Source organism: Phycisphaeraceae bacterium, from assembly GCA_015709595.1.
Lineage (GTDB): Bacteria > Planctomycetota > Phycisphaerae > Phycisphaerales > SM1A02 > CAADGA01.
Window position 1 is genome coordinate 3744478 of the sequence record CP054178.1, and the last position, 96853, is coordinate 3841330.

Below are 96853 nucleotides of genomic sequence, written 5' to 3' on the forward strand. Positions count from 1 at the left end.
CGCCGACCTTGGCGCCGTCGCGGGCGCGCATGGCGGACACTTTCTCTTCAGTCTCGGCCCGCTTGGTGAGCCGGGCTTCGACCTCACGGTCAATCTGCTGTAGGCCGCCCCCGGTCAGCGCCTCGCAGACGCGCAGCCCCTCGAAGGCGTCCTTGCCGTAGTAGAGGGGTCCGTGATACACGCCGCGCAGGTGCGATTCGGCATAGTGGCGCGTGAGCGCGGCCCCGCCCAGCAGCACGGGAATGCGCAGCGACTGGGCGTTCATCTCGCGCAGGTTCTCCTCCATCACGCCCACGCTCTTGACCAGCAGCCCGGACATGCCGACCGCGTCCGCCGCATGCTGGCGGGCGGCTTCGATGATCGAATGGAGCGGCTGCTTGATGCCCAGGTTGATCACGCGATAGCCGTTGTTGGACAGGATGATGTCCACGAGGTTCTTGCCGATGTCATGCACATCCCCCTTCACCGTGGCGAGCACGATGGTGCCCTTGGTGGAGCCGGCCACCTTCTCCATCTTCGGCTCCAGGTACGCCACCGCCATCTTCATCACTTCCGCGCTCTGCAGCACGAAGGGCAGCTGCATCTGGCCCGAGCCGAACAGCTCACCCACGGTCTTCATGCCGTCGAGCAGATGGTCGTTGATGATGGCCAGCGGGGCGTACTTCACCAGCGCGGCGTCGAGGTGGGCGTGCAGGTCGCGCTTCTCGCCGTCGATGATGTGGTCGCGCAGAATCTGCTCGATGGTGCGGTCGGCGCGCTTGACCTCCACCGTGCCGGCCTGGGCGTCCTTGAACAGGTCGATGAAGTGCTGCAGCGGGTCGGCGGTGGCGTGGTCCGGGGTGGCGCGACGGTCGTAGATCAGGTCCAGCGCGGCCTGGCGCTGCCGGTCATCAATGCGGTTGAGCGGCTCGATCTTCGAGGCATGCACGATGGCGCTCGTCATGCCCGCTTCCATCAGCTCATGCAGGAAGACGGAGTTGAGCACCACCCGCGCCGCGGGATGAAGCCCGAAGCTCACGTTGGATAAGCCGCAGGTGATCTGGCACTCCGGGTAGGCCGCGCGGATTCGGCGCGTGCCCTCGATCAGCTCCAGCGCGCTGCGCCGGTCGGACTCCATGCCCGTCGAGATGGGCAGCACCAGCGGGTCAATGAAGAGATCCGCCAGGTCCATGCCGTGGCGGACGGTGGCACGCTCGATGCCTCGCCGGGCGATGGCGAACTTGCGCTCCGCCGTGCGGGCCATGGCGGCTTCCTTGTCCTCGTCAATCGTGCCGATGACGATGGCCGCGCCATAGGTCCTGGCCAGCGAGCACAGCAGGTCGAACTTCTCCTCGCCGTCCTCGAAGTTGGTGGAGTTGATGATGCACTTGCCGGGAGCGTGGCGCAGACCCGCCTCGATGGTGGCGGGCTGGGTGGAGTCGATCATGATCGGGCAGTCCACCTGCCGCACCACGCGCGAGACGATCTCGGCCATGTCGCGGGCGTTGTCGCGCCCCGCGTAGTCAACGTTGATGTCCAGGACATTGGCCCCCTCGCGTTTCTGCTCGCGGGCCAGCGAAATGATCTCGTCCCAGTTCTCCTCCTCGAGCAGCCGCTTGAACTTCTTCGAGCCGGAGGCGTTCATCCGCTCGCCGATGATGAGGAATGAGTTCTCCTGCCGGTACTCCACGGGAGCATACAGCGACGTGACGCATGGAGCGGGCGGCGTGAAATGCACGGGCGGTTCGCCCTTCGCCGGCGCCGTCGCCAGGCGGATCCGCTCGGCATCGTGCGTGAGGCGCACCTCGGTCAACCCGCGGTCAGCGGACGCCCGCTCGCCCACGCGCTCCGCCAACCGCCCGATGTGCTCCGGTTGTGTGCCGCAGCATCCGCCCACGATGTTGACGCCGAAGTGCTCGACGAACCGCGCCAGCGTCTCGGCGAACGGCTCGGCGGAGAGCGGAAATGATGTCCTGCCGTTCACGAGGATCGGCAGCCCCGCGTTGGGAATGACGGAGATGAAGCGATCCCAATTCTTCGCCAGGAACTCGACGTGATCGCCCATCTCCGTGGGGCCGGTGGCGCAGTTCAGCCCCAGCGACATGATGGGATAGGGCCTGAGCGCATGCACCGCCGCGGCGATCTCGGACCCCAACAGCATCGTGCCCGTGGTCTCGATGGTCACGCTGACCATGATGGGGATGTCCAGCGGACCCTTGCCCAACTCGTCCAGCGCCTTCAGACAGGCGTTGATGGCGCACTTGACCTGAAGCAGGTCCTGGCACGTCTCGATGATGAACGCATCCACCCCCCCGTCGATCAGCCCGCGGGCCTGCTCGGCGTAACTGTCGAGCATGCGGTCCCACGTGGTGTGCCCCAGCGTGAGGAGCTTGGTGCCCGGACCGATCGAGCCGATCACGAATCGCGGCTTGTCGGACGTGGCGTAGCGCTCGCAGGCGGCACGGGCGATCTGCGCCGCCTCGCGGTTGATCGCCCGCGTCCACCCGACCACGTCATCGTGAAACTCCGAGAAGACCAGCTTGTTGGCGCCGAAGGTGTCGGTCTCGACCGCATCCGCGCCGACCTGAAGGAATGACTCGTGGAGCGACTGGATCAGGTCCGGGCGGCTGCGGACCAGCAGGTCCACGCAGTTCTCGTGACCGAGGTAATCGCGCTCGATGTCCAGATCCATGTTCTGGATGGTGGCCCCCATCGAGCCGTCGAAGATGAGGACGCGTCGGGCAAGTTCCTGCAGGAAGCGGCTGGCCATGCGCCAAGCATACCACCGGGCGGGCCATCTTTCAACCGTTCATCCGGATGAACGGATGAAAGATGGCCTGGGTCATGCGGCAAAACGACTCCAAGGCGGTACCATCAGGCGACCTCGAAAGGCCGCGATGCGCCTTTCGACCCATCCTCGACACCTACGGACCAAGCAAGGTCCAGCGGCGGGTCGATGTCCGACTTTCGCCGCACCACCTGGAGAACCCGATCATGATGCATGTTCGTTCCGCCCGTCCGCGTCTTGCCGCGGTGGTGTTCGCGTCCGGCCTGCTGGCGGCAGGCGGACTGGCGTCCGCTCAGGACGCCGCCAAACCGGCCGCCGATCTGCCCCCGGGCAAGGAGGTCTTCGACAAGGCCGTCGAGGCCATGGGCGGCAGAAAGAAACTCGACGACATCAAGTCCATCACCTACAAGGTGTCGATGGCGGAGAGCATGGGCCCCGGCGCGCCGGAGTCGATCATCGTCAACGGCCTGCTGCCCGACCAGGTGCACCTCAAGGGCACGTTCGCGGAGGGTGAGACCGCCGTCATGGTGTTCAACGGCAAGCACGCCTGGTCCACCGAGCCGGGCGACGAGGAGCCGACGCTCGACGACCCCGAGCAGATTCAGACCATGATGCCGCTCTTCTGCCCCCAGGTCATGCTGCTGGGCGCGCCCAAGGTCTACAAGACCATGGAGACCACGGAGAAGACCGAGTTCAACGGCAAGGGCTGCTACAAGGTCAAGATGTCCGATGAGAAGGGGGAGCGCACCGCCTCGGTGTTCATCAATGCGGACAACGCCGCCGTGGAGGGCATCGAGATCGTCTTCGACGCCGAGATGGGTCTGTTCGGCCGCGTCACCGTGCTGGAGCGCAAGGAAGTCGACGGCGTGCATCTCATCTCCAAGATGAAGATGCACATGCCCTTCGGCGATGAGACGATGGAGCTTTCCTTCAGCGATTTCACCTTCAACAAGGTGGAGAAGAAACTCTTCGACGTGCCCGAGTCCCTCAAGGAGGAGATCAAGGCCGTGGACGACCTCAAGAAGGGCGGCGGAGAAGGGACCGAGGGCGGCATCAAGTAGTGATGACGCCGCGGGGCCTGCATGACTGACCTCGCACGGCGGCGCCCCGGCGCCGCCGTGTGCGTTTCCGGCGTTCCGGAACGAGTCGAACGCTCCCGGCGCGCCTCAGGCGCTTTCACGGACGTCCGGGCCGCGTCGGCCAGGGCGATCGGCGGCGAACGAGGTGACACCGCGTCGGAGCGGGGTATACTCCTGCCCGGCCTCAACAGGCCCCTTCGGGCGATTAGTTCAGTTGGCTAGAACGCACGGATCACACCCGTGAGGTCACTGGTTCGAGTCCAGTATCGCCCACTTCGACCCCGCGATTCGCGGGGTTTTTCATGGTGCAACGCGCATCGTCGCCGTCACAGGGCGGGCTCGACAACCGTGCGGTGCGGCCGCTTCCCCTGAGTCGTTGAGACGATCAGCGGCTCATTCTTCCGTCCCATTCGCCCATATCATGCCCTCATGACCCCCCTCACTCCCAACGAGTGCCGCGTACTGGGCGTGCTGGTCGAGAAGGCGCAGACCACGCCTGCCCAGTATCCGCTCACGCTCAACGCGCTGGTGGCCGGGTGCAACCAGAAGAACAACCGCGATCCCGTGACTGAGTTGTCCGAGGATGATGTGCTCGAAGCCCTCGACGGGCTCCGGGCCAAGGGGCTGGCGCGCGAAGTGGACATGGCCGGCAGCCGCGTGCCCAAGTATCGCCACGTGGCCCGCGAGGGGTTGTCGGTCGACACCAACCAGCTCGTCGTGCTCACGGAACTCCTGCTGCGCGGGCCGCAGACCGTGGGAGAGATCCGCGGCCGCGCGGGCCGCATGCATCCGCTCGAGTCGGTCGAGGTCGTCGAGAACATTCTCGACTCGCTCATCACGCGCGAGTTTCCGCTGGTCAAGCGGCTCTCGCCCCTGCCCGGCACAAGGGCCGAACGGTTCCAGCAGATGCTCTGCCCGGCGCTGCATCCGGTCCAGGCGGCCGCGCCGAGCGGCGGCGGCGGGCCGGTCGCGCCCGTGCGCCCCGTCACGGACGCCGCGCTGCAGCAGCGCGTCGCCGCGCTCGAGGCGGAGGTCGCGTCGCTTCGCGCCCTGCTCGAGGCCGCGGGGTTCACGTCGGACGCGGTGTGAGGGGCGGGTCGCAAGACGGAACCCGCTCCCTCACGGTCGCGGCTCACAACCCGCGAATCGATCGCGCCGACGACACGATGGCACTGTTTCGCCGCCGCGAATCGCCGGGCGCGCCCCCACGCGCGCCTACGATTGCCCGTGACGCATTCCCGGCCCGACCAACCCGGCCACCGCGCCCCCGTGATCGGCGTCACGATGGGCGATCCCGCCGGAATCGGCCCGGAAATCGTGGTCAAGGCGCTCGCCGACCCCGCCGTACAGTCGCAGGCGCGCTTCGTCATCTACGGGCAGAACGAGGCGCTGGCCTACGCCGCCGACCGGGCCGGGATCGAGCCCTTCTGGTTCCGCGTGCCCCACGATTCCGAGCGCACGCGAAGACCCATCTTCGACCGCGTGGTGGTCTTCGACCATGACGAGTGCGATGGGCCGCCCGCATCCACCGCGCCCGGCCCCTCGCGCACCGGCGGCTTCGCCAGCAAGACCTTCGTCGAGAACGCCATCGCCGACGCCCTGCGCCCCCCCGGCGACCCGCGTCACCTCGACGCCGTGGTCACCGCGCCGATCAGCAAGCAGTCGTGGGCGCTGGCGGGCTTCGACAACTGGCCGGGCCACACCGAGCTCTTCGCCTACCGCACCAAGGCCAAGCGTTCGGGCATGGCGTTCATCTCGCCGCGATTGCGCGTGGCGCTGGCCACGGTGCATCTGCCGTTGATGGAGATCCGCAACGTGCTCACCATCGGGCGCGTGTTCGACGCCATCGACCTGGGCAATGAGCTGTGCCTGGAGCTGGGCATCCGCCAGCCGCGAATCGCCGTGTGCGGCTTGAACCCCCACGCGGGCGAGGGCGGGCTGTTCGGCGACGAGGAGCAGCGCCTCATCACGCCCGCCATCAACGTCGCCCGGCAGGGCGGCATCAACGTGCGCGGGCCCTTCCCGGCGGACACGGTGTTCGCGCAAGCCGTCAGCCATCAGCCCGGAACTCGCAACCCGGAACTCGGAACTTCATCCCCCGGAACTTCCTCCCCTCGCTTCGATCTCGTCGTCGCCATGTATCACGACCAGGGGCTGATCCCCATCAAGCTGCTCGACCGCGATGAGGCCGTCAATGTGACGATGGGGCTGCCCATCGTCCGCACCAGCCCGGACCACGGCACGGCGTTCGACATCGCAGGCAGGAACCTCGCCCACCCCGGCTCGATGAAGGCCGCCATCCGACTGGCCGCCCACCTGGCCCGCGAGCGCCTGGCCCGAGCCGCGGCGGGTCAGGAGCCGGCGCGGAGCGAACCGGCGGCGTGAGTGATCTGATCCAGCGGCGCAGGCGTCCCGCCCGCGAGCGTCGGATCGGGCTCGATGCCCGATCCGGCGATGCCGACGGGCGCTCGCCATCCACGTGCGTCGCTGCTCCCCACCACCGGCATCGGCATCATCCACCCGCCGATCGTGGCCTGATAAAACACGGCAGGCGGGGACGCCCGACCCGCCATCATCCCAGCGTGGCCCGTCGCCACGCCCGCCGGACCGCGCGATTTGATCAAGGCAGCGCGCGCAACGAACAAGGGAACGGCTGCCTTGAACAAGGGAAACCTTCCCTTGAACGGGGGAAACCTTCCCTTGAACGGGGGAGACCTTCCCTTGAACGAGGGAACGAAGGACTTTGACGAGGGAGCGGTTCCCTTGAACGGGGGAACGAGGGACTTTGCAAAGGGAGCGGTGGACCTTGCCAAGGCGCTGAGGGACTTGAACGCGGCGCGCGCTGCCTTGATCGAGGCGCTCGGCGTATCGGACACGGCGCGGACCGCTCCGAACAAGGCGAGCGCCGGCGGCTACCCGGGCGTAAAGGGCCGCGTCGTGCGGGCCTGCGCCATCCCGCTGCGTTCCAGCCGTGTGATTCTCAGACCTCGGCAGATTCCGCGCATCGACCCGGTCCCGTCAGGCACGCGGGACGCCCGGCCCACACTCTCCTACGATCGACGCATGAGTGATTCTCCCGCTGTGTCCTCGTCCGCGTCGAACGCCGCCGCCGCGAACGCCTCCGCTGCGTCATCCGGGGGGGCCGCCGGGGGGGCCAAGAGCATGGATGACCTGATGGCGTTGTGCAAGCGCCGGGGGTTCATCTTCCAGGCGTCGGACATCTACGGCGGCATCAATGGCTTCTGGGACTACGGCCCGCTGGGGGCGCAGCTCAAGAAGAACCTGCGCGAGGCGTGGTGGCAGGACATGATCATGCTGCCCTGCTGGGGCCGCCCCGGCCCAAACGGCGACAAAGTCCGCTGTCTCCCCGTGGAGACGCGCATCATTCAGAACCCCAAGGTGTGGGAGGCATCCGGCCACGTCGCGGGGTTCAATGACCCGATGCAGATGTGCAAGTTCTGCAAGAAACTATGGCGGGCGGATCAGGTCTGGGAACTGCTTCGACAGGCCGACTGGATGACCTCGCTGGCGACGGCGTTTCTGCCGGGACGCAACGATCAGGAACTCGGTGTCAGCGGTGCTGAACTGCGGAGTTGGGCGAAGAAGCGCGGTCCGCGAGTCGCACCCAATCTCGCCGTGGTTCGCAACCCTGAGGTCGTGCTTTCTTTCCTCGCGGAGCGCGTCGAGCGTGGTGAAGCACTCGGATTGATCGACATCATCCGACTGCTCGCGAGCGAGCAGTACAACGCCCATGGTCCGAAGACTCCTTGTCCGAACTGTGGCGGCGAACTCACCGACCCCAAGCCGTTCAACCTCATGTTCGCGACGATCGTCGGAGCGACGGGCGATTGGGAGACAGACAAGGCCTACCTTCGTCCGGAAACGGCTCAGGGTGTCTTCATCAACGCCAAGAACGTCTGGGACACCAATCGCGTGAAGATTCCCTTCGGCATCGGCAACACGGGCACATCCTTCCGCAACGAGGTTACGCCGCGCAACTTCACCTTCCGCTCGCGCGAGTTCGAGCAGGCGGAGCTGGAGTTCTTCTGCCACCCCAGCGAGTCGCAGGATTGGTACGCCTTCTGGCGGGACTTCCGCATGGAGTGGTGGAAGTCCATCGGGCTGGCCAGCGACAACCTGCAGCTGCGCGAGCACGAGCAGGATGAACTTTCGCACTATTCCTGCGGCACGAGCGACATCGAATACCGCTTCCCCTTCACCGCCCCCGGGTTCGGCGAACTGGAAGGCATCGCCCACCGCGGCGACTACGACCTCAGGCAGCATCAGAAGCACAGCGGCGTGAAGCTCGAGTACTTCGACACGGATCGCGGCGAGCTCCTGCCCAACGGCTCGAAGAAGGGCGAGCGGTACCTGCCGCACTGCATCGAGCCGGCGGCGGGGCTGGACCGCGGGGCGCTGGCGATCCTGTGCGAGGCGTACACCAAGGATGAGAGCCGCCCCAGCCCGGAGATCATGAAGTTCCACCCGCGGCTGGCGCCGATCAAGGCGGCGGTCTTCCCGCTGGTCAACAAGGACGGCATGCCAGAAGTGGCCGAGCGGTTGTACGCGGAGTTGATGCAGCGCTTCGGCCGCACGGGCTTCATCGAGACGGACGCCAAGCAGTCGATCGGCAAGCGCTACGCGCGGATGGATGAGGCGGGCTGCCCGTTCTGCTTCACCGTGGATGGCGACACGCTCAAGGATCAGACGGTGACGGTGCGCGACCGCGACACGGGGGCGCAGCAGCGGATCGCGATCGACCAGGCGGCGGGCTTCCTGGCGGAGAAGATCGGCGGCTGACAAGCGGAACCGGGGGCGTCCTCGCCCGGAGTCTCCCCGACCCGCCGGTGCCCGTGGTCTCCAAGCGTCGAAAGCGGACAGGGCGGGATTCGAACCCGCGATACAGGGTGATACCCCGTATAACGGTTTAGCAAACCGTCGCCTTCAGCCGCTCGGCCACCTGTCCGTGTGAAACCCGCCAAAAGCGCACGGGCATCATTGGGGCGCGGGGGGGAAGGGTCAAACGGTGGGCGGAAGGCGTGAGGCGCCGGGCATCCGGCGCGGGACGCCGGACAGGAGCCGATGTGGCCGCACGATCGGGCGACCCGTTCGCCCACGTGACGACCTGGCGGACATGCGCTCCTGTTCTCCTGTTCTCCGCCTCTTCAACGCTCCACGCGCTTGGCCAGTTCCAGGCAGGCGCGGAAGCCCGGGTGACGGGCGTCGTGCAGCAGTTCGTACATCGCGGAGACGACGCCGGTGAGCACCGCGCCGGCCCGGGTCATGCGCTCGAAGGCGGGCGTGATCTGGTCGCGCTGCCCGGCGGAGACGGCGTCGGTGACCACGAACGCCTGCCGTCCCGTGGCCTGCAGGTCGAGCACGGTCTGCAGCACGCACACATGGGCCTCGACGCCCGCCACCAGCACGAACGGGCGTCGCCACTCCGCCAGGCGCTCGTCGACCAGGTCGATCAGCGCGCTGAACTGCGTCTTCTCGATGCGCCACGACGGGTCGGGCATCGCGCCGGCCACCGCGTCCACGGTGCGGCCCAGTCCCTTCACGTACTGCTCCGTCACCATCGCGGGAATGTCGAGTTCGCGGGCCATCTGCAGCAGCAGGGTGCAGTTGGTTTCGACGCGCCCGCGATCGACGATCGAGGGCATCAGCCGCTCCTGCACGTCGATCACGAGGATGGCCGTGGACGGGATGTCGAGCCGGGGAATGGGCATGGCGGGGTGAGAAGTGCTGCGTGCTGCGTGGGTGTCGGTCGTCGATTGTCGGTCGGGCTGATGGATCAAGCCCTCTTCTCTGCCTGATGCCTGATGCCTGATGCCCATTGTCCTCCCCTTAATAACTCACCCGCATCGCCAGCAGGGTCTGATCGCGGGCGGGCGGCGTGCTGCCCTCGTGCTGCCGCAGGACGCGCAGGGCCTGCTCCACACCGTCGGTGGGCGTGCCGCTGCTGCGGCGGAAGCCGTCCTGCAACCGCGTCATGCCCAGCGGCTCGCTCTGCTCGTTGCGGGCGTCCGGGACGCCGATCGAGACGAAGAGCACCGTGTCATCCGGCGCGAGCTGGAAGGACAGCCGGGGAAAGATCGCCTCCGGGTTCTCGCCGAGGGGCGGCACGATCGCGCCGACCGCGCTGGGGCCGAGCGGAGCGGCGGCGGGCGTCGCCTCCAGGCGCGCCGTTTCGATCTCGCCTCGCAGGGGCGGGCGGCGCAGCAGCGCGGCGGGGGCTCCGGCGGAGTGCGAGTAATCCAGCCGCCTTGTCGCCGGGTCGTACAGCGCCAGGAACGCCGCGAAGCGCACCCCCGCGGCGCGCCGGTCGGCCAGGTGGCGGTTGAGCGCGGCGAGCACGTCCGCCGCCCCGAGTTGCTGGTGCGGCAGCGTGGCGATGAGGGCGTCGATCATGGCCAGGTACATCGCCGAGGCGGGACCGTCGGCCTCCACACTGGCGACAAGGAACGCGGAGCGAAGGTCCGCGGCGCCTTCGCCGCCCGCGCGAAGCGGATTGCCATAGGACGAAGCGCCGGTGGGATACGTGCCGGGGTGGCCGATCGGCGCGCCGTAGGCGGGAAAGGGCGGTTCGCCCGCCGCGCCGCCGCCGGCAGATGCGGTCGCCGTTCGCTCCAGTGAATACACGCGGTACAGGTCGGCGGAGCTGGCGATGGACTGTCCCGCGGCGCGGGCGGCGTCCAGCGCCAGGGGCGAGGCCGCCTCGTGGCTCGCCGCCAGTTCCACGCCTCGGATGTCCGGCAACGTCTGCGGCAGCAGCGACGCCCGCACCTGCGCCACGCGCTGGGCCTGGGCGGACTCGCGGGCCATGGCGTCGCGCAACTCGTTGGCGCGGCGCACGCGCTCGACCGCCTCGCCCACCGCACCGCAGCGCAGGGCGAACTCCTCGAGATGCGTGTCCTTGAAGGCGTCCGCGTTCAGAGCCAGCAGCCAGACCCAGCCCGCGATGCGCCCCGCGCGGTGGTACGGCGCGACCAGCGCGGAGCGGTACGTGATGAGCAGATTGCCGAAGACTTCATCATCCTTGATGCTCAGGTCGGAGAACACCGCGGGCTTGCCTGCTGCGATGGTCTCCCCGACGAAGCCGCCTCGACAGACGTCGTCGTCGGGATCCGAGTGCCGAGTTCCGAGTTCCGAGGTTTGTCCGCTGACGGTTGTCGGCTGATGGCTGACGGCTCTTCGCGGCGGCAGCGCCTCTCGCCCGTCGCCCAGCACCAGGTGGGTGGGCCGGTAGTCCGTGCCCTCCTCGCCGACAACTTCGACCACGAGGATTGATTTGCGCCCGTAGAAGTCGCGCGTGGACTGGAAGAACGCGCCCCACGCCTGGGCTTCGGCGCTCGCCGCGCTCAACTGGCTGAAGAGGGCGGCGAGCGCGGGCACGCGCCGATTCTTCGACAGATCGACGGCGACGGTGCTGGATGACGACGCGGCGGACCCGGTTGGCGGGCTGGACGACATGGGCGGCTCCACGGGTAGAGGATAGCCGGACGCCCGCGAATTGTGTTGGGTGGGGAAAGGACGGTCGCGCCACCCATGCAGCCACCCGCACCGCCTACACCCGCAACTCCGCCTTCGCCCCCAGGTTCTCGCGGTACCGCACCCGGATCGGCTCGACCACCTCGCGGATGAACGCATCCACCTGCGACGAGGCGCGGCCGATGTAGGCGTATGGGTCCATCACCGTGTTCAGATCGACGCTCGCGAACATCGGCTCGGCTCGCAGGCGGTCGAGCAGGTCGTTGCCCTCGCCTTCGCGCTTTACGCGCTCGGCGGCGGCTTGGGCGTGTCTCCGGATCACCTCATGCGCCGCCTGCCGGTCGGCCCCCTGCTTGACCGCCGCCATCATCAGGTTCTCGCTGGCCATGAAGGGCAGTTCGGCCATCAGGTTGGCGCGGATGGTCGCCTCATACACCACCAGCCCGGCGCTGACGTTGTGCAGGATGTCCAGCGTGCCATCCAGCGCCAGAAACGCCTCGGGCAGCGTCAGCCGCCGGTTGGCGGAGTCATCCAGCGTGCGCTCCAGCCACTGCACGGCGGCGGTGTTCAGCGGGTTCTGCGCCAGCGACATCACGAATCGAGCCAGCGAGCACGCCCGCTCGCAGCGCATCGGGTTGCGCTTGTAGGGCATGGCGCTCGACCCGACCTGGTGCCTCTCGAAGGGCTCCTCGATCTCCTTGCGGTTGGCCAGCAGGCGGATGTCGGTGGCCATGCGATGGGCCGCGGCGGCCGCAACGGACAGCGCGTTGATGATGCGGGCATCCACCACCCGCGGATACGTCTGGCCCGTCACGGCATAGCGGCGGTCGGCGGGCCATCCCAGTTTCTCGCAGAACAGACGATCGAGTTGCTCCACCTTCGATTCATCGCCGTCAAAGAGCGCCAGGAATGACGCCTGCGTACCAGTCGCACCTTTGACGCCACGAAAGCGGAGCGAATGCAGTTCATGCTCCACCCCTTCGAGCGCCAGCACCAAGTCCTGCGCCCAGAGCGTGGCCCGTTTGCCCACGGTCACCGGCTGGGCGGGCTGATAGTGCGTGAAGCCCAGCGTGGGCAGCGCGCGGTGCTTCGCCGCGAAGGAGCCGAGGGCGTCGATCACTCGCGCCAGTTTGGCCGCGATCAGCCCCAGCGCCTCGCGCAGCTGGAGCAGTTCGGTGTTGCAGTTGACATCCTGGCTGGTCGCCCCCCAATGGATGATGGGCCGGGCCTTCGGCGCCAGATCGCCCAGCGCATGCACGTGGGCCATCACGTCGTGGCGGAGTTCGCGCTCGTACTTCGCCGCCCGTTCATAGTCGATCTCGTGGGCGTGCGCGATCAGTTCGTCGATCTGGTCATCGGTGATCGGCAGTCCGAGCTGCTTCTGGGCCTCGGCCAGGGCGATCCAGATCCGTCGCCACGTGGTGAACTTGCGCCGATCCGACCAGATCGCCTGCATCTCGGGCGAGGCGTAGCGGCCCTCAAGCGGTGAGTGATAGGTCTGGTCGGAGGTGGTCATGCGACGATGAGCAAGCGGTACAAAGGAGAGCCTGAATCCGGCCGACAGCATGTCGGGCCGGGCAGGGGCGCCGCCCGCGGCGCCTACGCTCAAGGGACGAGGCCATCGTACACACCAGCCCGGCGCACATCACCCCCTGCTCCTCCCACCACCCCGGCATCACGCGTGAGTGAAGGCGGACCCATCCCGAAGCGCGATCAGCCCACGCGGTCGGATGCCTCATCCACCTCGGGCGGCGGCCCGCTGCTCACCCCCCTGCGGGAACTCCAGCTCGTCGAGGCCTACCGCGCAGGCGACCCCGAGGCCATCGGAACCCTGCTGCGGGCGTATCAGCGGCGGATGTTCTCCGTGTGTTATCGGATGTTGCGAAACGACGAGGAGGCCCGCGACCTGACCCAGGAGGCCATGGTGAAGGTGCTGGAGGGCTTGCCCTCCTTCGATGCCCGCGCCCGTCTGAGTACGTGGATCATCCGCGTCACCATGAACTGCTGCCTGAGCTATCTGCGTAAGCGGAAACTGCGGCGGCACGCCAGTATCGACGCCCCCCCGGCCAGCGTGGGCCCGGGGATGCGGGAGGGCAGCCAGCCCCTCGGGGGTTCAGGAATGCTGGTTGATCCTGGGGAACCCGGGCCGGACCGCCGCGTCGAACTGGGCGAGCAACGGGAAGCCCTCATGCGGGGTCTGGACGTCCTGGACCCCCAGATGCGGGCCATTCTGATCCTCCGGGACATGCACGATCTGGACTATCTCCAGATCGCGGAGGTGCTCGACAAGCCGGTTGGGACGATCAAGTCCCGCCTGTTCCGGGCGCGCCTGGCGTTGCGTCAGGCGATGGAAGGTAAGCCGCCCGAGGCGCCGACGGATGACGCGGACTGACGGGCCGGTTTGCAGGATGGCGCAGGGGAACTGACGACACGACGTATTCCGGTGGATGGAAGACCATGTTCGAGCGAATCGACGAATCTGAACTGCTGGGGTGGATCGAGGATGAGCTGCCCGCCGACCGCGCCGCCGCGGTTCGCGCGGCGCTGGCGGCCTCGCCCGAGGCGCTGGCTCATGCGGAGCGGCTGCGGCGCGACCGCGTCCTGATGCAGTCGATCGGCGAGGCCCCGCTGCCCGTCGATCTGGTGGCGGAACTGGAGCCCCTGCTCGCCAAACCGATGCTGCTGGAGACGGGGGCGGCGTTCGCCTCACCCGGCACGTATCGGGCGCGGCATCGTCGGGCGGGCATCCGTCGCGCCTCCCGCATGTTGCTCGCAGCGGGCTTCACCCTGGCGCTGACGGCGGGATTGATCGGCTTCATCCTGCGGAGCGGTCTGCTGACCACGCCCGCGGATGACGCTTCGGACGGAACCATCGCGCGGAACGACGAGACCTCGCCGCCTGGAACCGGCGGCGATCTCGCTCCGCCCGCGCTGGAGGGCCGCCTCGCCTCGGGCGATGTGCATCACTGGGATGCGCTGCCGGACATCACGCTGGCGGCTCGCGGCGGTTTCACGCCGCCCGCGCCGGGCGCGGTCAATTCCGACCTGACGCTCACGCTCGCCTCCGGGGCCAGGGCGATTGAGTCGCGATTCGCGCTGGTGATCGCGAATTCACGCGAGCGCCAGCAGGTCATCGACCGCATGAAGGAAATGGTCGCTGAGGTCGGCGACGCGGCCTTCGTGCGCAACTTCACCTACGACGAGGCCGCCCGTGCGTGGAATGACCTGGTCGCCTCCGCCCGGCTGGCGGATCGTGAGCGATGGCGGACCGCGATGAGCCGCCGCGGCGCGGAAGGCCAGTTTGACGTTGGGCTGAAGCGTGACATCCGCCACGTGGCCCAGCATGTCACCACCACGCTGGGCGAGCACCTGGCCGGTCGCCCGGATCTGGCCGCCCCGCCTGATGAACAGCTGCGCCTGGTGGACGCGGGCGCGTCGATGGCCCTTACGCTGCCCGCGACGGACCTGATCGACTTCCTCGTGGAGATCGACCGCGCGTTCGGCCGGGTTGTGACGCTGCAGCCGGTGGTCGGAATGGCGGATTCCGGCGGCTCATCGTCCGGCGCGGCCCCCACGCCGCCCGGCAACACTGCGGTGGACGAATGGACCCGCTGGCGCCAGTGGCGCGAGGCCATCGACACATTCCAGCGCCAGATCGCGGCGGACGAGTCGCTCATGATCGTACTGCCGGTGGCGGGAAACCATCGCTGAAGCGGAACGCCCGTCATCTCACGGCGTGCTGATCAATAGTCTATTCCAAGCACTCCATTTCGAGTGAGGAGACCTGGAGCTCTGTTGTTCAGCTTGAAGGGCGAAAGCGGATCGGGCGTGATGCTCCCCGACATGTTTCTCTGTTCTTTTCTGGTGGAGCCGTCGACGAAACCGATGATCACGCTGTTTTCCGCGTACAGCGTTGGGTTGAAGTACGCGAACAGGACTTTCCGAGGCGGATGCCGAACCATCGAAACGCGGGTTGACTGAACGTACCTCGCTTCGTGCGGCCCGCCGTCCTTCCAGAATGCCGGAGATGCGATAAAGGAGTGCGAATACACGATGCCGGTGACATAGAGGTTTTCGGGGGTTTCCCGGTCCGGATGGTGTGTCTGATAAAACGCCGGGCCGCTCGGCGTATCCATGGGCCCCGCAAGGTACTTCACGAGCGCGGAGACATACAAGCTCTGGTGCTGCATGAAGAACTGATGCCCCCCCGGCAGACCCGAGGACTGATGGAACCCGTTGATCCAGATTCCCGCCTCGGGGTTTCCAGGCACGCCGAAGAATGGATACGTCAGTCCGTGATCATGCGTGTAGAGCGTCACCGCGCCATGCATCTGGCGAATGGCTGACAGAGATTGGATGTCCTCGGCGGAGTTCTTGGTTCGACGAAGGGCCGGGAGCAGCATCGCAATCAGGACCGCCAGAATCAGAAGCACGACCAGCACTTCAACAAACGTAAACGCTCGATTTCTCATGACCGCGCCTCCTGACAATCCATTGCTGACGATGCGGCTGCGCCGCCCTTGTAAAAAGCCAGAACAACGAGCAGGATTGCGAGCCCCGCGTTCATCCCGATGATCCGATTCATGTCCGCGGTCGCGCCGCGGATCATACTCATGAGCGTACCGCATCCACACTGACCGCTGAGCGGGGACTTCGCCAGAGCGACGATGTACGCGGTGAACAGCGCCAGCAGTACCACCCCAGCCATTGGCGCAATCCGTCGAGGCCAATCGGTGATCAGACATACTCCAACCGCACCTTCGATGAACAGAACCAACGTTGCGATGGTCACCGGCCCAGGCATTCGCTCCGTTCCCAGCAAGTACATGATGCCGGCTACAGCGGGGCGTACGTTTGCGGCACTCTCCACCGACGCCGTCAGAAACACGACACCGACCGCCATTCGCGCCAAGGATACCGCGCACTTCACCAGCGCGGAACCACTGTGGTTCAGAGATGCCAAGGCCACAGGTTCTCCTCCGGAGGAAAGTTGGTCATCGTCACCTGAGTCAAGTCCCATCGGCTCTCAGCGGCACGGTGGATGCATGTGAACAGGAGAGGGCGTTTCAGGCCGTTGGCGAACTCGAAGACGACTCCAACGGTGACGGCGATCGAAGGAAGGTTCGGCGGATTGTTCGGCTCAAACCAGCGAAACGCCGACATGGCGATGCCTCCGTACCACGCCTCATCGCCAATACCGACAGTGAGCATCGGACGCGCGGTGACACCTGGGTCATCAATGAACCATCGACACGCCAGACCCGGCGGCGCCGCCGCCATGCCGATCGCTCGGTTCGCCCCGCGATTGGCGCGCCGGGTGATTGACCACATCACGTCATAGAGCTCCTCGATCGGCCTGGTGAGATCCAGATCATCGGGACTCGCCTCGTCGATATACCGCAACATGGTCTGCAGATCCCTGAGTCGGCCATTCGTCCTCATGGCGTCACGTCGAATGACGGCACCCGTCGCCGATCGCCACGCACGGTATCGACTCGGATCTGTCTCTCCGTAGTAAAGCCAGATCGCGTCGGTCAGAAACTCGATCAACGATGCGCGGAGCCCCGCGGTCTCCAGCAACGACGGATCCTCGACCAACATTGTTTCCAGGCACCGTTGGACTGAATCCCGGCTCTCCAGCAATGCGAACTGGATGTCACCCATCACGTCGCGGGTCCGCTCAAACTTCGCCTCCGCGGGATCCGCCTCCTGCCTCGGCCAGACTTGAGGCACGATCAACACCGCGATGACCGTGCAGGTGAGCAGCACAAGCACAATGGAGACAATATGCCGTCCAGTCATGTGAATGGTTCTGCTTATTCATGCAGGCAGGTCGGCTGCCTCTGGCTCCACGTCGCACAGTTCGGATATCCATCCGGCAGCTCGCGGCAACGATAGATCCCCGCCGTCGAGCAGCAGCAGCAGACCACGTTTGATGGGCATCCTGATTCACACCCCTCTTGAGTCGAGTGGCATTGACTCACCCCCGACCCTGGCCCACCCTGCGCCAGAACGACAGCAGCGAACACGAGTGATGAAACCACGACAGCGACCTGCAAGACCAGCTTCATTGTTGTGACTCCCACATGGCGAACCGTGTGTGATAACGTGGTAGGATACACGAGCACTGAGGACAAAATTTGCAAAAAAAAAAATGCGCCGCCATCTGCTGGTTCTTGGCGCGCGGCTTGCTGGTCGCGCGTTCACAAGTGACATATCCGACTTTTCACCACCCCCACACCCGGTTCCACGCCTCCATCCAGTCCGCGCCGCGGCTGACCACCTTGAGCGGCTCGATGATCTCCACGCCCGCGCGGCCGCGAAACGGCGCCGCCTTGTCCACCGTTTCCAGCTCGATCGTGATCGTCGTGGGCTTGGCGGGCACGTAGGGCTTGAGCCGCACGAGGTTCCGCAAGGATTCCTTCGCGCCGATCTGGATCATCTGCCGGGCGCGAGCGGGGGGAATCTGCCGCGCGCTGTAGCGCGACAGCCCTTTCTTCACCTGCACCGCGGCAAAGCCCTCGCCGAGGTACTCTCGCGACTCGCGGATGGTGGCCTCATCGCCGGTGACCAGCGCGATGGGGCAGCCGTAGTGACCGCAGACGGCGGCGTTGACGCCGACCTCGCCCACCAGGTCGTCGTTGAACCACAGGTTGCGCCAGGTGACGGTGGAGATGGTGTGGCACAGCACGCCGTCGGGGGTGCCCGCGCGGGCGTGCATGCCCACGAGCAGGCAGGCGTCGCAGCCCTTTTCGAGCAGTTCGGTGTAGCGGCCCCACGTGTGGTGGGCCACCCACTCGCAGTCGGGATCGAGCAGCTCGGGGATGAAGGAGTTGAACGACCAGTCGCCTCCCGCGCCGTGGCAATCGACGGCGACGATCTCGGTCGCCCCGGCGGCCCGTGCCCCGCGGATGGCGGCGTTGACCTCTTCGGTGTACAGCCGGCGGGATTCCTCGAACATGGGGCTGCCGCCCTTTACCTGCTCCCACGTGACGATGCCGGAGACGCCTTCCATGTCGGCCATGATGAGGATGCGCATGACACGCATCGTACCGGATGCGCTGGCGGAAGGGCTGGCGCGTCCGTAGGATGTCCACCACTCGAGGTGAACGCATGTCGGACTACAACCCGTACCAGCAGCCAACCCAGCACCAGTACGCGCCCGGCATGGGCGGCGCCCCGGTCATGCCGCCCCGCGTGAGCGGGCTGGCGATCGGCTCGCTGATCTGCTCGCTCATCTTCTGCTGCCCGGCGACCACGGTGATCGGTCCCCTGCTGGGATTGATGGCCTTTCTGTCGATCAGCGCCCGCCCGATGGAGCGGCGCGGCAAGGGGCTGGCCGTGGCGGGCATCCTGATCGGCGTGTTGGCCACCACCGGGCAGGTCATGCTCACGTTGTGGATGATCAACGAGGCGGAGAAGACGGACCAGTACCTGCGCAACGCGCCCGGGACGATGCTGACAGCGGGGTACGCGGGAGACGTGACCACCTTCCGAGCCGACGCGGCCGGGTCGCTGGCCGCCGTCACCGATGACGAGATCAAGACGTTCTTCGAGGAACTCCGCACCCGCTATGGAGACTTCGTCTCCGCCACATACGACGAGGAGGCCTACTTCAACTCCATTACCGGCGTGCAGGATCTCATCAACCCGGTGCAGCAGCATCCATTCAAACTCAGGTTCAGCGGTGGCGAGGTGACGGCGGAGTTCGGCATCGCCAAGTCCGACCCGCGCACCGGCCGCATGTACTGGGGCATGGTCCGCGTGGTCAACATCACCATCCGCGACCCGGATCGCGGTGACATCACCCTGCCGTAGAACTCCGCCATGGCCTCGCGACGCACCGAAAACCAGGGAGAGCCGGTCATCCGCGTCGAGAACGTCGTCAAGCGGTTCGACGAGCAGACGGTGCTCGACGGTGTGTCATTCGACGTGTATCGCGGCGAGACCATGGTCATCATGGGAGGGTCCGGATCGGGCAAGAGCACCCTGCTGCGGCTGATGATCGGCTCGCTCCAGCCCGATGGAGGGCGCATCCTGCTGTTTGGTCAGGATCTGTCCACGCTCTCGGAGCACGGGCTGGACGAACTGCGGCGACGGTTCGGCATCCTGTTCCAGTCCGGCGCGCTCTTCCAGTCCATGACCATCGGCGAGAACGTGGCCCTGCCTCTGCAGGAGCACACCATGCTGGATCAGAACATCATCGACATCCAGGTGAAGATCTACCTGAACCAGGTCGGGCTGTACGAGCATGCCGACAAGTACCCGGCGCAGATTTCCGGCGGCATGAAGAAACGCGCCGGGCTGGCCCGCGCCCTGGCGCTCGACCCCGAAATCGTGTTCTACGACGAACCCTCGGCCGGACTGGACCCCGTCACCAGCGCCGAGATCGACCAGCTCATCATCGACGTGACCAAGAAGCTCGACAAGACCAGCGTGGTGGTGACGCATGAGATGGACTCCGCCTTCCGCATCGCCGACCGCATGGCCATGCTCGACCGCGGTCGCATGCTGATGGTGGACACGCGCGACGCCTTCGCCCGCCTGCGCGACGTACCCGAATCGCAGGCCGCGTCGCTGTCGGCGAAGGAGCGGCTGATCCGCCAGTTCCTGCGCGGCGACCCGCACGGACCCATCACGGAACGCCGCGAGCTGACCAACTTCGCCGAGGAACTGCTTGGCCGCGAGGAGACGACCATCACACGAGCCCCCGCCGTCGAGCCGACGCGCGTACCGATGTAGGGATGGCGTCAGGCATTGACACTCGGCATTGGGTAGGAGACGAAAGGCGGTGGGCATGCAGGTGAGCCGAAGCACGTGACGGGAGTCAGGATCAGGAACCCAACGCCATCAGCCAGATGCCGGAATCGACCACCGAGAACCAATCACCGACGACCCGCTGAGCACCCAGCACTCCACCCCTCCCCCCGGAGGCCGCCATGCCGACGATCCAGGAACGACATCGCAACAACGTCAAAGCGGGCATCTTCGTCACCGTGTCGATCATCCTGGCGATGGCGGTGGTGGCGACGCTGAAGAACGCGTGGGATTCCCTGTTCGTGCCGCGTCATCGGTACGCCGTGACGTTTCCCGTGGCCTCGGGCGTGCAGTCGCTCAAACCGGGTTCGGTGGTGCGTGTGGGTGGCATGGACATGGGCCGCGTCACGCGCGTGGTGCTGTACGACCTGCTGGACGGCGATCGCCCCCTGCCATTGCCGCCGTCCTCAACGGGGTCGGACAGCGCATCGTCCACGAAAGCGGACGCTGATCCGGCGCCGCCGAAGCCCTACTCCACGATCGTGGTCTTCTTCGAGATCGACCCCAACGTGCCGCTCTACTCCAACGCGCAGGCGTTCGTGAAGACCGCCCTGATCGGCGCCGACGCATGGATCGAGATCATGAACGTGGGCCACGCGCGCTCCGACGACCCCGACGACCCGCCCGGACGGGCGCTGGCGCCGAACGATCTGTCCGTCGCCCTTGTGGGACAGGAGGGCGGGACGCTGCTGGCATCCGTGCTCGGCCCCACCGGCGCCGACAAGACCAACGCCATCATTGACGACATCAAGAACTTCACCCCCGCGCTGGCCAAGTTCGGGGGGCACTACGACGAGAAGATCGTGCCCATGTTCGACGACGCCGGCGCCGGAATCGCGGAGTTCCGGGCCCTCGCCGAGCGCCTCAACGTTGACTGGGCTCGCTGGGCCTTCACCGTGGACGACACGCTGCAGAACGTGCTGCTGGCCTCGGGGCGGCTCGACCTGCTGATCGAGGACGGACGGCTGTTCATGGCCGACGCCAGGGGGGTCGCCGCCTCAGCCAGGGGAGTCATTGATGATAACCGACCCGACATGGACGCCATGATCCGCAACCTGGCCACCGCCAGCGGCGACGTGCAGCAGCTGGCCCATCGGCTCGCCTCGGGCACCATCGACAAGGTGGACGCCTTCCTCGATCGCGGGCGTGACGGCATGGATTCCTTCTCCCGCGTGGCGGCGAAACTGGAACTCGAGTTCGACGCCCTCGCCCCGGTGCTGCAGGACTCGATGGCGTCATTCAACAACGCGGCCACGCAGCTTTCGCTGGCCACCGCCGAAATCCGCAGCAGCCCGTGGCGACTGCTCTACCGGCCCAACGAGAAGGAGCTGGACCACGAGAACCTCTACTTCGCCGCCACCAAGTTCATGCTCGCGGTGTCGGAACTCAAGGTGGCTTCGCAGTCGGTGGACCGGGCCATCGCCAACCACCGGGCCTATCTGGCCGAACATCCCGCCGAACTGGAGGAACTGCAGAAGTCCCTCGCCCGCAGCATGACCAACTATGTCACGGCGCAGGAGCGGCTGCTGTCGATTCTCAACCAGGGCGGGAGACCATAGCGAGCGGAGCATGCCGCGTCACGACTGATCGCGCATGCCGGGGTCGAATGACGGGTCAGCCATGTGCCGGTAGATAAGCGCCATCCACCGCGAATAGAACGCGAAGTTGAGATCCTCCCGCTCCAGACGGCTGCCGCGCAGGGCGAGAGAGCCCGCCTGACTGGGCGGTTTCCAGAGCGAGTAGAACGGGTCCACCACCGCGTGGGGTGCGACGTGGGCGATCAGTTCGCACAACGCATCGGTGTTGAACTTGTCGCCTTGCCCGCGTGAGTCGCCGAGCACCCCGAAGGCGAACTTGTCCGCGTCGATCTGAAAGACCATCCCCTGCCGCACGTGGATGTCGAGCTTGTTGGAGACGCGCACGGCGGACTCGCGCCTGGCGGAGCCCGCGGAACCGCCGACCACGCCGTACTCAGCCGCAAACGCCGCCGCCATGCCGTACGAACCCAGGCCGCCCCACGCGCCGCCGGCGGGCATGTGCCCCATGCGTCCGAGTGATTCCAGCATGGGCGAGGCCGTCGGCGTCGCCTTGCGCTCGCTGAGCTGCGCCCGCACGATCACGTCGATGTCGGCGAAGTGAAGCCGCGTCATCGGCCCGCGCCACAGGTCCACGGCGAAACCGTCGCCATCCAGCCGCATGTCCCTGATCTTGAGCGTCTGCCCGAGGGCTTCGAGATCGGCCAGCGACGGGCCGATCGCATCGCCTCCGTGGCGACGGATGGCCTTGACCGCGCGGCGGGCGGCGTCGGCGGGGTGCCAGCCCACGACGCCGGGAAGGGTCTGCCCCGCGCGCAGACGCTGGGTCTCGAAGTCCGATCCCAGCGCGTCAGCGAGAATCAGCGCATGATCGTCGCGCGTGGTGCCCCGTGGCCACGCGATCACGCTCACGAACCTGTGCTGGCGGGATGGTCGCATGACCGCCTTCTCCGAGAGCCCGGCGCGCCGGGGGAAGCCCCGTCACGATCACAGCATACCGGCTGCGGAGAACATCACACGTCCGAATCACGGCGAACCCGGACACGTCGCTCCCTGCCGGCGCGGCGAGGCGCGCTTGGTTGCCCTTTCTCCCGCCCCTCGTCACAATGGCCCCATGCGAACGCGACACCTGCTCGTCGGCTGGCTGGCCCTCGCGGCGTTCATCGCCACGGGCATCTACATGGCGGCCACATTCCCCGCGCCGGCGCTGGATGACATGGGTCGCCGCATCATGTATCGATCGGCTCACGTCTACATCATCTTCGCAGGATTGCTGAACCTGCTGATCGCCGCGTGGTGGACGGATGAGGGAGATCATCCACCTCGACACCGGCTGCGAGTGATCGGATCATGGCTGATGCTGGCCGCGCCCGCGGTGTTCCTGGCGGCGTTTTTCTTTGAACCTCCCCGCCAGTGGTTCATGCGTCCCATCTCGCTCGCCGGGCTGGCGGCATGCATGGCGGGCGTGTTCATGCACCTGCGGGCATCCAAGAGGGACCGCCACGCCGGGGCAGCACGGTGAACAAACCAATCCTGGCGACCGCATCGACGCCGCGCCCGCCCTTGGCCTGCTCCGGGCCGGGGTCTACCCTTGCGTCTGCCCGAAACTCCCGGAATCGACCGACCATGAACACCCTTCGCACGCTGTTGGCGCTGACCCTGACGCTGACCGTGACCACCACCGCCGCGGCTCGACAAGACCCCCCCACGACGCCGCCGGTCACGCCTCCCACGCCCCCCACGGGGGAATCAGGCAGTCCGCCCGCGGATGGCGCCTCCGTCGTGCCCGAGACCTTTGACTCGCTGCAGAAGTCCTTCGATGAACTGCGTGACAAGATCCGCAAGGGCGAAGTGACGCCGGTCGCGGGGCGGACGCAGATTCTCGATCTCCGAAGGCAGGTGTCGTCCTTCAACGCGCTGCGAACGCCGACTGAGAAGTCGCTCGCGGTCGAACTGCAGCTCATCACCTGGGCCAACGAGTTCGGGCAGCCGCAGGATGACCTCTTCGGTCGCTTCGACAAGATCGACCCCCAGCATCCGGGTCTGCGCGTCCACTGGGCGGAATACCTCAAGCGCAAGTACCAGTACACGCGAGCGGTCGAAGTGCTCGACGCCGTGGACATCGACCTGAAGTCGTTCCCCCAGGCCGCCGTCGTTCGTGCCGAATGCCTGCTGCCCGACAACGGCTTCGACCAGGCGGAGCAGACCCTCGCGTCGATTCCAGAGGGCGCCGACCCGCGGGGCCTGCTCTTCGACCGCATCGACACCATCAGGCGGCAGATCGACGACGTTCGCACGAAGTGGGAGGAGGAGAAGTCGATCCTGGCGCAGGAGGCCCAGGCGGACGACCTGCCCCGTGTCATCATCTCGACCGTCAAGGGCGACATCATTCTCGAGCTGTTCGAGAATCACGCCCCCAACACCGTGGCCAACTTCGTCTCACTGGTGGAGAAGAACTTCTACGACGGCGTCACCTTTCACCGCGTGGTGCCCAACTTCGTGGTGCAGGGCGGCGATCCGGTCACGAAGGAGGGCGGCGCGGGCGTCCCCGGAACCGGCGGACCGGGCTACCGCATTCGCGACGAGATGCCAGCCGGGTCGTATCGGCGCCACTTCGGGGGCTACCTGTCCATGGCCAACTCAGGGCCTGACACCAATGGCAGCCAGTTCTTCATCACCCTCAACCAGCGCTTCGACCTCGATGGGCGGCACACCGTCTTCGGGCGGGTGATCGACGGCATGCGCGTCGTGCGCCAGATCGAGATCAACGATCGCATCACGTCCGCCCGCGTGCTGCGCAAACGCGATCACGAGTACGTGCCCGAGACCTTGCCGGAGCCCGCCCCACCTGCGCCGCCCACGCCGCCAGGTGGAGGCGAGGGTGAGGGACAGGGCGATGGCGGCGCCGGCGGCAACGACGGGTCGGGGGGCGCAGGCGACGGTTGAGCAGCTCCGTCCACGAACGGCGCTCAACCATCCAAGCGGGCGATCACGGCATCGGCGAAACGCACCGCAGCCGCAGGACTGTGCCGGAAGAAGAGCGACGGCTCCACCGCCTCGAACTCGGTCAGGCGCGGCGAACCGTCGTCACCCAGGAGACAATCGACCCGTGCGTACAGCAGTTTCCGGCCCGCCTCGCCCAGCAGGTCGCCGACCGCGCTGAACGCGCGCCGGGCGATGACCACGTGCTCGTCCGGCAGCACGCACGGCTCATCCCGCGCCCCGAAGTCGTCCTGCACGCGATAGTCGCCCGGAACTGGACTCTTGCGGACTGCGTGCGTGATCTCCCCGTCGATGAGAATGGCGGAGAACTCCCCCCGCGTCTCCACGCTTGACAGGTAGGGCTGGATCAGCACATCCTCACCCGCGCGAAGCAGTCGGTCGACGTGCGCCTGCGCGGCGGCGACGTCTCGAACCGGCGGGACAGGAACCGTGCCTCGCACGGGTGGCGGCGTCCCGCTCCATCGCGACGTGTTCTCCGCAGCCATCGCCAGCCCCCCGGTCAGGGTGAATCGCATGGTCTCCCGCGCCGTGGCGCCGATGGCGGGCTTGATGAACCCGCGCGACCAGCCGCGATCATGCATGGCCTCTCGCAGGTCGAGACGTGCTCCGGCGCGACCCCACAGCGTCGGCACGACGGGCACGCCCGCGAGTTCCAGGTCGCGCAGATACGATTTGTGCGTGTTCCAGCGCACGATCGGCGCGGGGTTGAACAGCCGGGTGACGCGGCCGGCGCGCTCGGCCCAGTCGATGAACGCCGCGCGGCGCTCCATGTAGTCCCATGTCGTGCGGATGACAACGGCGTCGCAACCGCTCCAGTCAAACGATACTTCGTCCCACGCGGGGCGGAGCAACTCGACGCCGCGCTCGATCAGCGCCCGGTGCAGCGGCGCATCATCCACCTCCCAGTCCGGCAGGTTGGCGCACGTCGCAAGAGCAATTCGGCGGCAGTGGTCCACGGATGAACACGGATGAAGAGGATGAGGGAGTGCAGGAGAGCAAAAGCGGAATGCAACCGAGTCACAGGACGGAATATGCGGGATTGCTCACCCCTGTTCGCCGCGGTTGCCGCTCATCCGATTCCAGGCCGATGACGCGTGATGACGTTTGAATCGCCACCCGTTGAGATCATCCGTGTCCATCGGTGGACCGCGATCACGCCCGCGAGTTGTACGAGCCGTCCACGGTGTTGATGCGGACCACCTCGCCCACGCCGATAAAGGGCGGCACACGCGTCTTGAGCCCGGTTTCCAGCGTGGCTTCCTTCAACTGGTTGGTGGCGGTCGCACCCTTGATGCCGGGCGGCGTGTCGATCACCTTCAATTCCACCACCGTCGGCAGTTCCACTGACACGGGCCGACCGTCGCAGATGAGCACGTTGATCACGGTGTTCGGCTTCACGAAGCCCATCGAGTCCTCGATCAGGTCCTTGGACAGCGTGATCTGGTCGTAGTCCTTCTGATCCATGAAGACGTAGCCGCCCGCCTCCTGGTAGAGGTACTCCATTTCGCGGCGGTCGAGTTCCACGCGCTCCACTTCCTCGCCGGAACGCAGCCGCTTCTCGATGAGCGTGCCGTTCTCCAGGTTCTTGATCTTGATCTGGACGAACGCGCGGAGATTGCCGGGCGTCACGTGCTGGAACTGCGTGATGACGTACAGGTTGCCGTCGAGTTTGATGGCCATGCCCGGCCGCAGGTCGGTGGACTTCACGGGGCGCTCTCCTGATCGAGGAAACCCGGTGGAACCGGGGAGCCGTCATCATAGGAGGCCACGTCCAACCCGCCAACGGACGTGATCGCCCGCGCTATCATCCGCCCCGATGAGTGACCCGATCGAGCGGCGAACCACCTTCCGGCGCATCGCCCCCACCGGGGCGCTGGGGCTGCTGTGGACCGCCGCCCCCGCCATCTGCGGCTTCTACCTGCTGGGCAACATCGAGACCGTCTCCGGCTGGCTTACGGCCCGACCATCCACCGGGCTGGCCATCTACGTGGTGGTGTTCATCCTCGCCTCGGGGTTCGGCTTCCTGCCCACGTATGCGCAATCGATCCTGGGCGGCTGGGTGTTCGGGGCCGTGGCGTTTCCCGCCGCGCTGGTGGGGTTCACCGGGGGGGCGCTCATCGGCTACTTCATCGCCAAGGGCGTCTCGCATCACGAGGTGGAGCACCTGATCGAGCAGAACCCCAAGGCCCGCGTGGTGCGCGACGCCTTGATCGGCCACGGCTTCTGGCGCACCGCTGGCACGGTGGCCCTGCTGCGCGTGCCGCCCAACTCGCCCTTCGCGCTGACCAACCTGGCCATGGCCTCGGCGGGTGTCCCGCTGCTGCCCTTCACGCTGGGCACCTTCGTGGGCATGGCCCCGAGAACGGGCGTGGCTGTGTTCCTCGCCAAGGCCGCCGCCGACACCGGCGCGGTGGACATCCAGACGTTCGCCAAAGAGCAGGGCGTGCTGCCGCTGGTGATCGGCATCGTCGTGATGATCGTGGTGCTGGCGATCATCGGCTCGATCGCCAACCGGGCGCTCAAGCGGCTGGGGGCGGGTCAAGGCGCCAATGACGCAACCAAGGCAGGTCCGACCGGAACTGACTCCCATGGACAAAACGCTGATTGAGCGTTACGAATCGGGCGCCGATGCGCTGCACAAGGTTCTCGCAGGGCTGACCGACGCCGACCTCGACGCCTACCCCGTGCCCGGCACGTGGAGCATTCGCGAGATCGTGCTGCACCTGATGGACAGCGACCTGATCGGCTCGTACCGCATGAAGCGCGTCATCGCGATGGATGAGCCGACGCTCCAGCCCTACGACGAAACGCTCTTCAACCAGCGGCTGATGTACCGGAAGTTGAATGCGAAGCAGGCCGCCGAGGTGTTCCGCCTCAACCGCCTTCTGACGGCATCCATGCTGCGGCTGCTGCCCGAGGAGGCCTTCCGCCGCACCGGCATGCACGAGGAGACCGGGCTGCACACGCTGACCGACCTGATCCGAATCTACGCCGACCACCTCGACCATCATCTCAAGTTCGCGCGCAACAAGCGGACGATGCTGGGGAAGCCGATGGGGTGACGGGCGGATGTGAAGTGATGAAGTGTGAAGTGATGGAGTGCTGAGTGCTGAGTGCTGAGTGCTGAGAAAATTGTGAGGCCCGCATCGCTGAAGTTCTGTGGCTCTGCCGCTCCGACCTCCTGCCGCTCCGCCGTGTCGTAGGGTGGGCCGAGTCCGCGAAGCCCGCCATCGAATGGACGTTGTATTCAAAAACTTTGACCGTTAACTCGGAGTTGGCCATGATCTCTCAACTGCTTGTTTTCATGTCGTCCATCTTTCATGGAGCCATCAGCGCTCCCCCTGTCGCGCACGAGGTGGTGCGCGGAATAGATGGGGTCGTCCACACCGTCTCGAATACCGCCGTCCCCTACGGGCGCATGCGCCAGGCGATCCTCGTACCCGGGGAGAGCGACGCCAACCCCTACATCAGGGACTGGGGGAACCTGCGGCACATGGCCCTGAACCATCCCAACATGGATGTGTCCCGCGTCGCGGGCCCCATTCCCTGGGGGGTGGTAGAGGGTGCGCAGTACGCCGCGTCGCATCGCAGGCCTGGAAACTACGCGCCGGGCTCGGACGCCATACTTGATGCAATCGATCTGACCGTCATCGACACAATCATCCACCCGCTTCCTGAAGTGATCGAAATGGAGCGATCCAGGCGTCGTGGCGACGCCACGGTCGAGAGGTCGCGCGAACTCATCGATCGCGACTGGAGTTTCATGCAGCGCTATGGCTGCCGTGCCTTCCCGCTCAAGGACTACATCGTCGAGCATGCTGAGTCGCTCAATCAGAACTGGGACTTGCGCTTCGATGTCGTCTATACCTCGCTGGAGGATGTCACGACGGTGGCGGTCCATCGCGGAAAACTGTTGACGTGGCGGCTGCACGGCACAGGCGATGACCGCATTCGGTGGACGGCAGACACTCCCGTCCTCACCTCAATCAACGGCATCTTCCGCCTCCTTCGAGCGGGCAAGGAACTCAACAACCTCTACTTCATCGACGAGACGGGCGCCATCCACACGGGGTTCGGCGCGGACCACCGGCGCATCGGCTCGATCCCTGGTTACCACAGCGAGGAAGAGGGCACGATCACGCTCCTCTTCGAGGACCAGATGACCCGGAAGATCGGCGTCCTGCACGCGGCGAGGGACGGCTCCTTCACGCCCCTGCCCATCGAGTGGACCGAGGAGGGGTTCGCCGATGACTTCATCGCCGAACTGGACGGCGAGCAGACGACCGCCGCCCTGCGACGACTGGCGGAAATCCTGCGAGAGGACGGCGAAGGCGAGGGCACCTGACCGTTGCGGCTCCCTTGTCGCCTCCGTGTCTCGATGCCTTGATGTCTTGATGCTCGATCCCTCAATACCTCCCCTACTTCCCCGCCTCCTGCTCATCCTCATCAATCGTCGAAAGAATCGGCCGCTCGATCGTGCCCAGGTTGGGACGCACCGCAAGGAAGCGCGTGAAGAACTGGCGAATGCGCACGCGCCGGGGCCGATCCTCCGGCCTGACCACGGTGATGAGCAGCGCCACACTCAGCACCCGCGCCACGGTGGACACATCGAACACCATGTGATACGCCGCGGGCGTTTCGCCCAGTGAGGCGATGACCGCGGCACCGATCAGCGATCCGCCAACCATGGCGCTGGCGTTGGCCACGTTGAAGAACGTGAGCACGCTGGTGCGCTCGTGCTCGGGGATGCGGTCGAAGAGCAGCAGCAGCGTGGAGAGTTCGTACATTCCCCAGATCACCCCCGAGCACACCTGAACGCCCACGAGAAACGCCACACTGTCCGACACCGTCCACAGCGCGGCGAGGGGGATCATCAGGAATCCGCTCACCCACAGCATCGGCTGCGGGCCGAAGCGGTGGGCCAGCCGCCCCAGCAGCGGGAAGGCCGCCACCTTGGTGGTGAAGGCGATCGAGATCACCAGCAGGTACTCGGCGTAGGAGAAGTTCAGCTGCGCCAGCATGTAGGGCGTGAAGTACGGCCCGGAGATCTGCAGGCACACCTGCACTGCGATCATGTAGCGCAGCAGGCGGCCATCCGCGCCGTGGCGCAGTCGGCCGAGCATCTCGCGGAAGCCCACGACGCGGTGCTTGGTGTGCGACGGCTTCGCCTCGCTCTTGCGCCAGAGCATCCACGCGGAAAACCCGCGCGACCCCGCCGCGAGCAGGAACATCGCGCCGAAGACCAGCAGTTCGAAGTGGTTCCGCTTGCCCACATCCAGCGACACGCCCGCCAGCACGATGCCCAGCAGCGTGGCCAGCTGGGCCGCGCGGCTGCGCACGGCCATGAATCGCGTGCGGAGTCGCGTGGGCACGATGGAGCCGATCCATGTCGTCCACGCCGGCCCGGCCGCCAGACCGGCCGCCCAGTACAGCGTGGCGAAGGCGATGAGCGGCAGCGCGGGAATGTGCCCCACGTACGCGGCCACCGCCAGCGGCACGAGCGACAGCGCCTGAATCGACGCGCACAGCACCACCCAGCGCCGCAGCGACCCCAGCGTGCGCACGCCCCAAGGCGAGATCAACTGCAACAGTGAGCCGAGCAGAATCGGAATCGTGCCAATCAGCCCGGCGACCAGTTGCCCCAGCCCCACCGCCAGGGCGAAGGCGGCCAGGTAGGTCTCCCCCGCGCCCACCATGAAGGCGTACCCCGCGCCATCGCACACGCTGCTGCACGCATCGCGCCGCAGTCGCGCGCCTCGGGAACCTGCTGTGCTGTCAGCCCGCTGGGTCCGCGCCATGGGTCATCCGGCCACGTCCTGGACAACGTCCCGCGCCGTCTCTCCGTGGCGAAGGCCGAATCGTAGTGCGGTGGTGAGACTTCTCCACGCCGCGCGTGGTTCGCTGGCGATCGGCCCGTGCGGACGATTGGAGCCATGCTGATCCACACGGGGGTGAAGCCGCCCATTCGATCCCTCTTGTCTCATTTCACGTCCCATCGTCGTCGGGTATTCCGAAGTTCTCATTTTTGTCGTTGCCGCTGTGCCGTCCTGAGGTAGCGTGCCTGTTGAGGGTCACGGCTGACGTGTCCCGCCAGCCAGACACGCCCGACGCATCGCCGGTCACGTGGCCGTCACGCGACATCGGCGTTGCCGCACGGAATCACTCGTCGTCCTCTGGCGGCTGAATCGGGCTGGAACGGACATGGCCTTGAAGTTGCGTGGGGCATGGGATGAACCCGAAGATGCGATGGCGTCGACTCATTCCGATCGTGCCGCTGCTCACCGCGATGAGCGGCTGCACCGCGCCCCCGCGGGCGTGTGAAGCCCCGCCGGGCGGCTATCCGGCGGGGGACGGCTCGCTCGTGCTCGCATCACCCGGCCTGACGGATGCCGCTCCGTTGCTGGCTCCCCGGCCCGACGATCCTTCCTTCACGCGAAATGACCGCTTTGCGGGTCGTGATGAGGCCTCAGGGCCGGTTGGCCGCGATGGAACGACGCTGACCATCTACGACACGCAGTGGTCGGTGAATGGGCGTCCCCTGAGCTTTCTGGCCCACCGGACCCGAACGCGGCGGAGCGTTTCGGGGGACTAGGCGGGCTTGGCAATGCCGGAAGCCCAAGAAAGATCGGGACTTAGGTTGCCATTTCGGACTTGACGCCAGCCGCAGTCGGCGTCATACTTGCAGTGCAAGGAGCCATTCCCTGCCGGCAGCCAGCAGGAATGGCGATCAGGCCGCCTCGCGGGCAGGGCGGCCAGGGCCATCAAGTCTCAGAACAGTGGGGGCTACCTTCCCATGGGCACGACCACCAAGAAAGACCTGATCGATCGCATCGCCACCCAGACTCGCCAGAAGCGCACCACGGTCAAGAAGACCGTGCAGGCGTTTCTGGACAACGTCATCAACGAACTGGGCAACGGCAACCGGCTGGAGTTTCGTGACTTCGGCGTGTTCGAGGTTCGAGAGCGGGCGCCGCGCACGGCTCAGAACCCCAAGACGCTGGAACGCGTGAAGGTGCCGCCCAAGCGCACCGTCAAGTTCAAGGTGGGGCGCCTCATGAAGATGACGCTCGACACCGAAGAGGCGGAAGCCGCCCACCAGAAGTGAATCAGCGATCCTGTCGCTTCTCCCGCCGCGACGAGCGGCGACTGTCTCTTGTCGCGCGCTGAAACCTCACGCGGTGGTTCTTCACAATCGGTCGTCACCTGCTGGGGATTGCCTGACGCTGAACACCAGCGCCAACCGATCGGACGAGGATGTCACGGATGACACGCGTCGAGACCGTTACCGAATCCAAGCCGCGCCCCGGCTCGCGCGAGGGACGTGAGCGTCGCCCCGCCGACCCGGTCGAGCTGGCCCGACTCTTCGAGAAACTGCCCCCCCACGCGGTCGAGGCGGAGATGTCGCTGCTGGGGTCCATGATGCTCGACCCCACGGTCATCGGCGAGGTCGTGCAGGTGCTTCGCACGGGCGACGACTTCTTCAAGCCCGCGCACGGCGCGATCTTCGACGCCATCGTCGAACTGTACGACAAGCACTCCCGGCTTGACCTGATCGCCCTGCACCAGTTGCTGCTCGATCGCAACCTGCTCGATTCGATTGGCGGCCAGGATTACCTGGCGGAACTGGCGATGAGCGTGCCGTCCGCCGCTCACGCCGACTACTACGCCGCCCTGGTGCGCGACAAGGCGATGGTGAGGCGGCTGATCCGCGTCGCCGGCGACATCATCCACGACGCCTACACCAGTTCCGACAAGGCAGCGGACATTCTCGACGTCGCCGAGAGGCAGATCTTCGAGATTTCCGACCACTACGATCACTCCGACTTTGAAACCCTCCATGCGCTGCTCAGCGACACGCTGAAGAGACTGGAGAAGGATGAAGGTCCGACCTGCGGCCTGCTGACCGGCTTCATCGACTTCGATCACCTCACCGGCGGGCTCCAGCCGGGTGAACTGTCGATCCTCGCGGCCCGCCCGTCGATGGGCAAGACCGCCCTGGCCCTCAACATGGCGGAAAACGTGGCCTCCAAGGGGCACCCCATCGGTCTCTTTTCGCTGGAAATGAGCAAGGGGCAACTGGTGGATCGCCTCATCGCGGGCCGCTCGGGGGTGGACGTGCAGAAACTCCGTCGCAACACGCTCAGCAAGGCCGAACTTCCCCAGGTAAGCGACGCCTGCCTGGAGCTGTCGCAGGTGCCGATCATCGTGGATGACATGGCCGCCATCACGCTCATGCAGCTGCGCGCCAAGGCCCGGCGCATGAGAACCAAGTTCAACATCGAGGCGATCTTCATCGACTACCTGCAGTTGATCACGCTCGGGTCCCGCACCGAATCCCGCCAGGTGGAGGTGAGCGAGATCAGCCGGGGGCTCAAGGCGCTGGCCCGCGAACTGGAAGTGCCGGTGGTCTGCATGGCCCAGCTCAACCGCGGTCCCGAGCAGCGCGAGGGCCATCGCCCTCGGCTGAGCGACCTGCGTGAATCCGGCTCCATCGAGCAGGACGCCGACGTGGTGCTGCTCCTGCACCGCGAGGACTACTACCACAAGGAAGAACCCGACTACCAGCCCAACAATGAGGCCGAACTCATCATCGCCAAGCAGCGAAACGGACCCGTGGGCGTGGCGAAACTGCACTGGAACGGACGCACCACCAGGTTTGAGAACCTGTCCTACGCAACCCCGTCCGGACCATACGTGGAGTGACGGTCCGCTGACCGCCTCTCGGGCAGGTCACCGCGCCCTTCGGCAACTCGCTGCTTCTCCTGCAAGACTTCCCGCCCCGGCACGTCTGACTTCCGATCGGAGTCAGCGTGAAAGTCCCTGAGTCCCCGGCGACAGATCTTCCCTCGGCGATATCGCGGCGGCGATACACTGATCGCCCCGGGACGCCGGACCGTCCCTTCGCCGACATGACCGACGCCGCCAAGACCCAGTTGCAGCAGACGCTCCTCGCCGCGGCGGTCGGGGATGAACAGGCATGGCGCACCATCGTGGACCTGTATGCCGCACGCGTCTTCGCGCTGCTGCGAGCTCAGTGGCCCGATGACGAACTGGCGGAAGAGATCACCCAGTCCACGTTCTGCACGGTGGCTTCCAAGCTGGCGGACTACACCGAACTGGGACGCTTCGAGGCGTGGCTCTTCCGCATCGCCATGAACCGGCTGCGCGATGAAATGCGCCGCCGGAAGCGACAGGCCATCAACATGGAATCCGATGCTCTGGCGACGCTTCCCGGCTCGGGAATGGAGCGGGATCAGCCCGATCGGCCGGACGAAGAGCAGATCGTCGCCCTGAGAAGGGCGATGGCGAAATTATCGGAATCCGATCGTCACATCATTCACCTGCGTCACCACGGCGGGCTCAGTTTCAGGCAGATCGCCGACGTGCTGGGCGAGCCGCTGGGCACCGTGCTGGCCCGCCAGCATCGGGCGCTGCAGAAACTCGCCGACCTGATGGAGCCCTCCCCGGCCGCGCCGTCCGAGCCGAAGGAACAATCCGATCGAAAGAGACCGCAATGACCCGACCCCACGCACGTTCTAGCATCGGAACCAGGAATCGCGCTGAACACCCCATGACGCCGCGCAACGGTCATCCCGACCCGATCTTCCAGCCCGAGACCCCGGCGGCCGCCAGGGTCGATCGGCTGCTGGCGCTGGTCGCCTCCGATGCCGCGGCGCCACGCGGGCTGTCTCAGCGCGTGTTCGAGGCCTCTCGTGGACATCTCGCTCCGCGGCGTCTGATCTTCCGCGCCGCGGAGCGATCGATGCACAGGCGGCTGGCCCGGACCGGTCGTCTGGCGCTGGCCGCCGGCATCGGGCTGGCCTTCGTCGTCGGGCTTGTCGCCGTGGATCGCTCGGGTTCACGTCCCACCGACCGCTTCGACGTGGTCGCCATTCCTGAATCGGCGTCGGACGACTTCGACCTCGCGCTCGCCGAAACGCGCGACCTGTTCGAGTTCTCGTCGTACTCCTTCGACGACCTGTCATATCAGCTCGCCGCCCTTGAGCGCAGCGATCTGTTCTCCCAGTAACGTCATCCTCACGAGACCGGCACGTCGAGATGCTGTCGAGCCGGTCCGGGAGCCAGTCCATGTTCCGGATCGTCGCCACGCTTCTGATGACCTCGTCAATGCTCTGCCTGCCCGGCGTCACGCCGTTGTCGCAGGATCCACCCCCCGCGCGAACACGACAGGAGCCGCCATTGCGTCCGCAGGATGCACCGGCCCGCCGCGGGCAGGACGGGGCGCCCGGCGGCGTCTCCGGTCGCCAGCAGGATCCTCCCGGTCGTCCTGATGAATCGCCGCTCCGACGCGGCGCGACGGAGGATCGTCCACTGCTGCGCGATCTGACGCGCGAACAGCGCGAGAGCATTATCGCGGTGCTATCCGACCTGCGCCCGCTCACCAACGAGGAGCGGCGACGCCTGTCCAACATGGACATCGAGCGCTTCCGCACCCTCATCGCGCAGCACGGGCCCCAGATCATCGAACTCGCCCGCCTGCGGCAGAGCCAGCCGGAAATGTACCGATTCAGAATCGAGGATTTTCGGCTGCTGCGTCAGTCCGAGGAGATCGCCGCCCGGCTGCGCGAGGCGAGAAAGTCCGGTCGGACGCAGGCCGCCGCGACGATGGAAGGCGAGTTGCGTGAGATCGTGGCCAGGCAGATCGACCTGCGCCACCAGGCCCGCGTCCGCGAGGTTGAGGTGCTCGAGCAACGGCTGGTCGAAATGAAACGTCACCTGGCGGCCGAGCGAGAGGGACGCGACCGCCTGGTGGCGCGGCGGCTTGCCGAACTGGTCGAGGGCGCCCCGCCCTCCGGCCGCGATCAGCGTCGCCCGGAGCCGCCTCCCGGCGAGCGGCGCGGCGGAGGCGAATCGCCCCGGCCCTGACGTCAGTCGCACCGCGAGAAACTTAGCCGGGCCGAACGAGATCACGATCAGCGCTCCGTCTGGAGCGTGGATCGAGCGCCTCGCGCAGCGACTCGCCGACGTAGTTCAGCGACACCAGCGTCACGCCCAGCATCAGGCACGGCCACAAGAGCAGCCACCAGCGCGCCCGCACGGGGTTGAGCTCTGACAACCCCTCCGCGGCCAGGTTGCCCCAGCTGGGCAGAGGCGGCCGCACCCCGATGCCCAGAAAACTCAGGAATGACTCCTGCAGGATCGCCTGGGGCACCGTCAGCGTGGCGTACACCACGATCGGACCCATCAGGTTGGGCAGCAGGTGACGAACGAGCTGCAGTCGCCAGGGCACGCCGATGGCGCGGCAGGCCTCCATGAACGGCTGTTCGCGGATCGAGAGCACCTGTCCGCGCACCACGCGGGCCATGGTGAGCCACGAAACGCCTCCGATCGCCGTCAGCAGCGTGACCACGTTGATAACCTGCCGCGCTCCAGGGTCGAGATCATGCCCCAACCGGTCGGTCAGCCCTTCCGCCGCCACCGCCAGCAGCACGACGAGCAGCACGTAGGGCAGGCCGTACAGGATGTCCACGACACGCATCATCAGGGCGTCGATGCGCCCCCCCGCCAGCCCGGCGACCGAGCCGTACAACGTACCGATGACCACCGCCAGGCAGGCCGCCGCCAGCCCGACGGCGAGCGAGACGGCGCCACCCGCCAGCACGCGGGAGAGCAGATCACGGCCCAGACGGTCCGTGCCCAGCGGACGCCAGGGTCGAGCATCGTCCTGCTCGGTTGCGGCATCGGCGCGGGCGCGCTCGTCCGGCGCGTGCGACGCCCAGCCGGGCGGCAGGAGCGTCCGAGCGAGATCCGCGTGCTCGTAGCGGCGCGGCGCTGGTCCGCCGCCCTCCGCCGGCGTGACGCGACCCGCGGTGTACGGCAGCGTCGCGAGACACGAAAGCACGATGACCACCAGCACGACGAGCGCCCAGCGCCCCTGGCTCCTCCCCGCGGCGCGCCGCGGATGCGCCGCCATATTGTCCGTCGTCGCACGATTCACGGCGCGATGATACCGATCTGGCGAGGAACCGGGGTCGGCGCGTATCCTTGGAGCGGGCGTGAGACGCCGGACACTGAGTGGCGGGCTCGAATCACCACGAGCTCCCTCGGCGCTCAGCACGCAGTACTCATCATGTTCCCACCCTCCGGAGAACCCACCATGCGAACCGCGCAACGCTTCCCCGGCCTTTGCCTGATCGTTTCCTGTCTGTCGCTGGGGGGCGTGGTGAAATCTCTGTCCACGGCGGTTGCGGCGATTGCACCAGCCGCGATCGTTCTCGCCCAGTCCTATCCCGCCGACAGCCCCGCGGCCGAAGCGCTGGCCCGCGCCGTGGCGGCGGCGGACCGCATCGCGGGAATCCCCGACGGCCAGCGCACCTTCGAGAACACGGTCGGCGCCATCGACGACCTGCTGGCGCAGCTCGAACTCGACACCAACATGATGATGTTCATGGCCTACGTCTCCACCGACGCCGCCCAGCGTGAGAAGGGACTGCGGGCCGAGGAGGACGTGACCAACTGGCTGATCGCCTTCGGCAAGCGCGAGGACATCGCCGCCGCGGTGCGGGCGTACGCCGCCACCCGGCCCGCGCTGGAAGGCGAGCGGGAACGCCTGCTCGACTTCCTGCTGCGCGACTTCCGCCGCGCCGGCATGGACCTGCCCACCGACCAGCGCGAAAAACTGGCCGGCATCGAGCGCGAGATCACGCGGCTGGGCATCGAGTTCGAGAAGAACATCCGCGACGACGAAACCACCGTGCCGCTGACGCGCGAGGAGCTGGCCGGCATGCCGGAGGAGTTCATCGACGCGCTGCCCCGGGCCGGCGACCTGTACCTCGCCGACATGTCGTATCCCACGTTCATCCCCATGATGGATTACGCCGAGAACGAAACCACCCGCGCCCGCATGTGGGTGGCCTACAAGCGGCGCGGCGGGCAGAAGAACGTGGAGGTGCTGGAGCGCATCCTGCGGCTGCGGGCCGAGGCGGCGTCCATTCTCGGCTACAGCCACCCGGCGGACTACGAGATCGAAGTTCGCATGGCCAAGAACGCCGCCACGGTCAAGAGGTTCTATGACGACCTGCGCCCCCTCGTGCGAGCCAAGGCGATCAAGGACTGGGAGGAATTCCAGAACGCCAAGCGCGAGCACACGGGCGACGCGAAGGCCGTGCTGCAACCCTGGGATCAGTCGTTCTACGAAAAGCGCCTCATGCGCTCCAAGTACGCCGTGGATTCCGAGCTGGTCCGCCAATACTTTCCGCTCGACCGCGTGATGGACGGGCTCTTCTCCATCACCCAGTCGCTGTACGGGCTGACCTACCGCGACGTGACGGCGGACGCCGACTCGCTTGGCTGGCCCGTCTGGCACCCGGACGTGCGGCTGTACGAAGTGTCTGACAAGGCCGACAACCGCGTGCTGGGGTGGTTCTTCATCGACCTGCATCCGCGGGCCAACAAGTACTCGCACGCCGCCCAGTGGGGTCTGGCGCAGCACAAGGTGTGGTCGGACGGTCGCGTGACCAAGCCGCTGGCGGCGCTGGTGTGCAACTTCACCAAGCCCACGTCGGACAAGCCCTCGCTCATGACGCACGACGAGGTGGAGACATTCTTCCACGAGTTCGGGCACTGCCTGCACACGATTCTCAGCGAAGCCACGATCTGGCGGTTCTCCGGCACGGGCGTGGAGCGCGACTTCGTCGAGGCCCCGTCGCAGATGTTCGAGAACTGGGTGTGGGATCCCCACGTGCTTGGCGCCTTCGCCCGGCACTACCGGACCGACGAACCGCTGCCCCGCGAGCTGCTCGACAACATGATCGCCGCCCGCAACCTTGGCTCAGGCATGAAGGCGGAGCGGCAGATCTACTATGGGCTGACGGATCAGATCTTCCACACCGCCCCGGGCGGAGAGATCGACACCATCCGCATCGCCGTGGACCTGTTCGGGCAGGCGGAGCTCTACAAGCCCATCGAGAACATCTGGCACCACGCCTCGTTCACCCATCTCATCGGTTACCGGGCAGGGTACTACGGCTACCTCTGGTCGCTGGTGTACGCCGAGGACATGTTCCAGCGGTTCAAGGAGCTGGGCATGCTCGACCCTCAGGCGGGGCAGTACTACCGCAAGCACATCCTCTCGCGCGGCGGCACCCGCGACGGGCTGGACCTGGTGAAGACCTACCTCGGCCGCGAACCCAGCATGGAGCCGTTCCTGCGGCACCTGGGGCTGGGAGAGTGAACCGTCGCACCCTGACCGATCAAGGAAGCGAACGGTCCGATTGATCGCGTGGACGATAACGAAAACCGCCGGCCCTCCGACCGGCGGTTTCCGCGCCTCCGTGCGATTGTTCAGGCGTTCACGCCGCCTTGCGGAACGCGCGCGAGTAGGTCCGTGAGAACGTGCGGGAAGAGGTCCGGGGGAACTGGTAGGTCCTGGTCGAGCCGTTGCCGCCGCCAACGTTGAAGTTGAACGACTTCGTGGCGCGGGGCTTGCGGGTCTTGGCGGTGACGCCGCGCTTGGTCGAGCGGCTGAAGGAGCCGTTCGATGCGGTGTTCCAGCCGAACGACTTCTTCGAGGTCGTGCGGGACTTCTTGACGGTCGTCGAGCGCTTCTTCGAGGCGGCGTTCTTCTTCGTGGCGTTGGTCTTCTTCGCCGTGGAACGCTTCCTGGAGTTGGATCGCTTCTTCGAGCCGGTGCTCCAGTTCCAGTTCGAGCCGCCGAAGCCGTTGGCGCTGTTCCAGTTGAAGGAGCGCTTCCAGCCGCTCTGGCGGGCCTTGGTCCTGGTCGTGCCGCGCTTGGCGACGGTGGAACGGGTCCGCTTCTTCGAGCCGGTGCTGGTGCGGCCGAACTTGGTGGAGAAGGACGCGCCGCGGCGCTTCACGTTGCTGGTGCGCGTGCGAGCGCTGGTGCGGGTGCGACGGCTGCGTGAGCCACGCTTCGAGGTGCTGTTCGCCATGTCTGAACTCCTGGGGGGGACTTGGCCGACCACACGACGATTCGCCGCGCCCCGGCCCCGCCGCTCGAACGATCGAGGGGCTGACACGCTGCATCGGCCGCACAGAAGGACGACTTCACACAGGTTGACGATTTTCTTCACCTTTTCTCGAACTTCCGCTTGCGAGGCCCCGATCACCATGCCCCGAGTGCCCGGCGGGACTCGGACCCCCGTTGCATCCACCGGCAAAACGCGTACACTGCGCGCGTGCTGACGTACCCGATCCGACTGAGCATTCCCCTCATGCACGCCGTCCTGGTTGCGGCCCTGGCTGTTCTGCTGACCGGCTGCGCCGGCCCGCGTCCCGGCGCGGGGGCCTCGCCGGGCGTTCTGCCGCCGGACTTCTCCATCGACCTGACTGTGCTTTCGAGCGACGCCGATGCAGCGACGCAACCCGTCCACCAGCGGCCCAGCCGGTACGTGGTCTTCCCGGACGGGTCGCTTCATGTCTCGTTCGACCCCACGGTCGCCACGACGACGTTTCCACCCTTCGTGCGCGTGCTTCGGCGATCGGAACTCGATGCATTGTGGGAACTGCTCCAGCGTCTGGACCTGTCCGACCTCGACGCCGCCGAGCCGGTGGGCGACCTGCGAATCATGTCCGCCGAACCGGGCGGCTGGAGCACCTCCGCCGTCATCCAGGTGAACGGACGGCGCGCGTGGGTGCGGCAGCGAAGCAGTGCGCCTGGTGCGTCCGACTCGCCGCTCAACCGGCTGACGCGGGCGCTCGCCCAACTGGCCTGGGCGAGCGACGAGCCGGACCTCAAGCAGCTTCGCATCCCCATGCGATACGACTTCGGGCCTGATCCATACGCGCGATACCGCAACAATCCCTGATCCGGCTCGGCGATGCACTGCGACACCCATCACCACCACCCCTCTACGCTTCGGAACGTCCCGTCCATGCGGCGAGTTTCCTGCTGGTTCACGCTCTGCGCCCTGGTCGCGGTCGCGTCACTCGCGCTGAGCGGCTGCGGAAGCGGCGTGCGCGCGGGTAAGCGAACCTCCCCCACCGGCGGCGTGGCCCTGCGAATGCTCATCACCGACGGCCAGACGTCGCACGCCCTGTACGTGGTGGAGCCCGACGGAACCATTGGCTTCGGCGGCGGATGGGCGGCCCTCGATGACCGCACCACCTGGACCGGCGCGATGACCGAGCAGGAGCTGCAATCGCTTGCGGAACTGCTGCGCCTACATGGCTGGTTCGACGGCAAGCCCGCCGCCGACGATCCCACCGACGCGGGGCGTCACAAGGTCCGCTTCGCCTTCCCCGATGGCGGCTGGCGACTCGACGCGCCGTACGGCGGGCGGAACATCACGCCCATCCGCCAGTTCCTGCAGTCCGTCAGCATGAGACGCAACCAGTCGGTCTTTGACCAGTTGCCCGAGCCGGGCGAGCGTCGGTGACAGACGCGACGCCGCCGCTGGACTGTTCAACTTCAACTTGAACCACCCAATCGGACTTCAGGCGGTCCAGAACACCTTGAAACCCCGCGTGGGTACAGAGAAGAGAATGGAAGTGGCGAGCCATCCCGACGTGCACAAGGCGGGACGCGAGTCGCTATTGGACGCTATCCGACGAGGGCCGCGCGTCACGTGTCCGGCGCGATCGGTGTAAGTGGCTATCAACATTCAGCTTGCACTCGGTCGCACCCCGCCACCCATCTTTTTTCCACATTTCCCCACAATCCACGGAATCCCCCACCCCCTGCCCCTGTCCTTCCCCCAGAGAGACCGGCGCGGTATCCGCGCGATGCGATGACCTGTCCCGTGAATGAGGAGGGGAGAGGCCATTGATCGTGTCCGATAACGCGGCGGCGCGGGGCCGAACAGGGGTCGGGCCACGGTTGGCCCGGCCGGGTGGCACGGACGCACGCATCATGCCGAAATGGCCGATGCGTAGGAACTGAGGAGGCCGCATGGGCATTGGAACCATCCTGCTCGAACGGGGGCTGATCACCGATGAGCAGTTGTCCCATGCCATCGCCGAGCAGAAACGCACCGGCGAGCGCCTGGATGGGCTGCTGGTGCGGCTGGGCTACGTCAGCCAGCGCGAAGTGCTCAAGGCCATCGGCCAGCAGTTCGCCATGCCCATCGTGGATCTGGGCGCCATCGAGGTGAAGGACGAAGTCCTCAAGGCCCTGCCCGCCAAACTGGTCTTCAAGCAGCGCTGCGTGCCCATCGAGCGGCACAACGGCACTTTGCGCGTGGCCACCTGCGACCCGTTTGAACTGAGCGCGTTCGATGAGCTGCGGCTCCTCACCGGCTTCGGCATCGAACTGGTGCTGGCGGATGAGCGCGACATCGACAAGTTCATCCGCACGCACTACGGCGTGGCGGGCGACACGCTCGATGCGCTCGCGGGCGACAAGCCCACGGTGGACACCTCCACCCTCACCACCGACGCGGCGGACGAAGTCGAGCAGGCCCAGGAAGCCAGCGTCATCAAGCTGGTGAACGACCTGCTGGTGGAGGCCATCCGCGAGCGCGCCACCGACGTGCATATCGAGCCCTACGAGGACACGCTGGCCATCCGCTACCGCATCGACGGCGTGCTGCAGCAGGCGGGCGTGCCCCCCACCGTCAACCGCTTCCGCAACGCCATCGTTTCGCGGCTGAAGATCATGTCCAACATGAACATCGCCGAGAAGCGCAAGCCGCAGGACGGGCGCATCACCCTGCGAGTGAAGGGCGGCGAGTACGACCTGCGCGTCAGCGTGATCCCCATGCTGTTCGGCGAAGGCGTGGTGCTGCGCATCCTCAACAAGGGCACGGTGCAGTTCTCGCTCAACGACCTGGGCATGGATGACTCGCTGCTGAAGCGCTGGGATGACCTGATCAACCGGCCCCACGGCATCGTGCTGGTCACCGGCCCCACCGGCTCGGGCAAGTCCACCACGCTGTACGCTTCGCTCAACCGCATCGTCACCGATGAGGTGAAGGCCATCACGGTGGAAGACCCCGTCGAGTACCACGTCAAGGGCGTCAACCAGATTCAGGTGAACCACCAGGTGGGGCTGGACTTCGCTGCAGGGCTGCGGTCGATCCTGCGTCACGATCCGGACATCGTGATGATCGGCGAAATCCGCGACAAGGAGACGGCGGAGGCGGCCATCCAGGCGTCGCTCACCGGCCACCTGGTCTTCTCCACGCTGCACACCAACGACGCGGCGGGGGCGATCACGCGGCTGCTCGACATGGGCGTGGAGCCGTTCCTGGTCTCCAGTTCGGTCGAGGGCATCATGGCCCAGCGGCTGGTGCGGCGGATCTGCCCCTCGTGCGCCTTGGACATCACGCCCGACCCGGCGGACATTCCGCCGGACTTCGTCCAGCGGTCCGGCGACGTGTTCCGCATGGGCAAGGGCTGCCGCGAGTGCCGCACGACGGGGTTCCGCGGGCGCGTGGGCATCTACGAACTGCTGATGATGAACGACGACATCCGCGAGATGGTGATGAAGCGGGTGAACGCGGGGACGATCGCCGAACGGGCGCGAAAGGCCGGCGACCTGACGCTGCTGCGCGACGCGGGATTCGAGAAGGTGCGTCAGGGTCTGACGACGCTGACCGAAGTGATCCGCGCGACGAAGGCGTAGGCGCGGTTGACGCCGGCATCACCGCGTCCTCGGGCGAGAGAAAGCGTGGAAGCGACTGGTGCTGATTACCAGCCGCGGCGGTCCATCTCCTCGGCCGCATACTTGCTGGTCATGGTGCCGAAGATCACCGCGTCACGGAGATCCGAGGGCATGAACTCCGCCATGTTGCTCGGCACGCCCAGTTTGATGAGGGCGTCCTCCTCATCGGATGCGCCGAGCTCCTTGATTCGCTTCTGGAGCGCCTCGCGGGCCTGCTTCCACTCCTCCTCCTTGGCCTGCTTCTTCTTTCGTTTCTCCTCGTCGCGCTTGGCCGTGATCTCCTTGTTGAGGGCGTCCTTCAGCCGCGCCTGCTTCTCGTTGCCGTGGGTCTGCTCGAACTGCTGGGTGGTGAGCTTGAGTTTCGTCAGCTCGCCGATCTTGAGGTTGAGCGCCGGACGGCTGTTGAGGGTGCCGGAATCGAGATCGTCCGGCAGGATGTCGCGATTGATCTTGAGTTTCTTGCGCAGCAGCGCGTTGATCTTCTTCACGTCGCCGCGCGTCTGGTCGTACTCATCCTGCGAGAGACCCTCCTTGCCCTGAAGCTCAACCTTGGCGGGCCTGTTGGCGGGACCGGCGCCGCGAATGAGCTCCGCGGCGTCCTGGATGGCGTCCGTGAGTTTCTCGAAGTTGTCGGTGTTCTTGTCGATCTCGGACTTGATCTTCTCGGTTTCCTTCTCGCTGAGCTTGTCGCCGAACTTCAGCAGCATGCCGGCGAGCCGCTTTCGTTCCTTGTCATACTTCTCCAGCAGCGGCTTGGCCTTGGCGAGCTTGTCGTGGGCGGCCTTCCAGTCCTTGGGATCGATCGGGTCGCCATCGGCATCGACCAGGGTTTCATCGAGCGTGGCGCCCTGCCGGCCCAGCTCCATCACCACCTGCCAGGTGAGTTCGGCGCTGGGCTTGTAGTGGCCGCTGGCGTCGTCGATGGTGACGATGCGGCCTTTCTTCGTCTTGATGTGCCCCGCGCCGGCCACGGGTTTGCCCGCGAGGGGCGACGAGTGGTGGGTGGTCTTCCGATTGCCTTGCGCGTCGGTCTCGACCTTGGCCTCGAAGGTGTGAACCTTTCTCGTATCCGGGTCCATGACGAAGCCGTGCTTCCTGTCCGCCAGCTTGTCTCCCTGTGCGTCGCGGAGCTTGCCCTTGGGATCGATGGCGACGGCCGAAGCCGCCTTCTCCTGCTCGTTGTAATACTTGGTGGTCGTGGTGGTCCTCTCGCGGATCTCCTCGATGTCCTTGGGCGTGGCCGGACGACGCCCACCCTTGCCGTCCGGCACGGTGGTGACGTTGTCGGCGCGCCAGCCGACCTTCTTGTCCTCGTCCTTGTATTCTGCCCCCAGCGCCTTGCTCTTCAGCGGCTTGTCGTCCTCGTCCTCATCGTCTTCCCGCTCCTTCTGCACGATGATGGCCTTGGGCATCACCTGATTCTCACGGGCCACGATCTGCACGCCCTTTTCGAGCGAGCCGGGCTTCTTGCCGATGGGCGTGATGGAGAGCGAGCCGTCGCTGGTGATTTCGACCTCGCCCTTGCAGGCCTCCTTCTTCTTGGCCTTGGTCAGGATGGCCTTGATGTCATCCTTGGGAACCTTCTTCCCCTCCTTGGCGACCAGCACGACGGGCTTGCCGTTCTCATCGCCGGCGCAGAACCACATGTTGAGCTTGGTGCCCTTCTTCTGCTTCATCAGAGCGAAGGCCTTCTTGACATCCAGCAGCGTCATGGTGCATCTCCTGTCACGGGGTTCAACTGGTGCAATGTATTGTCATGCCCGCTCAATGCAAGAGTAATCCCCCAACGTGTCGTCAGGGCCCGGGACCGGGACATGTCCCGAACACCTACGCCTCGGTCAACCCCTCGCGGATGGCGAAGCGGGCCAGCTCCACGCGGTCGTGAATCTGGAGTTTCTCCATGATCGCCGCCCGGTGGTTGTCGATCGTCTTGGGGCTGCGGTGGGTGGCCTGAGCGATCTCGGTGCGCGACATGCCCTTGCCGATCATGCGCAGCACCTCGATCTCGCGCGGCGTGAGCAGGTCCAGCCGCGACGCGGGACGGACATCATCACGGCTCGCCGGTCGATCGGCGGGACGACAGCGCTCGAAGACCCGTGGACCGAAGGCCACCTCGCCCCGCGACACCTTTCTGATGGCGTCAATCAGCGATTGGGGCGGATCACTCTTGGCGATATATCCCCACGCCCCGCGATTGACCGCCTCATCCAGGTAATGATCACGCACGTGGGCGCTGAACACGATCGTGCGGATCATCGGGAAGCGGCGGGTCAGTTCATCCAGTTCACTGAACACGTCGGCCCCGGGCAGATCAACGTCGAGCAGCACCACGTCGGCCCTGTGCAGGCCGGCGGCGTCCGCCAGGTGCTCCGCGGTCGATACCCAGCCGGCGAACTCAATGTCCGGCTCCAGCGCCAGACGGGCCTTGAGTCCCTCCGCCATCATGGCGTGATCGTCCACGCACAGCACCCGGATGCGCTTGCGACGCGAAATCATGTCCCGCTCTCCTGGCGACTGAAGTCAGCGGCCGCACGGGCCGCGGCGGATCGAAGGCCGTCCAGCAAGGACTCACGCCACACAAGCACAACTCCCGGAGGCGCGTCGGCATTCGACTCCGCCGCCACCTGAATGACGTGCCGCCCGGCCGCGCCAGCCAGAAACGCGACGACCCGACCCGCCCCCGCCTTCTCATCGCAGACCCACACGTCAGCACGCCCCGGTTCCGCATCCATGCGACACTCGAACCCATGCGCCGTGAGCACCGCAGCGGCCAGTCCGCGGATCCGGTCATCGGCCACGGAAATGCAGGCCGTCGGCCCCTGGGCCCGCTGATCGTCGGGGCTCGCCAGGCGCGCCATCGGCAGATCCAGCCGGACGGTCACACCATGCCCCGGTTCCGATTCGATCGTCGCGAGGCCGCCGTGACGCCTGACCAGGGCTTGCACCAGAGCCAGCCCCAGACCCGTGGCGATGGTGCGCTTCTTGGTGGTGAAGAATGGATCGAACGCGTGCCGTCGAACCTCGGGCGACATCCCGGGGCCTGTGTCGCGCACCTCGATCCGTACCATGCCATCGACCGACGCCGCGGCAATCGTCACCAGGCCCGGCCCCTGAATGGCTTCTCCGGCGTTGGTGACCAGGTTGAAGACCGCCTGCGTCAGGTGGTGTACCGGCATGGAAATCGGCGGAAGACCGGCAAGGTTCGCCGGGTCAGTGATCAGTTCGATCTCCCGGCGCAGCGCCGCCCGGAACATGGGCTCCACGGTGCGCCACCAGGTATCCAGGTTGAGTTCCTCGCGGCGTGTTTCTCGATCCGGGTCGCTGGCTAGCAGACGCAGACCATCGCTCAACTGCTGCAGATAGGTGACCCCCGAGCGAATGGCCTCGATATCTTCCCTGGTGGAGGGGTCCGCATCGTCCGATAATGCGTCGAGCCGGCACCGAACCGGAAAGAGCACGTTGTTCATGTCGTGCCCGACCCCCGCCGCCAGCGTGCCGATGGCGGCAAGCCGTTCGGCGTGCCGAAGCCGGGCGTGGGAGTGCTCAAGTTCCCGCGTTCGTGCTTCGACGGCCTCCTCGATGCGATCAACGTCCCGCTTCATCATGATGGCGAGCCGATGCCCGTAGAACGTCACCCCGACAATCATGACGAGGATCAGCCCAGCGACGATCCATTCCGCGCGACGAATGCTCCCCGCCCGCTCCAGCTCTCCGGCGATGTGCGTCCGCTGGATCTCGCGGATTCGATCGGACAGGTCGGTCAGGTGGTCGTTCATGGCGGCGTAGTGACGATCCATGGCGGCCATGTGTTCTCCCGCCTCGGTCTGGTCGCCGGCGTCGAAGGCGCCGAACAGCGATTCCGCTGATGCGACCATGTCGCTCATTGTCGCGTCGATTGCGGGAAACGCGGCGAGTATGCCGGCCACGCCTTCATGGCCGACCTCCCGCATCAGGGCGAAATGAACGGCATCTCGCCGCTGGACAAAGGTCTGCCTCGCCTCGCGGAACCGCTCCCTCTCACGCTCCACCTCACGGGACTGAAACAGGTCATTTCCCGGCGAATTGACGGCGGATGCAAGCCGGGCCAGTTCCGCGAAGTCCTCGAGCCGACTCGCCCATTCCTGGTTGACCACCACCGAGTTCGTGTAAATGCGGGCGACGCGATCAATCAGATAGAGCGAAAGCGACACGGTCAGCAGGTCGAACGCCGCCAGGCAGTAGTAGAGCAGGTGCAGGCGCGGGCGTCGTGCGTGCCGTGGTCGGGCTGGCGAGGTCGCGGAGGCGGTCGGTTCCCGGTCCATCAAGATCCTTCTCGCTGACGGAGATTCGACACGAACACCAGTCTTGACTGGCGAGGCAGCGCCCTCTGCACGACAGGTTCGCCTGGACGGCGGCTTCCGGACTGGCGCCGACCAGTCAGATCGGACGCGATCAGGGCTATTTCCCTATAGGCAACGGTCTGCGGGCGGTGTCTGATAGAGGGCCTCGATGGGGGAACCGCCTCCCGGAGGCGGAGACGGCCGGCGTCACGAGTGATACGAGCCGGTCGCTCAGGAACATGTCGTCGTGCCCCGCAAAGCGCGGGCGCCGGGTGCTTCGGCACCCGCGCCCGCGTGATTTTTGGGAGTTGATGCACGATTCGCCCCCAATCATCACCCGCGACCCGGAAGCATACCCCTTCCGCCGCTGGTTCTTCCCGGGTCGTCAAAGGCGACCCGCCGCGACTTTCTGCCTGGCGGAACCGGGTTGAATCGCCGTTTTCCCGCCTTTCACCCCCCTACTCCCTTGACGGAAGCCCCTGAAGACGCGACACTGGGCGGTCCTGACTCGGGTCAGGAGTCGTGAGGATCGTCGCCCGGACCGGGTACTCGCGCGTGGCGGGTGACGGGCCTCGGTAGGTCGTTCCCCGGAGGAATCGCTTCATGGCAGCACGAACTGGCGCCGGAACGGGAGTCGTGGTCGGACTCGTCGTTTTCGTCCTGAGCACGATTTTTCTGCTCGTTCTGACGATTGTCTTCTACTCCAAGCAGGAAAAGGCGCTCGAAGAGAAGATCGCCGCCGAGAACGCGCTGGCGGAGTACGCCACGCCGGTCCAGCGTGGAAGCGACGCCTTCAAGGCCATCATGGCCAACCGGGCCGGCCAGAGCGCCATGCAGCACCTGCTCAACCAGCAGCAGGAGATCATGCGCAAGGTGCTGGGCAACCCGCAGGGCACGATCGACGACATCAACCGCGCCCTGGGCGGGAGCGACCCCAACGCGACGTTTGTCAATGTCCTCTCGCGGACCAACGGCGATCTGCGCAGCGCCCGGACCGAGGCCGACGGCCTGAAGTCCGAACTGGCCCGGCTGAACGTGCAGCTCAACGAAAAGAACGCCCTGCTCGCCGAGGCCGAGGCCGCCAAGAACCGCGAGGTGCAGGCGGTCCGCGATCTCATCGCCACCTTCCAGCGCGACGTGCAGCAGTACGGGATCGACGTTCACACCACCAAGACGCTGATGATGCAGATGGTGGCGCAGCTTGAGAACTCCTACAAGAGTCAGATCGAGCAGCTCGAGCGCTCCATCGACTCCATCCGCTCCGACCTGGCGCTGAAGGACTCCCAGCTGGGCATGCTGCAGCGCATCATCAACGAGAGCCGCCTGAAGGCCGCCAATCCCGCCGCGCTGGTCGATGGCCGCGTCATCGACAACGCCACCGGCGACGGACAGGTGTTCATCAACATCGGGCGTCAGCACAAGGTGTCGATGGGCATGACCTTCGAGGTGTACGACAGCGAGACGCAGATTGTGCCGGACCAGTTCACCGGGGAGTATCCGCGCGGCAAGGCGTCGCTGCAGGTCATCCGCGTCAGCGAAACCACCTCGACCGCCAAGATCACCCGCAGCGTCCCGGGGCGGCCCGTCGTCCGCAATGACGTGATCGCCAACGCCGTCTACGACCCCACCAAGGAGTACATGTTCTTCGTGCATGGCAAGTTCGACATGAATGGCGACGGTCGTCCCAGCGAGGCCGAGACTGATCTGGTCCGCAACCTGATTCTCCAATGGGGCGGCAAGGTGGTCGAGGGTGACACGCTGCGCGGCGACGCCGACTTCCTGCTGCTCGGCGTGCAGCCCAACGAGCCCCCGCCGCTCCGCGCCAATCCCACGCCCGAGGAAGTCCGCATCTGGGCTGAGCAGAAGGCCGCCGGCGACCGGTACAACCGCCTCCTGCAGGACGCCATGAAGGCCAGCATCCCCGTGCTGAACCAGAATCGCTTCCTCATCCTCATCGGACACACGGCGAACTGATCGTCGTGACGGGTTGATGTCCCCCGCCGGCCGGCTCCTGGAGCCGGCCGGTTTTCATAGAATCGCTCGGATGCCGCCCGGCGCCGCGCTGTCCCGAACCGACACGATCACCCCGCAGTTGCCCGCATGAACGACGCCGAATCACGCGCCACGCTCATGGACCTGACTCAGTACCTCGCCGCACGCAGCGTGCTGGGGTTCATGAACTCCTTTCCGATCGAGGCCAATCTCAGCACGGCGGCGGCGATCGGTCGGCTCGTCCATCGCCTCAACAGAAAGCGGCGCCAGCGAGCAACGGAGCACGTCCGCTGGTGCTTCCCGCGGTTGCCCGACGCCGAAGTCGAGCGCATCGTCGTCCGGTCGTACGAGCACATGATCCAGCTGTTCCTCGTGGATTCCATCGCGGCGCCGCGGCGCATTTCGGCGGACGCCTGGCCGCGATACATCGAACTGACCGACCTGGGTCCGGTGATCGACCTGCTGCTGCACGGACAAGGCCTGGTGATGCTGACCGGACACTGCGGCAACTGGGAGCTGCTGGCCTGCCTGCTGGCGGCCCTGGGGTATCCCGTCCACGCCCTGGCGCGACCGATCGACAACCCGCTCATCAACCGTTGGCTGCTGGGCATCCGCGAGGCGCGGGGGACGCGCATCATCACCAAGTGGGGCGCCATTCCCGTGGTGCAGGACGTGGTCCGGCGCGGCGGCCGGGCGGCCTTCATCGCCGACCAGAACGCCGGCGACCAGGGTCTGTTCGTCCCCTTCTTCGGACGGCTCGCCTCGACCTACAAGTCGATCGCCCTGCTGGCCATCCGGTACCGCGTTCCGGTGGTCGCGGGAGGTGCGTTCCGCATTTCGCACGGCTTTCAGTATCGCCTCACCGTGTCGGACATCATCAGGCCCGAGGAGTGGGAAGGTCACGAGGATCCCATCTTCTACATCACCGCCCGATACAATCGCGCCATCGAAGTGATGGTTCGGTCGCACCCCGAGCAGTATCTCTGGATTCACCGGCGATGGAAGAGCCGGCCCCGATTCGAGCGCGAGGGACGCCCCTTTCCCGATCGGCTTCGGGCCAAGCTCGAGTCGCTGCCGTGGATGACCCCGTCCGAGCTGAGCCGAATCATCGAGTCATCAGGCCGGCGAAGCGACGAGCCCTCGGACCGGACGGATTCTCCCCCCTCGGATTGACCCGTCCGTGCCGCTCGCCATACTTCACCCTGACGCGGAAGGAACCAGGTGTCAGACCGACTGGCCAACAAGCGCGTGCTGATCGTTGACGATGACGCCGACATCCGCGGCAGCATTGAGCTGGCGATGCGCGGGGAAGGCGCCCAGACCGAGGCCGTGGGCGACGGCAACGCCGCCGTTCACGCCGCCCAGACCAGCCCGCCCGATCTGGTGGTGCTCGACATGATGCTCCCCAAGCGATCGGGCTTTCTGGTGCTGGAGAAGATCAAGCAGCTTGAACCGCCTCCAGTGGTCATCATGGTCACGGCGAATGAGGGTCGCCGCCACATGGCCTACGCCGAGGCCCTGGGGGTCGATTCGTACTTCATCAAGCCCGTTCCACTGCAGCGGCTGGTGGACAAGGCGGTCGCGCTGCTGGAAGCCGCATCGTGAGAGGATCGTCGCTCAACTTCACCGCCAGACGCTCCCGGAGTCGCTCGACGTGCCCCTGAAGCAGATCGTGATCCTCGCGGACGATGGGGGCAAGCCGCCCTCGGGAGGCGGAATGACCCCGCTGGGCCGTCGCAAGGACATCATCCGCGACCTGGCCTCGTACAACACCTCACCGGCGGCGCCGGAGGATGATGTGCTTCATGGACCGGGCATCCGAATCGAAATCGCCCCGGGCCAGGATCCGGTCACACAGATGCTTCTCACCATCGACGACGAGGACATCGCCTGGGTCGTGATCCTGCGACTGGCGCGGATTTTCCACTGGAAACTGCTGGATCCCGTCTCAGGCCGGGAACTGAGGGCCCACTGACATGACCGACCCCTTCCGTCCCCAGCAGGGTTTGTCGGTGGACCGAACCGATGCCGCGGCGTTTATCGAGGCGCTGGCGATGGCCCTGGACTACCGGGGCGACGTGACGCTCACCCGCGTGGACGGCTCGCAGCTCACCGGCTACCTGTACGATCGCCAGCCACCCCGGCGCGAGGCGCCGCCGCGGCTGCGCCTGCTGCCCGCCGACGGCTCGACGCGCGTCACGCTGTCGGAGAGCGAGATCGTCCGGATCGAGTTCAGCGGGCGCGACACCGCCAGCGGCAAGTCCTTCGAGACGTGGATGAGGAAATACGTCGAGAAGAAGCTTGCCGGTGAGCGAGCGGGCATCGAATCCGAGTCCCTGGAGACGCCTGGCGCGTGACGCGCCCCGATCCGCCGCTTCACCACGCGGCCGCCTGCCCCATGCATCCCATCCGCACCCTCATGACCGGCGTTCTCGACTATGCGGGGCTGTTCCCGCCCGCCAGACTCGACATGTCGATGACGGTGCGAAACTACGCGGGGTATCGAGCCGGTCCGGATTCATGGATGCTCGGACGGCTGATCGTCCCCTGCGCGCAACTGGGCGAGTTCCTCGCCGAGTTCCGCGCCGGTGGACCGGCCCCTGAAATCGAGCGAGCCGGGCAACCGTGGCGACTGAGCGTGCTGACCGCCGCCGCGGGCGACCCCGCCTTGCCGGGTCATCTGGAGGCGATCGACAACTTCAACGCGCTTCACGGCGAACACGCTCGCGTCGATTCGATCGAACTGAAGGCGGATTCCCCCGACGCGATCGATGGCGCGCTCGAGGTGATTCCGTCCGACATCACGCCCGCCTTCGAGCTGCCGTGGTCGCGCGACCCACGGGGGCTGATCGCCGCCCTGGCGGGGTCGGACGCGGTCGCCAAGGTGCGCACCGGCGGGCTGACCGCGGACCTCTTTCCCCCGCCTGACGCCCTGGCTCGATTCATCCTCGCCTGTGCCGCCGCCCGCGTGCCGTTCAAGGCCACGGCGGGGCTGCATCATCCGTTCCGCCATCCGTCACGGGGCGTGACCGGAGCACGCGAGCACGGCTTCGTCAATGTCTTCCTGGGGGCCGCCCTGGCGCATCACGACGCCATCGACCCGGACGCGCTCACGCGGCTGCTGGACGACGAGGAGCCATCGCACTTCCGCCTCGATGACCACGGGCTGGCCTGGTCCGGCCATCGACTGACGTCGCCGCAGATCGCCGAGGCGCGGAAGACCTTCGCCCTTTCCTACGGCTCCTGCTCATTCGTCGAGCCGCTGGACGACCTGCGCGGGCTTCGATGGATCGGCTGAGCCGGTCGTGCCTCATCGACCCGCGAGCCATGCGATCTATCATCGTGGCTGACGCACTTCCACCCTCACCTGTTCGCATTCCCGGAGTTCATCATGCCCGTCCAGCCAGGCACACCCGCCCCCGACTTCACGCTCAAGACCCAGGATGAGAAGGACTGGAAGCTCTCCGATCAACGCGGCAGGCGAGTGGTGCTGCTCTGGTACCCGCTGGACTGGAGCCCCACGTGCGAAAAGGAGAACTGCCGCCTGGGCCACGATGTGCCGCTCGTGAGCGACGCCAGCACCGTGGTCGTGGGCATCAGCCGTGATTCCACCTGGTCGCACAAGGCGTTCAAGCAGGCCAAGGGCATCCGGCATGATCTGCTGGCTGACCCGATGCTGGAGGTGACGAGGCAGTACGGGCTGCAGCACCCCGGCGCCCCCTTCATCTCTCACCGCGCCACGGTCATCGTGGACCGCAACGGCCAAGTGGCCTGGGTGCAGGTGCAGGAAAACACCAGGGAAGAGCGGGACTGGAAGGCCGTCCAGGCGGCTCTGGCGGGCGTGAAGTGAGGGCGGCGCGAGCATGGCGAGCCGCCGGGCGGGGCACGCGGCATCCGTCACGGCGAACGCGTCTGGAATGCCCCCCTTCCGCCATGCGGATCTGAAACCCCTTCCTCGCGCGCTTCAACTCAACCGGGTGCTCAGAACAGTCCGCGAATGACAACCGGCGGACCTGAGTCCGCCGGTTGCGCGATGAAGCGATTGGTCACGGACCGATCAGGCGCGACGACGCCGACGGGCCATGAGGCCGGCCGCACCAAGCAGGGCCAGGGCGCCCGGGGCGGGCACCAGCGCGCTGCCGATGGTGAGGTTGTCGATCTGGAAGGAGCCATTTGTCGTGGTGCCGCCATTGGCGAGACCGAAGTGGATGCTCTTGATTTCCTGATCCGCCGTCACGCCCCAGAAGCCCGGAGTCGTGGGAAGCAGCACGTCCTGAGTTGTGTTGTCACCGAACGTGATGAAGGCGTGATATGGCAACGACGTCGAGTTGACAGTGATGTCCAACCCAGCGCCGTACACGCCGTTCGCCGAACCGACAGACGTGGTGGTGAAGGAGAGCCGGAACGAGCCGTTGCAGCCGGCGCAGTACCGACCGTTCGCATCCTTGATGTTCAGGTTCGAGAAGCCGGTGGTCTGGTAGTCGGTTTCTCCGAGGAACGCCGACATCACCGCGTCGCTGTAGATCTGAAAACCCGCTCCATAGGGCGGACTGTTGTAGCCATCCGTGATGAACGTCCCAAGCGCCGCCTCGAACGCGGGACGGCTGTTGAAGAAGGTGATCGCGGCGCTGGCGCTGGAAGCCGTCAACGCGGCCGCCAGACCAAACGCAAGGCCGGTGCAGAGTGTCTTCATGTCTCTCTCCTCATTCTGGTGGTGTGTTCGAACACCCGAGGCGGCCCACACCGCCATTCTCTGGAAGCCCTTTCCAGAATTCACACCAGTGCCCACTGGGCTTCGGGCTCGAACCGAGTTTCAGCATACTCGATCGCACGCACGAAGCCAACCAAAATCACGACGAGGTCGTCGTGGATTGCGCAAAGGTCCATCAGACTAGGCGGCATGCTGGAAAGTTGCCCAGAGTGACATATGGCTGTGCTGAATGCCCTCGATTGGCGGCAGACCACGTACACTCCCACCATGCGCATCCTCGGCATCGATCCCGGCCTGCTCCTGACCGGCTACGGGTGCGTCGAGTTATCGGCTCGTTCCGTCGAGCCGGCCCTGGTCGAAGCGGGCGTCTTCCGGCTCAAGCCGCGCACGCCGATGCCCTTCCGCCTGCGGCAACTCCACGATGACCTGTGCGGCGTGCTGGATGAACTCCAGCCACGGGTGATGGCGGTGGAGAAGCTGTTCGCCACCTATGTCCACCCCCGCACGCCGATCCTGATGGGGCACGCCCGGGGCGTGGTGCTGCTGGCGGCCCAGCAGCGGAGCTTGGAGATCATCGAACTCTCCGCCACCGCCGTCAAGAAGGCCATCACCGGCAACGGCCACGCGAGCAAACGGCAGATGCAGGAGGCCATCCGCACCCAGTGCGGCCTGGAGAAAGCACCATCTCCCCCCGACGTGGCCGACGCCATCGGCATCGCCCTGTGTGCGGCAAGGCGGGTCAACGGACTGGCCTGAACATCACTCGATGAGGGCGGCTGTCGAACTCCGCCCCTGGGCTGACGGCTGATGGCTCTCACTCCCCCGCCGGCCTCAGCACCACTGTCACCGCCGTGCCGGGCCTGGGCACGTGCTTCGAGTTCACTTCCCACTCGGGCGGCTGGATGTCCACCTGGTCGGGCAGCACCTCGGGGAAGCAGAGCATCTCGTCGCCGAATGTCACCAGTCCGATCACCGAGCCGGAGTAGTCCGCCTCGTAGATTTCCGCCACGCCGAAGTCGGGCGGGGCCTGCCGCATCCGCGAGCCGCCGAAGGTCCAGGGGCGGTCGGGGAACTCGTTTTCGCCGAGGTGGTCCCGAATCCATCGCCGGATCGGCTCGGTGACCATCTGTCCCTGTTCGTTCGTGTAGATGACCTCGACGATCACCTCGTCCCCCGTGGGAGGCACGGTCGAGACGCGGTCGTTCTCGTACACCCACCGTCCAGGCGAGCCGGGCTTGAGCCCGATCAGCAGCAGCGCGGCGTGAATGTGGCTTGGCCGGGCCCGCGTGACGATGAGCGACTCGTGCTCCTTGGTGCCGGGGGTGCAGACGATGAACTCCAGCCACCCGGCGTCCAGGCAGGCGACGCCGTCGAACAGCACGGCCCGGTCGTCCAGCCGCACCTCGATGTGCGGGAATGGGTGAAGGACCGTCGGCTGGCGCGGCTGCGATTGAACCGCGCCCGCGCCCCCGCGGCTGTCGGACGCCCCCGGCGACGATCCGCCCGCTGAAGGACGGTGCGGATCAGGGCGCGATGACTCCGTTGCGGTGACGTGCTCCCCGCGAACCGTGGCCTCTTGAGCCGCCTGAGAACCGGACTCCGAAGCGGTTGTCCCGGACGCTTCAGCCACGACCGCTTCGGTATGCGCCGCCGCAGGATCGCGATCTCTTGAGGCGCAGCCGGACGAAAGGACAAGCAGGCCGCAGAGTCCGATCGTGCGGACAATGCTTCGCAGGCGTCTGTCGGGGTGCGGTGTCACGGCCGGTCGCATCGCCATCCGAGAGCTCCAACGCCTCGGTTCCACGGCATGGAACGAAGACGCGAGGCGAAGAAAAAAGGCCCGGTAGAGGAAAATCCTCTAACCGAGCCCTTCCGGGGGCAATGTCATCGACGGAAGGGAGTATAAACGACGTTCTTCACACAACGCAAGGCGGTGGTTCCACAAAATCACCTTTTTGCAAAGTTTTTTTCGTTCGATCAGGAAGACCACTGACCCCCCTTGATGTGAAAATAGGTAAAATGGACATCCGCTTGACGAGAACAGTTCGGCTGATGGTGGGCCTTGATCGGGATCGGGAGCCAGCCCGCGAGGGGGAGAACACCTTTGCGGGCTGGCCCACGGTGGACGGCCTGGGGATGTTCTGTGAGCTGGACATCACCTGCCGGGGTCTGCCGGACCCGGTGACGGGCTACCTGGTGAACATTGCCGAGATCGACGCGGCGGTTCGGACTCACGCCCTTCCCCTACTGGAGCGGGGTGTGATGACCGCCCCCGGTCGGTCTCCCGCGATGCTTCTGCCTGACCTGCTGAACGCCGTGCAGCGGGGACTGCGTCCCACGGTCGCCGGGCTTCGGTGGCGTCTGTCTCCGTACCATTCGATCGCCATGGATGCCGCCGACAACGCCCACTACCTGCTGCGCGAAACCTTTGAGTTCGCCGCCGCCCATCGGCTGCACTGCGCCGATCTCTCCGACGAGGAGAACCGGCGGATCTTCGGCAAGTGCAACAACCCCAGCGGGCACGGGCACAACTACCGGATCGAGGTGGCGGTCAAGGCGCCGCTGCCCAGTGGCGGCATGCCGGCGCCGTTCGGGGTGAGGCATCTCGAACGCCTCGTTCACGAGCAGATCCTGCGGCGGTTCGATCATCGCAACCTGTCCATCGACACGCCGGAGTTCGCCTCGATCAACTCGTCCGTCGAGAACATCGCCCGAGTCTGCCACGACCTGCTGCGTGAACCAATCGCCCAGGCGGGCGGCGAACTGCGGCATGTCACCGTGTGGGAGACGGAGAAGACCTGCTGCACGTATCCCGGCTGAGAGCGCCGGTCAGCCATCCTCATCCAACGTCGCCTTCCGCCGCAGGATGTGGTGGTAGTGCTGGGCGAAGCGGTGGGCCTCGTCGCGCATGGCCTGGCAGAGCCGCAGCGCCGGGTTCTCACGTCCGAGACGAATCGGCGCAGCGCGGTCCTGCACGTAGATGAGCTCCTCCTTCTTGGCCAGCGAGATCACCATGGGGGGCTTCACCTCGAGCTGGGCGAAGGCCTCCATCGCCGCGTGCAACTGGCCCAGTCCGCCGTCAATCAGGATCACGTCCGGGTAGAGTTCATCGCCCGCTCCGGCGTCGCGGTAGCGGCGCGACACCACCTCGCGGATCGCCATGTAGTCGTCGTTGTCGGCGGTGGTGATTCGGTAGCGACGGTAGCCGTCCTTGAACGGGCGGCCGTCCATGAAGGCCACCTTGGAGCCGACCGTCTCGCCGCCCTGCAGGTGGGCGATGTCGATGGCCTCCATGCAGCGGATGGGCTGCGTCAGCCCCAGCAGTTTGCGCAGGGCCCTCAGCGACGCCGCGGGATCGGTGGCGAAGACCGTCACCTCCGGCTGCCAGGCGCCGCGGGTGGCGCGATAACGGCGCTCGCGGTCATCGAGCTTCTCGATGGCGCTGATCTGGTCGCGCAGCGACGCGGCACGCTCGTACTCCCGCGCTTTCGACGCCTGCTCCATCTCCTCGCGCAGTTCGCGCAGCATGACGCTTCGCTTGGACGAGAGAAACCGGATGAAGCGCTGGATGTCCTGCCGGTAGTCCTGCTTCGAGATGCGCTCGGCGCAGGGGGCGGAGCACTGCTCGATCGGATGCAGGATGCACGGCCTGAACCGGGCGTTCCGCGGGTCGCCTTCGTGAATGTCCAGCGTGCACGTGCGGTACTTGAACACGCGCTGCAGCAGTTGAACGCTCTCGCGCAGCGCGTGAACGCTGGTGAACGGGCCGAGGATCGTCGCGCCCCGGAACTGCTCATCGCCCGGCGTGCGCGTGATGTACACGCCGGGGTAATCCTCCCGCGTGGTGATCGCCAGGTACGGAAAGGTCTTGTCGTCAGTGAGCAGCGTGTTGAAGCGCGGCCGCAGATCCTTGATCAGTCGGCTCTCCATCAGCAGGGCTTCCCACTCGCCCTCGCATTCGATCACATCGAAGTCCACGATCACGTCCAGCATCGGCTGCTTCTTCGGACCCAGATCGGTCGAGCCGACGAAGTACGACCCCACCCGGCTGCGCAGCGAGCGCGCCTTGCCCACGTAGACCACATGCTCGGCGGCGTCCTTCATCAGGTACACGCCGGGCGTGCGCGGCAGCGACCGCGCCTTGGCGATCAGCCAGGCGAGACGCTCGGGAGGCGTTGAACCATGAGCGGAGGCATCCATGCGATCAATCGTAGGAAGCGGCATGGGCATCCCCGCCCTTGCCAGAGAAAGCGGCACAGGCGTCCCCGCCTGTGCGGAGCGGGGAAGGGAAACCCCCGCGGCCAATCCCCGGGATCGAGCGGGTGAGCACTTCCGGCTAGAATCGGCGACGCGGGGACACCTCACCCCCCACGGAGACCTGCCTCATGCGACTGATCGGACTTCTCGCCGCCCTTGCGCTGACCGCCATCGCCTCCGGCTGCGCTTCGACCAACGCCCAGTTCACCGCCGCACAGAGCGAGGGTTGGAGCCACTACGGCGAAGCCATCGAGCCCAAGAGCCCCACGGTGTCAATCGGCTCACTCGGCGGCACCGAGAAGAACGTGGTCATCACCGGAACGATCCGCGAAGTCTGCGCCCAGAAGGGCTGCTGGATGTACGTGACCGACGAGACCGGCGCGGAGGTGTACGTGCGGTTCAAGGACTACGCCTTCTTCGTGCCGCGCAACGCCGCGGGCCACCGCGCTGTGCTGCACGGATCGACAGAGAAACGCATCGCGGGCGTGGATGAACTGCGCCACCAGGCCGAGGACGCGGGTAAGAGCGAGGAAGAGATCGCCAGGATCACGCAGCCCAAGATGATCATCCTCTTCCACGCCGATTCGGTGTACATCCACGGCGAGGGGCTGGATGCGCCGCACCGGCAGTGACCGGCCGCAGGCGCCGAATGACACGCGTGACCCGCGCATACTCATCGCATTCTCCCCCAACAGTTGCGGGGTAGACAGCGTACCGTCCGCGCACGCCACGCACTCGGCGGAATTCTTCATCCTACATGCCTGGCATGCCCAACGTTGACCGCGCCTGGCGCGCCAGCGCGCGAAGCGCGATCACTCTCGGTCGCCTGACTCGGATCCGACGGTCTTGCCGCCTCAGGTCACGCGACAGTCACGCCGGCGATGCGAAACGTTAGCAAAAGGCGTGCCGTAATGTGGCAAAAAAAAAAAACAACTCAACAAATCTTGACGATCGACACCGGTGACGCTACTTTGCACGTGGTTGAAGGAAACCCTATGGATATGCACCGCCGAACACCTTCGCGCGGATTCACGCTGATTGAAGCGCTGGTAGTGGTCGCGATTCTCGCCCTTCTGATCGTCCTCGCGATTCCGGCGATTTCCCGGGTCACACGCGCGCGCAACACCGCGATGAATCTGTCGGCCATGCGCGGACTGGGTCACGCGATCAGTCTGTATTCACAGGACCATGACCTGAACCTGCCGTTCTACGGCACGCCGGGGCTGCCATCCGAGCCGGCGCGGTTCCCCAACGCGACCCTGGGGACGGCGGGTGGAGCACTCATCTTTCGCATCCACGCGCTACACTGGTCCACCGGCGTCACGCCCTACATGTCGGGATCGCCCGTCCTTCCCGATGACGCTCTTCCTGGCGGCGCGATCAAAGATGCCGAGTATCCCGAAGGTATGGTGAAGTGGTGTCGTTACTGGATGACCCACACGGCATTCGCCGCCCCCGAGTTCTTCAAGACCGGCGAACTGCACACCCCCACGCTTGTCCGTGGCGTGCGCTTCAACGAGTTCCGGCACCCCGCGCGCAAGGTGCTGCTCACGGATGTCGGCAACTCGAAAGGTCAGTTTGAGCCGAGCCATCCCGGCGAGGGCGCGCGGGTGCTCTTCGTTGACGGCTCCGCTCGCACCATCCCGTGGACACCCAGGTCATTCGATCCCGGAATCGGTTTCGGTTTCTGGGTTACGACGCGCCTCCCCGGAATGGCGACCGAGGGCGGTTCAAAGGGTGTGGATGATTTCAACTGAGCCGGACAACTCTCACTGAGTCTTCGGATGATTGCGATGCACAAGTCGGAACTTGTCATCATTATCGTGCAGACCAATCCGCCGTGGCCGCAGCAATGCTGGTGAGGACATCCCGCATGAGCTCCCGTCAGGTTCTGGCTATCTCCGGCAGCGCGGTAGCCATCGTGCTGGTGGCGATCGTTGCGATCGTGCAATACCCGCGGGCATTCCGACAGCGCGACACGCCCGCGGAGTTGTTTCGAGCCACGCGCCCCGTGATGGCGGACCTCGCCATGGCGCCGCTAGTGAACTGTGAGGCCGTACGGTCGGCAATGAAGAACATGGTCTTTGAGGGCGTGGAACCCTCTCTCGATCAACGCACCGCACTGCTGCGAAAGGTCGAGGAAGCCGTGTGCCTCTTCTATGTCGAGCGAGACCCGCACGCCTATTGGCAATGGCGACTGCGGGATGGGCACGCGCCCCTGTCGCACGACGCGATCGAGGCGGCCACCGGAAACGCCCTTGAGCCGTGGATCAATGGGATGCGCAAAGCGGCCGATCCGACCCATCAGGATCGCCCGCTGCCCGCCGATCCCGCCGAGGTCTTCGCCGCGTTCTTTCGCGCTTCCTGGGGATACGCGGGAGAAGGCAGAATCCCAACCGCCATCACGGTCGATGCCCGGGGGCTCCAATCGGTCTTGTTCCAGACCAACATGCCCGAATCCGGCTCGGTTTCGCTCACCGGCGGTATCGGCCAGGACGCCTGGCGTGGGGGGAGTGGATGGAGTGAGATGCGCTGGTTCGACCCACTTCCAAAGAACCCGCAGCAGACGATGTGGTTGTGCGCGCGAGTTGGCATCGTCTTTGAATATGCAAACGGCATTCGCCACCCGGTGATTTTCAGACTCGTCTGGCACCCCGATCGGCAGATGTGGGAAGTCCTGCAGGCATCGCTGTTCAACTTCCCGATCGATGGTGGTATTCCGCCCATGCAATGGCTGCTGTGACCATGCACCACGCCGCGTTGTCACCTCGGAATTCGACAGCCGTCGTCGTCAGGTGCGCTCTGGGAGCGGTTTTTCTGGTCGCGGGGACGGAGAAGGCGTTCGACCTGCAGGGCTTCACGACGGTCCTCACCTGGCTCACTGGTTGGAAGTCGCCGGGCGCGCTGTATTCCCTGGCCACGACCATCTGTGCCTGGGAAATGACGCTGGGCGTGTTCCTGTTGACGGGCGCCTTGCTGCGCCAGTTGCTCATCGCGACGATTGCCACCCTGCTGGCTTTCTCCATCATCCTGATCGTGATGCTCTTCGATGCATCGGCACCCGCATCGTGTGGGTGTGGCAGACTTCTGATGGTTCTGAGGGAGTTTGCAGACTCGAAGGTTGCCGCGCTCGGGAGGAACGCCGTGCTGGCGGCGGCGGCGTTGTGGCTCCTGCTGTTCCAGCGCCGTCAAAGCAGGCGGGAGAGCATGGTGGAGGCGTCGGCGGCACGCGTGGCGAATCCGGGTATCATGCCCGTCGATGACCAGTAAACGGGCGACGACTCCGAACATCCTCATCCGCGGCGGCCGCGTCATCGACCCCGCCAGCGGGTTTGACCAGACCGCCGATGTGCTCGTGGCGGACGGGCGGGTGGCGAGCATCGGGCGCATCTCGCCGAGCGAGGCGGCAGAGGCCGGCGCCGAGGTGCAGGTCATCGACGCCGAGGGCTGCATCGTCAGCCCGGGACTGATCGACATTCACGTCCATCTGCGCGAGCCGGGGCACGAGTACAAGGAGACCATCGCCACCGGCAGCGCTTCCGCCCTCAATGGCGGGTTCACCACCGTCTGCTGCATGCCCAACACCAACCCGCCGCTGGATTCCGCAGCCCAGGTGGCTTTCGTGCTGGGGCAGTCGGCCCGTGCGGACGGGGCGCGGGTGTTTCCCGTGGCCGCCGCCACGGTCGGGCGCAAGGGCGAGCACGTGGGCGCGCTGTGGACGCTGGCGGAGGCCGGCGCGGTGGGGTTTTCCGATGATGGCGAGTGCATCATGGACGCCGCAGTCATGCGCAGCGTGCTCATCGCCTCACGCGAGGCGGGGCGGCCCTTCATGCAGCACTGCCAGGACCATTCGCTCTCGCGCGGCGGGGTGATGAACGCCGGCGCGCTGGCCGCCCGCATGGGGCTGTCCGGCTGGCCCGCCATCGCCGAGGAGATCATCATCGAGCGCGACGTGCGTCTCAACCGCGACATCGGCTGTGCGTACCACGTGCAGCACATGAGCTGCGGCGGGTCGGTGGAGATTGTCCGCCGCGCACGGCAGGCCGGTCAGCCCGTCACCGCCGAGGTGAGTCCCCACCACCTGCTGCTCACCGAGGACGCCTGCGGCGGCTACAACACGCAGGCGAAGATGAACCCACCCCTGCGGGGCCGGGCGGACATCGCCGCGCTGAAGGAAGGCGTGGCCGACGGGACCATCACCGTGCTGGGGACCGATCACGCGCCGCACTCGGAGGATGAGAAAGCCCGCGACTTCGCCAGCGCGCCCTTCGGCATTATCGGGCTGGACTGCGCGCTGCCGCTCTACATGCGGGCGCTGATCGACGATGGGGTCATCGGCTGGCCGCGACTGCTGGCGTTGATGACCAGCGAACCGGCGGCCCTCGTGGGGCTGGATCGGATGGGGCTGGGGTCGCTCACGGTGGGCGGCCCGGCGGACATCACCGTCATTGACCCGGACCTGGAGTGGACGATCGCGCCGGAAGAGTTTCGCTCCCGCAGCCGCAACTGTCCGTTCTTCGGCTGGAAGGTGCGGGGAAGGGCCCTGGCGGTTGTCGTGGATGGCGTGTTGAAAACCAGCCGGGCGGGCGAGCGGGTCCGGCAGGCCGCCCGGTGATTGACGACGATTCGGTTGATGAAGGGGAGGTTGAACATCCCGATGGGATGTCCTAGGATGGACATCCCCGTGTGGAGACTCTCCGCCGCTCGCCCGCGTGGACCGGCCTGCGGCGTCCCCTGAACCTGGGCTTCCCCGCCCACATGCCTCACCCCAAGCGCCCTTGCGCGGGTCCGGCGTCGGTTTGGCTTTCCCGCCTGCTGATGCGTCCACCTGATCCGCCGGTGTCGCTGCCCAGGAGCCAGTCATGGCCTCTCTCGTCCGCGATCTCATCGAAGCCGGCATTCACTTCGGTCAGCGCAGCAGCAATTGGAACCCGAAGATGCGCTCGTACATCTTCGGCGAGCGCAAGCAGATTCACATCATCGACATCAAGGAGACGGTGAAGGGTCTGCTGCTGGCCAAGAAGTTCATCAAGAAGACCGTGAGCGAAGGCAAGGACGTGGTCTTCGTCGGCACCAAGCGTCAGGCCCGCGCCTCGATCGAGCGCTACGCGGCGGACGTGAAGATGCCCTTCGTCACCGAGCGCTGGCTGGGCGGCACGCTGACGAACTTCCGCACCATCCGCGAGCGACTGAAGCGGCTGGTTGAGCTCGAGACTCTCGCCGCCTCCAGCGAGTTCAACACCTATTCGAAGAAGATGCAGTCGCAACTGACGCGTGAGCTCAAGAAACTCAAGCGCAACCTCGACGGCATCCGCACGATGGACAAGCTGCCCGGCGCGCTGGTGGTGGTGGACGTGAACCGCGAGATCAACGCCCTGTTGGAAGCCCGGAACCTGGGCATTCCGACCATCGGGCTGATCGACACGGACGGCAACCCCGACCTGACGGACATCCCGATCCCAGGCAACGACGATTCGATGCGCTCCATCGACGTGGTCATCCGCGAGCTCTGCGCCGCCGTGACGGAAGGCAAGGCCATGCGTCCGCAGGAGCGCGAAGGCGCCGGCGAGCCGCGCGGCGAAGGCGCCCCCGCCCAGGGGCCGCGCCGCAGCCGGCGGTCGCAGTTCCGCGCGGAGGACGCACCGGCCCCCGCCGAGAGCACGGAAGCCCCGGCGACCCCGGCGGCCACCTGAGAGAGACGACCCGCCCGCGGCCCCGCCGCGGTTTCGCACTCGACATCCCTTCAATACCACGACCCGTCGCCGTCTGTTCCGTCGGCGCGGGTTCTGCGGACGGAGCACCTGCCCATGGCGGAGATCAGCGCCAAAGACGTCATGACCCTGCGTGAGAAGACCGGCCTCGGCATGATGGACTGCAAGGAAGCCCTGCTCAAGAACGGCGGGGACATGAAGAAGGCCGAAGAGTGGCTGCGCGAGAAGATGAAAGGCAAGATGGATACGCGCACCGAGCGCGCCACCGCCGAGGGGCGGCTGGGCATCGCCGTGCAGGGCGCCAAGGCCTCCATCGTCGAAGTGCAGACGGAGACCGATTTCACCGCCAAGAACCCCGAGTTCGTGGCCATGGTGGAGGCCGTGGCCGGCGCCGCCCTGTCGCAGCCCGCCGGAGCCGTGCGGCCCGACGGCGCCATCAGCAAGCGGGTGGATGATGTTCGCATCAAGACCGGCGAGAACATGAAGTTCGCCCGCGGAGTCACCCTCGAAGGCGGCACGTTCGGCTCCTACGTCCACCACGACTGCAAGCGCGGCGCGCTGATCCAGGTGGAGGGCCAGGCCGATCCCGAACTGCTCAAGAGCATCTGCCAGCACATCGTGGCTCATGTGCCGCCGCCCATGTCGGTCAGCGCCGAGGACATGCCCGCCGAGACGCTGGCCAGGGTGAAGTCCGAGGCGGAGAAGGAAGCCGCCGCCACCGGCAAGCCGCCGCAGATCGCCCAGAAGATCGCCGAGGGCAAGGTGCGCAAGTTCCTCGAGGAAAACACCCTCCTGGAACAGAAGTTCGTGCGCGACGACTCCAAGGCCATCAAGGAGCTGCTGCCCAAGGGCGTGAAGGTGCTGCGATTCGTGCGCTACACCGTGGGTCAGGGTGAGTGAACAGGCGGCACAACACTCGGCATGTCGCGCCGCTGAAACCCGAACCGGGCGGCAACGTCGAGCGGCTTCCGCCCGTCAGGTTTCCGGCGAGTCATCCATCGACGACGCCCCGGCGTCCGCTGCCTCATCCGGCGGCGACAGACGCTCGCTGATCTCGCGCGTGCGCCGACTGACCTCGTCGTAGATGCTGGCCAGCAGCCCGACGATGGGGAACCTGCCTCGAAGCGGCGAAGGGCCCATCCGGCGCAGCAGCGCATGCGACACCGGACGGGCGACCGGCTCAACGGCGTCAGGGGACGCCTGCCCGCTCCGCGACCAGAAGTGATCGATCTCCTGCTCCAGCGGGAGAGGCGTGACGCGATCCAGCCCGAAGGACGCTTCGGGATGAGCCGCCACCATGCCCTGCGAGCGCATGGCGCGGTTGCGCCGCACGCGCTCAAGGAGCGACTCGAGCGGCAGCCCGCGCATGGCGAAGAAGCCGCCCGGGCGCGTCCGCGCAAGGTCCGCGAGCACGACCAGGGCGAGCGGAATGTGCAGGCACGGCCTGGCCCAGGGGCAGTCGCACCGGGCGGACGCTTCCTCATCTTCCAGCGGGCCGAGCGGCGACCCCAGGGCTCCCAGGGCGATGGTCGCCTCCTCCGACCACGCACCGCCGAGCAGCTCGGTGACCAGCGCGGCGCGGTTGGTCAGGAGTTCGACGACGTGGGACTCTTCACCACTGGTCCACGGGCGCAGCGACACGCGCACCCGGAATGGACGCCGTCGCTCGTTCGACACTTCAACAACCGCTTCCCGGTCCTCGAACATCACGGACAGGACCGCCCCCTGCAGCGCGGCCTGGTACGCGGCGTTCACCGCCTCGTCACCAAATCGGCGGCGCACCGCGTCGATCCACGGACGCGACCGCGCGTCAGATGACAGGACATCCAGGAACGCGCTGGGACGAACCCCGCGGCGGCGGCGCCGACCGCCCGTGGCGGGGGTCGTCGAGGATGGATGCGCGCCGGGGGAGACCTCGCCGGGCTGATCCGGCGCGGATTCCGCATCAGGCCGTCCCGACGGAGCGTCGGACGGCGGAATCGACGGATTGGACGGGGTGGCGTGGTTCACTCCTCGCCCTCCAGCGCGGTGGCGCGCAGCGTCAGGATGTCGCGGAGCTGGCCCGTGGAGAGTTCGGTCAGCCAGGCGTCTCCGCTGCCCACGATGCGGTCGGCCAGGTCGGTCTTGGCTTCGAGCATCTCGTCGATGCGCTCCTCCAGCGTGCCGCTGCAGATGAGCTTGTGAACATGCACGGTGCGCGTCTGTCCGATGCGGAAGGCGCGGTCGGTGGCCTGGTTCTCCACCGCCGGATTCCACCACCGGTCGAAGTGAATGACGTGATTGGCGGCGGTGAGGTTCAGGCCCACGCCTCCCGCACGCAGCGAGAGGATGAACACCATCGGCCTGCCGTCAGCCCGCTGGAAGTGATCGATCAGCTCCTGCCGCTTGCCGCGCGGCGTGCCGCCGTGGAGGAACTGCACGGGCGCGCCCAGTTCGTGGCGGATGATGCGGCTGAGCAGGTGGCCCATGCGCCGATACTGCGTGAACAGCAGGGCCTTGTCGCCGGCGGCCACGACCTCATCGAGCAGGTCAAGCAGTCGGCGCACCTTGCCGGAGCGTCCGGCCAGTCCGACGACGTCGCCGCCGATCTCGCCGTCCGACTCCTGCTCGTCGTCGGGCGCCACGTTGGCGGGATGGTTGCAGATCTGCTTGAGCCGGACGATGCCGGCGAGCACCAGCCCGCGGCGCTGCATGCCTTCGACCCGGTCGGCCTGCGAGAGCATCTCCGCCACCACCTGCTCGTACATGGCGGCCTGCTCGGGCGTCAGCGACGCGAACTCCTTGGTCTCGACCAGGTCGGGCAGGTCTGGAACCACCTCGGGATCGGTCTTGAGCCGGCGGAGCACGAACGGGCGGATGACGGCTCGGAGCGCCTCGGCCCGCTCACGGTCACGATGGCGCTCGATGGGCAGCGCGAAGCGGCGACGGAACTCGCCCGACGAGCCGAGGTACCCCGGGTTGCAGAACTCCATGATCGACCAGAGCTCGGAGAGCCGGTTCTCCACCGGTGTGCCGGTCAGCGCGATGCGGCGCTCCGCCGAGAGAGAACGGATCGCCTGCGCCTGCTTGGTGGGCGTGTTCTTGACGTACTGCGCCTCGTCGAGCACGATGCGCCGCCACGGCACGCGCCGCAGCGTCTCCACGTCGCGGCTGACCAGTCCGTAGGTCGTGATGATCACGTCCACGCTTCGCGCCAGCGAAAGAAACGCATCATGGGTGGGGCGATCCAGTCCGTGATGCACGTGGACCCGCAGCGAGGGACCGAAACGGTGAATTTCGCGCATCCAGTTCCCGGCCACCGACATCGGCGCCACGATGAGCGTGGGACCGATGGAGACAGTGCCGGGTGCTGGATGCTGAGGACTGAGCGGGTGGCTGGTGACTGGCGGCTGGTGGCTCCGCTCTTCTGCTTCCCCATCCTCCCGCTCCCCCGCTCGCCCGCTCCCCCGCTCTTCTTCTCCCGACGGCTGACGGCTGACGGCTGACGGCTCGTCTCCCACCCCGTTCCGCTCATGCAGCAGCAGCGCGATCAACTGAATCGTCTTGCCAAGCCCCATGTCATCGGCGAGGCACGCGCCCAGCCCGTGGGCATCGAGAAACGCCAGCCATGAAAGCCCGGCCTTCTGATAGGGTCGCAGGGAGCCGACGAACGACGCCGGTTGATCGATGAACATGAGCGACGCGCTGGCGAAGCGGCCCTCCAGCAGGTCGGCGATCCAGCCGCTGGATCGAATGCCGACCACGGGCAGTCGCGGCGCGTGAGCGTCCAGTCCGTGAGCGGCGCGCATCGCCTCGGCGATGGTCATCTCACCCGACGCTCCGCGCGACAGCAGGTCGCGGGCGGCTTCCAGATCCTCCGGCCGCACTTCGACCCATTGACCGCCAAGCCGGACCAGCGGGGATTTTTCGCGGGCCAGGCGCAGCACGTCCTCCGCCGAAAGCGGACGATCCCCAACCGAGACCTGCCACTCGTAGCGAACCAGCGTGTTGAGACCCATCGAGATCGGCTGCGGGGATGGCGCCGCGTCGCCGCCGGCTCCGCCGGCCGGTTCGTCATGGGCCAGCACCAGGCGCAATCCAAGTCGTCCGGTCGTCCGGCCCCACCATTCGGGCGCCAGGATGCGCACCCCGGCCTCCTCCAGCACCGGGGCGGTGTCGCGCAGGAACTCATAGACCTGCCTGGTGGTCAGCGCGATGGACGACGCCGACGCCCCCTGAACCAGGTCGCGCAGCCGTTCGTCGATCAGTTGAATCCTCGCGATTTCACGCAGGACGAAGTCCTGGGCGTCATCCACCGGGCACCGCAGCGGGAGTCGCTCCGCGCCCCGTCGCCACAGGTCGGCGACGTCGATGCGCTCGCCCACGCCGTCGCGCGGGTCGAGCAGCGCTTCGACGCGCCATCGCTCGTCGCCCGCGCGGACCACCTCGGCCATGTCTGGCTCAAGCACGCGCAGACCCAGGCGATAGGCGGCGCTCTGGTTGGCGTCGATCAGGCGACCCAGCCACATCCGCACGTCGCGGAAGACATCTCCCGCCGAGCCGTTCACGCGCACCGCATCGGATCGATCGAGCAGACCGCCCAGCACCGCTACCGCGGCATCGGACTCGGCGTCACGCCCTTCCAGCGCCTCGGCGTAGTTGTCGGCGGCGAGAATGCGGCGCACCGTCGCCTCCACCATGCCGGCGATCGCATGCGTGAGGATCAGCCACGGCTGATGGTTGAACCCCCCCGGTTCGGCGCGCACCACCGGGGGCATCGACCCCAGCAGCCCGGATACCCGCGTCGAAGCGGGTGGATCATGAAGCCACGGCACCCACGCGGCTTTCAGCCGTCCCCCCGGCATCTGGTACACGCTCGGCACGAATCGCTGATCGAGCAGCAGCCGTTCGACCAGATCCGCCACGTCCGCCAGGTACGCGGCGCCGGCGCCGATCGGCGTCGAGGCGTCCGAGGTCCGGTCGAGCAGCGCCCGCAGCCATTCGAAAGCCGGGCCCGCCGGCAGCCGCAGCGTCGGAAGTCGGAATGGCGCCAGCATCATGGGTGAGCCGTCCGGCTCAATGCCGGCGAGAATGCCCAGTTGATCGCTCGGCGCCGGACCGGTCTTCAGCACCGGCAGGCGCAGCGTGAGGACGCCCTCGCTCGCTTCGTCCAGCGACCGCGACTCGACGCACGCCGCCACGCGCCGCAGTTCCTCCAGCGACGCGGCGAATGGGTGCGGACGCACCTCATCCGGAACGGGACTGGCCGCACCTGGTTCGCGGGACTCGCCGGGCGCGTGCCACCGCGCCAGCGATTCACCCCAGAGATGCAGGCCATCTTCAGACCAGTTGGCGTGGAGAACGAGCGTCAGCGCAGCCCCCTCCGTGGGAGTGGTCGTGTCGTCCCCTCGATCGCGGGGAATCGAATGATCGAGCCGGGGGTCGAACCCGGGACCTACCGCTTAAAAGGCGGTTGCTCTACCGACTGAGCTACTCGATCGGATGCGCCCAGCCAGCACATCGCACAGGTCCACGATGCGCCGCCGGACTGATTGAATGCCAGTGACAACGGTAGGCAGCCATGCCGAGACGGCCAACATCGAGAAGGCATCGAGGGATCAAGGCATCGAGGGGTTGCGGGATCGACACGGCAAGCCAGCGTGGAAGACCTCGTCGGTCAGGGTGGAGCGCCGAGTCGCCGCACTCGATCACCGCGCAGAATCCGCGCATCGCGCGCGATTCGCGGACTTTCGCTGACCCCGCCCCTCGGAACGTCCGATGTCCGATACAACAGGGGCGAATCGAGCGATCGGCGACTCAAGGGGGGTCTGAAAGTCGTCCGATAAGGGATCACGCGATGGAGTCGCACGACGCATCGCAGCCCGCATCGACCGATCGTCGTCGCGGGAGGAGCCAGGGATTGCCACGAACGAACACGACCATCGCGTCCACAGTCATCATCGGGGCCTTCGCCCTTGTTGGATGCCACGGCGCGCCCAGAGCGACAACGGCTGATCCTGTCGCGTCACCCGCTCCCCCGCCTCACCCAGCCCATGACCGGCGCGTCGCCTTCGCGCCGGGTACGCAATCCGACGGTCCGTCCGCTCCGCGAAGCGCGGCGTTCAGCGTTTACGGCGAACGAACCTTCCAGCCGGACGGCGCCATCGGGTTCGGCGACGGCTCATCCAACGTCTCGCAGGTCACCGGCGCCACCGATGGACACGCCTTCGACCCCGCGGTGGACCCCACCGGCAAGTGGCTGGCCTTCGCCTCCACGCAGCATCGGCGCACATCGGACATCTACCTTCAGCCCATCGGCGGCAGCACGCTCACGCAGCTGACCAACGACCCCGCCGAGGACATGATGCCATGCTTCAGCCCCGATGGGAAGTGGGTGGCCTTCACCTCCAACCGCGCGGGCAACTTTGACATCTACATCGTTCCCGTCACCGGCGGGCAGCCGCGGGTCATCACCGACGACCCGGCGGATGAAGTCCACCCCTCGTGGTCGCCGGACGGCAAGCGTCTGGTCTTTTCACGCTTCGCCGACCAGAGCCAGCGGTGGGAGCTGTGGACCGTGGAAGTCGCCAACCCCGGCGTCCGGTCTTTCCTCGACTACGGCTTTCTGCCGGAATGGTCGCCCGATCCGGCGGTCAACAAGATCGTCTTCCAGCGGGCGCGGGAGCGAGGCAGCCGGCTGCACAGCATCTGGACCATCGACGTGATTGACGGCCAGGGGCGCAACCCCACCGAGATCATCTCCGCCGCCAACGCCGCCTTGGTCAACCCCACGTGGTCGGCGGACGGTCGGCGCATCGTCTTTGCCGCGGTGATCGACCCGCGTCAGGAGGCATCGAGCCCTCCGGCCCAGTCGGAACTGTGGCTGGTGAATCTCGACGGCACGGGACGCACCGCGCTGACGCGAGGCGAATCCGCGGACTTTCAGCCCGTGTGGGGACCGGACGGGCGGGTGTACTTCGTCTCCAACCGGAGCGGCAACGACAACATCTGGGCGGTGTCCACCCGGACCGCCGTGGCGGGCTCCCCACCGTCGCGTGAGTCGGTGGCGACCGTCCCCACGAACGAGTGATCAACGCGCGGCACGAGGCCGCGCCTTTCAAGGGACGGGTGGAACCCGTCGGCAAGGCAGGACGCCATGACAAGTGGAAAGGCCATGCGCGCCGGTTCGCGTTTCCCCGGCATCCTCGCGGTGCTGGCGGTCATCGTGCTTCCGGCGCTGGGCGGCTGCGGCGGACCAACGCTCACCGATCCGGCGACTCTTCACTCGCCGGCGCCGTACGAGCGGATTCTCGCCGTCGCCCCCTTCCTCAACGAATCGGGCGTCTCGCGGCTCGACGAAGCCCACGTCGCCGACCTCTTCGCGCAGGAGGCGGAGCAGGTCCGCGGCATCCGCACGATCCCCGTCAACCGGGTGATCGCGGCGATGCAGGCGCTTCAGATCGACGCCGTCACCACCGAGCACCAGGCCCGGTCGCTCATGCACCTGCTCAACGTCGATGGGCTGGTGGTCGGCACGATCGTCACCTACGACGCCCACCCTCCGCTTCGGCTGGGAATGGCGGTCGAACTGGTGACTCGGGACCGCGCCAGCGCCGGCACGCTGGACCTGCGCCAGAGCGTCCGTTCGCCCGCCGGCGAACCGACCACGCCCACGGAGCGGGGCGTCGCCAAGGTGCGGACCTCCGGGCTGTTCGAGGCATCCAACCACGAGACGAGACGGCAGCTGGAGCAATACGCCGCCGGGCGCAGCGTTCCTGACAGCGCCTACGGCGGGCGCATCTACGAGGTCAGCATGGCCCAGTACACACGGTTCGTCAGCCATCGGCTGCTCGGCGATTTGTTCGCCCAGGAGCAGCGACGGATGGACCTGGCGGCCGCGGAACGAACCACCTCCCGCTGAGGGCGCCAGCCCTCGGCGGGAAACCGACGAGGAGCACGGATGCCCCTGACCACGACCGAGCATGACCCGAAGACGCCTGACCGGGGTTCGCCCCCGACGGTCGGCTTCGCGCCGCGCCCGGCCTGACGCAAGACGAGAGAGACACGGCAGGACCCTTTCCATGAAGACCCCCATGCGCCACGACCAGACCTCGCAGCCGCTTCCCATCGTGCAGGCCTTTCTTGACTACCTGCTTCATGAGCGCCACTTCAGCGCCTACACCGCCCGCTGCTACGGCGTGGACCTGCGCCAGTACGTGGATTATCTCGCCGCGGATCAGAAACTCGAAATCGTCCCCGAGCGCGAGCAGTACGCCATGACGTACTTCTCCACCCCGCAGCGCAACGGAGCGGCGACGAACGGCGCCAACCCCAACGTGGTGCATACGGTGGAGCCGGCCAGCATCACCCGCTGCATGCTGCGCAACGATGTCAACGGCATCCGCAACTTCCTGGCCTTCCTGGCCGAGCAGAACTACTCCCCCGCCACCATGGCGCGGAAGATCGCCACCCTGCGGTCGTTCTACAAGTGGATGCTCCGTCGTGGGCTGGTGGAAGCCAACCCCATGCTCCTCATCCGGACGCCCAAGCAGCCCAAGCGTCTGCCCAAGGCCATCGGCGTGGAGCAGATCGAGCGCCTGCTCGCCGCCCCGGATGACGGCTCGCTGCTGGGCGCCCGCGACCGCGCCATCCTCGAGACGCTCTACTCCACGGGCATCCGCGTGAGCGAGTTGGTCGGCATCAACCGCGCCGATCTCGATGAGGCCGGCGAGGCCATCATCATCCGCGGCAAGGGCAAGCGTGAGCGCATCGTGCCGCTCGGTTCGCACGCGCTGACCGCCATCACCCATTACCGCACCATGCTCGATGGCGACATGCTCAAGGCCGGGCTGGTTCCATCGCCGACATCGCCCTTGTTCATCAACAAGCACGGCGGTCGCCTGAGCACCCGCTCCGTCCGCCGCAAAGTCACCAAGTACCTCGCCGAGGCGGGTATCGACACCCACATCAGCCCCCACACGCTGCGCCACTCCTTCGCCACCCACCTGCTGGACAACGGGGCCGACCTGCGAAGCGTGCAGGAACTGCTGGGCCACCAGTCGCTGAGCACCACCCAGGTGTACACCCACCTGTCCACGCGACGGCTTCGCGACGCCTATCTGGACGCCCATCCGCGCGCGACGGGGTGAGGCGGGGGTTTATTGGCGTTCGGCTGTCGGCTGCCTTGTGCCACGGCTCCTAGAGCCGTGCGAGCGGCCCGTGATGACCGATCGCGCCTTGCCACCGCGTGGGGGCGACTACCTCACGATTCTCTTCTCTTCCAGATGACCCCGCACCTCTCCCTCGCGCTCGCACGGCCGCCACGGCCGTGGCACACGCCCACTCGTGGGACTGTCACCAACGGGTTCTGCCCGGCAAGTCGATCTTGCCCAGTTTCACACAAACTTGCAAAATCCGGACTTGTGGGTTGGTTGATTCTGCGGTACCTTTACCGGGGTCTGCTGGGTGCTGCGCGCCCGGAGCACCGACATCACGAGTTCGTACCGCCGCGCGGGGGGCCGTGCTGAGGTTGTTCATTCCACAGATCAGAGGACGAGACCACCATGAAGGGACGCATCTTTCTGTCGGCCTTCGGCATCGCCGGCTCGGCGATCGTCGTGGGCCAGCTGACCGCCACGCCCGGCGCGACCGCCTTCGAGGAGATGGAGGCGACCGCGGAGAACCTCCTCGCCAACCGCTACGACATCACGCCTTGCATCATCAACGATCTTCGTCAGTTCGGCAAGATCGGCACGTTCCCGCATGGAACCGTCGGCCTCGGTTTCGCCACCACCGGGCACAACGTCAATCACGGCGCGGACTCGCGCAAGATTCCGTGGTATCAGTCCACTGGCAACCTCAACCCCGGTCAGGGCGGCGTCGATCACCCCATGATCGGCCAGAACATGTACCGCATCAACGCGGACGGACGCATCGAACAGATCGGCCTGGCGTGGCTGAAGCACGCCTGGTTCGCCGTGCAGGGCACGTCCTGCGGATCATGCAACGCCCACAGCAACGGCCAGCAACTGGGCGTGGGCTGCGCTGATCCGTACTCGTCCGGCAACAACTCCGAGCAGCGATGGCTTGGTCCGCGCTGGGAAGTGAAGCCCAACGCCAACATCTGGATGGATGGACAGTCCTTCGCCGGCAGCCACTTCGCCCGCAACAGCGGCGGCGGCGACAGCGGGTCGCACAACGCCGTGGAGCACCGGCTGCGCGTGCGCATGAGCGACCTCGTCACGCCCAACGCCACGTACTACATCGAGGGCGCCTACTGGCTCACCAAGGATCTGAACAAGGCGGAATGGGCCGATCTGCATGAGACGCCCGCCGACATGTTCAACAACGCCACCCACCGGCGCGTCACGCCGAACCACAGCGGCAACGGAGACTTCACCTTCAGCATCCAAGGCAACACCATCAACGGCCCCCTCATGTGGCAGTGGGGCCAGGTCAAGTCCGCCGCCACCACCGCGGACGTGGATCAGGGCGTGGTCTACGTCTCCTCGCGCTCCGTGGATCTGGGCGGCGGGCTGCACCGCTACGAGTACGCGGTGTACAACCTCTCCTTCGACCGCGAGATCACCGGGCTGCGCATCCCCGTGGGCGACGCCCAGTTGACTGACTTCGGCTTCCACTGCCCGCTGGACGGCTACTGGACCACCGAGACCAACTTCGTCAATGAATCGCCCTACGACTATGGCGCGTGGGTGCCCACGGTGAAGAGCGGCGTGCTCTCGTTCGACGCGCCGGAGCCGCAGGGTCAACTCCTCAAGAACACCCATCGCTACGGCTCGCTGTACACCTTCTGGTTCACCGCGAATGCGGCACCCGACTCCAATGCGGGCACGATGACCATTGTGCCTCACGTCGCGGGCAGCCCCAGCACCTTCACCGCCAGTGCCGTGGTGCCGGGCAGCGGGCCTGATCTGGCGGTGTTGACCAGCATGAACAACACCCGGGGCACGATCATCGGCGGCAACCTGCAGTCACTGGTCGAGTCGGACGAGGACAAGCTCCGGGTTCGCTCGGGCTTCGGACAGACCTTCACCGACCTGCACTCCACGCTGCTGCAGGTGGATGGCAACACCACCGTGCAGTCGCCCGTGACGCTCAACGTGCGCATCGAGGGCAACCTCGTCAACGCCAACGGCACGCTGACGCTTCGTCTGCGCGACTGGGGCGGCTCAACCAACGTGATGGTCGGACAGCAGGCGATCGGCAACACCGAGACGGTCCTGTCCTTCGAGGGACTGGACGCCTCCAAGTTCGTCAGCGGCAACGGCGACATCCGCCTCATCATCCGCACCGTGGTGGTGGTGCCGGTCTTCGCCTACCAGTACACCAATGAGTTCGACCAGGTGAAGATCGAGGTCATCAAGTAAACGACCCGGCCAGTGGACGGTGCTCATCGAACCCCTCGGGGCGGGCCACCACGGCCCGCCCCGTTTCATTCCTGGCGGAGGGTCATCCGCAGCCGCTGCGTCGTGTCGTCACGGCGGGCGTCACGGCCACGTGCGTGCATCACGGATGCCGGCGGTGCTTCGCGCACCGCGCCGCGAGGATCGTGCGATTCCGCGGCGCGTCACCGAGTCCGGCGACGGTCATTCATGGGCCCGATACACGTGGCATGATGCGCGCATCCGGGTAGGATGGCGGTGCAAGAGGCGGCGTGCGATCCCCCGTCGGGCGGAGCACCCGCCACGACTTCGATGTGTTCTTCACTCTGATATTCTCCGCCCGCCTGCTCTTCCGTTCTCCTGCTCTCCTGACTTCTGACACGGTGAGTTCCGACCATGCGCATCGTCGTGATCATTCCCGCCGCCGGCCGGTCTGAACGCTTCGCCCCCGGCACCATGAAGAACAAACTGGAGCAGGATCTGGGCGGGCGACCCGTGTTCATGCGTTCGCTGGAGGCGCTGTCGAATCGACCGGAGATTTCGACCATTCTCGTGGCGGTGAATCCGGACTCGCTGGACGAGTTCCGCATGCGATGGGGCGACGCGCTGGGACTGCGCGGGGCGAAGGTGGTCGCCGGGGGCCGCCTCGAACGCTGGGAGACGGTGAAGAACGCTCTCGCGCACGTACCGGATGACGCCACGCACGTCGCGGTGCATGATGGGGCCAGACCCTGCCTGAGCGATGATCTCATCACGCGGCTCTTTGAAGCGGCGATGCTGTTCGAGGCGGTCATTCCGGGCGTGCCGGTGCCGGCCACGCTGAAACGCGTGAGCGAGCAGGTCGAATCCGCGGCGCAGGATGACGCCTTGGCCAGCGCCATTCTGGGCGACGCGGGCGCTTCCGGCACGGTGGCTCGCACCGTGGTGGAGACGATCGACCGACGGAACGTCTACGCCATCCAGACGCCGCAGGTGTTCGAGGCGGACCTGCTCAGGCGGGCCTACGCACAGCCCGACCTCGACAGCACGGACGACGCCACGCTGGTGGAGCGGCTGGGCGTCCCGGTGCGCGTCATCGAGGGGGACGCGCTCAACATCAAGATCACGACGGAAGTTGATCTGCGCCTGGCGCGGGCGATTCTGCAGGTGAAGCCGGAGAAAGAGCGGCCAGCCCACCTGCGATTCTGATGCTTCGGTGACTGACGCGATCGGCACTCAGTTCTGAGCGGTCATCGCAGGAACGCGGAAGTCAAAATAGGATGACTTGGCAAAGTTGGCGGTGATGGTTGCCCAGAGCGCACCCCGGAGTTTTTGCTTGCGTTTTTCCGAGCAACCAGATATCTTGGAGCGTCGTTGGGGTGATCGTGGGCCGCAGGAAAATCGCAAACCCAGACACCACGACGCGACGCGCGACACAGACGCGTGTTGACACCGGGGTCGCTTGTGTGCGGTCCGGTGGTGTTCGGAGGCATTTCTGTTCGCTTTCGGTCGAGAGGAGAAGCACGCGATGAAACTTCGACTTCTGTCCGCTGTCACGGTGGCGGCCGGCCTCGCTGGCGCCGCCATGGCAGGTCCCGGTTTTATCAATGGCGATTTTGAAACCGGTGTGCTTTCCCCGTGGGTCGTCACTCCAACCCAGAATGGGCGGACGCTCTATCAGGATGTGGTGTCATTCGACGTCACGGGCACCGGCGCCTCGCTGGCTGGTCACTTCGGCGTCGGGCAGGTCAACTTCCAGAGCGGCGTGCAGGAAGGCGTCAGCGTCACCCAGATGCTGAACCTCAGCGCCGGGACGGAGTACACCTTCCGCTTCAACTGGGCCGCCCACAACACGGGAACGGGCGGCAACGCCCAGGGCGGCGTGTTCAGTCTGGTCATCAACGGCCAGTTGTTCGGCACCCAGGCGGCGGGCTCGATCGCGGCGGGTCAGATCATCCGCGGCACGATCACCGTGCTCTTTACGCCCGGCTCCTCGGGTCAGTACGACATTGGCGCCAGGATCACCCGGCCCTTCACGCCTCCGGGCACACTGCATCAGTACATCGACAACTTCACGGTCGATCCCATCCCGACCCCGGGTGCGCTGGCGCTGCTGGGCCTGGCTGGCTTGGCGACCCGTCGCCGCCGTCGCGATTGATCGCCTCATCCTGCGTCACTCTTCACAAGCCGCGGATCATGGTCCGCGGCTTGTTGTTCATCCCTCCCGTGCTTCCACGAAATGACCAGCCCTGGAGGCGATCATCCGGGGAAACCACCCTACCCCGAGATCGCGTCTGGCGGCATAGGATGCGATCCTTCCTATCGATGTTGACGAACAGGGTCAACCGCTTGACCATGTGAATGGACACGCTTTCAACCGACTCACATGCACCGGGGGGGATGCCGGGTTCCGGATGGCGATGGCTTCGGAACAACTGGCTGATCGCCTGCCTCTGGTCGGCGGCGATCCTGCTCAGTTTTCTTTCGCTGCGCACCACCCCCATGACTCGCACCCAGGAAGCCCGGGTGCTGGTGACGGCGCGGGAAATGGCGGCCGACGGTCCGCGGGCGTGGCTGATCCCGCACATGAACGGCGAACCGCGGCTGCAGAAGCCGCCCTTGGCGTACTGGACGGCGGCCTCGCTGTTCAAATGGCTCCCGGATGAGCCGTGGCTGGCGCGTGTGCCATTTCAGATGGCCGGGTGGATGACCGTGGTTGTCGTGATGGTCTTCACGTGGCGACTGGCGGGGAGACGGGCCGGCCTGCTCGCCGGCGCTCTGCTGGCGGGCATGTATTCATTCCGGCGCCACACCATTTTCGCGGAAACCGACGTGGCGGTGATGCTGTTCATCACCATGGCCGCCTGGTCGATGTGGGAGTTCGGGCGGACCTGGGCGGCGCGAAGCCAGTCGCCCAGGCCCCCATCCGCTGGACGCGGCGGGCTTCATGCCCGGTGTTTCGAGTCGGGTTGCGGCTGGGCGCATCTGGCGGGGTTGACGATGGGTCTGGCCGTCCTTGCCAAGGGCCTTCAGGCGGTCATGCCGCTTCTGTTCCTGGTGGCATGGGCGCTGGCGGCTGGGCGGCCGGCGATCATCTGGCGCTGGTGCCTCTCAGGCGCCCCCGTCACGTTGCTGCTCGTCGCCGCGCCGTGGTTTGTCTACGTCATGCAGACGCCTGAATGGACGACGCTGCTGCACGAGGTGGACGTGGCGCTGGAAGGCGGCTCACATGTCCGTCCATTCTGGTTCTATGGACCGAAGCTGCTCGAGGCCTCGCTGCCGTGGTCGCCGGTGATGGTGCTGGCGATGGCGGCGGCAGTGTCCCGTTGTCGTGGCGATCAGGCGGCCCGCACCGGGCTGATCTGGCTGGGTTCGGTGGTCGTACCGCTCTCGATCGCGGCGCAGAAGCAGAACCATTACGCCCTGGCGGCCCTGCCGCCCCTGGGGATGCTCGGCGGTTGGGTGATCGACCTGGCGTGGCGCGGAGTGGATGAGCGGCTTCGACGCTTCACCGGTGCGACGCTCGACGGCGCGTTGATCGTCCTCGGCGTGATCGGGCTGCTGCTGCTCGGCGTCGGGCTGGCGCCGAGCGAACTCACCCGCGAGCCGCCGGAGTCGCTTTTTCCCGCCGCGATCACGGGGCTGCTCCTCGTGACGGTCGTGACGTTGTCGTGGCTGTTCTCCCGGCGCGACCCGGTCAGGCGCGGTTCAGCGTGTCTGGCGGCGTTCGCCGTGGGGATGGCCGCCATTCTCGGGTTGTGGGTGCCGTCCAGACGGGGGACGACCGTTGAGCACGTGGCCTCGTACCTGCGTGAAACGTTTCCGGATCGACCCACGGTGCAACTGGGGGTGCTTGATCCGATCCTGATCTTTCTCTACGGCGACGTTCTGCCGCACGTGACCGCCCCCGAGGACGTGATCCGCCTGATGCAGTCCCATCCCGACCTGGTGGTGGTGGCGCTCCACGACCCGGACGAGGCGGAGCCGGACCTTCCGGGAATGATCGAGGTCCACGAGTTCATCGTGGAAGATGACGAGTTCAGCATCATGGTGGCGGGCGAGGCCGCGACCCCGCCTGAACAACCGGGCCAATGAGGGTGTTCGATCACGTCAGCCGACCGAGGTTGGTCGGCAGGGGCGGCTCACACCGCTTGCTTGAAATGGGCGTCCTGGATCGGAACGACGACTTCGAGCACGTGCATCAGCACTCGCGCGGGCGAGCCGGAGGCGTCCACCTCGTGGATGATCGACGGGTCGTACTGGGCCAGCACCGGGGCGGTTTCGCGTTCGTACACGTCGAACCGCCTTCGGATGACCTTCTCATCCACGTCGTCGAGGCGGTTCTCCTTGAGGGCGCGCCGCTTCATGCGGTGGACCATCTCATCGATGTCCTTGCAGGTCAGGTGGACGACGCCGAGCACGTCCAGGTGCTTCTTCATGACCTGGGCCTGCCCCACGTTGCGGGGAATGCCGTCGAGAATCAGCAGATCGACCGAGGGCTTGTAGAGCGAAAGCACGGTCTGGGCGTGCATGTTCTCACGCCACATCTCGATGGTCAGGTCGTCGGGCACCAGTTCGCCGCGCGAGGAGTACTCATAGAACTTGCGGCCCAGCGATGAGTTGATGTCCAGGGATCGGAACACGTCGCCGCAGGCCAGGTGAAAAAAGCCGGGGATCTTGCCCAGGATCTTGCCCTGCGTGCCCTTGCCGGCGCCCGGGGGACCGAAGAGGAGAACGGTCTTGTATCGATTGGGCATGGTGCGCACCTGGGGATGATTCGAGGCCACGGGGAATATCGCCCGCAACGGGCCGCCGCTTCAGCGGGTCGGGCCATCATTCGCCCGTGAAGCCGGGTGGTCCACCGGGCCCGGTCATCCGCCGTGAATCAGCCGCCAGGCCACGACCGCCACGGCCACGTCCGCGATCACGTGGCTGATCCAGCAAGGCCAGATGCGACCGTAGCGCCGATACAACCCGCCCCAGATGATCCCTCCGACCATAACGCCCGTGGAGCCCAGCAGCGCGGGCAGCCAGGCCATCTGCATCGACAGCGCCACGGCGTGGTGAATGGTGAACAGTCCCGCCGACAGCACCACCGGCGCCCACCCCGGCGCCCGGGGCATGATGTCACGACAACGACCATACACGAACCATCGCCAGACGTACTCCTCCAGCAGGGAGTTCACGAGACACAGGTAGACAAAGAAGGGAATGAACAGGCGCGGGTCGGCCAGACCGGTCTCCATCGCCTTGGCGCGCACCTGCTGAACATCCACCAGCTGGGGACCGAAGGCGAAGAAGCCCGCCAGGATCGCCGCGGCGACGCCCACACCCCAGAGGAGGCCGACGCCCGTGCCCTTCCATGACCAGGCGGGCCAGGCCAGACGCCCGTTCACGGAAAGCATCCACAGAATCGGAAGTACGAGAATCCACGCCTTCATGGCGGCATAGATGACCTTTCCGAGCGTCCCGGCGCCATCCGGCATGGCCAGCAGCACACCGATGGAGGGGGCGGGAACCAGCACCAGCAGCGCCAACCACGCCTGACGGGTCATGCCTGCTGGTCGATGCGTCTCTGCGGCGGTGCTCATCCTGGTCCCTTCGGTCACGGCGTTGCGTGATGGGCCGACATTTGTTAGGATTTACTATCATATGATTCCGCGCGAATACGTCAAGGCCCGGTTGGCCAGAAGCGACCGTCGTCGCGGATGAGGGCGACGAGCCGCGCCGCGGACGGTGCGGCGCCGGCCTCACATCACCCGCGCCGTCAGCGCGGTGGCGATGGTGAACCCCTGCTCCATGAACGGCAGCAGGTCATCGGGCCTGGTTCTTCGCGACGCGCGGTAGACCATGACCCACTCGCCACTGCCCTCGATGCTGACTCCCTGCAGCCCCATGACGAGCGCCGTGGTTTCGTCATCAAACAGCCCGGCGACCGAGGCCTCATCCTCGCCGCGCAGCAGGACGCGCTTGGAGAACTCGAGATAGCCGGGCAGATCGATGTCACGGAAACCCAGAGCCGCCCCGATCTTGTGAAAGACGCTTTCCGGGCGCAGCTCGAACGCGGGAAGAACCGCTCCGGGCACGCGGTAGGCGGCCACCGTCTGGCGATGCCGCGATGAGTTCTTCCCCGACCCGGTGGTGTAGACGTAGTCGAACAGAAGAACATCCACGTCGCCGATCGAGCCCGAAAGCAGGTTGGACGCGGACGGACTTCGCCCCAGCGACAGCAGGTGGCGACGGCAGGTGATCGCGCCGATCGGTCCGTCCCCTTCACGATGAAACACGAACCCCGCCTGGCTTGCGATGGCCTCGATCGCCTGGCGGCGCCTTCGCTCCAGCCAGACCCACACGCCGATGCCGGAGAGAACGACCACCGCAATGGCGGCGAAGATGAGAAATTCCATCGCGTGACCTGCTCTCGTTCTCAGTTCAGGCGATCCGTCACGTCACCGGGTCACATCGGTGAAAGTCGCTTGATCGAGTGGCGTGTGTTGACCAGTGATGATTCGTAGCGTTTCAGATCCTGGCCCACGTAGCCCTTCATCACCGTGCGCTGCGTGCCCTTGGTTTCCACGCGGGCGATGGGCAGGCCGGCGTCCAGCGGCATGAGCCACGTGATCGTGCCGCCCGCCTCGTTCTGCACGACCTGCACGGTTGATGGCACGGCGCCTTCCGGGATCGACATGTTCGACATGGTCATCTCGCAGCGAAGCTCGAGACAGGGCACGCCGCGGTCCTCCACCCTGCCCGCCAGCTTGACGGTTCCGACCACGTCCTCCGGCTTGATGGTGATCTTGTCGCCCGCGAGGTAGGACACCACCTCGGCGGCGTTCACGGGCCACTGATCGCCGATCGCGCGTGGCTGCGATGATCCATAGAAGGCGTCGTAGTCGGCGTCTCCGGACGGAAACTCCATGAGCAGCTCGAACAGCGACTGGAAGCGCTCGGGCAACTGCCCGTCGGCGACGCTGAAGACCATGCGCCGATTCTTCATCTCGCCCAGGATGATGGCGCCGCCGATGAACGGCTGCTTCTCGCCGGTTTCGGTCTGAATCTTCAGCGAGCGGATGTGGAACCTGACGTTCTTCGCCATGCCCTTGTCGTCGATGGCGACCACCTCTACCTCGGCCTCCAGCGTGGCGGAATAGGAGCCCGTCTGCTCCGGCTGCACGTCATCGCCGAGCCGTCCTGAGACGGTGCGTTCCTCCTTGGCTTCGGAGGACAGGAGATACCGCGACCCGACCGTCACCGGGCGGTTGAGGCGAATGTCATGCGACTGAGCCAGCGCCGCAATCGGCGTCAGAGCGAGCAAGGCCAGCATGACCAGGCGAGAGGTGATTCCAATCATCGCGGAACTCCTTTCATGCCCCGGAACGCCACCATCATACGGGCGCGTGCGCCGTGAAGGCCCCGTGAGCCGCGACGTCGTCACACCAGAAGCGTGGCCGGGTTTTCGATCATCTGCCGGAGCGTCTGAAGGTACTGGGCCGCCATGGCGCCGTCGATGATGCGATGGTCGAGCGACAGCGTGGCCTGCATTTCGTGACCGATGACGATGGCCCCGTTGCGGACCACGGGCTTCTCGACCGCGGCGCCCACCGCGAGGATCGCGCTGTTGGGCGGGTTGATGATGGCGGTGAAGTGCTCCACGCCGTACATCCCGAGATTGGAGATGGTGAAGGTGGAGTCGGACATCTCCTCGATGGTGAGCCCGCGCGTCCGCGCCTTGTCGGCCAGGACGCGGGTCTCCTCGGAGATCAGCCGCAGACCCTTGCGGTCGGCGTTGCGGATGACGGCGACGACCAGCCCGCCGCCCTTCTCGCGCGGCAGCGATACCGCCACGCCCACGTTGACATCGGGCTTGATGAGGAGATGATCGCCGCCCCAGGAGGCGTTGAACTCCGGATGCTGGTGAATCGCCAGCGCGCAGGCGCGCACCAGGAAGTCGTTGACGCTGAGCTTGACGCCCTGCGGCTCGAGCTGTGCGTTGATGGTCCTGCGCAGATCGAGCAGCGGGTCCATGTTGAACGTGAACGTGACCTGATAGTGCGGGATGGTGGTCTTGGAATCAACCAGCCGCCGCGCGATGGTCTGCCGCATGTTTGAGAGCGGCGCCTTGCCGGGCTTGAACACAGGTGAGGCCGGTGCAAGAACCTGCGGCGCGGCGGGGCTCGCGGCGGTTGACGCGGCCGCGGGGCCTTTCTCGATCGCCGCCAGCACGTCACGCTTGATGACGCGCCCGTGCGGGCCGGTGCCGTCGATGGATTTGACATCGATGCCGTGCTCGTCAGCCAGACGGCGCGCCACGGGGCTGACGCGGAGACGGACATCCTCGCCCGTCGCCTCATCCTCACGGTGATGACCATTGTCGCTCGGCGCCGGCGCGGACGCCGCGGCGGGCCTGCGCGGCGCCGACGACGGCTCGGCGACCGCGGTGGCGCCGCCGGTCGAGCCGGTTGACTTGTCCTCGCCCCCGCCGGTCGCCTTCGTCGCGGTCGCCCCGCCCTTGACCGATGCGGCGGCCTGCTTCACATCCTCGCCTTCCTCGGCGAGCACCGCGATCACGGCGCCCACGTCCACCATCTGGCCCTCGGGAACCACGATCTTCGCCACGGTGCCGGCGTCGTAGACCTGCATCTCCATGGTGGCCTTGTCAGTCTCGATGTCGGCGATGGCCTGTCCGGAGGCGACCTCGTCGCCTTCCTTGACGTTCCACTTGATCACGGTGCCGGACTGCATCGTGTCCGAAAGGCGCGGCATGGTGATTTGAATGGGCATGAGAGATTCCGGGGCATCAAGGGATCGGGGCATCGAGGGATCGAGGGATGGCGGCATCGAATCCTTGGCGCCTTGATGCCTTGCTCCCTTGATGCCTCCCGTTCACGCGTTGTACGTACAGGCCCGCACCGCTTCGCAGATCTTGCGGGCGTTGGGCAGGTAGGCCTGCTCCAGATTCTGCGCGTAGGGTGTGGGCACGTCATCGGCATTCACGCGATGAACGTGGTTGTCCAGATCGTCGAAACAGCGTTCCTGCACCTGCGCCACCACCTCGGACGCGACCGAGGCGAAGGGCCACGACTGATCGACGACCACGCAGTAGTTCGTCTTGCGCACGCTGCGAGCCATCGAATCGATGTCAAGCGGGCGGATGGTGCGGCCGTCGATGACTTCGCAGTCAATGCCTTCCCTGGCCAGCTGCTCCGCCGCCTCCATGCAGAAGTGCACGGGTCGTCCGAAGGAGATCAGCGTGCAGTCCTTGCCCTCGCGGCGGACCTTGGCCTGGCCGAAGGGGATGAGGTACTCCTCCTCGGGCACGTGGCCCTTGTTGCCGAGCATGCGTTCGGACTCGAGGAAGAAGACCGGGTTGTCATCGCGGATGGCGGTCTTGAGCAGCCCCTTGGCGTCGTAGGGATCGGAGGGGATGGCCATCTTGAGCCCCGGCACGTTGGCGTAGAGGGACTCCACGCACCAGGAGTGCGTGGAGCCGAGCTGTCCGCCCGCGCCGTCGTTGCCGCGAAAGACGATGGGACAGCCGAACTGCCCGCCGGACATGTAGAGCATCTTGGGCGCGTTGTTGAGGATGGGGTCCGCCGCCACCAGCGAAAAGGACCACGACATGAACTCGACGATGGGGCGCAGCCCCATCATGGCGGCGCCGATGGCCATGCCCGCGAAGCCGGACTCGGAGATAGGCGTGTCGATGATGCGGCGCGGGCCGAACTCGGCCAGCATGCCCTTGGACACCTTGTACGCGCCGTCGTACTGGGCGACTTCCTCACCCAGCAGGAAGACGCGCTCATCCCGGCGCATCTCCTCGGTCATGGCCTCGCGGAGCGCGTCGCGGAACTCGATTTCACGGGTGGCTGTCATGGGGTTGTCGGTTCTCGGTTCTCGGTTGTCGGTTGTCGTTGTCGCAGTGGCTCTTGGCGCCCGACCTCGTGTCTGACGTCTACTCCTCGAGCATCCGCGGCAGCGAAGTGCCCTTATACGGCCCCCAGACGTCGGTGTAGACATCGGTGTACAACTCGTCGAGCGGCGGCTCGGGCGACTCCTCGGCCCACTTGATGGCGTCGCGGACTTCGCGGGAGACATCCTTCTGAAGCTCCTTGTACGCCTCCTCCGTCATGCCCCGCTCATCCATGAGATAACCCGCGAGCCGTTCGATGGGGTCGGAGGCCTCCCACTGCGCCTCCTCCTCCTTGGTGCGGTACTTGCGGGGGTCGGACATCGAGTGCCCCTTGTACCGGTAGGTGCGCATGTCCACGAACGCGGGGCGTGATTTCTCGCGGCACCAGTCCACCAGCGGCTTCATGCCGTCGTAGACCTTGCGCACGTCCATGCCGTCGATGACCGCGCTTTCGATGCCGTACCCGAGCGCCTTGGTGGAGATATCGTGCCCCATCGTGGTTCCGCGCGAAATGGCGGTGCCCATCGAGTAGCCGTTGTTCTCCACCACGAAGATGACCGGCAGGTCGAACAGCCCGGCCAGATTCATGGCCTCGTGGAACGCGCCCTGGTTGAGCGCACCATCTCCGAGGAAGCAGAGCGTGACGCGCGTATTCCGGCCGCCCTTGAGAACCTCGTCCTCGTACTTGGTGGCGAAGGCCAGCCCGGCGCCGAGCGGGGTCTGCGCCCCGACGATGCCGTGTCCGCCGAAGAGGTTGTTGCGCTTGTCGAACATGTGCATCGACCCGCCCTTGCCCTTGGCGCATCCACCGATTCGGCCGAACATCTCGGCCATGCAGTACTTCGGGTGCATGCCGCGGGCCAGAGCGTGACCGTGATCGCGGTAGGCGGTGACCATGGGATCTTCGGGCCGCATGGCGGCGGTGCAGCCCACGGCGACCGCCTCCTGCCCGATGTAGATGTGGCAGAAGCCGCCGATCTGCTTGTTCTGGTACGCCTGCATGCAGCGCACCTCGAACTCACGGATCAACACCATGTCGCGGAGCCAGCGAGTGAGCGTTTCCGTGGAGAGCCCGTCGGAGGGGTCGGTCGGCGTGGCTCGGGACGGGGTCAGCGTGGTCATGGAGGGAATTTCCCGGTCGTCCGGAGTCAGCCGCCGGACAGGGCGATCGCACAACGCGGGGCGAGCACCAATGATAGGAGGGCCGCCGAATCAGGCGACTCCCGACTTCCGGCATTGCTCATTCAGCGATCCTGTCGCATCCCAGAACAGATCGACCACTCCGGGGGACAGAATGAGTCAACGTCCGGATAAGTTCCGGCTTTTGATCGCCTTTCGTTCACGGTTCCCGTGTTCAGACGAGACCTCAGTCCAGACGAGCATGGGCGTTGGGCATGGTGGCGATCGAACGTGCCTGGAGAATCAGCAGGGCGGTCTCCAACTGCGGGTCCACGCCTGACGTGATCAGTTTGCGAACGTCCGGACGCTCCTTGGGTTCGCCATCGTTGGCGATCAGGTCGGCGGCTTCGCGCAGGTCGATGGCGCCGACCACCTGCTCGGGCGTCATGTCCACGATGATGTCGGGGTCCACGCCCCACACCTCCGCGCCGGGGCGTCGGTGAACGATGCGTCCCTGCTGCTCACCGGGCTTGGCGGGGAGTCGGTAGTACTGGGTCGTGACCTTGATCTGCGCGTCGGGGTTGCGGGAGACGAAGGCCACCCGCTGCACGCTGCCCTTGCCCCACGTGCGCGTACCGACGATCAGCCCCGCCCCGTGGGCCTGCACCGCGCCGGAGACGATCTCGCTGGCGCTGGCCGAACCCTTGTTCACCAGCACGACCACGTCCACGCCCGCGTCGGCGATGGAGGCCTGGGAGGCGTAGGCCTCCAGTACTTCCCGCCTCGAGGCGTCCTTCGATTCGATGGAGACCACCTCGCCGGTGCGAATGAACAGGTTGGCGATATTGCGGGCCTGGTCGAGCAGGCCTCCGGGGTTGTGCCGCAGATCGACGATCAGGCCGCGCACCCCCCTGCCGCGCATCTCGTTCCACGCCTTGCGAACGTCGTTGGTGGTGTCCTCGCTGAACGAGGTGATGCGGATGTATCCGATGCGGTTGACGGGATCGATCATCCAATCCCACACGGGCTTGCCCTTGGCGTCGAGCCCGGACTTGTACCATCCCTTCACGGAGGGCAACTCGATGCGTTCTCGCTTGATGCGGCGCTCCAGCAGTCCATCGTGTCCGGTCCGGCGCAGTCCCAGCACCACCTCGGTCCCTTCGCGCCCCGTGATGCGGTCCACGGCGTCGTTGAGCGACCAGCCCGTGGTCGGCTTGCCGTCCACCTGCACGATGACGTCGTCCGGACGAAGTCCGGCCCGGAAGGCCGGCGTGCCTTCCAACGGGTTCACGACGACGATCTCACGCAGGTCGTTGTGACCGATGATGATGCCCACGCCGATGAAGCTGCCTTCCGTCTGCTGACGGAAACGCCGCACCTGGTCAGGCCAGATGATGTCGGTGTAATCGTCCTCGGTGGCGGAACTGAGCGAGAAGATCGCTCCTTCGCCGAACTCCCGCAGGATGACTTCGTGCGGCAGGCGGATGGTGGACTCGTTGGCCTGCCGGAGGGCGCTCAGCACGGTGTCGAGCTGACTGTTGCGAATGGCCGCATCGGGCATCCGGCTGAGGAACTGCGACTGATCACGCACCTGCTCGAGCCAGCGCTGGACCGCCTCGGCGTCGCGCAGGCCGGCGAACTCGGGCACGTCGCGGATGTCCTCGGTGGTGGCCAGCAACTCCATGGCGTCCAGCCCGCCCTGCAGGATGGGTCGCCAGAGCGAGGCGCCCCCCGCCTCGATGTGCTCGTGCGCCGCCGTCTGCAGCGCCAGACTGATCATGCGCGGCGTGATGTTCTGCACGCGCTCGCGCCAATCCGGCGCGTTGTTGGGGTTGAACTCGCCCAGCGGCTTTTCGCCCCGGCGCTGCGCCATGCGCACCTGCAGCGCGTGCAGTTTGTCGGGCGCGTAGGCCAGCAGCATCACCAGCCGCCGGTTGACGGCCTTGAGTTCGCGGTCGTACTTGTTGAACAGCGCCCGCTCTGACGTGTCGTCATACAGGGTGCGGACGTGGAACAGCAGATCCTGCGCGTACAGCCAGTCGCGCTCCGCCTCCGCCTGGGGGATCTCACGCATGGCGCGTTCGAGCACCGACCGCATTTCCGGCTGGGCGAGCGCTTCATCGAAGGAATCGCAGAAGGACTGGTACTTCACCGCCGCCCGCAGCGCCTGGGGCAGGTGATCGACCTCCATCTCCTGCTGCAGCGACGCCAGCGCCTGCTGGCGCTGTTCGGCCCGCTGCTGCACCGCCGCCTCGCGGTTGACGCGGTACGCCTCCAGCCCCTCGCGGACTGCGGCCAGACGCTCATCGTCGAAGCCCTGCGGCTTGCGGCGCAGGTAGGCGTCGAGCGTCTCCCGGTCGCCTGATCGCGCCGACTGCCACACCGCCTGCGACCACTCGCCAATCGTGAGTCCGCCGTCCTGGGCGGACACAGGAGTCGCCGTCCCCCAGCCGATGGCCATGAACGCCGTCAGCGTCGCCAGCGCGACCCGGCGCCGTGGCTGCCGCACCGTCGTCCTCGGACGGCTCGCCAGGGTGCGATCAGATGGAATGACGGGAGAGTCGTTCGTCACGGTGGGCGCGAGGTGCATCATGCCTTGCGGGTCTCCTGCCGGGTGAATCGGCATTCGTGCAGCATCCGTTGACATTCGCCCTGAACCGGGCGAATCTGCCATGCTCTTCGCCGGCGCGACCGCATCCGTTGCGGTCAACCGGCTCCCATAAACCATCATACAGACGCGGCTTGGCGACGTTGCCGACGCCAGCCGCCCTGCCGCTATACTACCGACAGCCATGCTGGATGGTTCATTTCGCCTTCTCGGCGCTTTTCTGCAGGCGGACCCGGACAAGGGTCAGGCCACTCGCATGGCGATCATCCTCTTTGTCGTCCTCGGCGCGATCCTGGCCGCATTCTTCGTGGCGGTCGTGCTTCTGACCATTTCCCGCCGTCGGTCCGCGGCCGTGGACGCACGCCGCAAGTCCCTTGAACTCGACGCCTGGAAGACGGCCGGAGAACGGATCGAACCACTGGATGGCGGGCCTCGCCAGCCCGAGTAACGGCCCGCTTGCGAGACGACGTGGGGGTCACCCACCTCCGGCCTGGCCCGGCGCCTGACGCAGTTCCTCCGCCAGCGACTTCACGACGTGATGGTCGCCCAGCGTCATCTGTACCGTGCGATGCCATCGCCAGGCCTCGTCCATCAACCCCGCCTTGGCCGCGTAGCGAGCGACTTCCACCGCCGCCCGCCAGTCCCGGGTGGATTCGTACCGCCTCACCCAGACCTCCGCGGCACGATCGGGCTGACCCAGCGCCGCGTAGGCGGCGGCAATCTCCGTGGTAACCGACTCCTCCTGCTGCACCGCGGGCGAGAGCGGCAGCAGCAGTTCCAGCGCCTTGGCCGGCTCACCCGACTGACGCAGGAACTTCGCCTCCAGCGCCCGGAAGGCCGTCTGCAGCGACGCCGGCGCCAGCCCGCGGGCCTGTCGGATGGTCCGCAGAGCGGCTGGCTGATCGCCCTCCTCCGCCAGCACCGCCGCCAGCGTCGCCAGGATGTAGGGCTCGTCGGGATCCAGCGCGAACGCCCGATCAATCGCCGTGCGGGCCTCGGGAATCCGCCTGAGCGTCAGCAGCATCGAGGCCTCGAGCATCGGCGCCCGCGGATCAGCCGGATCGAGACGTCCCGCCGCGCGCAGATGCTCGATGGCCCGTTCGACGCGGCCGGCGCGAATGGCGATTTCGCCGGCGCTGCAGGCAAGCCCGGCGGACATCGCGTCCAGGCGCACCGCCTCATCGTAGTGGTCGGCGGCGGCGGCGTAGAGGCGACGCGCCTCATGCTCGTCGCCCCCCTGTTCCGCCTTGGCGGCCTGGTGAAAGGCCGCCTTCCCGAGCAGTTCGTGCGCCCGTGACAAGCCGGGGGCCTTGGTCACCAGATCCGCCAGGATGATCTCCGCCTTCACCGGCTCCCCCTGTTCGACATACCGCGAGGCGGCGACGAGGGCGTCTTCGATCTGCGCGGGCGTCAGGCGCGTGCCGGGGGAAGAACCATTCCCACCAGGTGAGGGCGCGGCGCCGCCCTGAGTCGGCTGCCCTGATCCGGATTCCTTGCAGGATGTCAGTCCGATGAGCCCGAACAGGATGGATGCCGTGACGAGCGCGGCATGAATCGGCGATGCCCCGCTTGATCGCGTGCCATGTCGTCCCGTCCGGCTCATCCCATCGCCTTTCTGGTTCACCCCTCCCGCTATGATGACGCCGCATGATGAAGGCGACGCTCGAGAAATCGTACACCCCCGCCACGTACGAGTCGGCGGCATGGGCGAAGTGGAACGCCGCCCGGGCCTTTCACGCCGACCCGCGACGGACCACCGAGGGCGGCCAGCCCCCCTACTGCGTGCTGATTCCTCCGCCCAATGTCACCGCGGCGCTGCACCTGGGGCATGCGCTCAACAACACGCTGCAGGACATCCTCGTGCGGTACCACCGCATGAGGGGCTTCAACACGCTCTGGATGCCCGGCACTGACCACGCGGGCATCGCCACGCAGGCGGTGGTTGAAAAGCGGCTGCTCCAGGAGGGAAAACGCCGCACCGATTTCACACGCGAGGAGTTCATCGCCCTCGTGCAGCAGTGGAAGGATGAGTACGAGGCGACCATCACCGAACAGCTCAAGGCCATGGGCTGCTCCTGCGATTTCGAACGCCAACGATTCACGATGGACGACGTGTGCGCCACCGCGGTGCGCGAGGCGTTCTTCCGGCTTTTCAAGGACGGACTGATCTACCGCGGCAAGCGACTGGTGAACTGGGATCCCGTCACGCAGACCGCGCTGGCGGATGACGAAGTCGAAATGGAGGAAGTACAGGGGTTCATGTACTTCCTGCGTTACCCGCTGGTGCATCCATCGCAGAACCCGGATGACCCGAAGGACTGTCAGGAAGTCACGTGGAATGAACTGGCCGCGCGGGGTTATCCAGGCGCCGACGCCCGCGGTGGCGAACAGCCCGCGTGGGTGACCGTGGCCACCACGCGACCGGAGACGTACCTGGGCGACACCGCGGTGGCGGTGAACCCGAAAGACCCGCGCGCCGCCTCGTTGCGCGGCTTGTGCGTGCAACTGCCCCTCGTTGGCCGCGTTATTCCCGTGATTGAGGATGACTACGTGGTCCGCCCCGTCGAGTTCGGCGGCGACCCGGCGGACGCCAAGGCGGCCATCGCCACCGGCTTCCTCAAGGTGACGCCCGCACATGATCCCAATGACGAGCAGATCGGCCTGCGGCACAACCTGCGGGTCATCAACGTATTGGCGCCGGACGCATCGATTTCCGACAAGCACGGCTGGACCGACATCGGCGACGCGGGCCTGTTCATCGGACTGTCGCGTGAAGCGGCCCGGGAGAAGGTGGTGAGGGAGTTCGAGGCCCGCGGTCTGCTGGAGGCGAAGAAACCCTACACGCACAGCGTAGGGCATTCGTATCGCAGCCATGTGCCGATCGAGCCGTACCTGAGTGATCAGTGGTACGTGAAGGTGACGGACGACCGGCTGGTGGGCGAAGCCCAGCGCGCCGTGGCGGATCATCAGTTCGATGGGGTGAAGCCGGTGCGAAGCAAAGCGAGCCGCGACCGTGAGGGAGCGGACTCCGAAGCGAGCCCCGACCGTAAGGAAGCGGTTGCCGGACGTGCCGAACCCCACTGTTTCCTGATCACCTTCACGACCTACGGCTCGTGGCTTCATGGCGACACACGTGGTTCGGTTGACCGAAAGCACAACGCCCCCGGAACGGAAGTGCTGGTGGGTGATGAAACGCGCGAACGAATGGAGTTCGAGCGCCTTCGCCAGGCGCCCATGAAACTGAGTGTCGAAGAGCGACGAGTCGTTCAACAGGCGATTGCCGACGTGTGCCGCCACCGAGGGTGGAGACTGATCGCGCTCAACGTCCGTTCCAACCACGTCCACGTCGTCGTCGTGATGGACGGAACACCTGAGCGGGCCATGATCGAGTTCAAGGCCTACGCCACGCGCCGGTTGCGAGAGGCGGGACTGATCGAGGGGGATCGGCGCGTCTGGACGCGCCACGGAAGCACACGGCACATCAACACTGACGCAACTTACCAACGGGCCGTTGAATACGTGCTTCACGAGCAGGGTGAGGTGCTCGACCCACCACCGATCGACGGTACGGAACCGCTCCCTCACGGTCGCGGCTCACTCAGGATTGCGCGGAGCCCGGACCCGGGCGGTCGCGCAGATGTCGAAACACCCAAGGTCGATCGCACCGACCGCTCCCTCACGGTCGCGGCTCACTCACACCACTACGACGGCGATCTCACCTTCTTCCCTGCTCGATACGCGCGAACGTATCAGCAGTGGCACGCCGGGCTGCGCGACTGGTGCATCTCGCGCCAACTCTGGTGGGGGCATCGGATTCCGGTGTGGCGAAAAACGGTTGATAGGCAGTACAACAGAGCGCACGCGTCCGGTGGTGAGTGGGACAGTTGGACAGAGGATTACGCACAAGAGGGGCTGAGAGCAGACCTCGCCGGACGAATCACGTTTCAGGTGAACCTGCACGCAGATGGCACGTCGGATCGGTTCGTCTGTGTCGCTCCAGGCAATCAAGAGATCGAGCGAGAGCTTGAGTCCTGCGGTTTCACGCAAGACCCCGACGTTCTCGACACCTGGTTCTCCTCCGGTCTCTGGCCCCTCTCCACGATGGGCTGGCCGGAACCCGATGCGTGGCCGAAGGACATCCCCGAGGGATCGGCCCTGCTCGACGCCTTCAACCCCTCTTCCGTCCTCTGCACCGCCCGCGAGATCATCACCCTGTGGGTCAGCCGCATGGTGATGTTCAACCGCTACCTGACCGCCGACGACCCGGACCCATCCCGGCAGTCGCGCCTGCCCTTCCGCCACGTGTACATCCACCCCATGATCCAGGATGGCCACGGGCAGAAGATGTCCAAGTCACTCGGCAACGGCGTCGATCCGCGTGACATCATCCACTCGCACGGCGCGGATGCGCTGCGCTTCACACTTGCGCAGCTCGCCACCGCCACGCAGGACGTGCGCATGGGGGTGGACACCGTGTGCCCGCACGAGGGGTGCGGCGAGACGTTCCAGCCCAGGGAGATCACCACCTCGGCCGGGCACGTGGTCGCCGCGCCGGAGCAGACCTGCCCCAAATGCAAGCGCGGCATGGTGACGGTGTACGGCGCTGTGTCCGGCGCCGCCAAGCCCACTGCCGACAAGCCGCTGGCGCGGAACAGTTCCAGCCGCTTCGATCTGGGGCGCAATTTCGCCAACAAACTGTGGAACGCGGTGCGATTCGCGCTGAGCAGTCTGGAACCTTCGCCCGCCGAGAGAGGGCCGGGTGAGGGTTCGACATCTGTCGCGGCGGGATCGCCCTCACCCCCGGCCCCTCACCCGCAGGGAGAGAGGAGTCTGGCCCTCGCCGACCGGTGGATCATCTCGCGCCTTCACCGCACGCTGCACAAGGTGGAGGACGGGTTGGCCGAGTATCAGTTCAACACCTACGCCGAGGCGATGTACGACCTGGTGCGGCGGGATTTCTGCGACTGGTACCTCGAGGCCATCAAGCCCACCGTACGAACCAGTCCCGCGCAGCAGCAGGTGCTGCGCACGGTGCTCAACGCCATCATGCGCCTGCTGCACCCAATCATGCCCTTCATCACCGAGACGCTGTGGCCCCACGTGCGGGCCACCGGCGCGGCGGGTCTGCCGGGAGTCGTGCTGGAAGAATCCGATCTGCTGGCCACCGCGCCATGGCCGGACGTGGCCTGCTCGGTGGAGGACGATGAGGCGGTCACGCTGTTCGAGCGGCTTCGCGGGCTGGTGGAGGCCATTCGCACGCTGCGCGGCGAGCACAAGGTCCACGATCGCAAGCGGATCTCGCTGTACGTCTCGGATTCCATCCACGCGCTCATCGAGCAGGGCGGCGAGATGGTTTCCACGCTGGCGGGCATCGAGACCATCCGTCCGCTGAAGGACAAGCCAGCCGACGCCGTACCGCTGGTCTACGAGGGGGCCGATCTGGCACTGGCTGGCCTGGCGGACGAGGTGGACCGGGCGGCCCATCGTGTGCGGCTTCAGCAGGAGATCGAGGCCCTGGTGAAACGCATCGCGGGACATGAGGGCCGGCTGTCCAACGAAGGTTATCTGAACAAGGCCCCGGCGGAGAAAGTCCGGCAGACGCGGGATGAACTGGGGCTTTTCCGCGAGGAGCTGGCCCGGAAGCAGGACGCCCTCAAGTCGCTGGCCGATGGTGGATGAGGTATCCTGATGGTCGTGTGGGGATGATCGGGCGCCGCCAGCGGCGCCCGCGGGAGCCGTGACATCACCACGCCGCGATTCAACCTGATCCTCGTGCTCGCCCTGTTGGTGCTGGGCGGCTGCGCGGCGACCAACACCGGGCGCCCCCCGGGCGGTCCCGGCATCGTTGCAGGCGCCGACCCGGACGCCGCGCCATCCACGTCCGGCCCGGGCGGACCGGCGCCGGAGCCCTCCACCGACTTCGAGTCCACGCGCGAGCCATGGGATTTCAACGGCACGGCCGGTTGGGTTCTCGGCTCCGCCAATTACCGTCTTCACACCACGGGGCGCAAGTCGTGGATGCACGAATACGCCCTGCGCTTCGCGGAGCAGGCGCTGGCCCACTACCGCACCGCCATCGCCGACCTGCCCGCCCCGAGCCGCCCGCTGGAGGTTTTCCTGTTCGGCGACCGGGAGGAATGGAAGGACCACACCCGCACGGTGATGAAGGACAACGCCGAGCTGTATCTCAACCTCGGACGGGGCGGCTACGCCACGCGCGGCATGGCGGTGCTCTACGACATCTCGTTCAACGACACCTTCGCCATCATGGCGCACGAGGGCTGGCATCAGTACACGCAGGTCACCTTTCAGCATCCGCTGCCGACCTGGCTCGAGGAGGGGCTGGCCACCTACATGGAAGGGCGTCGCCAGATTCCGGGTCGGAGCATCGAGTTCCTCCCCTGGCTCAATCCGCAGCGAATGGGCGCGCTGCGCCGCGCCTACGCCAACCGGCAGATCATCCCGCTGGTGGAGCTGCTCGACCGGTCGCCCCAGTACTTTCTGGAGCGTGACGGCGGGCGCGACAGCACCGCGCTGCTCACCTACTACGCGCAGGTCTGGGCGCTCACCCACTTCCTGGTGAGCGGTGAGAACGGCCGCTACCGCGACGGCCTGGAGCGGGCCCTGCGCGACGCCGCCGCGGGAAAACTCGTCTCAACCATCCTCAACTCGAGCGCGATTCCCCGCACGAGCGATCGACGACGCCTCGCCACCAGCCCCACGGGCGCGGGCGTGCTGCTCACCTACTTCAGCGACGACCTGGGCGAGTTCGGCGCGCAGTATGAGCGGTTCATCGAGGAACTCGTGACCGAGCAGGCGGCGGGGTTTCCTCGCGCCAACGCCGGCGCGCTCGACGGACCTGAGCGATGATGACGCAGTCATGACGCCTCAGCGGAACACCACGCCCACGCTCATCGGGCTGCTCTCCGACTCTCACGGCCACGCGGCCATCACGCACGAGGCCGTGACGCGCCTGATCGACGCCGGCGCCGGCACACTCATCCATCTCGGCGACATCGGTTCCGTGGAGGTGCTCGACGCCCTCGCCGGCCACGACGCCCACATCGTCTTCGGCAACTGCGACTGGGAAGCGAGCGCCCTGGCGCGATACGCCCGCGGGCTGGACATCGCCGTGCATGATCCGGCGGGCTGGATCGAGTACGGCGGCAAGTCCCTGGCGTTCACCCACGGACATCTGGACGGCGTCGTGCGGCAGGTGCTGGAGCGAAAGCCGGATTATTTCCTGCACGGGCACACGCATCTGGTTCGCGACGAGCGACACGAGGGCACTCGCATCATCAACCCCGGCGCGCTGCATCGGGCGAAGCGACATACGGTCGCCTTGCTCGACGCCGCTGCAGACACGGTGCAGTTTATCGAGATTCCGCGATGAGAACGGTGAGTGCCGCAGGCGTCCCACCTGTGATCGGTCCGCAGACTTCATCGGCCCACGGAGCAGCGGCTGCCAGCTACCGCCCCCGCCTCTGCATCGCCGCCCGGTAGGGCCGCAACGCGAACACGGCGCACGCCGCCATCACGCCGAGAATCAGGACGATCCGCGTCGTCGCCAGTGCGGCCTGCGGTTCGGCGA

The 96853-nt window shown here is 66.4% G+C and carries 82 protein-coding genes and 3 tRNA genes (1 of these 85 cut by a window edge); 52 read left to right on the forward strand and 33 right to left on the reverse strand.

Annotation, left to right across the window (positions count from 1 at the left end):
* Window positions 1-2749, reverse strand: the 5' portion of a protein-coding gene (locus HRU76_15820) for a homocysteine S-methyltransferase family protein (protein ID QOJ18965.1). Its footprint begins 863 nt before the window's first position; the window shows 2749 of its 3612 coding nt (coding positions 1-2749); it begins with the start codon at window positions 2747-2749; its stop codon lies beyond the left edge, outside the window.
* A gap of 224 nt (window positions 2750-2973) precedes the next feature.
* On the opposite strand from HRU76_15820, the gene HRU76_15825 reads away from it, so the two are divergent.
* From HRU76_15825 to HRU76_15845, 5 genes are all read left to right on the forward strand, one after another.
* Window positions 2974-3828 carry a hypothetical protein gene (locus HRU76_15825; GenBank protein QOJ18966.1) on the forward strand — a complete coding sequence of 285 codons (855 nt, stop codon included), beginning with the start codon at window positions 2974-2976 and terminating at the stop codon, window positions 3826-3828.
* A 217-nt stretch (window positions 3829-4045) separates the two neighbouring features.
* Window positions 4046-4119 (forward strand) — tRNA-Val (locus HRU76_15830).
* A gap of 156 nt (window positions 4120-4275) precedes the next feature.
* On the forward strand, window positions 4276-4935 hold the full coding sequence (locus HRU76_15835) for a YceH family protein (GenBank protein ID QOJ18967.1): 660 nt from the start codon (window positions 4276-4278) through the stop codon (window positions 4933-4935).
* Window positions 4936-5073: 138 nt separating this feature from the next.
* Complete coding sequence (gene pdxA / locus HRU76_15840) at window positions 5074-6231, forward strand: 4-hydroxythreonine-4-phosphate dehydrogenase PdxA (GenBank protein QOJ18968.1); 1158 nt, start codon at window positions 5074-5076, stop codon at window positions 6229-6231.
* A 777-nt stretch (window positions 6232-7008) separates the two neighbouring features.
* Window positions 7009-8646, forward strand: coding sequence for a glycine--tRNA ligase (locus HRU76_15845; GenBank protein QOJ19216.1), 1638 nt, complete (start codon window positions 7009-7011; stop codon window positions 8644-8646).
* A gap of 74 nt (window positions 8647-8720) precedes the next feature.
* Here the strand turns inward: HRU76_15845 and HRU76_15850 are convergent.
* The 4 genes from HRU76_15850 to HRU76_15865 form a co-directional block, all read right to left on the reverse strand.
* Window positions 8721-8812: transfer RNA gene (locus tag HRU76_15850), tRNA-Ser, on the reverse strand.
* A gap of 199 nt (window positions 8813-9011) precedes the next feature.
* Window positions 9012-9575 carry an isochorismatase family protein gene (locus HRU76_15855; GenBank protein ID QOJ18969.1) on the reverse strand — a complete coding sequence of 188 codons (564 nt, stop codon included), beginning with the start codon at window positions 9573-9575 and terminating at the stop codon, window positions 9012-9014.
* Window positions 9576-9693: 118 nt separating this feature from the next.
* On the reverse strand, window positions 9694-11319 hold the full coding sequence (locus HRU76_15860; GenBank protein QOJ18970.1) for a serine/threonine-protein phosphatase: 1626 nt from the start codon (window positions 11317-11319) through the stop codon (window positions 9694-9696).
* A 94-nt stretch (window positions 11320-11413) separates the two neighbouring features.
* Window positions 11414-12853, reverse strand: coding sequence for an adenylosuccinate lyase (locus tag HRU76_15865; protein ID QOJ18971.1), 1440 nt, complete (start codon window positions 12851-12853; stop codon window positions 11414-11416).
* Between the two features lie 165 nt (window positions 12854-13018).
* Here HRU76_15865 and HRU76_15870 point away from each other — a divergent pair, with 165 nt between their 5' ends.
* Both HRU76_15870 and HRU76_15875 read left to right on the forward strand, forming a co-directional pair.
* Window positions 13019-13729 (forward strand): RNA polymerase sigma factor, encoded by a 711-nt coding sequence (locus HRU76_15870; GenBank protein ID QOJ18972.1) that lies wholly within the window; start codon window positions 13019-13021, stop codon window positions 13727-13729.
* 65 nt (window positions 13730-13794) lie between these two features.
* A complete protein-coding gene (locus HRU76_15875) occupies window positions 13795-15048 on the forward strand; it encodes a hypothetical protein (GenBank protein QOJ18973.1) in 1254 nt (417 codons plus the stop codon).
* 32 nt (window positions 15049-15080) lie between these two features.
* Here HRU76_15875 and HRU76_15880 read toward each other — a convergent pair whose 3' ends face one another.
* The 4 genes from HRU76_15880 to HRU76_15895 all read right to left on the reverse strand — a co-directional run bounded on the left by HRU76_15880 (window position 15081) and on the right by HRU76_15895 (window position 18376).
* Window positions 15081-15809: a prepilin-type N-terminal cleavage/methylation domain-containing protein gene (locus HRU76_15880; protein QOJ18974.1), complete on the reverse strand. Its 729-nt coding sequence runs from the start codon at window positions 15807-15809 to the stop codon at window positions 15081-15083.
* Window positions 15806-16300 carry a hypothetical protein gene (locus HRU76_15885; protein ID QOJ18975.1) on the reverse strand — a complete coding sequence of 165 codons (495 nt, stop codon included), beginning with the start codon at window positions 16298-16300 and terminating at the stop codon, window positions 15806-15808. Before HRU76_15885 ends, HRU76_15880 begins: the two co-directional genes overlap by 4 nt.
* Window positions 16288-17139, reverse strand: coding sequence for a hypothetical protein (locus tag HRU76_15890; protein ID QOJ18976.1), 852 nt, complete (start codon window positions 17137-17139; stop codon window positions 16288-16290). The genes HRU76_15885 and HRU76_15890 overlap by 13 nt, the downstream gene beginning before the upstream one ends.
* Before the next feature lie 424 nt (window positions 17140-17563).
* Complete coding sequence (locus HRU76_15895; protein ID QOJ18977.1) at window positions 17564-18376, reverse strand: M55 family metallopeptidase; 813 nt, start codon at window positions 18374-18376, stop codon at window positions 17564-17566.
* A gap of 50 nt (window positions 18377-18426) precedes the next feature.
* Between HRU76_15895 and HRU76_15900 the strand changes: the two genes are divergently transcribed.
* The 3 genes from HRU76_15900 (at window position 18427) to HRU76_15910 (ending at window position 21713) form a co-directional block, all read left to right on the forward strand.
* On the forward strand, window positions 18427-19155 hold the full coding sequence (locus HRU76_15900; protein ID QOJ18978.1) for a DUF4190 domain-containing protein: 729 nt from the start codon (window positions 18427-18429) through the stop codon (window positions 19153-19155).
* Window positions 19156-19164: 9 nt separating this feature from the next.
* The gene (locus HRU76_15905) at window positions 19165-20079 is read left to right on the forward strand and encodes an ABC transporter ATP-binding protein (GenBank protein QOJ18979.1); all 915 of its coding nucleotides are present in this window, start codon (window positions 19165-19167) and stop codon (window positions 20077-20079) included.
* A gap of 197 nt (window positions 20080-20276) precedes the next feature.
* The gene (locus HRU76_15910; protein QOJ18980.1) at window positions 20277-21713 is read left to right on the forward strand and encodes a hypothetical protein; all 1437 of its coding nucleotides are present in this window, start codon (window positions 20277-20279) and stop codon (window positions 21711-21713) included.
* An 18-nt stretch (window positions 21714-21731) separates the two neighbouring features.
* Here HRU76_15910 and HRU76_15915 read toward each other — a convergent pair whose 3' ends face one another.
* Window positions 21732-22628, reverse strand: a complete 897-nt coding sequence (locus HRU76_15915; protein ID QOJ18981.1) for a hypothetical protein — start codon at window positions 22626-22628, stop codon at window positions 21732-21734.
* A 175-nt stretch (window positions 22629-22803) separates the two neighbouring features.
* Here HRU76_15915 and HRU76_15920 point away from each other — a divergent pair, with 175 nt between their 5' ends.
* Both HRU76_15920 and HRU76_15925 read left to right on the forward strand, forming a co-directional pair.
* Entirely contained in the window at window positions 22804-23211 is a 408-nt protein-coding gene (locus HRU76_15920; GenBank protein QOJ18982.1) for a hypothetical protein, read from the forward strand.
* Between the two features lie 827 nt (window positions 23212-24038).
* On the forward strand, window positions 24039-24635 hold the full coding sequence (locus HRU76_15925; GenBank protein ID QOJ19217.1) for a peptidylprolyl isomerase: 597 nt from the start codon (window positions 24039-24041) through the stop codon (window positions 24633-24635).
* A 23-nt stretch (window positions 24636-24658) separates the two neighbouring features.
* Here HRU76_15925 and HRU76_15930 read toward each other — a convergent pair whose 3' ends face one another.
* Both HRU76_15930 and efp read right to left on the reverse strand, forming a co-directional pair.
* Window positions 24659-25648 carry a hypothetical protein gene (locus HRU76_15930; GenBank protein ID QOJ18983.1) on the reverse strand — a complete coding sequence of 330 codons (990 nt, stop codon included), beginning with the start codon at window positions 25646-25648 and terminating at the stop codon, window positions 24659-24661.
* A 196-nt stretch (window positions 25649-25844) separates the two neighbouring features.
* Window positions 25845-26399, reverse strand: coding sequence for an elongation factor P (gene efp, locus HRU76_15935; protein ID QOJ18984.1), 555 nt, complete (start codon window positions 26397-26399; stop codon window positions 25845-25847).
* A 109-nt stretch (window positions 26400-26508) separates the two neighbouring features.
* Between efp and HRU76_15940 the strand changes: the two genes are divergently transcribed.
* The 3 genes from HRU76_15940 (at window position 26509) to HRU76_15950 (ending at window position 29037) form a co-directional block, all read left to right on the forward strand.
* A complete protein-coding gene (locus HRU76_15940; GenBank protein QOJ18985.1) occupies window positions 26509-27300 on the forward strand; it encodes a TVP38/TMEM64 family protein in 792 nt (263 codons plus the stop codon).
* A complete protein-coding gene (locus HRU76_15945) occupies window positions 27281-27754 on the forward strand; it encodes a DinB family protein (protein ID QOJ18986.1) in 474 nt (157 codons plus the stop codon). Before HRU76_15940 ends, HRU76_15945 begins: the two co-directional genes overlap by 20 nt.
* Window positions 27755-27972: 218 nt before the next feature.
* The gene (locus HRU76_15950) at window positions 27973-29037 is read left to right on the forward strand and encodes a hypothetical protein (GenBank protein ID QOJ18987.1); all 1065 of its coding nucleotides are present in this window, start codon (window positions 27973-27975) and stop codon (window positions 29035-29037) included.
* Window positions 29038-29110: 73 nt separating this feature from the next.
* Here the strand turns inward: HRU76_15950 and HRU76_15955 are convergent, their stop codons facing one another.
* Window positions 29111-30490 carry an MFS transporter gene (locus HRU76_15955; protein QOJ18988.1) on the reverse strand — a complete coding sequence of 460 codons (1380 nt, stop codon included), beginning with the start codon at window positions 30488-30490 and terminating at the stop codon, window positions 29111-29113.
* Between the two features lie 443 nt (window positions 30491-30933).
* On the opposite strand from HRU76_15955, the gene HRU76_15960 reads away from it, so the two are divergent.
* The 6 genes from HRU76_15960 (at window position 30934) to HRU76_15985 (ending at window position 35579) form a co-directional block, all read left to right on the forward strand.
* Window positions 30934-31284 (forward strand): hypothetical protein, encoded by a 351-nt coding sequence (locus tag HRU76_15960; protein QOJ18989.1) that lies wholly within the window; start codon window positions 30934-30936, stop codon window positions 31282-31284.
* A 201-nt stretch (window positions 31285-31485) separates the two neighbouring features.
* Window positions 31486-31797, forward strand: a complete 312-nt coding sequence (locus tag HRU76_15965) for an integration host factor subunit beta (protein ID QOJ18990.1) — start codon at window positions 31486-31488, stop codon at window positions 31795-31797.
* Window positions 31798-31955: 158 nt separating this feature from the next.
* Window positions 31956-33395, forward strand: coding sequence for a replicative DNA helicase (gene dnaB / locus HRU76_15970; protein ID QOJ18991.1), 1440 nt, complete (start codon window positions 31956-31958; stop codon window positions 33393-33395).
* 206 nt (window positions 33396-33601) lie between these two features.
* Window positions 33602-34210 carry an RNA polymerase sigma factor gene (locus HRU76_15975; protein ID QOJ18992.1) on the forward strand — a complete coding sequence of 203 codons (609 nt, stop codon included), beginning with the start codon at window positions 33602-33604 and terminating at the stop codon, window positions 34208-34210.
* Between the two features lie 53 nt (window positions 34211-34263).
* Window positions 34264-34722, forward strand: a complete 459-nt coding sequence (locus tag HRU76_15980; GenBank protein ID QOJ18993.1) for a hypothetical protein — start codon at window positions 34264-34266, stop codon at window positions 34720-34722.
* A gap of 59 nt (window positions 34723-34781) precedes the next feature.
* Complete coding sequence (locus HRU76_15985) at window positions 34782-35579, forward strand: hypothetical protein (protein QOJ18994.1); 798 nt, start codon at window positions 34782-34784, stop codon at window positions 35577-35579.
* Window positions 35580-35601: 22 nt separating this feature from the next.
* Here HRU76_15985 and HRU76_15990 read toward each other — a convergent pair whose 3' ends face one another.
* Window positions 35602-36651 carry an ABC transporter permease gene (locus HRU76_15990; protein QOJ18995.1) on the reverse strand — a complete coding sequence of 350 codons (1050 nt, stop codon included), beginning with the start codon at window positions 36649-36651 and terminating at the stop codon, window positions 35602-35604.
* A gap of 159 nt (window positions 36652-36810) precedes the next feature.
* On the opposite strand from HRU76_15990, the gene HRU76_15995 reads away from it, so the two are divergent.
* Complete coding sequence (locus HRU76_15995; GenBank protein QOJ18996.1) at window positions 36811-38886, forward strand: Zn-dependent oligopeptidase; 2076 nt, start codon at window positions 36811-36813, stop codon at window positions 38884-38886.
* 118 nt (window positions 38887-39004) lie between these two features.
* Here the strand turns inward: HRU76_15995 and HRU76_16000 are convergent, their stop codons facing one another.
* Window positions 39005-39604 (reverse strand): hypothetical protein, encoded by a 600-nt coding sequence (locus HRU76_16000; GenBank protein QOJ18997.1) that lies wholly within the window; start codon window positions 39602-39604, stop codon window positions 39005-39007.
* 246 nt (window positions 39605-39850) lie between these two features.
* Between HRU76_16000 and HRU76_16005 the strand changes: the two genes are divergently transcribed.
* The 3 genes from HRU76_16005 to tadA all read left to right on the forward strand — a co-directional run bounded on the left by HRU76_16005 (window position 39851) and on the right by tadA (window position 43236).
* Window positions 39851-40480, forward strand: coding sequence for a hypothetical protein (locus tag HRU76_16005; GenBank protein QOJ18998.1), 630 nt, complete (start codon window positions 39851-39853; stop codon window positions 40478-40480).
* Between the two features lie 66 nt (window positions 40481-40546).
* Window positions 40547-41050, forward strand: coding sequence for a hypothetical protein (locus HRU76_16010; protein ID QOJ18999.1), 504 nt, complete (start codon window positions 40547-40549; stop codon window positions 41048-41050).
* A gap of 512 nt (window positions 41051-41562) precedes the next feature.
* Entirely contained in the window at window positions 41563-43236 is a 1674-nt protein-coding gene (gene tadA / locus HRU76_16015) for a Flp pilus assembly complex ATPase component TadA (GenBank protein ID QOJ19000.1), read from the forward strand.
* A gap of 65 nt (window positions 43237-43301) precedes the next feature.
* Here the strand turns inward: tadA and HRU76_16020 are convergent, their stop codons facing one another.
* The 3 genes from HRU76_16020 to HRU76_16030 form a co-directional block, all read right to left on the reverse strand.
* Window positions 43302-44987 carry a hypothetical protein gene (locus HRU76_16020; protein ID QOJ19001.1) on the reverse strand — a complete coding sequence of 562 codons (1686 nt, stop codon included), beginning with the start codon at window positions 44985-44987 and terminating at the stop codon, window positions 43302-43304.
* A 115-nt stretch (window positions 44988-45102) separates the two neighbouring features.
* Entirely contained in the window at window positions 45103-45771 is a 669-nt protein-coding gene (locus HRU76_16025) for a response regulator transcription factor (GenBank protein ID QOJ19002.1), read from the reverse strand.
* Window positions 45768-47576, reverse strand: a complete 1809-nt coding sequence (locus tag HRU76_16030) for a HAMP domain-containing histidine kinase (protein QOJ19003.1) — start codon at window positions 47574-47576, stop codon at window positions 45768-45770. The genes HRU76_16025 and HRU76_16030 overlap by 4 nt, the downstream gene beginning before the upstream one ends.
* Before the next feature lie 621 nt (window positions 47577-48197).
* Here HRU76_16030 and HRU76_16035 point away from each other — a divergent pair.
* The 7 genes from HRU76_16035 (at window position 48198) to HRU76_16065 (ending at window position 53436) form a co-directional block, all read left to right on the forward strand.
* Window positions 48198-49568: a hypothetical protein gene (locus HRU76_16035; protein QOJ19004.1), complete on the forward strand. Its 1371-nt coding sequence runs from the start codon at window positions 48198-48200 to the stop codon at window positions 49566-49568.
* A gap of 126 nt (window positions 49569-49694) precedes the next feature.
* Window positions 49695-50759, forward strand: a complete 1065-nt coding sequence (locus HRU76_16040; GenBank protein ID QOJ19005.1) for a lysophospholipid acyltransferase family protein — start codon at window positions 49695-49697, stop codon at window positions 50757-50759.
* A 48-nt stretch (window positions 50760-50807) separates the two neighbouring features.
* Entirely contained in the window at window positions 50808-51191 is a 384-nt protein-coding gene (locus HRU76_16045) for a response regulator (GenBank protein ID QOJ19006.1), read from the forward strand.
* A 49-nt stretch (window positions 51192-51240) separates the two neighbouring features.
* A complete protein-coding gene (locus HRU76_16050) occupies window positions 51241-51561 on the forward strand; it encodes a hypothetical protein (protein ID QOJ19007.1) in 321 nt (106 codons plus the stop codon).
* A gap of 1 nt (window position 51562) precedes the next feature.
* Window positions 51563-51943: a hypothetical protein gene (locus HRU76_16055; GenBank protein ID QOJ19008.1), complete on the forward strand. Its 381-nt coding sequence runs from the start codon at window positions 51563-51565 to the stop codon at window positions 51941-51943.
* Window positions 51940-52884, forward strand: a complete 945-nt coding sequence (locus tag HRU76_16060) for a hypothetical protein (GenBank protein QOJ19009.1) — start codon at window positions 51940-51942, stop codon at window positions 52882-52884. Before HRU76_16055 ends, HRU76_16060 begins: the two co-directional genes overlap by 4 nt.
* Before the next feature lie 93 nt (window positions 52885-52977).
* Window positions 52978-53436, forward strand: a complete 459-nt coding sequence (locus tag HRU76_16065; GenBank protein QOJ19010.1) for a redoxin domain-containing protein — start codon at window positions 52978-52980, stop codon at window positions 53434-53436.
* 207 nt (window positions 53437-53643) lie between these two features.
* On the opposite strand, the gene HRU76_16070 is transcribed toward HRU76_16065, so the two are convergent.
* The gene (locus HRU76_16070) at window positions 53644-54279 is read right to left on the reverse strand and encodes a PEP-CTERM sorting domain-containing protein (protein QOJ19011.1); all 636 of its coding nucleotides are present in this window, start codon (window positions 54277-54279) and stop codon (window positions 53644-53646) included.
* 285 nt (window positions 54280-54564) lie between these two features.
* Here HRU76_16070 and HRU76_16075 point away from each other — a divergent pair, with 285 nt between their 5' ends.
* Window positions 54565-55053, forward strand: a complete 489-nt coding sequence (locus HRU76_16075) for a crossover junction endodeoxyribonuclease RuvC (protein ID QOJ19218.1) — start codon at window positions 54565-54567, stop codon at window positions 55051-55053.
* A 58-nt stretch (window positions 55054-55111) separates the two neighbouring features.
* On the opposite strand, the gene HRU76_16080 is transcribed toward HRU76_16075, so the two are convergent.
* Complete coding sequence (locus tag HRU76_16080) at window positions 55112-55927, reverse strand: hypothetical protein (protein QOJ19012.1); 816 nt, start codon at window positions 55925-55927, stop codon at window positions 55112-55114.
* A gap of 401 nt (window positions 55928-56328) precedes the next feature.
* Here HRU76_16080 and HRU76_16085 point away from each other — a divergent pair, with 401 nt between their 5' ends.
* Window positions 56329-57117, forward strand: coding sequence for a 6-carboxytetrahydropterin synthase (locus tag HRU76_16085; GenBank protein ID QOJ19013.1), 789 nt, complete (start codon window positions 56329-56331; stop codon window positions 57115-57117).
* 9 nt (window positions 57118-57126) lie between these two features.
* On the opposite strand, the gene HRU76_16090 is transcribed toward HRU76_16085, so the two are convergent.
* Window positions 57127-58497 carry an excinuclease ABC subunit UvrC gene (locus tag HRU76_16090; protein QOJ19014.1) on the reverse strand — a complete coding sequence of 457 codons (1371 nt, stop codon included), beginning with the start codon at window positions 58495-58497 and terminating at the stop codon, window positions 57127-57129.
* Between the two features lie 185 nt (window positions 58498-58682).
* Between HRU76_16090 and HRU76_16095 the strand changes: the two genes are divergently transcribed.
* The 7 genes from HRU76_16095 to tsf all read left to right on the forward strand — a co-directional run bounded on the left by HRU76_16095 (window position 58683) and on the right by tsf (window position 65165).
* Window positions 58683-59186, forward strand: a complete 504-nt coding sequence (locus HRU76_16095) for a DUF4920 domain-containing protein (protein QOJ19015.1) — start codon at window positions 58683-58685, stop codon at window positions 59184-59186.
* A gap of 279 nt (window positions 59187-59465) precedes the next feature.
* Window positions 59466-60311 (forward strand): type II secretion system protein, encoded by an 846-nt coding sequence (locus tag HRU76_16100; protein ID QOJ19016.1) that lies wholly within the window; start codon window positions 59466-59468, stop codon window positions 60309-60311.
* A gap of 116 nt (window positions 60312-60427) precedes the next feature.
* Window positions 60428-61297 carry a hypothetical protein gene (locus tag HRU76_16105; protein QOJ19017.1) on the forward strand — a complete coding sequence of 290 codons (870 nt, stop codon included), beginning with the start codon at window positions 60428-60430 and terminating at the stop codon, window positions 61295-61297.
* A gap of 2 nt (window positions 61298-61299) precedes the next feature.
* Window positions 61300-61824, forward strand: a complete 525-nt coding sequence (locus HRU76_16110; protein ID QOJ19018.1) for a hypothetical protein — start codon at window positions 61300-61302, stop codon at window positions 61822-61824.
* Window positions 61814-63169 carry a dihydroorotase gene (locus HRU76_16115; protein ID QOJ19019.1) on the forward strand — a complete coding sequence of 452 codons (1356 nt, stop codon included), beginning with the start codon at window positions 61814-61816 and terminating at the stop codon, window positions 63167-63169. Before HRU76_16110 ends, HRU76_16115 begins: the two co-directional genes overlap by 11 nt.
* A 247-nt stretch (window positions 63170-63416) precedes the next feature.
* Window positions 63417-64247: a 30S ribosomal protein S2 gene (rpsB, locus tag HRU76_16120; GenBank protein ID QOJ19020.1), complete on the forward strand. Its 831-nt coding sequence runs from the start codon at window positions 63417-63419 to the stop codon at window positions 64245-64247.
* A gap of 114 nt (window positions 64248-64361) precedes the next feature.
* Window positions 64362-65165: a translation elongation factor Ts gene (gene tsf, locus HRU76_16125; protein QOJ19021.1), complete on the forward strand. Its 804-nt coding sequence runs from the start codon at window positions 64362-64364 to the stop codon at window positions 65163-65165.
* Between the two features lie 75 nt (window positions 65166-65240).
* On the opposite strand, the gene HRU76_16130 is transcribed toward tsf, so the two are convergent.
* From HRU76_16130 to HRU76_16140, 3 genes are all read right to left on the reverse strand, one after another.
* Window positions 65241-66275 (reverse strand): hypothetical protein, encoded by a 1035-nt coding sequence (locus HRU76_16130; protein ID QOJ19022.1) that lies wholly within the window; start codon window positions 66273-66275, stop codon window positions 65241-65243.
* Window positions 66272-69490: a DEAD/DEAH box helicase gene (locus HRU76_16135; protein QOJ19023.1), complete on the reverse strand. Its 3219-nt coding sequence runs from the start codon at window positions 69488-69490 to the stop codon at window positions 66272-66274. The genes HRU76_16130 and HRU76_16135 overlap by 4 nt, the downstream gene beginning before the upstream one ends.
* Before the next feature lie 181 nt (window positions 69491-69671).
* Window positions 69672-69744: transfer RNA gene (locus tag HRU76_16140), tRNA-Lys, on the reverse strand.
* A 420-nt stretch (window positions 69745-70164) separates the two neighbouring features.
* Here HRU76_16140 and HRU76_16145 point away from each other — a divergent pair.
* The 7 genes from HRU76_16145 (at window position 70165) to HRU76_16175 (ending at window position 79720) form a co-directional block, all read left to right on the forward strand.
* A complete protein-coding gene (locus tag HRU76_16145) occupies window positions 70165-71334 on the forward strand; it encodes a TolB family protein (protein ID QOJ19024.1) in 1170 nt (389 codons plus the stop codon).
* 66 nt (window positions 71335-71400) lie between these two features.
* Window positions 71401-72165, forward strand: coding sequence for a hypothetical protein (locus tag HRU76_16150; protein QOJ19025.1), 765 nt, complete (start codon window positions 71401-71403; stop codon window positions 72163-72165).
* Window positions 72166-72325: 160 nt separating this feature from the next.
* On the forward strand, window positions 72326-73393 hold the full coding sequence (locus tag HRU76_16155) for a tyrosine recombinase XerC (GenBank protein ID QOJ19026.1): 1068 nt from the start codon (window positions 72326-72328) through the stop codon (window positions 73391-73393).
* Window positions 73394-73807: 414 nt separating this feature from the next.
* Window positions 73808-75631 carry a hypothetical protein gene (locus HRU76_16160; protein QOJ19027.1) on the forward strand — a complete coding sequence of 608 codons (1824 nt, stop codon included), beginning with the start codon at window positions 73808-73810 and terminating at the stop codon, window positions 75629-75631.
* 411 nt (window positions 75632-76042) lie between these two features.
* Window positions 76043-76834 (forward strand): 2-C-methyl-D-erythritol 4-phosphate cytidylyltransferase, encoded by a 792-nt coding sequence (locus HRU76_16165; GenBank protein ID QOJ19028.1) that lies wholly within the window; start codon window positions 76043-76045, stop codon window positions 76832-76834.
* 319 nt (window positions 76835-77153) lie between these two features.
* Complete coding sequence (locus HRU76_16170) at window positions 77154-77783, forward strand: hypothetical protein (protein QOJ19029.1); 630 nt, start codon at window positions 77154-77156, stop codon at window positions 77781-77783.
* A gap of 242 nt (window positions 77784-78025) precedes the next feature.
* The gene (locus tag HRU76_16175; GenBank protein ID QOJ19030.1) at window positions 78026-79720 is read left to right on the forward strand and encodes a glycosyltransferase family 39 protein; all 1695 of its coding nucleotides are present in this window, start codon (window positions 78026-78028) and stop codon (window positions 79718-79720) included.
* Between the two features lie 47 nt (window positions 79721-79767).
* On the opposite strand, the gene HRU76_16180 is transcribed toward HRU76_16175, so the two are convergent.
* From HRU76_16180 to HRU76_16215, 8 genes are all read right to left on the reverse strand, one after another.
* Window positions 79768-80382, reverse strand: coding sequence for a nucleoside monophosphate kinase (locus HRU76_16180; GenBank protein QOJ19031.1), 615 nt, complete (start codon window positions 80380-80382; stop codon window positions 79768-79770).
* A gap of 114 nt (window positions 80383-80496) precedes the next feature.
* The gene (locus HRU76_16185) at window positions 80497-81216 is read right to left on the reverse strand and encodes a CPBP family intramembrane metalloprotease (protein ID QOJ19032.1); all 720 of its coding nucleotides are present in this window, start codon (window positions 81214-81216) and stop codon (window positions 80497-80499) included.
* 159 nt (window positions 81217-81375) lie between these two features.
* The gene (locus tag HRU76_16190) at window positions 81376-82032 is read right to left on the reverse strand and encodes a hypothetical protein (GenBank protein ID QOJ19033.1); all 657 of its coding nucleotides are present in this window, start codon (window positions 82030-82032) and stop codon (window positions 81376-81378) included.
* A 50-nt stretch (window positions 82033-82082) separates the two neighbouring features.
* The gene (locus HRU76_16195) at window positions 82083-82976 is read right to left on the reverse strand and encodes a hypothetical protein (protein ID QOJ19034.1); all 894 of its coding nucleotides are present in this window, start codon (window positions 82974-82976) and stop codon (window positions 82083-82085) included.
* A gap of 80 nt (window positions 82977-83056) precedes the next feature.
* Window positions 83057-84406: a 2-oxo acid dehydrogenase subunit E2 gene (locus HRU76_16200; protein ID QOJ19035.1), complete on the reverse strand. Its 1350-nt coding sequence runs from the start codon at window positions 84404-84406 to the stop codon at window positions 83057-83059.
* 102 nt (window positions 84407-84508) lie between these two features.
* On the reverse strand, window positions 84509-85642 hold the full coding sequence (locus HRU76_16205) for a pyruvate dehydrogenase complex E1 component subunit beta (GenBank protein QOJ19036.1): 1134 nt from the start codon (window positions 85640-85642) through the stop codon (window positions 84509-84511).
* The gene (gene pdhA / locus HRU76_16210; GenBank protein QOJ19037.1) at window positions 85578-86657 is read right to left on the reverse strand and encodes a pyruvate dehydrogenase (acetyl-transferring) E1 component subunit alpha; all 1080 of its coding nucleotides are present in this window, start codon (window positions 86655-86657) and stop codon (window positions 85578-85580) included. The genes HRU76_16205 and pdhA overlap by 65 nt, the downstream gene beginning before the upstream one ends.
* A 244-nt stretch (window positions 86658-86901) precedes the next feature.
* Complete coding sequence (locus HRU76_16215; GenBank protein ID QOJ19038.1) at window positions 86902-89247, reverse strand: S41 family peptidase; 2346 nt, start codon at window positions 89245-89247, stop codon at window positions 86902-86904.
* A 271-nt stretch (window positions 89248-89518) separates the two neighbouring features.
* Between HRU76_16215 and HRU76_16220 the strand changes: the two genes are divergently transcribed.
* Window positions 89519-89710, forward strand: a complete 192-nt coding sequence (locus HRU76_16220) for a hypothetical protein (GenBank protein QOJ19039.1) — start codon at window positions 89519-89521, stop codon at window positions 89708-89710.
* A 27-nt stretch (window positions 89711-89737) separates the two neighbouring features.
* Here the strand turns inward: HRU76_16220 and HRU76_16225 are convergent, their stop codons facing one another.
* Window positions 89738-90865, reverse strand: coding sequence for a tetratricopeptide repeat protein (locus HRU76_16225; protein QOJ19040.1), 1128 nt, complete (start codon window positions 90863-90865; stop codon window positions 89738-89740).
* A gap of 44 nt (window positions 90866-90909) precedes the next feature.
* On the opposite strand from HRU76_16225, the gene HRU76_16230 reads away from it, so the two are divergent.
* The 3 genes from HRU76_16230 to HRU76_16240 all read left to right on the forward strand — a co-directional run bounded on the left by HRU76_16230 (window position 90910) and on the right by HRU76_16240 (window position 96655).
* Window positions 90910-94941: a class I tRNA ligase family protein gene (locus HRU76_16230; GenBank protein QOJ19041.1), complete on the forward strand. Its 4032-nt coding sequence runs from the start codon at window positions 90910-90912 to the stop codon at window positions 94939-94941.
* Between the two features lie 93 nt (window positions 94942-95034).
* Window positions 95035-96132, forward strand: coding sequence for a DUF1570 domain-containing protein (locus HRU76_16235; protein QOJ19042.1), 1098 nt, complete (start codon window positions 95035-95037; stop codon window positions 96130-96132).
* Window positions 96133-96142: 10 nt separating this feature from the next.
* Window positions 96143-96655 (forward strand): metallophosphoesterase family protein, encoded by a 513-nt coding sequence (locus HRU76_16240; protein QOJ19043.1) that lies wholly within the window; start codon window positions 96143-96145, stop codon window positions 96653-96655.
* Window positions 96656-96853 lie beyond the last annotated feature (198 nt).

Bases quoted from the DNA above. Each gene is read 5' to 3' on its own strand.
- HRU76_16225 (QOJ19040.1), bottom strand. From the start codon at position 90,865: ATGAGCCGGACGGGACGACATGGCACGCGATCAAGCGGGGCATCGCCG.
- HRU76_16040 (QOJ19005.1), top strand. From the start codon at position 49,695: ATGAACGACGCCGAATCACGCGCCACGCTCATGGACCTGACTCAGTAC.
- HRU76_16230 (QOJ19041.1), top strand. From the start codon at position 90,910: ATGATGAAGGCGACGCTCGAGAAATCGTACACCCCCGCCACGTACGAG.
- HRU76_15950 (QOJ18987.1), top strand. From the start codon at position 27,973: ATGATCTCTCAACTGCTTGTTTTCATGTCGTCCATCTTTCATGGAGCC.
- HRU76_15905 (QOJ18979.1), top strand. From the start codon at position 19,165: ATGGCCTCGCGACGCACCGAAAACCAGGGAGAGCCGGTCATCCGCGTC.
- HRU76_15895 (QOJ18977.1), bottom strand. From the start codon at position 18,376: ATGCGCATCCTCATCATGGCCGACATGGAAGGCGTCTCCGGCATCGTC.
- HRU76_16195 (QOJ19034.1), bottom strand. From the start codon at position 82,976: ATGATTGGAATCACCTCTCGCCTGGTCATGCTGGCCTTGCTCGCTCTG.
- HRU76_15915 (QOJ18981.1), bottom strand. From the start codon at position 22,628: ATGCGACCATCCCGCCAGCACAGGTTCGTGAGCGTGATCGCGTGGCCA.
- HRU76_15955 (QOJ18988.1), bottom strand. From the start codon at position 30,490: ATGGCGCGGACCCAGCGGGCTGACAGCACAGCAGGTTCCCGAGGCGCG.
- HRU76_16175 (QOJ19030.1), top strand. From the start codon at position 78,026: ATGCCGGGTTCCGGATGGCGATGGCTTCGGAACAACTGGCTGATCGCC.
- HRU76_15860 (QOJ18970.1), bottom strand. From the start codon at position 11,319: ATGTCGTCCAGCCCGCCAACCGGGTCCGCCGCGTCGTCATCCAGCACC.
- HRU76_16055 (QOJ19008.1), top strand. From the start codon at position 51,563: ATGACCGACCCCTTCCGTCCCCAGCAGGGTTTGTCGGTGGACCGAACC.
- HRU76_16240 (QOJ19043.1), top strand. From the start codon at position 96,143: ATGACGCCTCAGCGGAACACCACGCCCACGCTCATCGGGCTGCTCTCC.
- HRU76_16110 (QOJ19018.1), top strand. From the start codon at position 61,300: ATGCACCACGCCGCGTTGTCACCTCGGAATTCGACAGCCGTCGTCGTC.
- HRU76_16220 (QOJ19039.1), top strand. From the start codon at position 89,519: ATGGCGATCATCCTCTTTGTCGTCCTCGGCGCGATCCTGGCCGCATTC.
- HRU76_15835 (QOJ18967.1), top strand. From the start codon at position 4,276: ATGACCCCCCTCACTCCCAACGAGTGCCGCGTACTGGGCGTGCTGGTC.
- HRU76_15865 (QOJ18971.1), bottom strand. From the start codon at position 12,853: ATGACCACCTCCGACCAGACCTATCACTCACCGCTTGAGGGCCGCTAC.
- HRU76_15985 (QOJ18994.1), top strand. From the start codon at position 34,782: ATGTTCCGGATCGTCGCCACGCTTCTGATGACCTCGTCAATGCTCTGC.
- rpsB (QOJ19020.1), top strand. From the start codon at position 63,417: ATGGCCTCTCTCGTCCGCGATCTCATCGAAGCCGGCATTCACTTCGGT.
- HRU76_16155 (QOJ19026.1), top strand. From the start codon at position 72,326: ATGAAGACCCCCATGCGCCACGACCAGACCTCGCAGCCGCTTCCCATC.
- HRU76_15910 (QOJ18980.1), top strand. From the start codon at position 20,277: ATGCCGACGATCCAGGAACGACATCGCAACAACGTCAAAGCGGGCATC.
- HRU76_15875 (QOJ18973.1), top strand. From the start codon at position 13,795: ATGTTCGAGCGAATCGACGAATCTGAACTGCTGGGGTGGATCGAGGAT.
- HRU76_16035 (QOJ19004.1), top strand. From the start codon at position 48,198: ATGGCAGCACGAACTGGCGCCGGAACGGGAGTCGTGGTCGGACTCGTC.
- HRU76_16205 (QOJ19036.1), bottom strand. From the start codon at position 85,642: ATGTCTACACCGACGTCTGGGGGCCGTATAAGGGCACTTCGCTGCCGC.
- HRU76_16070 (QOJ19011.1), bottom strand. From the start codon at position 54,279: ATGAAGACACTCTGCACCGGCCTTGCGTTTGGTCTGGCGGCCGCGTTG.
- tsf (QOJ19021.1), top strand. From the start codon at position 64,362: ATGGCGGAGATCAGCGCCAAAGACGTCATGACCCTGCGTGAGAAGACC.
- HRU76_15945 (QOJ18986.1), top strand. From the start codon at position 27,281: ATGGACAAAACGCTGATTGAGCGTTACGAATCGGGCGCCGATGCGCTG.
- HRU76_15855 (QOJ18969.1), bottom strand. From the start codon at position 9,575: ATGCCCATTCCCCGGCTCGACATCCCGTCCACGGCCATCCTCGTGATC.
- HRU76_15995 (QOJ18996.1), top strand. From the start codon at position 36,811: ATGCGAACCGCGCAACGCTTCCCCGGCCTTTGCCTGATCGTTTCCTGT.
- HRU76_16100 (QOJ19016.1), top strand. From the start codon at position 59,466: ATGTGGCAAAAAAAAAAAACAACTCAACAAATCTTGACGATCGACACC.
- HRU76_16065 (QOJ19010.1), top strand. From the start codon at position 52,978: ATGCCCGTCCAGCCAGGCACACCCGCCCCCGACTTCACGCTCAAGACC.
- HRU76_16170 (QOJ19029.1), top strand. From the start codon at position 77,154: ATGAAACTTCGACTTCTGTCCGCTGTCACGGTGGCGGCCGGCCTCGCT.
- HRU76_15880 (QOJ18974.1), bottom strand. From the start codon at position 15,809: ATGAGAAATCGAGCGTTTACGTTTGTTGAAGTGCTGGTCGTGCTTCTG.
- HRU76_16000 (QOJ18997.1), bottom strand. From the start codon at position 39,604: ATGGCGAACAGCACCTCGAAGCGTGGCTCACGCAGCCGTCGCACCCGC.
- HRU76_15900 (QOJ18978.1), top strand. From the start codon at position 18,427: ATGTCCACCACTCGAGGTGAACGCATGTCGGACTACAACCCGTACCAG.
- HRU76_16200 (QOJ19035.1), bottom strand. From the start codon at position 84,406: ATGCCCATTCAAATCACCATGCCGCGCCTTTCGGACACGATGCAGTCC.
- HRU76_16030 (QOJ19003.1), bottom strand. From the start codon at position 47,576: ATGGACCGGGAACCGACCGCCTCCGCGACCTCGCCAGCCCGACCACGG.
- HRU76_15980 (QOJ18993.1), top strand. From the start codon at position 34,264: ATGACGCCGCGCAACGGTCATCCCGACCCGATCTTCCAGCCCGAGACC.
- HRU76_16095 (QOJ19015.1), top strand. From the start codon at position 58,683: ATGCGACTGATCGGACTTCTCGCCGCCCTTGCGCTGACCGCCATCGCC.
- HRU76_16190 (QOJ19033.1), bottom strand. From the start codon at position 82,032: ATGGAATTTCTCATCTTCGCCGCCATTGCGGTGGTCGTTCTCTCCGGC.
- HRU76_16165 (QOJ19028.1), top strand. From the start codon at position 76,043: ATGCGCATCGTCGTGATCATTCCCGCCGCCGGCCGGTCTGAACGCTTC.
- HRU76_16105 (QOJ19017.1), top strand. From the start codon at position 60,428: ATGAGCTCCCGTCAGGTTCTGGCTATCTCCGGCAGCGCGGTAGCCATC.
- HRU76_16160 (QOJ19027.1), top strand. From the start codon at position 73,808: ATGAAGGGACGCATCTTTCTGTCGGCCTTCGGCATCGCCGGCTCGGCG.
- HRU76_16215 (QOJ19038.1), bottom strand. From the start codon at position 89,247: ATGATGCACCTCGCGCCCACCGTGACGAACGACTCTCCCGTCATTCCA.
- HRU76_15940 (QOJ18985.1), top strand. From the start codon at position 26,509: ATGAGTGACCCGATCGAGCGGCGAACCACCTTCCGGCGCATCGCCCCC.
- HRU76_15825 (QOJ18966.1), top strand. From the start codon at position 2,974: ATGATGCATGTTCGTTCCGCCCGTCCGCGTCTTGCCGCGGTGGTGTTC.
- HRU76_16185 (QOJ19032.1), bottom strand. From the start codon at position 81,216: ATGAGCACCGCCGCAGAGACGCATCGACCAGCAGGCATGACCCGTCAG.
- HRU76_16075 (QOJ19218.1), top strand. From the start codon at position 54,565: ATGCGCATCCTCGGCATCGATCCCGGCCTGCTCCTGACCGGCTACGGG.
- pdhA (QOJ19037.1), bottom strand. From the start codon at position 86,657: ATGACCACGCTGACCCCGTCCCGAGCCACGCCGACCGACCCCTCCGAC.
- HRU76_15975 (QOJ18992.1), top strand. From the start codon at position 33,602: ATGACCGACGCCGCCAAGACCCAGTTGCAGCAGACGCTCCTCGCCGCG.
- HRU76_15845 (QOJ19216.1), top strand. From the start codon at position 7,009: ATGGATGACCTGATGGCGTTGTGCAAGCGCCGGGGGTTCATCTTCCAG.
- HRU76_15890 (QOJ18976.1), bottom strand. From the start codon at position 17,139: ATGACTGGACGGCATATTGTCTCCATTGTGCTTGTGCTGCTCACCTGC.
- HRU76_15965 (QOJ18990.1), top strand. From the start codon at position 31,486: ATGGGCACGACCACCAAGAAAGACCTGATCGATCGCATCGCCACCCAG.
- HRU76_16010 (QOJ18999.1), top strand. From the start codon at position 40,547: ATGCGGCGAGTTTCCTGCTGGTTCACGCTCTGCGCCCTGGTCGCGGTC.
- HRU76_16025 (QOJ19002.1), bottom strand. From the start codon at position 45,771: ATGATTTCGCGTCGCAAGCGCATCCGGGTGCTGTGCGTGGACGATCAC.
- HRU76_16020 (QOJ19001.1), bottom strand. From the start codon at position 44,987: ATGACGCTGCTGGATGTCAAGAAGGCCTTCGCTCTGATGAAGCAGAAG.
- dnaB (QOJ18991.1), top strand. From the start codon at position 31,956: ATGACACGCGTCGAGACCGTTACCGAATCCAAGCCGCGCCCCGGCTCG.
- HRU76_16090 (QOJ19014.1), bottom strand. From the start codon at position 58,497: ATGGATGCCTCCGCTCATGGTTCAACGCCTCCCGAGCGTCTCGCCTGG.
- tadA (QOJ19000.1), top strand. From the start codon at position 41,563: ATGGGCATTGGAACCATCCTGCTCGAACGGGGGCTGATCACCGATGAG.
- HRU76_15920 (QOJ18982.1), top strand. From the start codon at position 22,804: ATGCGAACGCGACACCTGCTCGTCGGCTGGCTGGCCCTCGCGGCGTTC.
- HRU76_16150 (QOJ19025.1), top strand. From the start codon at position 71,401: ATGACAAGTGGAAAGGCCATGCGCGCCGGTTCGCGTTTCCCCGGCATC.
- HRU76_16180 (QOJ19031.1), bottom strand. From the start codon at position 80,382: ATGCCCAATCGATACAAGACCGTTCTCCTCTTCGGTCCCCCGGGCGCC.
- HRU76_16115 (QOJ19019.1), top strand. From the start codon at position 61,814: ATGACCAGTAAACGGGCGACGACTCCGAACATCCTCATCCGCGGCGGC.
- HRU76_15960 (QOJ18989.1), top strand. From the start codon at position 30,934: ATGCGATGGCGTCGACTCATTCCGATCGTGCCGCTGCTCACCGCGATG.